At 33.0% G+C, this 115,343-nt stretch carries 105 protein-coding genes and 1 pseudogene (2 of these 106 cut by a window edge); 38 read left to right on the forward strand and 68 right to left on the reverse strand.

Annotated features, from left to right (window positions below; genetic code table 11):
- The 3 genes from cysS to lgt all read left to right on the forward strand — a co-directional run.
- Positions 1-365, forward strand: the final stretch of a protein-coding gene (cysS, locus tag E0F76_RS11805; protein ID WP_132006065.1) for a cysteine--tRNA ligase. Its footprint begins 1,117 nt before the window's first position; 365 of the gene's 1,482 nt are visible here — the last part of the coding sequence; the start codon falls outside the window, past its left edge; it ends in the stop codon at positions 363-365.
- 135 nt (positions 366-500) lie between these two features.
- On the forward strand, positions 501-749 hold the full coding sequence (gene yidD / locus E0F76_RS11810; RefSeq protein ID WP_132006068.1) for a membrane protein insertion efficiency factor YidD: 249 nt from the start codon (positions 501-503) through the stop codon (positions 747-749).
- 55 nt (positions 750-804) lie between these two features.
- On the forward strand, positions 805-1,758 hold the full coding sequence (gene lgt / locus E0F76_RS11815) for a prolipoprotein diacylglyceryl transferase (protein WP_132006071.1): 954 nt from the start codon (positions 805-807) through the stop codon (positions 1,756-1,758).
- Positions 1,759-1,817: 59 nt separating this feature from the next.
- Here lgt and E0F76_RS11820 read toward each other — a convergent pair whose 3' ends face one another.
- From E0F76_RS11820 to gyrB, 4 genes are all read right to left on the reverse strand, one after another.
- A complete protein-coding gene (locus E0F76_RS11820; RefSeq protein WP_132006074.1) occupies positions 1,818-4,583 on the reverse strand; it encodes a T9SS type B sorting domain-containing protein in 2,766 nt (921 codons plus the stop codon).
- A 202-nt stretch (positions 4,584-4,785) separates the two neighbouring features.
- Entirely contained in the window at positions 4,786-7,761 is a 2,976-nt protein-coding gene (gene secDF, locus E0F76_RS11825) for a protein translocase subunit SecDF (RefSeq protein WP_132006077.1), read from the reverse strand.
- 223 nt (positions 7,762-7,984) lie between these two features.
- Positions 7,985-8,920, reverse strand: coding sequence for a malate dehydrogenase (locus E0F76_RS11830; RefSeq protein ID WP_132006080.1), 936 nt, complete (start codon positions 8,918-8,920; stop codon positions 7,985-7,987).
- A 117-nt stretch (positions 8,921-9,037) separates the two neighbouring features.
- Positions 9,038-10,981 carry a DNA topoisomerase (ATP-hydrolyzing) subunit B gene (gene gyrB, locus E0F76_RS11835; RefSeq protein WP_132006083.1) on the reverse strand — a complete coding sequence of 648 codons (1,944 nt, stop codon included), beginning with the start codon at positions 10,979-10,981 and terminating at the stop codon, positions 9,038-9,040.
- Positions 10,982-11,192: 211 nt separating this feature from the next.
- On the opposite strand from gyrB, the gene E0F76_RS11840 reads away from it, so the two are divergent.
- A complete protein-coding gene (locus tag E0F76_RS11840) occupies positions 11,193-11,399 on the forward strand; it encodes a hypothetical protein (RefSeq protein ID WP_132006086.1) in 207 nt (68 codons plus the stop codon).
- A gap of 121 nt (positions 11,400-11,520) precedes the next feature.
- Here the strand turns inward: E0F76_RS11840 and gatB/aspS are convergent, their stop codons facing one another.
- From gatB/aspS to E0F76_RS11870, 6 genes are all read right to left on the reverse strand, one after another.
- Complete coding sequence (gene gatB/aspS / locus E0F76_RS11845; protein ID WP_132006089.1) at positions 11,521-14,853, reverse strand: bifunctional amidotransferase subunit GatB/aspartate--tRNA ligase AspS; 3,333 nt, start codon at positions 14,851-14,853, stop codon at positions 11,521-11,523.
- On the reverse strand, positions 14,853-16,250 hold the full coding sequence (locus tag E0F76_RS11850; RefSeq protein ID WP_132006092.1) for an amidase family protein: 1,398 nt from the start codon (positions 16,248-16,250) through the stop codon (positions 14,853-14,855). Before E0F76_RS11850 ends, gatB/aspS begins: the two co-directional genes overlap by 1 nt.
- 4 nt (positions 16,251-16,254) lie before the next feature.
- On the reverse strand, positions 16,255-16,524 hold the full coding sequence (locus E0F76_RS11855) for an Asp-tRNA(Asn)/Glu-tRNA(Gln) amidotransferase subunit GatC (protein WP_181954044.1): 270 nt from the start codon (positions 16,522-16,524) through the stop codon (positions 16,255-16,257).
- Positions 16,525-16,790: 266 nt separating this feature from the next.
- The gene (locus E0F76_RS11860) at positions 16,791-17,240 is read right to left on the reverse strand and encodes a hypothetical protein (RefSeq protein ID WP_132006095.1); all 450 of its coding nucleotides are present in this window, start codon (positions 17,238-17,240) and stop codon (positions 16,791-16,793) included.
- Between the two features lie 115 nt (positions 17,241-17,355).
- On the reverse strand, positions 17,356-19,113 hold the full coding sequence (locus tag E0F76_RS11865) for a TonB-dependent receptor (RefSeq protein WP_132006098.1): 1,758 nt from the start codon (positions 19,111-19,113) through the stop codon (positions 17,356-17,358).
- Positions 19,114-19,184: 71 nt separating this feature from the next.
- Positions 19,185-22,199 carry a tetratricopeptide repeat protein gene (locus E0F76_RS11870; protein ID WP_132006101.1) on the reverse strand — a complete coding sequence of 1,005 codons (3,015 nt, stop codon included), beginning with the start codon at positions 22,197-22,199 and terminating at the stop codon, positions 19,185-19,187.
- 219 nt (positions 22,200-22,418) lie between these two features.
- Here E0F76_RS11870 and E0F76_RS11875 point away from each other — a divergent pair, with 219 nt between their 5' ends.
- Genes E0F76_RS11875 through E0F76_RS11885 form a run of 3 tightly spaced genes read left to right on the forward strand, consistent with a single transcriptional unit; the run spans position 22,419 to position 25,191 of the window.
- Positions 22,419-23,102: a cell division ATP-binding protein FtsE gene (locus tag E0F76_RS11875; RefSeq protein WP_132006104.1), complete on the forward strand. Its 684-nt coding sequence runs from the start codon at positions 22,419-22,421 to the stop codon at positions 23,100-23,102.
- Between the two features lie 52 nt (positions 23,103-23,154).
- Positions 23,155-24,255 (forward strand): glycosyltransferase, encoded by a 1,101-nt coding sequence (locus tag E0F76_RS11880; protein WP_132006107.1) that lies wholly within the window; start codon positions 23,155-23,157, stop codon positions 24,253-24,255.
- Positions 24,256-25,191, forward strand: a complete 936-nt coding sequence (locus E0F76_RS11885; protein WP_132006110.1) for a glycosyltransferase family 2 protein — start codon at positions 24,256-24,258, stop codon at positions 25,189-25,191.
- A gap of 7 nt (positions 25,192-25,198) precedes the next feature.
- On the opposite strand, the gene E0F76_RS11890 is transcribed toward E0F76_RS11885, so the two are convergent.
- Complete coding sequence (locus E0F76_RS11890; protein WP_132006113.1) at positions 25,199-25,591, reverse strand: sugar 3,4-ketoisomerase; 393 nt, start codon at positions 25,589-25,591, stop codon at positions 25,199-25,201.
- Between the two features lies 1 nt (position 25,592).
- Complete coding sequence (locus tag E0F76_RS11895) at positions 25,593-26,792, reverse strand: glycosyltransferase (protein WP_132006116.1); 1,200 nt, start codon at positions 26,790-26,792, stop codon at positions 25,593-25,595.
- Between the two features lie 87 nt (positions 26,793-26,879).
- Here E0F76_RS11895 and E0F76_RS11900 point away from each other — a divergent pair, with 87 nt between their 5' ends.
- From E0F76_RS11900 to E0F76_RS11910, 3 genes are all read left to right on the forward strand, one after another.
- Positions 26,880-27,761 (forward strand): glycosyltransferase family 2 protein, encoded by an 882-nt coding sequence (locus E0F76_RS11900; protein WP_132006119.1) that lies wholly within the window; start codon positions 26,880-26,882, stop codon positions 27,759-27,761.
- A gap of 210 nt (positions 27,762-27,971) precedes the next feature.
- Positions 27,972-28,679 carry a glycosyltransferase family 2 protein gene (locus E0F76_RS11905; protein WP_132006122.1) on the forward strand — a complete coding sequence of 236 codons (708 nt, stop codon included), beginning with the start codon at positions 27,972-27,974 and terminating at the stop codon, positions 28,677-28,679.
- A gap of 38 nt (positions 28,680-28,717) precedes the next feature.
- Entirely contained in the window at positions 28,718-30,418 is a 1,701-nt protein-coding gene (locus E0F76_RS11910) for a hypothetical protein (protein WP_132006125.1), read from the forward strand.
- Between the two features lie 52 nt (positions 30,419-30,470).
- Here the strand turns inward: E0F76_RS11910 and E0F76_RS11915 are convergent, their stop codons facing one another.
- From E0F76_RS11915 to E0F76_RS11930, 4 genes are all read right to left on the reverse strand, one after another.
- Entirely contained in the window at positions 30,471-31,745 is a 1,275-nt protein-coding gene (locus E0F76_RS11915) for an O-antigen translocase (protein ID WP_132006128.1), read from the reverse strand.
- 1 nt (position 31,746) lies between these two features.
- The gene (locus E0F76_RS11920; protein WP_132006131.1) at positions 31,747-32,907 is read right to left on the reverse strand and encodes a DegT/DnrJ/EryC1/StrS family aminotransferase; all 1,161 of its coding nucleotides are present in this window, start codon (positions 32,905-32,907) and stop codon (positions 31,747-31,749) included.
- 93 nt (positions 32,908-33,000) lie between these two features.
- On the reverse strand, positions 33,001-34,038 hold the full coding sequence (locus tag E0F76_RS11925) for a PDDEXK nuclease domain-containing protein (protein ID WP_132006134.1): 1,038 nt from the start codon (positions 34,036-34,038) through the stop codon (positions 33,001-33,003).
- 154 nt (positions 34,039-34,192) lie between these two features.
- Entirely contained in the window at positions 34,193-35,170 is a 978-nt protein-coding gene (locus E0F76_RS11930; RefSeq protein ID WP_132006137.1) for a GNAT family N-acetyltransferase, read from the reverse strand.
- 141 nt (positions 35,171-35,311) lie between these two features.
- Between E0F76_RS11930 and E0F76_RS11935 the strand changes: the two genes are divergently transcribed.
- The 7 genes from E0F76_RS11935 (at position 35,312) to nudK (ending at position 44,533) form a co-directional block, all read left to right on the forward strand.
- Positions 35,312-37,114, forward strand: a complete 1,803-nt coding sequence (locus E0F76_RS11935; protein WP_132006140.1) for a gliding motility-associated C-terminal domain-containing protein — start codon at positions 35,312-35,314, stop codon at positions 37,112-37,114.
- A gap of 69 nt (positions 37,115-37,183) precedes the next feature.
- Complete coding sequence (locus E0F76_RS11940) at positions 37,184-37,969, forward strand: TrmH family RNA methyltransferase (RefSeq protein WP_132006143.1); 786 nt, start codon at positions 37,184-37,186, stop codon at positions 37,967-37,969.
- Between the two features lie 53 nt (positions 37,970-38,022).
- Positions 38,023-39,588: a serine hydrolase gene (locus tag E0F76_RS11945; protein ID WP_132006146.1), complete on the forward strand. Its 1,566-nt coding sequence runs from the start codon at positions 38,023-38,025 to the stop codon at positions 39,586-39,588.
- Between the two features lie 66 nt (positions 39,589-39,654).
- Positions 39,655-41,874, forward strand: coding sequence for a RelA/SpoT family protein (locus tag E0F76_RS11950; protein WP_132006149.1), 2,220 nt, complete (start codon positions 39,655-39,657; stop codon positions 41,872-41,874).
- 96 nt (positions 41,875-41,970) lie between these two features.
- Positions 41,971-42,426, forward strand: coding sequence for a Fur family transcriptional regulator (locus E0F76_RS11955; protein ID WP_132006152.1), 456 nt, complete (start codon positions 41,971-41,973; stop codon positions 42,424-42,426).
- A gap of 35 nt (positions 42,427-42,461) precedes the next feature.
- The gene (locus E0F76_RS11960; RefSeq protein ID WP_132006155.1) at positions 42,462-43,733 is read left to right on the forward strand and encodes an adenylosuccinate synthase; all 1,272 of its coding nucleotides are present in this window, start codon (positions 42,462-42,464) and stop codon (positions 43,731-43,733) included.
- Positions 43,734-43,945: 212 nt separating this feature from the next.
- Positions 43,946-44,533: a GDP-mannose pyrophosphatase NudK gene (nudK, locus tag E0F76_RS11965; protein WP_132006158.1), complete on the forward strand. Its 588-nt coding sequence runs from the start codon at positions 43,946-43,948 to the stop codon at positions 44,531-44,533.
- A 64-nt stretch (positions 44,534-44,597) separates the two neighbouring features.
- Here the strand turns inward: nudK and E0F76_RS11970 are convergent, their stop codons facing one another.
- The 5 genes from E0F76_RS11970 to E0F76_RS11995 all read right to left on the reverse strand — a co-directional run bounded on the left by E0F76_RS11970 (position 44,598) and on the right by E0F76_RS11995 (position 47,602).
- Complete coding sequence (locus E0F76_RS11970; protein WP_132006161.1) at positions 44,598-45,236, reverse strand: peroxiredoxin; 639 nt, start codon at positions 45,234-45,236, stop codon at positions 44,598-44,600.
- Positions 45,237-45,713: 477 nt separating this feature from the next.
- Positions 45,714-46,127, reverse strand: a complete 414-nt coding sequence (locus tag E0F76_RS11975) for a type II toxin-antitoxin system VapC family toxin (protein ID WP_132006164.1) — start codon at positions 46,125-46,127, stop codon at positions 45,714-45,716.
- Entirely contained in the window at positions 46,124-46,372 is a 249-nt protein-coding gene (locus E0F76_RS11980) for a DUF6364 family protein (protein ID WP_132006167.1), read from the reverse strand. The genes E0F76_RS11975 and E0F76_RS11980 overlap by 4 nt, the downstream gene beginning before the upstream one ends.
- 195 nt (positions 46,373-46,567) lie before the next feature.
- On the reverse strand, positions 46,568-46,960 hold the full coding sequence (locus E0F76_RS11990) for an HNH endonuclease (protein ID WP_165932692.1): 393 nt from the start codon (positions 46,958-46,960) through the stop codon (positions 46,568-46,570).
- A gap of 111 nt (positions 46,961-47,071) precedes the next feature.
- Positions 47,072-47,602 carry a hypothetical protein gene (locus tag E0F76_RS11995; protein ID WP_132006176.1) on the reverse strand — a complete coding sequence of 177 codons (531 nt, stop codon included), beginning with the start codon at positions 47,600-47,602 and terminating at the stop codon, positions 47,072-47,074.
- Positions 47,603-48,093: 491 nt separating this feature from the next.
- Here E0F76_RS11995 and E0F76_RS12000 point away from each other — a divergent pair, with 491 nt between their 5' ends.
- Positions 48,094-50,124, forward strand: a complete 2,031-nt coding sequence (locus E0F76_RS12000; RefSeq protein ID WP_132006179.1) for a S9 family peptidase — start codon at positions 48,094-48,096, stop codon at positions 50,122-50,124.
- A gap of 165 nt (positions 50,125-50,289) precedes the next feature.
- Here the strand turns inward: E0F76_RS12000 and E0F76_RS12005 are convergent, their stop codons facing one another.
- The 3 genes from E0F76_RS12005 to E0F76_RS12015 all read right to left on the reverse strand — a co-directional run bounded on the left by E0F76_RS12005 (position 50,290) and on the right by E0F76_RS12015 (position 55,894).
- Positions 50,290-50,838: an acyl-CoA thioesterase gene (locus tag E0F76_RS12005; protein WP_132006182.1), complete on the reverse strand. Its 549-nt coding sequence runs from the start codon at positions 50,836-50,838 to the stop codon at positions 50,290-50,292.
- A gap of 32 nt (positions 50,839-50,870) precedes the next feature.
- Positions 50,871-52,298 (reverse strand): rubredoxin, encoded by a 1,428-nt coding sequence (locus tag E0F76_RS12010; RefSeq protein WP_132006185.1) that lies wholly within the window; start codon positions 52,296-52,298, stop codon positions 50,871-50,873.
- 83 nt (positions 52,299-52,381) lie between these two features.
- The gene (locus E0F76_RS12015; protein ID WP_132006188.1) at positions 52,382-55,894 is read right to left on the reverse strand and encodes a nitrate reductase; all 3,513 of its coding nucleotides are present in this window, start codon (positions 55,892-55,894) and stop codon (positions 52,382-52,384) included.
- Between the two features lie 172 nt (positions 55,895-56,066).
- On the opposite strand from E0F76_RS12015, the gene E0F76_RS12020 reads away from it, so the two are divergent.
- The 10 genes from E0F76_RS12020 (at position 56,067) to E0F76_RS12060 (ending at position 67,484) form a co-directional block, all read left to right on the forward strand.
- Entirely contained in the window at positions 56,067-56,765 is a 699-nt protein-coding gene (locus E0F76_RS12020; RefSeq protein ID WP_132006191.1) for a Crp/Fnr family transcriptional regulator, read from the forward strand.
- 458 nt (positions 56,766-57,223) lie between these two features.
- Positions 57,224-57,376 (forward strand): hypothetical protein, encoded by a 153-nt coding sequence (locus tag E0F76_RS19340; protein WP_165932693.1) that lies wholly within the window; start codon positions 57,224-57,226, stop codon positions 57,374-57,376.
- A complete protein-coding gene (locus E0F76_RS12025) occupies positions 57,366-57,821 on the forward strand; it encodes an ATP-binding cassette domain-containing protein (protein ID WP_246022050.1) in 456 nt (151 codons plus the stop codon). The genes E0F76_RS19340 and E0F76_RS12025 overlap by 11 nt, the downstream gene beginning before the upstream one ends.
- Positions 57,822-57,878: 57 nt before the next feature.
- Positions 57,879-58,700: an ABC transporter ATP-binding protein gene (locus tag E0F76_RS12030; RefSeq protein ID WP_132006194.1), complete on the forward strand. Its 822-nt coding sequence runs from the start codon at positions 57,879-57,881 to the stop codon at positions 58,698-58,700.
- Between the two features lie 108 nt (positions 58,701-58,808).
- Entirely contained in the window at positions 58,809-59,360 is a 552-nt protein-coding gene (locus E0F76_RS12035) for a chlorite dismutase family protein (RefSeq protein ID WP_132006197.1), read from the forward strand.
- A gap of 803 nt (positions 59,361-60,163) precedes the next feature.
- Positions 60,164-62,236: a M3 family metallopeptidase gene (locus E0F76_RS12040; protein WP_132006200.1), complete on the forward strand. Its 2,073-nt coding sequence runs from the start codon at positions 60,164-60,166 to the stop codon at positions 62,234-62,236.
- Between the two features lie 219 nt (positions 62,237-62,455).
- Positions 62,456-63,283, forward strand: a complete 828-nt coding sequence (locus E0F76_RS12045; RefSeq protein ID WP_132006203.1) for a hypothetical protein — start codon at positions 62,456-62,458, stop codon at positions 63,281-63,283.
- Positions 63,284-63,549: 266 nt separating this feature from the next.
- Entirely contained in the window at positions 63,550-65,091 is a 1,542-nt protein-coding gene (locus E0F76_RS12050; protein ID WP_132006205.1) for an IS1182 family transposase, read from the forward strand.
- Positions 65,092-65,198: 107 nt separating this feature from the next.
- Positions 65,199-66,500 carry a hypothetical protein gene (locus E0F76_RS12055; protein ID WP_132006208.1) on the forward strand — a complete coding sequence of 434 codons (1,302 nt, stop codon included), beginning with the start codon at positions 65,199-65,201 and terminating at the stop codon, positions 66,498-66,500.
- 120 nt (positions 66,501-66,620) lie between these two features.
- Entirely contained in the window at positions 66,621-67,484 is an 864-nt protein-coding gene (locus E0F76_RS12060) for an NAD(P)-dependent oxidoreductase (RefSeq protein ID WP_132006211.1), read from the forward strand.
- 52 nt (positions 67,485-67,536) lie between these two features.
- On the opposite strand, the gene E0F76_RS12065 is transcribed toward E0F76_RS12060, so the two are convergent.
- The 38 genes from E0F76_RS12065 to rpsL form a co-directional block, all read right to left on the reverse strand.
- Positions 67,537-69,198, reverse strand: a complete 1,662-nt coding sequence (locus E0F76_RS12065; RefSeq protein ID WP_165932694.1) for a peptidoglycan endopeptidase — start codon at positions 69,196-69,198, stop codon at positions 67,537-67,539.
- Positions 69,199-69,508: 310 nt separating this feature from the next.
- Positions 69,509-71,770 (reverse strand): aconitate hydratase, encoded by a 2,262-nt coding sequence (locus tag E0F76_RS12070; protein WP_132006217.1) that lies wholly within the window; start codon positions 71,768-71,770, stop codon positions 69,509-69,511.
- A 122-nt stretch (positions 71,771-71,892) separates the two neighbouring features.
- Positions 71,893-74,664 carry a bifunctional aconitate hydratase 2/2-methylisocitrate dehydratase gene (locus E0F76_RS12075; RefSeq protein ID WP_132006220.1) on the reverse strand — a complete coding sequence of 924 codons (2,772 nt, stop codon included), beginning with the start codon at positions 74,662-74,664 and terminating at the stop codon, positions 71,893-71,895.
- 348 nt (positions 74,665-75,012) lie between these two features.
- Complete coding sequence (locus tag E0F76_RS12080; RefSeq protein ID WP_132006223.1) at positions 75,013-75,966, reverse strand: AAA family ATPase; 954 nt, start codon at positions 75,964-75,966, stop codon at positions 75,013-75,015.
- Positions 75,967-76,021: 55 nt separating this feature from the next.
- On the reverse strand, positions 76,022-77,434 hold the full coding sequence (locus E0F76_RS12085) for a peptidylprolyl isomerase (protein WP_407920989.1): 1,413 nt from the start codon (positions 77,432-77,434) through the stop codon (positions 76,022-76,024).
- 336 nt (positions 77,435-77,770) lie between these two features.
- Positions 77,771-78,871 carry a glutamine-hydrolyzing carbamoyl-phosphate synthase small subunit gene (gene carA, locus E0F76_RS12090; protein ID WP_132006229.1) on the reverse strand — a complete coding sequence of 367 codons (1,101 nt, stop codon included), beginning with the start codon at positions 78,869-78,871 and terminating at the stop codon, positions 77,771-77,773.
- 269 nt (positions 78,872-79,140) lie between these two features.
- Positions 79,141-79,659, reverse strand: coding sequence for a 50S ribosomal protein L17 (gene rplQ / locus E0F76_RS12095; protein WP_132006232.1), 519 nt, complete (start codon positions 79,657-79,659; stop codon positions 79,141-79,143).
- Between the two features lie 33 nt (positions 79,660-79,692).
- Positions 79,693-80,685, reverse strand: a complete 993-nt coding sequence (locus E0F76_RS12100) for a DNA-directed RNA polymerase subunit alpha (RefSeq protein ID WP_132006235.1) — start codon at positions 80,683-80,685, stop codon at positions 79,693-79,695.
- A 21-nt stretch (positions 80,686-80,706) separates the two neighbouring features.
- The gene (gene rpsD / locus E0F76_RS12105; RefSeq protein ID WP_132006238.1) at positions 80,707-81,312 is read right to left on the reverse strand and encodes a 30S ribosomal protein S4; all 606 of its coding nucleotides are present in this window, start codon (positions 81,310-81,312) and stop codon (positions 80,707-80,709) included.
- 93 nt (positions 81,313-81,405) lie between these two features.
- Positions 81,406-81,789 (reverse strand): 30S ribosomal protein S11, encoded by a 384-nt coding sequence (gene rpsK / locus E0F76_RS12110; RefSeq protein ID WP_132006241.1) that lies wholly within the window; start codon positions 81,787-81,789, stop codon positions 81,406-81,408.
- 8 nt (positions 81,790-81,797) lie between these two features.
- Positions 81,798-82,172, reverse strand: a complete 375-nt coding sequence (gene rpsM, locus E0F76_RS12115; protein ID WP_132006244.1) for a 30S ribosomal protein S13 — start codon at positions 82,170-82,172, stop codon at positions 81,798-81,800.
- 2 nt (positions 82,173-82,174) lie between these two features.
- Complete coding sequence (gene ykgO, locus E0F76_RS12120) at positions 82,175-82,291, reverse strand: type B 50S ribosomal protein L36 (protein WP_073370549.1); 117 nt, start codon at positions 82,289-82,291, stop codon at positions 82,175-82,177.
- 11 nt (positions 82,292-82,302) lie between these two features.
- Entirely contained in the window at positions 82,303-82,518 is a 216-nt protein-coding gene (infA, locus tag E0F76_RS12125; protein ID WP_007136545.1) for a translation initiation factor IF-1, read from the reverse strand.
- A gap of 4 nt (positions 82,519-82,522) precedes the next feature.
- A complete protein-coding gene (gene secY / locus E0F76_RS12130; RefSeq protein WP_132006247.1) occupies positions 82,523-83,869 on the reverse strand; it encodes a preprotein translocase subunit SecY in 1,347 nt (448 codons plus the stop codon).
- Positions 83,870-83,882: 13 nt separating this feature from the next.
- Positions 83,883-84,335, reverse strand: a complete 453-nt coding sequence (rplO, locus tag E0F76_RS12135; protein WP_132006250.1) for a 50S ribosomal protein L15 — start codon at positions 84,333-84,335, stop codon at positions 83,883-83,885.
- Between the two features lie 11 nt (positions 84,336-84,346).
- Positions 84,347-84,529 (reverse strand): 50S ribosomal protein L30, encoded by a 183-nt coding sequence (gene rpmD / locus E0F76_RS12140; protein ID WP_035668100.1) that lies wholly within the window; start codon positions 84,527-84,529, stop codon positions 84,347-84,349.
- A gap of 12 nt (positions 84,530-84,541) precedes the next feature.
- A complete protein-coding gene (rpsE, locus tag E0F76_RS12145) occupies positions 84,542-85,069 on the reverse strand; it encodes a 30S ribosomal protein S5 (protein ID WP_035668102.1) in 528 nt (175 codons plus the stop codon).
- Positions 85,070-85,075: 6 nt separating this feature from the next.
- The gene (gene rplR, locus E0F76_RS12150; RefSeq protein ID WP_132006253.1) at positions 85,076-85,426 is read right to left on the reverse strand and encodes a 50S ribosomal protein L18; all 351 of its coding nucleotides are present in this window, start codon (positions 85,424-85,426) and stop codon (positions 85,076-85,078) included.
- Between the two features lie 11 nt (positions 85,427-85,437).
- A complete protein-coding gene (gene rplF / locus E0F76_RS12155; protein WP_132006256.1) occupies positions 85,438-85,980 on the reverse strand; it encodes a 50S ribosomal protein L6 in 543 nt (180 codons plus the stop codon).
- 16 nt (positions 85,981-85,996) lie between these two features.
- Positions 85,997-86,395 carry a 30S ribosomal protein S8 gene (gene rpsH, locus E0F76_RS12160; protein ID WP_132006259.1) on the reverse strand — a complete coding sequence of 133 codons (399 nt, stop codon included), beginning with the start codon at positions 86,393-86,395 and terminating at the stop codon, positions 85,997-85,999.
- A gap of 72 nt (positions 86,396-86,467) precedes the next feature.
- Positions 86,468-86,737 (reverse strand): 30S ribosomal protein S14, encoded by a 270-nt coding sequence (gene rpsN / locus E0F76_RS12165; RefSeq protein WP_132006262.1) that lies wholly within the window; start codon positions 86,735-86,737, stop codon positions 86,468-86,470.
- A 3-nt stretch (positions 86,738-86,740) separates the two neighbouring features.
- Positions 86,741-87,292 carry a 50S ribosomal protein L5 gene (rplE, locus tag E0F76_RS12170; protein WP_132006264.1) on the reverse strand — a complete coding sequence of 184 codons (552 nt, stop codon included), beginning with the start codon at positions 87,290-87,292 and terminating at the stop codon, positions 86,741-86,743.
- A 2-nt stretch (positions 87,293-87,294) separates the two neighbouring features.
- Complete coding sequence (gene rplX / locus E0F76_RS12175) at positions 87,295-87,609, reverse strand: 50S ribosomal protein L24 (RefSeq protein ID WP_132006266.1); 315 nt, start codon at positions 87,607-87,609, stop codon at positions 87,295-87,297.
- 10 nt (positions 87,610-87,619) lie between these two features.
- Positions 87,620-87,988, reverse strand: a complete 369-nt coding sequence (gene rplN, locus E0F76_RS12180) for a 50S ribosomal protein L14 (protein WP_026717863.1) — start codon at positions 87,986-87,988, stop codon at positions 87,620-87,622.
- 2 nt (positions 87,989-87,990) lie between these two features.
- Complete coding sequence (rpsQ, locus tag E0F76_RS12185; RefSeq protein ID WP_132006269.1) at positions 87,991-88,251, reverse strand: 30S ribosomal protein S17; 261 nt, start codon at positions 88,249-88,251, stop codon at positions 87,991-87,993.
- 17 nt (positions 88,252-88,268) lie between these two features.
- Positions 88,269-88,460: a 50S ribosomal protein L29 gene (gene rpmC / locus E0F76_RS12190; protein WP_035668115.1), complete on the reverse strand. Its 192-nt coding sequence runs from the start codon at positions 88,458-88,460 to the stop codon at positions 88,269-88,271.
- A gap of 13 nt (positions 88,461-88,473) precedes the next feature.
- Entirely contained in the window at positions 88,474-88,899 is a 426-nt protein-coding gene (gene rplP / locus E0F76_RS12195; protein WP_073370564.1) for a 50S ribosomal protein L16, read from the reverse strand.
- Between the two features lie 19 nt (positions 88,900-88,918).
- On the reverse strand, positions 88,919-89,674 hold the full coding sequence (gene rpsC / locus E0F76_RS12200; RefSeq protein WP_132006272.1) for a 30S ribosomal protein S3: 756 nt from the start codon (positions 89,672-89,674) through the stop codon (positions 88,919-88,921).
- A 5-nt stretch (positions 89,675-89,679) separates the two neighbouring features.
- Positions 89,680-90,090, reverse strand: coding sequence for a 50S ribosomal protein L22 (gene rplV / locus E0F76_RS12205; protein WP_132006274.1), 411 nt, complete (start codon positions 90,088-90,090; stop codon positions 89,680-89,682).
- A gap of 6 nt (positions 90,091-90,096) precedes the next feature.
- Positions 90,097-90,375 carry a 30S ribosomal protein S19 gene (gene rpsS, locus E0F76_RS12210; RefSeq protein ID WP_132006277.1) on the reverse strand — a complete coding sequence of 93 codons (279 nt, stop codon included), beginning with the start codon at positions 90,373-90,375 and terminating at the stop codon, positions 90,097-90,099.
- A gap of 6 nt (positions 90,376-90,381) precedes the next feature.
- Positions 90,382-91,206, reverse strand: coding sequence for a 50S ribosomal protein L2 (gene rplB / locus E0F76_RS12215; RefSeq protein WP_059114053.1), 825 nt, complete (start codon positions 91,204-91,206; stop codon positions 90,382-90,384).
- Between the two features lie 6 nt (positions 91,207-91,212).
- Positions 91,213-91,503 (reverse strand): 50S ribosomal protein L23, encoded by a 291-nt coding sequence (gene rplW / locus E0F76_RS12220; RefSeq protein ID WP_132006280.1) that lies wholly within the window; start codon positions 91,501-91,503, stop codon positions 91,213-91,215.
- Between the two features lie 6 nt (positions 91,504-91,509).
- Positions 91,510-92,139, reverse strand: coding sequence for a 50S ribosomal protein L4 (gene rplD, locus E0F76_RS12225; protein WP_132006283.1), 630 nt, complete (start codon positions 92,137-92,139; stop codon positions 91,510-91,512).
- A complete protein-coding gene (rplC, locus tag E0F76_RS12230) occupies positions 92,139-92,756 on the reverse strand; it encodes a 50S ribosomal protein L3 (RefSeq protein ID WP_132006286.1) in 618 nt (205 codons plus the stop codon). The genes rplD and rplC overlap by 1 nt, the downstream gene beginning before the upstream one ends.
- Positions 92,757-92,913: 157 nt before the next feature.
- Positions 92,914-93,219: a 30S ribosomal protein S10 gene (gene rpsJ, locus E0F76_RS12235; protein WP_011963470.1), complete on the reverse strand. Its 306-nt coding sequence runs from the start codon at positions 93,217-93,219 to the stop codon at positions 92,914-92,916.
- A 10-nt stretch (positions 93,220-93,229) separates the two neighbouring features.
- A complete protein-coding gene (gene fusA / locus E0F76_RS12240; protein ID WP_132006289.1) occupies positions 93,230-95,386 on the reverse strand; it encodes an elongation factor G in 2,157 nt (718 codons plus the stop codon).
- A 10-nt stretch (positions 95,387-95,396) separates the two neighbouring features.
- The gene (gene rpsG, locus E0F76_RS12245; RefSeq protein WP_132006292.1) at positions 95,397-95,873 is read right to left on the reverse strand and encodes a 30S ribosomal protein S7; all 477 of its coding nucleotides are present in this window, start codon (positions 95,871-95,873) and stop codon (positions 95,397-95,399) included.
- 73 nt (positions 95,874-95,946) lie between these two features.
- Positions 95,947-96,330, reverse strand: coding sequence for a 30S ribosomal protein S12 (rpsL, locus tag E0F76_RS12250; RefSeq protein WP_007136570.1), 384 nt, complete (start codon positions 96,328-96,330; stop codon positions 95,947-95,949).
- Between the two features lie 269 nt (positions 96,331-96,599).
- Here rpsL and E0F76_RS12255 point away from each other — a divergent pair, with 269 nt between their 5' ends.
- The 7 genes and pseudogenes from E0F76_RS12255 to rlmB all read left to right on the forward strand — a co-directional run bounded on the left by E0F76_RS12255 (position 96,600) and on the right by rlmB (position 106,913).
- Complete coding sequence (locus tag E0F76_RS12255; RefSeq protein WP_246022051.1) at positions 96,600-98,297, forward strand: BamA/TamA family outer membrane protein; 1,698 nt, start codon at positions 96,600-96,602, stop codon at positions 98,295-98,297.
- 387 nt (positions 98,298-98,684) lie between these two features.
- Positions 98,685-101,873 carry a SusC/RagA family TonB-linked outer membrane protein gene (locus E0F76_RS12260; protein WP_132006298.1) on the forward strand — a complete coding sequence of 1,063 codons (3,189 nt, stop codon included), beginning with the start codon at positions 98,685-98,687 and terminating at the stop codon, positions 101,871-101,873.
- A gap of 12 nt (positions 101,874-101,885) precedes the next feature.
- Complete coding sequence (locus E0F76_RS12265; protein WP_132006301.1) at positions 101,886-103,319, forward strand: SusD/RagB family nutrient-binding outer membrane lipoprotein; 1,434 nt, start codon at positions 101,886-101,888, stop codon at positions 103,317-103,319.
- Positions 103,320-103,323: 4 nt separating this feature from the next.
- On the forward strand, positions 103,324-104,061 hold the full coding sequence (locus tag E0F76_RS12270; protein ID WP_132006304.1) for an immunoglobulin-like domain-containing protein: 738 nt from the start codon (positions 103,324-103,326) through the stop codon (positions 104,059-104,061).
- A 10-nt stretch (positions 104,062-104,071) separates the two neighbouring features.
- Positions 104,072-104,566: a lipid-binding protein gene (locus E0F76_RS12275; protein ID WP_132006307.1), complete on the forward strand. Its 495-nt coding sequence runs from the start codon at positions 104,072-104,074 to the stop codon at positions 104,564-104,566.
- A 621-nt stretch (positions 104,567-105,187) separates the two neighbouring features.
- Positions 105,188-106,072 (forward strand): annotated as a pseudogene (locus E0F76_RS19710) (reprolysin-like metallopeptidase).
- A gap of 106 nt (positions 106,073-106,178) precedes the next feature.
- On the forward strand, positions 106,179-106,913 hold the full coding sequence (gene rlmB, locus E0F76_RS12290) for a 23S rRNA (guanosine(2251)-2'-O)-methyltransferase RlmB (RefSeq protein WP_132006316.1): 735 nt from the start codon (positions 106,179-106,181) through the stop codon (positions 106,911-106,913).
- A gap of 45 nt (positions 106,914-106,958) precedes the next feature.
- Here rlmB and E0F76_RS12295 read toward each other — a convergent pair whose 3' ends face one another.
- Positions 106,959-107,717, reverse strand: coding sequence for a rhomboid family intramembrane serine protease (locus tag E0F76_RS12295; protein ID WP_132006319.1), 759 nt, complete (start codon positions 107,715-107,717; stop codon positions 106,959-106,961).
- 273 nt (positions 107,718-107,990) lie between these two features.
- Here E0F76_RS12295 and E0F76_RS12300 point away from each other — a divergent pair, with 273 nt between their 5' ends.
- Positions 107,991-109,268 carry a replication-associated recombination protein A gene (locus E0F76_RS12300; RefSeq protein WP_132006322.1) on the forward strand — a complete coding sequence of 426 codons (1,278 nt, stop codon included), beginning with the start codon at positions 107,991-107,993 and terminating at the stop codon, positions 109,266-109,268.
- Positions 109,269-109,305: 37 nt separating this feature from the next.
- Here E0F76_RS12300 and E0F76_RS12305 read toward each other — a convergent pair whose 3' ends face one another.
- The 5 genes from E0F76_RS12305 to E0F76_RS12325 form a co-directional block, all read right to left on the reverse strand.
- Positions 109,306-110,064 (reverse strand): hypothetical protein, encoded by a 759-nt coding sequence (locus E0F76_RS12305; RefSeq protein WP_132006325.1) that lies wholly within the window; start codon positions 110,062-110,064, stop codon positions 109,306-109,308.
- An 81-nt stretch (positions 110,065-110,145) separates the two neighbouring features.
- Positions 110,146-110,838 carry a YjjG family noncanonical pyrimidine nucleotidase gene (locus tag E0F76_RS12310; RefSeq protein ID WP_132006328.1) on the reverse strand — a complete coding sequence of 231 codons (693 nt, stop codon included), beginning with the start codon at positions 110,836-110,838 and terminating at the stop codon, positions 110,146-110,148.
- A 1-nt stretch (position 110,839) separates the two neighbouring features.
- The gene (gene radC / locus E0F76_RS12315; RefSeq protein WP_132006331.1) at positions 110,840-111,532 is read right to left on the reverse strand and encodes a RadC family protein; all 693 of its coding nucleotides are present in this window, start codon (positions 111,530-111,532) and stop codon (positions 110,840-110,842) included.
- Positions 111,533-111,539: 7 nt separating this feature from the next.
- Positions 111,540-112,895: a UDP-N-acetylmuramate--L-alanine ligase gene (locus tag E0F76_RS12320; RefSeq protein WP_132006334.1), complete on the reverse strand. Its 1,356-nt coding sequence runs from the start codon at positions 112,893-112,895 to the stop codon at positions 111,540-111,542.
- Between the two features lie 64 nt (positions 112,896-112,959).
- Entirely contained in the window at positions 112,960-113,646 is a 687-nt protein-coding gene (locus E0F76_RS12325; protein ID WP_132006337.1) for a tetratricopeptide repeat protein, read from the reverse strand.
- Between the two features lie 234 nt (positions 113,647-113,880).
- Between E0F76_RS12325 and E0F76_RS12330 the strand changes: the two genes are divergently transcribed.
- Both E0F76_RS12330 and E0F76_RS12335 read left to right on the forward strand, forming a co-directional pair.
- Positions 113,881-114,696, forward strand: a complete 816-nt coding sequence (locus tag E0F76_RS12330) for a UDP-2,3-diacylglucosamine diphosphatase (protein ID WP_132006340.1) — start codon at positions 113,881-113,883, stop codon at positions 114,694-114,696.
- Positions 114,697-115,343, forward strand: the 5' portion of a protein-coding gene (locus E0F76_RS12335) for a glycosyltransferase family protein (RefSeq protein ID WP_132006343.1). Its footprint extends 343 nt past the window's final position; only the first 647 of its 990 coding nucleotides appear in the window; it begins with the start codon at positions 114,697-114,699; the stop codon falls past the right edge of the window. It begins immediately after the preceding gene.

Raw genomic sequence — 115,343 nt, forward strand, 5'->3', positions numbered from 1 at the left:
AAAATTGTTATGACGCTATGAATGACGACTTTAACAGTCCCATTTTAATCGCACAATTATTTGAAGGTGTACGCTTTATCAATTTATTAAAAGACAATTCAGCAACCCTAAATTCTGAAGACTTAAAGACATTCAAAGAAGCAATACATTCTTTTGTCTTTGATGTTTTAGGTTTAAAAGATGAAAAAGCTGTTGGAAACAATAACATAAAACTTGAAGGCGTTGTAAATATGCTAATCGGAATGCGAAATGAAGCGAGATCCAATAAGGACTTTGCGATGTCTGACCAAATTAGAGATCAATTGATTGTATTAGGGATTCAACTAAAAGATGGTAAAGAAGGAACTACATTTAGTGTTCAGTAAACAGGTTTCAGACAGTAGAAAGCAGAAAAAAGTTTTCAGTAGTAGTTAAAAGTGTGTAACATCAAACTGAAACATGAAGTCTGAATCCTGAAATCTGGGAACTTGATTCTATTATCTTTATACTTTAAAAAAAATATGTTAAATAAAATCCTCATATTTCCCTTTATTCTATTAGTTCGTTTTTACCAAAATGCTATTTCACCATTTACACCCTCAGCTTGTAGATTTGAACCTACTTGTTCCACTTACATGATTGAAGCCTTACAAACTCATGGATTACTGTATGGAGGCTTTTTAGGATTGAAGCGTATTTTAAGTTGTAATCCATGGGGGAAAACAGGTTATGATCCAGTTCCTCCTAAGAAATGCGAACATAAACATTGATCAAAACAATCATATTCAAAACAAATAAATGTATTTTTACAGTAAATAAAAAACAATGACACACGCATTAAACATAGTATGGAACCCATCTGAAGGCATTGATTTAGGTTTTTTTATAATCCGATATTACAGCCTAATGTTTGTAATCGCTTTTGGATTAGGATGGTACATTATGAAAAACATTTTCGACCGCGAAAACGAATCGATAGAAAAATTAGACTCCTTATTTATTTGGACCGTTTTATCTACATTAATTGGCGCAAGATTAGGGGATGTTTTCTTCTATGATTGGGAATACTACCGAAATCATCTAGTAGAAATCCTACTTCCTATAAGAGAAAATCCCAATGCCTCACTTTTTTATTTTATAAATGGTTGGGAATTTACTGGTTTTCGAGGTCTTGCAAGTCACGGAGCTGCAATAGCTATTATATTCACTATGTATTTTTATAGCAAAACAATACTCAAAAGACCTCAAATGTGGATTTTAGACCGAATAGTAATTCCAGTAGCTAGTGGCGCTATTTTTGTACGTTTGGGTAATTTTTTTAATTCTGAAATAATTGGAAAGGAAACGAATTCTTCTTTCGGAATAAAATTCATTAGAGACTATTACAGTCCAAATGATGCCGTACACGCAACACATTTAGCGACTCCAAAAGAAGCTTATTTTGCCATTGCAAATAATCCTCAATTTGCTGGATTATTACAACAGGTACCTGCAAAACAACCTGCACAATTATATGAAGCTTTCTGCTATATTTTTGTATTTGCAGTTTTATTTTACTTGTATTGGAAAACAGATGCTAGAGAAAAATCCGGTTATTTATTTGGAATGTTTTTAGTACTTTTATTTGTTGTGAGATTCATTGTAGAGTTTGTTAAAGAAAGTCAAGGAGGTTTTGAAAGTGCATTAGGGCTATTCTCAACGGGACAATGGTTAAGTATTCCCTTTATATTAATTGGATTGTATTTTGTTTTTACAGCTGAAAAGCCTGTTCATATTTAATTCTCAAAAGACTATTAAAACTATAAACAAAGCCCCGCAATTTCGGGGCTTTGTTCTTTTTATCTCTTTAATGAAAAATGCGCTTTGAATTCTTTGCTCATATTTTCCTCATCGTATGTAACAGTAAACCAATAGTCATCAGCAGGCATTGGGTATCCAATATAAGTTCCATCCCATCCACTTTCTAATGGACTAATATTTTTCAATAATTTCCCATACCGATCAAAAATAAAAATTCTTGAATTCAATTGATCACTCAAGTCAAATATATTCCATTTGTCATTATTTCCATCATTATTTGGCGTGAAAAATTTAGGATAATTGATGACCAAAATATTATTTTCAGTTATTGGAGCACTACAACCATTGGGATCTATAACCGTAATTGAATGCAATCCCGAAGCAACATTTTCAAAAACAGAACTAGTTTGAAAAGGGTTAGAATCCATTTGATACAAATAATCTCCTGCAGAAGCTGCTGTTATAGTAACGATTTGATTTAATGAAAATGCATTTGTAACCGTCCAACTTATACTAACAAGAGTATTTGAAGGATTCACGATAACATTTATTTTTTTTGCATTTGCACATTGAGGTACATCTGGTGTAAAAACATATGCCCCGCTATTTGTATTATTTATAGTCGAAGGAAACCAAGTTCCAGTGACTCCATTTGGCGAAGTAGTAGCTAATGCGGGCGGAATAATTCCTGAACAAATAGAAAGATCAACAAAATCAGGCACTATAAGCGGGGTAACTACAACATTAAGAGTTTGAACGGTAGCACATTCTGTCGTATTTGGAGTAAAAACATAACTTCTACTAGTAGTATTATCAATCGTCGCAGGATTCCATGTTCCAGTTACTCCATTTGGGGAAGTAGTAGCTAATAACGGAGCTGTACTACCAGCACAAAATGCAGGTATAGTTGCAAAATTGGTTGTTGTTCTAGGAGTAATTGTCACATTCAAGGTTTGGCTATTTGCACATTGTCCTGACGTTGGAGTAAAAATATAATTACGTCCCACAGTATTACTAATAGTCGAAGGTGACCAAGTTCCAGTAATTCCATTAGGCGAAGTTGTTGCTAAAATTGGAGCAATTGATCCAGAACATAAAGCAGGTAGAATAGCAAAATTCGGAGTCGCAATTGAGTTTACCAATATTGTTAAGGTTGTTGGGTTAGCACATTGACCCGCGGTTGGTGTAAAAGTATATGTGGTAGTAGCTTTATTATTGAGTGCTGGTGACCAAGATCCATTAATTCCATTTGTTGAAGTAGTCGGCAATGGTGTTATTGGATCTCCATTACAAATGGCAGACCTAGCAGTAAAAATTGGCGTTACTTTAAGATTTACAGTAATAGTCATTGTTGCTAAAGTAGCACATTGTCCAGTTGTCGGTGTAAAAGTATAAGTACTTGTTAAAGTATTATTCAAAGCTGGCGACCAAGTTCCCGTAATTCCATTATTTGAAGTTGTAGGTAGAGGAGTCAAAAAAGCTCCTGAACAAATAGGATTCACTTGGGTGAAAATTGGAAGAATATTTGGATTCACTGTAATAACCATTGTTGCCGCATTCGCGCATTGTCCTGCCGTTGGGGTAAAAGTATACGTTTTAGTGGTAGTGTTGTCCAAAGAAGGAGACCAGGTGCCAGTAACGCTATTATTTGAAGTTGCAGGTAATGGAGCTAAAGCTGCGCCAGAACAAATTGGCGCTACTTGCGAAAACGTGGGTATTTGCACAGGATCAACCCTTATCGAAACCGTAGTGGGAGTAGCGACAACACATTGACCAGGTGTTGGTGTAAAAGTATAGGTTGTAGTCCCTAATGTAGCAGTGTCAACAGGAAAAGGACTCCATGTCCCTGTTATAGGAGTTGGATTAGACGAGCGTAAAGGCAAAACAGGAGCTGTAGCACCTTGACAAACAAAAACTGGAATTCCAGAAAATGTTGGGGTTACTTTCGGAGTTACGGTAATGTTCATTGTTTGCGTTAGCGCACAAGGAAACAATATTTTGTCTGGAGTAAAAGTATAAACTAGACTAGTTGTATTATTAACTAATGCTGGACTCCAAGCGCCAGTTATTCCTTCATTTGATGCTAAAGGCAACAAAGGAGCTGCTGACCCTGAACAAAACGGAGCAATTGGATTAAAAGTAGGTTTTGTATTTGTTATACATGACACACTGCACTCCCACGTTTTTGTAGCACAGGGGCGAGTTGCTGCTGTTACTACTATTGTTGCCGATTGACCAGGAGACATACCGGAAACTTGAAAATGAGATACTATTGTATTTCCAAATCCTGACAAACCACCAGTTGTAGTATACGTATAATTATAAGAATTATCCGGAATAAGTGTACTATTACCCCAATCAAAAAGAACAGCATCATATTTTGTAGCCGGAGCAACTATTTGCCCAGGATCACATCCAGGATTTACAATAAACGCCAAATTATCACCAACCACATTTACAACTATTGACGTTCGAGGTGTGCTTTCAACCCCACCAATAGTTTGAGTAACATAATAAGTAGTTGAACCTACTGTAGAAGCACTTGGTGTAGGAGCTATTGCAGATGGGACTTCGATAGGTGCATTTGTAAGATACCAATTTAAAGTTCCGCCTACTGAAGGAGTTGCTTTTAATGGTGATGCCATACTATTTTGGCATAAATATATTGGTGAAGTTACTGCAGGTGGAACAGTAGCAAGACTTGTAGTACCATTTTCCGTAGTTATAACATTCGCTAATATACCTGAAGTAGATAAGGCTGAAGTTATTATCAAAATGATTACCGTTTTAAAAAGGTTTTTCATCACTTCTAGATTTTGGTTAGTAACGTATTGGGAGTATCTATCTAAATATTAAGTAAATATATAAATTTTGAAGGTTTAATAAAATTTAATATTTGAATAAAGAATAACATTTCAAATATTAATTTTAAAATTAAAAAATAGTATCCAAAAAAAAAGACCCAAATTAAATTGGGTCTTTTGTAAAAATTTATATCTAAATTAATTAAGCATTATGCTCTTTTTCAATTATTTTATGTTCTTCTTCAGACATTGTATCGCACAACACTGGAGTTGCAATAAACAATGAAGAATAAGTTCCTACTACGATACCAATAAGCATCGCAAAGATAAATCCACGAATAGACTCACCACCAAAAATAAACATAATCAACAATACCAATATCATTGTTAATGAAGTATTAATAGTTCGTGACATTGTACTATTAACAGATTGGTTTACAATACTATTAAAATCACCTTTTGCTTTTGTTTTATCGCCTAAAAATTCACGAACTCTATCAAATACAATTACGGTATCATTCATTGAATATCCAATAACTGTTAAAATTGCAGCAATGAAATGTTGATCAATTTCCATTCCAAAAGGCATGACTTTATAGAATAAAGAATAAATCCCCAAGACGAAAATTACATCATGCACTACAGCTGCAATAGCTCCTAAACTATATTGCCATTTTCTAAAACTTATAACTAAATACAATCCTACAATAAGCATCGCTCCAATAACCGCCCAATACGCATTGGTTTTGATATCTTCTGCAATCGTAGGTCCTACTTTAGAAGCCAGCACGATACCGTATTTTTTTCCATCGTAAGCATTTACAAATTTATTGTATGTTAATCCATCTGAATAATATTTTTTCAAATTTTCATACATCAATTTATTCACTTCTTCATCAGCCTCACTTCCGTGTTCTTGTACTTTGTATTTTGTAGTAATTTTTAATTGGTTGTCGTTACCGAAAATTTTAACTTCTGCACTACCTTCAAATACTTTTGATAAATCTGCTTTTACAGCTTCAACTTCAACAGGTTTCTCAAAACGCACTTGGAATGTTCTTCCTCCAACGAAATCAACTCCTTGGTCAAATCCATTGGTTACAATAGAAAAGATACTTATAACAGTTACTATTGCAGAGAAGGCATACGTCCATTTTTTAATCCCTAAGAAATCAAAATGAAAATTCGTGAAGAAATTTTTAGAGAACCCTGTTATAAATGATAATCTATTATTTTTACTTATACTCCAATCGATAAAGATTCTAGCAATAAAGATAGAAGTGAATAATGAGGTTACAATACCTATTAATAATGTTGTTGCAAAACCTTTAATTGGTCCTGAACCAAAAATAAACAAAACGCCACCAGTTAAAATATGCGTAACGTTTGCATCAACGATAGAACGCATTGCTCCTGTCCAACTATAAGATGCTTTTACTGCTTCATCTAATGACTTACCAGAACGCAATTCTTCTTTCGCCCTCTCATAAATAATAATATTCGCATCAACTGCTGTACCCATTGTTAAAACGATACCTGCAATACCTGGTAAAGTAAGTACTGCACCTAAACTTGCAAGAATACCAAATAAAAATAATAAATTCACCGCCAAAGCAACATTCGCATACCAACCTGCTTTTCCGTAATATACCATCATCCAAAGTGAAACTATAAGCAAACCTAATAGGGCTGAATTAGTTCCATTATCAATTGCTTCTTGACCTAAGGATGGTCCAACTACTTCTGATTGAATTATATCAGCTGCAGCCGGAAGTTTTCCTGCTCTTAAAACATTGGCTAAATCTTTAGTTTCTGAGATGTCAAATGAACCTGAAATTTCTGATCTACCACCTGAGATAGGACCACTAGTAACTCCTGGAGCAGAATAAACAATATTATCTAAAACAATAGCAATGTTACTTTTTTGCGTATACGCTCTACCTGTTAATTCTTCCCATTGTTTTGCTCCTTGACCATTCATTTGCATAGAAACAGCAGGTTTTCCTAACTGGTCAAAAGTATCTTTAGCGTCAGTAATAACTCCACCACCCATTGAAGCAACATTATCTCTATTTCCTTTTAATGCATATAATTCAACTGCATCAATCTCTTTTCCTTGAGCATCTTTAAGAATTGTTGGTTTTCCCCAAACAAATCTAGCATAATGTTGTTCTGGAGTCAATAAAATTTTAATATCGGCTCTTCTTAAATAACCACCAACTACAGCTGTATCTTTTGGCGAAAACATTCCCAATACTGGTCCACCACCTTGTTGAATGATTTTATCAAATAAAGGATTATTCCCTTTTTTTGTTGCAGAAGAGTCTTTTCCGTTAGTCAATAATGCACTTATTGAATCTTTAACTGCAACTTTAGTTTCAACTTTATTAATTTCAGTTTTTTTCAATGCCTCATTTGCAGCAACTAAAAAGTTACCAATTTCATCAATTTTATACGTTTCCCAAAACTCTAGTTGAGCTGTACTTTGTAATAATTTTTTGATTCTATCAACATCTTTAGCTCCTGGAAGCTCTACTAGGATTCTACCTGTTTCTCCTAATTTTTGAATATTAGGTTGTGTTACGCCAAATTTATCAATACGTTTTCTCAATACTCCAAAAGCACTATCAACTGATTCGTCAACTTTTCTTTTGATTACTTTTTGGGCTTGCGCATCCGTCATTTGAAAATCAATTCCACCTTCACCTTGCATCGTTCTGTTTGCAAAAATATCTGGAGAAGCCAGTTTTACTGACCCTTTAGAATTTGCCTCGAACGCTTCGAAAAAAGCATCAACATAAGTTTGATTTCCTTTTTGGTTTGCAGTTGCGTCAGCCAAAGATTTATTGAAAATTGGATTTTTCGAATTATTAGACAATCCTTTCAAAACGTCTTTTACCGAAATTTGTAAAATCACATTGATTCCACCCTCCAAATCTAGACCTTTGTTGATTTGTTTGTCTTTTACTTCATCAAAAGTAAAACTGGTAAACCCAAGATTAAAGACTTTTTCTTTACCTATGGAATCTAAATATTTTACTTCTTTTTCAGAATTTCCAGCCGCAAATGATTTTGCATCATTTTTAATTTTACTAGAAACGAAAGTGAAAGAAAGTTGGTAAATGCTTACCAATGCAAATAGAATTGCGAAAAATTTAATAAGTCCTTTATTCTGCATTATTACTAAAAATTAATTATTTATTGTATTTATTTTACATTTAATTCTCATAAAATTGACAATAATTTCCATTTTCTTTAACAAATTAATAAATGAAAAGTATGGCTTTCTTTATGAACCGAGCAAATATATAATTAACGTAAAGATTAACCAATTATTTATTGATTAATATCAAAAAAAAAGACTGCAAATATGCAGTCTTTCTTTTTTTACTTAAAAATTGTTATGCTAATACCGATTTAAGGTCTTCATTCATATTTATAACTGCCTCTGCACTTTTTGCAAATTTTTCTTTCTCAGCGTCATTTAGAGTAATGTCAAGAATTTCTTCGATTCCGTTTTTTCCAATAATACAAGGTACTCCAATACAAATATCACTTTGTCCGTATTCGCCATCTAGCATCACTGAACAAGCAATCATTTTCTTTTGGTCGTTCAAGATACTATCTACTAAATAAGCAACAGAAGCTCCTGGCGCATACCAAGCAGAAGTTCCTAATAAACCAGTAAGTGTAGCACCACCAACCATAGTTGCTGCAGCTACTTTTGCCAATTCTTCTTCTGATAAAAACTCAGAAACTGGAATACCATTGTAAGAAGCTAATCTTGTTAATGGAATCATAGTAGTATCACCGTGACCACCAATAACCATAGCAGAAACGTCATTAGATGGCTTGTCTAAAGCTCTAGACAAATAATATCTAAAACGAGAACTATCAAGAGCTCCACCCATTCCTATAACTCTGTTTTTTGGCAAACCTGTAGCTTTCAATGTCAAATAAGTCATTGTATCCATAGGATTTGAAACCACTACAATAATTGCATTTGGTGAATGTGTCAATACATTATCAGCAACAGTTTTTACAATCCCTGCATTGATACCAATTAATTCTTCACGAGTCATTCCTGGTTTTCTTGGAATTCCAGAAGTGATAACCACTACATTACTGTTGGCTGTTTTTGAATAATCATTAGTAACACCCGTAATTACGGTATTAAAACCTGTATTGGTAGCGCATTGCATTAGATCCATAGCTTTACCTTCAGCAAAACCTTCTTTGATATCTAATAATACTACTTCACTTGCAATTCCTCTATAAGAAATCACGTCTGCACAAGATGCTCCCACATTTCCTGCTCCTACAATTGTAACTTTCATGTTTTTTTATTTAATAGTTGTTTTGTTTATTTGTTTAGTCGGTTAATTGCTTAACTGATTAATCTTTTATTCTTCTTTTCGATTAACCGATTAAGCAGTTAACCAATTAAACTTTTTCTAAGCGTCAATATTAGCATATACTGCATTTTTCTCAATGAATTCTCTTCTTGGCGGAACCTCATCTCCCATTAACATAGAGAAAACTCTGTCCGCTTCGGCAAGACTATCAATATTCACTTGACGTAAAGTTCTGAAACTTGGATCCATTGTAGTTTCCCACAATTGTTCGGCATTCATCTCTCCAAGACCCTTATAACGCTGAATACCTGCACTTCCTCCCATTCTTGCATTGGCTTGATCGCGTTGATCATCGTTCCAAGCGTATTCTTTTTTATTTCCTTTTTTAACTAAATATAAAGGTGGTGCTGCAATATACACATGTCCTTCTTCTATCAATTCCTTCATAAAACGGAAGAAGAAAGTCAATATTAATGTTGAAATGTGGCTACCATCGACATCGGCATCACACATAATAATTACTTTATGGTAACGTAATTTTGAAATATTTAAGGCTTTAGAATCCTCTTCTGTTCCAATAGTCACTCCTAATGCAGTGAAAATATTACGAATCTCTTCGTTTTCAAAAACTTTATGAACCATCGCTTTCTCCACATTCAAAATCTTACCTCTTAAAGGCAAAATAGCTTGAAATGCTCTATCACGACCTTGCTTAGCTGTACCACCTGCCGAATCTCCCTCGACAAGATATACTTCGCATTTTGCTGGATCTTGTTCCGAACAATCGGACAATTTTCCTGGCAATCCACCGCCACCCATTACGGTTTTGCGTTGTACCATTTCACGCGCTTTCTTAGCCGCGTGACGCGCCTGAGCTGCCAAAATTACTTTTTGAACAATAATGCGAGCATCATTTGGATTTTCTTCCAAATACGCTTCAATCATATCTCCAACTGCCTGACTAACTGGCGACACAACCTCTCTATTCCCTAATTTGGTTTTAGTTTGACCTTCAAATTGAGGTTCCGCCACTTTTACCGAAATAATTGCAGTAAGACCTTCACGGAAATCATCTCCAGAAATATCAAACTTTAATTTATCTAACATTCCAGAAGCATCTGCATATTTCTTTAGAGAACGAGTCAAACCAGTTCTAAAACCTTGTAAATGCGTTCCTCCTTCGTGCGTATTGATATTATTTACATAAGAAAAAATATTTTCTGAATAACTGGTGTTGTAAATTAAGGCAACCTCAACTGGAATTTCTCCTTTTTCATTATCCATTGAAATAACGTGTGCAATAATAGGCTCACGATTTCCATCCAAATAACGAATGTATTCTTTCAATCCTTCTGTTGAATGGAAGATTTCGCAAACAAAATTACCCTCTTTATCTAATTCTCTTTTATCTGTAAAAGTAATCGTAATTCCTTTATTCAAATAGGACAACTCACGCATACGAGCCGATAAAGTATCGTAAGAATACTCTATGGTTTGAGTAAAAATAGAAGGATCTGGATAAAAAGTTACAATCGTACCTCTTTTAGTCGTTTCTCCAATTTGTTTTACTGGATAAAGTGCTTTTCCCTTTTCATATTCCTGCTCGTAAACCTTTCCATCACTACTATGAACGGTTGCTCTCAAATGGTTTGACAACGCATTTACCACCGAAACCCCAACACCGTGAAGCCCTCCAGAAACTTTATAAGAATCTTTATCGAATTTACCTCCTGCACCAATTTTAGTCATTACAACTTCTAATGCGGAAACTCCTTCTTTTTTGTGAATTCCAACTGGAATTCCACGTCCATTATCTTCTACCGAAATAGAACCATCTTCATTTATATCTACTCGAATCGTATCACAATGACCTCCCATTGCCTCATCGATTGAGTTATCTACTACTTCATAAACCAAATGATGTAGTCCTCGAACCCCTACATCTCCAATATACATCGAAGGACGCATTCTTACATGCTCCATTCCCTCTAACGCCTGAATACTATCTGCTGAATAATTGTTCTTATTAATTTCTTCGCTCATATTTTTTTATTCTAAAAATGTAATTTTTGTATAACACGCAAATATAAGGAAACCGACCTAACTTATCGGTTTAAAACCTACTTTAAGTCGTTAAGTTATTAACAAATAGGTGTGAATTTCAATGGTGAAAATCAATTTCAATGACAATGTCAATAGCAAAAATCAATTTCAAGGAAATACTGATAAAAAACTGCAATAAAACAATACATCAATGGCAATGACAATGGCAATGACAATGGCAATGACAATGGCAATGACAATGGCAATGACAATAGCAATGACAATAGCAATGACAATAGCGATGACAATAGCAATAGCAACGACAATAGCAATGACAATAGCAATGACAATGACAAAAATAAAAGGCAATACCAAAGTTCAATTTCAATCCAAAAAGCAATTTATAAATAAGAATTAACTTAAAAGAAAAATTTCCAAAACAAAACATTTAAAATGCAGTTTTGGAAATTAGCTTAGTTGAACAATTTTATTTTTATCAATTTCTCATTGATATTAACATTGATATTGCCATTGAAAAATTATTTCCTCATAATCTTCACATTCATTTCTTCAACTTTTTTATCGGATAAAATTGATGGTGCTCCAAACAATAAATCTTCGCTAGATCCCGTTTTCGGAAAAGCCATTACTTCACGAATAGAGGCTTTTTTCTCCAAAATCATCATCAAACGATCAATTCCCCACGCAATTCCACCGTGTGGTGGTGCACCGTATTGAAAAGCTTTGTACATCGTTCCTACGCTTCGCATCATTTCTTCTTTGTTGTAACCCATATTTCTATACGTTGCCTCCAGAATCTCCGATTTATGTGCACGAACAGATCCTCCACCAATTTCGTAACCGTTTAATATGATATCGTATTGTTGGGCGATGATAGTTCCAATTTCTTCATCAGTTCCATTCATGTGTTTTTGCAAATCATAAATAGCAGGCATCGAAAACGGATTGTGTGTAAACGTCCATCTTCCTTCGTCTGTTTTTTCAAACATTGGAAAATCAACTACCCAAGCAGGACATAATTCTTTTGGATTAATTAAGTGTAACATTTTACTTAATTCCTGACGAACAGCATCCAAAGCTTTGTTGGCCGTAGCATAATCTGCTGCTGAAAAGAACACAATATCACCCACTTGCGCATTTGTCGCTTTTATAATTCCAGCTGCAATTTCTTCGCCTAAGAACTTAATAATTGGCGATTGTAATTCGTCTTCATTTACAATAATATATGCCAATCCACCCAAACCATGCTGTTGTGCAATAGCCGTAAGGTTTTCGATCTGACCTTTAGACATACGTTTGTCCCCTTGTTCTGCTGCCGAAACTTTGATGCATTTTACAATTCCACCTTCTTCAATTGGTTTAGAAAAAACTTGGAAAGTTGTTTCTTTTACAATTGCCGTAATGTCTTGCATTTTTAATCCATAACGCAAATCAGGTCTGTCGCAACCATAGAAATCCATGGCGTCTTTATAAGTTATCACTTCAAAAGGACGTAAAATCCATTTCTTACCATAAATTTTAGTCACTACTTCATTAAACATTTTGGTGTTTAAATCGATAATTTGCTGCATACTGGCATAAGCCATTTCTAAATCCAATTGAGTAAATTCTGGCTGACGATCGCCACGAGAATCTTCATCTCTAAAACAACGTGCTATTTGGAAATATTTCTCATATCCACTCACCATCAACATTTGCTTGAATTGTTGCGGCGCTTGTGGTAGCGTATAAAACAAACCAGAACCTTTACGGGTTGGGACAATAAATTCACGTGCTCCTTCATCCGTTCCAGCACTTAATATTGGGGTTTCAATTTCTAAGAATTCTTCCGTATCTAAAATGTCACGTAATAATTTAATTACTTTATGACGATTGACGATTGCTCTTCTTACTTCTTCATTTCTATGATCTAAAAACTTGTATTGAAAACGCAAGGCCTCATTAGTTTTTGCCGCTCTTTTTATTTCAAAAGGCAAAGTTTTAGATAAGTTTAAAACCTCTAATTCTGAAGTTTTCAATTCGATTTTACCTGTTCGTAAACCTGCATTAAAATCATCCTCCTTACGACCTACCACAATTCCTTTCACTGAAATCACCGATTCAGGTTTCAATTTCACTAATTCATCGATATTAGGAAACGTTTCTCTACTAATATTGATTTGGAAAATTTCATAGCTTGAATCACGCAAATCGATAAACATCAATTCACCGTGGTCACGTACACTTGCAATCCATCCAGACAAAAGCACCTCTTCATTGATGCTTTCTTCTGATAATTGCGAAATTTTATGCGTTCTATACGTATCTTTTATAATGATCGGAATTTCAGGAAGTGCTTCTTCTAGAATTTCTTTATTTTCTACAATTACTTCCTTTGAAACTTTTTCAGTTGCTTGTTCTTTTTCTGAAATTGCTGCAGCACCCAAACCATCTATAATAATTTGACGAATTACTTTTCCGTTGGCTCCTTTTCCAATAATTCCAAGAACCTTCCCAACAAGAATACCTGCTTTTCCTTGGTCACCTGCTTTTATTTCATTGGCAACAGCCTCATTTTCTGAAATTACTTTCGCAATAACTTCGCTGATTTTATCTTCAGAAATGGTGTTGTCAGCAAAATATTTATTGTAATCAAAATTTTGATCTTTCAAATAACCAGCAATTGCATTTTGAACTAAAACCGCTGTGATTTTTTCGGCTTTAAATAAGACAAAAATGGTTATTAAATGTTCAATATTATGGATTTTAGAATAATCTTCCGATTTTATGTTGTTCGCCAAAGTTTTAGCGACGAATGACGGATCTTGTATTTCATTATTTAAAGTGACGAATGTTCTAGAACGCAAAGCATCTGCCGTAAAAAACTTGGCATCTTGTGGTAAAACACCTCCATTAATCAAAATAGATTCAACAGCAAACGGCAACGCACTTGTATTCACTTTTATCGCTTCGATTTCTTTTTTGATATTTACAAAAGGCAAATCGGGTTCCGAAATAAAACGGTAATCCGCTTCAAATTCCTTTTTACGCATTACTTTAGTTTGCTTCAAATCAGCATCCCATAAAACCGTAGTTTGATCTGGTCTAAACTCTTTGTTTTCAATAAAATAATTGAATTGTTTCTCTACTTCTTCTTTCAAGGCTTCCACCATAAACTTAAACGAGTTCAAGTTTTTGATTTCTGTTCTTGGATTTAAATCATAAGTGTGTTTTTTGCGTAAAGACACTGAAACATCCGATTTAAATTCTCCTTTTTCCAAATTCGCTTCAGAGATACCGATGTTTTGAACAATACGGTGAATATATTGCGCATAAGTCGAAGCATCTTCGATATTCCGGATACAAGGCTCGGTAACAATTTCAATCAATGGCACTCCTGCTTTGTTAAAATCGACTAAGGAAATTTTCTTTTCGTGTACCAATTTCGCAGCATCTTCTTCAATATGAACCTGCGTTAGGTTTACTGTAAATTGAGAACCGTCATTTCGGTAGCAAGATACATGTCCATCAGGAATGATTGGATTGTGAAATTGCGTTATTTGAATGTTTTTTGGATTGTCTGGATATTCGTAATGCTTTCTATCCCAAGAGATCACCTCATTACTAAATGACGAATCCACCGCTTTTCCAAAATAAATCGCCTTTGTAATTGCTTCTTTATTTAAGGCAGGCAAAATACCCATTTGTCCCGTACAAACAGAACATATATTTTCGTTAGGTGTTTCTATTTCTTGATTGGGACAAGAACAAAACAACTTGGTTTTGGTATTCAATCGAACGTGAGTTTCTAGTCCAATTACCAATTCTAAATCGTAGGCTTTTAATGCCGCAGTTAATTGCTCCAATTCCATTATAGTGTATCTTTTAAGAAGTTTGCAAATTGCAAGACTAATTCATCATTATTTTTTGCTGCCGTAATTTGCAGTCCTGTACTTGTCCCTTGTGGCACGGTTAACGTTGGCAATTGTCCTAAACTGAATCCAACCGTGTAAGCATCTGACAAATACATCGCCAAAGGATCTTTTAAGCTGTCTCCAATTTTAGGAGGTGTATTTGGAGTAACTGGCGATAAAATGATATCTACTTCTTCGAAATCTCTACTGAAATTCTCCGAAATCTGATCTCTTACAGCCAAACCTTTTAAATATATTTCGTCTGAGAAACCTTGAGATAAAACTTGGTTTCCCCCTACAATTCTGCGTTTTGTTTCGTCTGAAAAGTTTTCAGAACGCGTTACAGCGTAGGTTTCGATTAAATTTTCTGCTTCAATACGGTTTCCATAATTAGTCCCGTCCAAACGAGATAAATTAGAAGCCGTTTCCGCCATAGCCAAAGTATAATAAGTCGAAACTAAAATATCTGATTTAAAGAAACCCAATTCCTTAACTGCAATTCCTTTTACTTTTAATTTTTCAATAGTGACTAAAAAATCAGATTTAACTTGGGCATCAATAGCGTCACTTTCAACAAAGTTTTTGAAATACCCGATTGTTTTCACAGCGGAAGTTGCAATAGCAGCTTCACTAATTTCTGACGAAGTGATTGAAGTTTGATCTTTTGGATCTTTCCCACTCATTACATTTAGTACAATTCGGATATCTTCAATTGATTTTGCCAATGGCCCCACACAATCCGTAGAAGACGCATACGCCATTAATCCAAACCTTGAAATTCTTCCATAAGTGGGTTTGAAACCATAAATATGATTGTATCCCGCAGGTTGACGAATCGAACCGCCAGTATCTCCACCTATAGAAAATACGGTATATTCTTTAGCTACATTCACCGCAGAACCTCCGCTTGAACCACCTGCTACTAATTCTGGATTGATTGCATTTTTGACGGCACCAAAAATGGTGTTTTCACTAGACGATCCGTGACCAAAACTATCGCAGTTTTCTTTTACTAATGGGATCGCACCCGCATCCATTAATTTTTGAATAGCAGTAGCGGTGTAAGGCGATTTATAATTTTTTAACAAATCAGAACTTGCTGTTGTGTAAGTTCCTTGAACCATATACACATCTTTAATTCCAAAAGGAATTCCTTCTAACAAACCTATTGTTGCTCCATTTGCAATTTTTGCATCTACTTTTGCGGCTAAATCTAGAGCCAAAGTATCCAATAAAGAATTTACAGAGTTGTAGGTATTTTGTTTAAGTAAGTCTAATTTTTCTTGTACCAAAGCAGTACAAGTTATTTGTTTTGACACCAACTGTTGGTGTATTTTTTTTATCTGAGAATCCATTTTTTTATCCTTCTATAACTTTAGCAACCACTAAAAAACCATTTTTCTTGTTCGGGAAATTTTCTATAATGAGTTGTTTCTCGATAGCCGAACTTTCTACCACAACATCATCCCTTAAGTCGCTAACAGATACGTAATTATGATTGACATTATTTACAGCATTTTCATTTGATGGTTGTGCATTTTTAATTACATCAAATAATTGGTTCACGGACTCTGAGGGCTGTGCTCCTTTAATACTCGACAAGATGTCGACTGTCATTGTTTTGCTCATAATTTTATTTCGTTTTAGATCAAACTTTAAGGGTGCGAATTTACGAAAGTTTATCAGGGAAGCCTATTTTTTTTTAATGATTTCAATAGTCCTCTATAGTAATGAAGATTAATAAATGATCATTTTGTTAAATATATTTGTTTTATACGGCTTTATGTTGAAATAATATAGAGAAAGCACAAAAACTAATATCAAGCCTATTGGATATAATTAAAAATAGCTTACGAATAAAACAGATGGAAGCAACACAGATTAAAACGGATTTTTTATTCTATAGATTCAATCAAATACTTCGTTCCATTGATCTCGAAAGCGTAACCTACAGCATTCCCCATTAATTTATTTCCTAATGGCGATTGAGGCGACAAGGCAATAACATTAATTCCATCAATAGTGATTTTAGGGAGAGCCGCACATAAATACAAGTGTATTCCATTGGCCGTGACTAAACTACCCACAATAATAGTTTTAGTTATTTTAGTCGAATCAATTTTATCTAAAATAGCTTTTTGAGCTAAAACTTCCTTCAATTTATGATTGAATTTTTCTTGCTCGATGTGCATCATAGAAAGCGCTGTTTCGTGTTTATCTCCAGCAGAACCTTTGGCATCGTTTTTTGAATCTTCAGTCAAAGCCGAAATCATATCTCGAAAAGCATCTACTCTATCTTGGACAAGTTGAAGGTAATATTGATGTGTTTTTTGTTTGAAAGTCATGTTTTGAAAAAGGTTTAAACACAAAGATCACAAAGAATGCAAAAGGTTCACAAAGTTTTAAAATTATTTTCTGTGTTCTTCGTGCCTTCTTTGTGAACTTTGCTTATAAATAAAATTAAAAATCAAATTTATAATTCGCTCCCAATACAATCTGAAACCCTTGAACTGGATAATCCATCCATTTTTGATAGGATTTATTCGTAATATTATTGGCTCTTAAAAAAATAGTTAATCTATCACTATAATTGAATCCTACATGAGCATTTACATCAAAATAACTGGCTAATGTAATTGGACCTTGATCAATCGAGGTGGACAATGCCTTATTTATTTTTTGGTCTTTTCGTTCCCCTACATAAAAGGCATTAATACCTGCATACCATTGTTTTGTGATATTAAAATCTAATGTTGAATTCAGTTTGACAGCAGGCAAATTCCATGCCTCTGCTTCAAAACCTTTTGTATAACTACTAAAAGTTCCGTTGACACCAAAAGTGACAACATCATTTATTTCTGCTTTAAGTTCCCCATAAAAACTCAAGGTTTTCACATCGTCATAAACCACACTCATCGAATTTCCGAAAGCATAGTTTTCATTGTTACTATTTTCGGTGTAATCATTGCTTTTAAACAAAGCTTTATTACTTTCGTTCAAGTAAGAAGCTCGCACATTATAACTTACGTTGTCCACTATTTTACCTTTCAACCCAGCAAACATATCATATTTTTTGTCTGTTGGAATAATGGCTAAAGTTGGCGATAAAAACGGATTCACATCAACAAAATCGGAATAGGTATTTTGTTTCAACTCCCCTTCGGCACCAGCATAAAAAATCATCAAATCACCAATGACTTTATAGGAAGCATTAATTTGGGGGTAAACAAAAAATTTATTGTTACTATTTTCAATGTCTTTACTATAAAATAAACCCGCTCCTATATGTATAGTCCAATCGTCTTCATCTAAGACAAAACTTGGAACAATCCCAATATTTGTATAACCATATTTTATTGGGTTTGTATTCGTATTCCAATAATTTTTATCAAAACTTCCGCCTAAATAATCTACAATTATGTTTGTTTTAATAGCTACATCGTTGATGTCAAATTCCAATGATGGTTTGGCAAAAAATCTATTTTCCGCAGAACCATAATTATCCGAAAAATGATTGAATTTTACACTTGCTTCTTTTAAAATACCATCAAAAAGCTCAATTTTGCTTCCTATATAAACATTGTTATAACTTTGTTGCGGATTAATACCCCTTCTTATACTCTCCCTGTCGTTTGGAGTTAACGTACCTCCGAATTTAGCAGGCAAACCATACCAATTATAAATTTGATTTTGGTATCCTAAATCTAAATTCCAGTACAAATTATTTTGACGAATACCATATGTTAAATCAATGGAAGTGTCATAAAATTTATCGTTTAACTCCACTCCTTTTATACCGCCTTGTGACGAAAGATGACGAAACATTCCACCCACATAATCATTATTATTTAATTCTTGATTTACAAACAATTCACCATTGAAAATCCCGTAATTCCCACCACCAAAAGTGGCATAATTATTATACAAATGGGCTTTTTTTTCTTTCTCAACACCTTCGGCTTTTCCTTTAGATGGTGCAAAAGTGGACGCTACAGGAAAAGAAAAAATCGTGTATTTTATTTTTTCTTTTTGGGCATTTCCTTCATCGTCCAATTCGGGAGTTTCTTTTATTTTAAAAGCATCCGAAATAGTTGGCGAATACGGTTTCACCACATTTACTACTTCAGTCCCAATGTTTTCCTCTTTTTTTTGAGCAAATGAAAATTGGAACGTAATGAGTAAAATTATTGCAATTATATTTTTGAAATTGATTGTCATATTGTAAAGTTTTATTTTGATAGTATTCTCTTCTCTCGATTGCGCTCGAGATGACACTATAGAAGCAAAAATTAGTTAGTAATAGATGAATTCGTTTTGGATTCTTCATTTTTAATGTTTCCCAATTCTGTTTTGGCTTCTAAAACCACATCAGGATAATCAGTAAAGTTTTTAATCACATTTTCCAAGATATAAGTGGCCTGAAAACTATCTTTTAATCCATAGAAATTCTTGGCCATAAGAATCAAACCTTTAGACCCAAAATATTTATATCCAGAATAATTCTTAGCTAATTTTTGAACGACAGTATTTGACGCTTCAAACTTTCCGTCTTTATTTTTAAAATACCCTTCATAATATAAGGCTTCAGCGGCCAATTCTCCCTTAGCAATAGTTTGTAATTTGGCATAAGCTGTTCTTGCCTTGGCTTCATCTCCTGTTTGAATGGCAGCTCTTGCTACAATAATTTGCGCATCACTTTTTACCCCATCATCCGTTTTTGTATTAGCCAACACTTTTTCGGCATAAACCACGGAGTTAGCATAATCCTTTTTGTCATAATAACTTTTCATCAAGTTGGATTGTGCGTAAGTTTTATTTTGAGGATAATCAGCTTCGGATTCTAAACGTGTTAAAACAGGAATTGCTTTTGAATAATCATTGTTTTTTAAATAAATCTGAGCCAAACGAACCAGAGATTGTTCTGAAAACTCATTTCGGGGTTCCCCAATAACATACACATAGTTAGCAACTGATTTACTTTCCTGTCCGTCAGCATAATACGATTGTGCCAAATAAAAATTAGCTTTTAGCGAATGAATTCCATTCGGGAATTTAGAAACATAATTGCTACATCCCACAATAGCTTGTTTTGTATTGTTTTGCAAATATTGTTTTTCTGCTGATTCGAAAGTGTCGTTATCTAATTCAGCATTGGTAACCGCAACAAAATCAAGTGTTCGAACCCAACTTGCATATTCGTCTACTCTACCGCTATCAACATAAATTAATCGAGCAGTAGCTACAGCCTCAAGTGCTTCGGGAGTTTTAGGGAAATCCGCAGCCACTTTTTTAAATTTGGCCAAAGCCAATTCATCTTTATCTGAATTGTAATAAATCAATCCCTGACGTAAAATAGCTTTTGAGGTGAATGATCCTTTTTTGAATTCTGTATTTAATTGATCGTAGGTTTTTATAGCAAGATCTCTATTTTTCTCGGCTACATAAGTATTTCCAAGTTCAAACAAGGCGTCATCACGATAATAGGACTTTGGAAATAATCGCAAAAAGGAATTGAGTTCTTCTATCTTTTGATTGTTTTTTGCAAGAAAACCGTAACAAATCGCTTTTTGAAAATACGCATAATCCGCATCAACACTTTTTAAATCTATTACTTTATTATACGCTTCCAATGCTGGCGTGTATCTTGAACTCACAAATCGACAATCAGCCAAACGCAAGTAAGAATCATTCAAACGATCTTTGTCGTCTTTCACTTTTTCGATTTGTTTTTCGAAATAATTACCTGCTTGATCATATTCTTTTAACTTGAAATAAGAATAGGCAATATTGTAATTACTGTTCTTGAATTCTGGCGTAGCTGCCGCTTGAGCCAAACCTGCAAATTGTCTATAACTCAAGACTGCATTTTTATAATCTTCTAAAACATATTCGGTTTCTCCTTTCCAGAAAGTTGCCCGAGCAGTAAATTTTGCGTCTCTAGGCTCGTCGATTGATTTTGAAAACATAGAACCCGCTTCTTGAATTTTTCCGTCAGTATACAACTCTAATCCTCTATAAAAAGCCACTTTTTGATAGGCTGGTTTATTTTCTGTCGATTTATTTTTCTCTAATAAAACTAGAGCTTCTTTGTAATTTTTAGAGGAAATATAAGAATCAATTAATAATTTTTCAATCTCAGACTTATTGGCATTATTAGGATATTTGTTCAAAAAAGAAGTCAAAACCGAAGGTACATTTTGATAGGAGTTTCCAATTTCGTAACTCAGTTTGGCATAATTTAAGCTGGCATCTTCTTGAATTGCAAGATCAAATTCCATTTCAGAAGCATTCTTAAAGGCATTCAAGGCTTCTTGCTTTTTATTTAGTTTAAGGTAGCTTTCTCCTAAATGATAATACGCATTTTGAGCTACAAAATCTTTCCCACCAATGATTTTATTGAATTGAGAAATCGCATTATTGAAATCATTTTGCTTGTAATACGCATAGCCCAATTGGTAATAATCAGTATTATTCCATCGCCCTCTTTTGCCTTTATACAATGATAAATAAGGAATCGATTTGTCATATAGTTGAAAATTAAAATAGCTTTCGCCAATGATTTTATTTAATTCTGACTTTTCTGAAGCGTCCGATTTTGACATTGCCTTTAAACCTAAATCGATCGATTTTTGAAAATTTCCCAATTTAAAATTCATATCGGCTTGATAGTACGAAAGCTTTTCTTTGTATTTTTCTTCTCCAGATACTTCGTCAAAATATTTGTTGGCTTGTTTGTAATCATCCCCTTCGTAAGCCATAAAACCTAAATAATATTTGGCTTGCGAACCGTATTCGGGAGAATTTACTGCTTTGTTTAAATAAACTGCAGCTTCTTTCTTATTTTTAGAACTAAAAAAACTATAGCCTTTTTGAAAATTATACTTATCTCTTTCGGCATAACTTATGTTCGAGTCATCCACCTTTTCAAACCAACGCAAAGCTTGAGGGTAGCTTCCTTGTTTGAAGTAATATTGTGCAACATCTAGATAGGCCCTATTTTGTTTTATGCTCGTTGGATAATCCGATACAAAACGTTCCATTAGAACATTGGCATTGGGTTGATCTGTGCGAATGGCACAATTTGCAATGTAATAAGAACAATCAGATAACAGTTCCTCATTAGTTGCAGTCGATTTTAGCTTTTCGAATATGATTTGAGCAGAAGCATATTGATCTTCATTATACAATGAAACCGCTTTATCAAAATCTTTTGAATCGTGAGTGTAAATAGCAGATTTTTGGGCTGAAATAGTTAAACTAACAGCAAAAATTAGCGAAAAGAAAAGCAAAGAAAGTTTACGCATCGAGGATTTTTTTTATAATAATTCAAATATACCGCATTATACAAGCTATAACGGATAGAAATTCGAATTTATTATGAACATCTTTTTAAACAATTGTATTTTTCCTTAATTATGGAATATTCAAATAATTATATTATTAAGTTAATCTCCGCAATTGTCAAAATTTATTTTGAATGCCACTAATATCTTGTTACTTTTACACGATAAACAAATAGTATTATGTCACAACCAGTTCTGTCATTAAAAAATGTTACCATTTCCCAAGGAGGAAAAATAATTTTATCCAATGTCACTCTTGATGTTAATCATGGTGAATTTATATATATTATTGGAAAAACAGGTACAGGAAAAAGTAGTTTTATGAAAACGCTTTATGCTGACTTACCCTTGACTGAAGGAGAAGGTAATATTGTTGATTTTGATTTAGCTAATTTAAAAGAAGACGAAATTCCCTATTTGAGAAGAAAAATTGGATTTGTTTTTCAGGATTTCAAATTACTTCCAGATCGTACTATAAAAGACAATTTACTTTTTGTTTTAAAAGCTACTGGCTGGAAAGACAATGCTGAAATTCAGAATAAAATTGACGAAGTTTTGAATAAAGTTGGAATGATAGGCTCTGTTGGCAAAATGCCTCATCAACTGTCCGGAGGTGAGCAACAAAGAGTAGCGATTGCTCGTGCATTACTCAACAATCCTGAGTTCATACTTGCCGATGAGCCTACTGGAAATCTTGATCCACAAACTAGCGTAGAAGTTATGGAAGTATTAAGAAAAATAAACGCTACCGGTAAAACTGTTATTATGGCCACACATGACTATGCTTTAATAATGAAATTCCCATCGAAAACATTAAAATGTGAAGATGCTCATCTTTTTGAAGTAGTTCAAAAAACAGTGTAATTTTACATTACTATTCAACTTATTTCTTTAAATACTATCAAATTAATTGTCATTGAAAAAACAGATAATTGTCATTTCAGGGGTTAATATGGTCGAAGGTGGCATTTTTACTATCCTTGATAATTGTTTGCAGAAAATCGCTATTTATGCTCCAAACAAAAATCTGAAAATAATTGCTTTAGTTAATGACAAGTCAAAATTCAATTATCCCAACATTGACTTTATTGAATTTCCTAAATCAAAGAAATCTTGGCTTTTGAGATTGTACTACGAATATTTTTATTTTAAAAAACTTTCCAAAGAAATAAAACCAGATATTTGGTTCTCATTGCACGATACAAGTCCAAATGTGATTGCAGGAAAGCGTTTTGTTTATTGTCATCATCCAACCGTTTTTTATAAACCGACCTTCAAGGACTGGAAATTTAATTCTAAAATCGGAGTGTTTTCTATTCTTTATAAATATTTATATCAAATAAATTTAACAAAAAACGAAGCTGTTTTTGTTCAACAAAATTGGATTAAAAAAGAATTTGAAGCCCTTTACCAAATCCAAAACGCAATTGTAAGCAAACCAGAATACGTAGAAACGATTACCGATAAAAAGACAGTACTAGATCAAAATAAAATCCATTTTTTATACCCGAGTTATCCTAAAGCTTACAAGAATTTTGAACTAATTCTTGATGCAATTCCATTATTAGACAAAACTGTAAGAGATAAAACCATATTCCATTTTACAACAATCAAAAACAATCCAAGTAAATTTGCTACTTATTTATGTAACAAATATGCCAATCTGAGTGAAGTGAATTTTTGGGGAAATATTGAACGAAATGAATTATTAGAATTATACAATTCTATCGATTGTATTTTATTCCCCTCCAAACTAGAAACTTGGGGATTGCCACTTTCCGAGGCAAAAGCTTTCAAGAAACCTATTCTTGCAGCTAATTTGCCTTATGCAAAAGAAACCGTAGGAGATTATGAAAAGGTAAGTTTTTTCGATGTCGATTCCCCAAAAGAATTAGCCGAATTAATCACTAAATTTGTTAACCAAACCATTGCGTATCAAGGCAACAAATCTGGCATTGGAACAAATCAAATCAACAGTTGGTTTGAATTATTTGATTTCATTTTAAAAGAAAAATAAATGGCTTTTTTTTCGATCATCATTCCGTTATACAACAAAGAAAACTATGTTGAAAAAACACTTCGAAGTATCAATAATCAAACCTTTGTAGATTTTGAAGTTCTGATTATCAATGATTGTTCGACTGATTCAAGTATTGAAAAAACAATTCCATTTCTTTCAGACAAAATCAAATTATTCCACCATAAAACAAACAAAGGTCTTTCTGCTTCTAGGAATACTGGAATTCAAAATGCAAATGCTGATTACATCACTTTTTTAGACGCAGATGACACTTGGAAACCTAATTTTTTAGAAACTATTCATAGGCTAATTACCAACTTTCCTGAAGCTCGAATTTTTGGGACTAATTATGAAGAAGTATATAAAACTCAGACGCTCCAACCGCAAAATGGATCTGAAAATTTAGCTAAGCATTTCGAAGGAATTATCGACTTTTTCAAAATAAACTTAAAACAAGGCATTTACAATCACGGAAGTGTTTGTTTCCATAAAAATGTTTTTGAAAAGGCAGGCTATTATGATGAAACTATAGATTTTTCTGAAGATATTGATTTTAATATTCGGGCTAATTATTTTTTCAAATTAGCGTATTCAAATTCAATTCAAATGAGTTATTTGATGCAAAGTGAAAATCAATTAACAACGAGTTCAATACTCAACAAACGATTGCCTGATTATGATAAATATGAAGCATTTGCAAATAGCAATTTAACATTAAAAAAATATTTGGATTTTGAACGCTATGTACTTTCAAAGCACATTAAAGTGGATGGAAATACTATTTTGTCCAAAAAAATACAGAATTCTATCGATGTTGATAACTTAAATTGGAAACAGCATTTGCTTTTAAAATCACCCGTTTCTCTGTTAAAATGCTTTAATAAAATCAAGTTTTTGTTAATTCGATTAGGTTTTAAATTTACAAGTTATTGATAAATAATTATTTCAAATAACATAAAAATTCATTGAAATCCCGGATATAATCATCTTCATTAAAAACATCTGAAGCTAAAACTAAACATACTGCTCCTGAAGAAAAGTTCTCTAATTCACGCCACGTATTATTAGAAATTATAAGCCCTTTATCTGGTTTATTTAAAGTTACTTTATGGGTGTTGACACCATCTTTCAAGACAACATCAAAACTACCTGAAAGTGCAATAAGAATTTGATTTAGGTTTTTGTGAGCGTGCCCTCCACGATTAGCCGAACTAGGAACATCAAATAAATAATAAACACGTTTAATCTCAAATGGTATAGTGTCTTTTTCAATTACAGCAAGATTTCCTTCCGGGTTTGCAATTTTAGGTATATCAATAATTTTTATATTCATTTTAATTAATTTTCAATAGTTCTAACCATTGATTTCCTATTTTTTCAATGGAAAATCTTTCTACACTTGTCTTAGCATTTTGCTTGCAATGTAAATATAATATTTTATCTTGTAGCATTAAATTCATTGCAGAAGTCAATTTAGCAAAATTCTGATTTTCAACCAAAATTCCGTTTTCATTATTGATTATTATTTCGCTTGGACCGGAATGACAAGCAAAAGAGATTACTGGTGTTTCACAAGCTAATGACTCAATTAAGACAGTTGGGAACCCTTCATTCTTACTAGATAATACTGTATAAAGAGCCTTTTTAAAATATACAAATGGATTTTTGACTTCCCCTTTAAATAGAATCATATTTTCTAATTTAAAAGTTTTAACTAAATTAACAAGTTCGCTTTTTAAAGTTCCATCTCCCAAAATTATCATTTTAATATCATTTTTGGGCAATATAGAATTGGCATAACATTCTATAAGCTTATTAAATTGTTTAACATTATCTTGCATCCTTCCTACTGCGAGAATGTATTTAAAATCAAATTCAAACTTTTCTTTTATAGCAGTTTCAATGTATTTAAAATCAATAGGATTATAAATAGTTTCAATATTCAAATAATTAGAATTGGAAACAATTCTTTTTTTTATTTCATTAGAAACAGTAATAATTTTATAACAATTAGAGTAAATCCAATTAGCCAACAATTTATTTTTGGGAAAATATAAATCTATCATATAACTATGAATAGTCACAATTAAAGGTGCTCTATATATTAATTTAGCAATGAAAAACTCTTGCCATTGATGTCTTTTTACTCTAAAATCAATGATAAAATCAAATTCGTTTTCTAAAAAAAACTTTCTAAGAACCCTAAATCGTTTAAGTCTATTAAAAAAATCATTCGAATCGTCTCTTATAATTCCTAAATTTAAAACATTCCCAGAGAATTCATACTCAATTTTATCAACAACGACAACATGATGAACTTTACAATTATTTTTTTCAAAAAAAACAGACAATAAAGCTGCACAACGCTCTGCACCTCCAGTTGCAAGCTGATCTGAGACTAAACAAATTTTATATTGCTTTTTAATAGAATCGCTCAATAGTAACAAATTTTTAGAAACAAATATAGGTAAAATAGAACTTAATAAAATTTGAAAACACCTTAGAATTAGCAATAAGATTAAATAATCTGTCAATTAATATATTATCAGCTAAATGCTTTAAATTTTTGTTTAAAATTATATTAGTTTAATTTAGCTTTACAATTTAATTAAATTTATAGAATGCAAAATAACGATTTAGTTACTGTGATTTGTTCCTGTTTTAATCATGCAAAATTTGTAACCGATAGTATTCAATCTGTTTTAAATCAATCGTATAAAAACATTCAAATTATTATTGTAGACGATTGCAGTACTGATGATTCTGTCTCCGTAATTGAAAATTTTATCATTCAATTTCCTCAAATACTATTCATAAAAAACACAAGCAATCTTGGTTTGACCAAATCTTTTAATAATGCCGTAAAATTAGCCAAAGGAGATTATTTGGTGGATTTAGCCGCAGACGATGTTTTATTTCCAGATTGTATCACAATCCAACTTGAAACTTTTAAAAACACTACGCTTAAAAACCTTGCTATTGTATATGGTAATGCTGAAATAATTTCCGAAAAAGGAGATCATTTTTCCTATAATTTTGAAGTTGATTCTAATTTGAAAACTAGTAAAAAAAGGATTTCTGGTGATTTATATGCTAAAATTATAAGTTTAGAAACAACGATTTGCAGTGTTTCTGCTATGTTAAAAAAATCTGTTTTTGATGAACTAAAAGGTTATGACGAAAGGTTATCTTTTGAAGATTTAGATTATTGGATACGCGTTTCCAGGTTCTACACCATTGAATTTATAGATGCAATATTAGTTCAAAAACGAAAAACACCTAATTCTTTGCATTCCAGTTTTTCTATTCCAAAAAACACAAATGGCTTTTCGACTTATTTAATATTAAGAAAAGCTTTTACTTTAAATAAAAACAAAACAGAACACCGAATTCTATCAAAAAGAGTAAATAATGAAATTAAATTTGCGCTAAAAACTCATAATCACTCCTTAGCATTAAGGAATATCGTATTAAGAATTCAGATTGGTTTGAAATCAATTTAAATCTTGCTCAATCTCAAAATCAAAATGTTTAAAACAAGTCTTTTGTATTGTCAAAATTCAATTAATTTGGACCTTTTTTTTCGAAAAACACCAACAGATTATTTCAACTTTTAGCGCCTTTTAAAAGGGACTTTAACAATTAAGAATGTTATTGCAAAGTCCAATTAAATAACTTTATATTTGTTTTTTATAATTGTTAAAATCTAATAAATGCCTTTACTTTCTATAATTATTCCTGCTTACAATGAAGCTCCTACAATTCATTTAATACTTAATAAAGTTTTAGAAGTAACCCTTATAGAATCCATTGAAAAAGAAATTATAATTATAAATGACTGCTCGACAGACAATACCGAATCTTACATTTTAGATTACATTAAAAATCACTCTGAAACTAAAATAAAATATTACAAACACGAGAGCAACCAAGGAAAAGGTGCCGCTATACATACTGGTATTACAAACGCAACAGGCGATTATATCATTATACAAGACGCCGATTTAGAATACGATCCAGACGAATTCAACATCTTATTAAAACCAATAGTAGAAGGACATGCAGATGTTGTCTATGGATCTCGATTTATTGGCGGTAAACCCCATAGAATATTGTTTTTTTGGCACACCATCGGCAATCATTTTTTGACATTTATTTCAAATATGTTTAATAATTTAAATTTGACAGATATGGAAACCTGCTACAAATTATTTAGAAAAGAAATCATTAAAGACATTATTCTAAACGAAAAAAGATTTGGTTTTGAGCCTGAAATCACTGCTAAAATTGCCAAGATTAAAAACATACGACTCTATGAAGTTGGCATTTCATATTATGGTCGTACTTATGATGAAGGGAAGAAAATAGGTTGGAAAGATGGGTTTAGAGCCATTTACTGTATTTTAAAATATGGACTCTAATCATTAATTAGAAAATAAAATTCAAAGTAATATCAATAATGAAAAATACTTTTTTAAGTTCAACTACTCTTAGCCAGTTCAGCAGTATAAACAATTCGAACCTTTACAAATTTTTGTTTTTATTTATCTTGTTATTTTACTCCATAATTTTAAGTCAATATGGATTTGAAAACTGGGATTCTGGATTTATTCAAGGTTTTTGTTGGCGAGTACTTCAAGGCGAGCATCCTTACACAGATTTTTTATATATTAGACCACCAGCCTCAGTATATTTTCACTCTATTTTCATGAAAGTATTGCCTGTTGAAGGTCAATATTATTTTACCCGTGTTATTGGTTATTGGCTATTTGCACTTCAAGTCTATTTGACGGTTACAGGATTTGACAATATCTATAATCTAAAAAAAATAAACCTTAACAAATGGGCTATAATCATCGTTTGTTATATCATTTCTATCCATAATTTTTTTGCAAATCCATGGTACAATGTAGATGGAATCTTTTTTGCATCAGTCGCGTTTTATCTAATGTCGCGTTTTAAAACGCTTACTTTTTTTAATTTATTTTTAATTAGTTTTTTTTGTGTTTTTTCTGCATTAACCAAACAGTCCTTTTATTTTATCCCTATAATATTCTTCATTTGGATAGCATTAACTAAAAGCCGTCAACAAACTTTATATTTTTTATGCTCACTTTTAATATGGATTGCCACTTATATTTTATTTTTAAGATCTATTACTACATTAGATAATTATTTGTCACAAACCTCTGAACATACCAGACTTTCTGACTTAGCGCAAGTTGGAATTGAAATTTACATTAGGAGTTTTAACAATATCTACCTTTTAATTAGCTCAATAGTTATAGCATCTATACTTTTCTACTTTAAAACACCCGATATAAAGATCAACAGCAATACGATCTGTTCTTTTTTTAAATGGTTATCAATAACCACCTTCTTTTTCAGCCTAATGGCAATTCCATTTATGGATTTCAGAAAAATAAGTGTGATTTTCTTTAATGCAACTATTTATGCATTTATCTACAAAACAGCTTTTGATTTTCAAAAAATTAAGGGAAATTTTCCTTTAATAGTTCTCATTTGCATTTCTTGGTGTGTTGGTCTAAGCCTTGGTTATGCATTCCCAATATTATATGCTACTGGATTAATTTTGAGTTTTTACGTTCTAATGAGAGAAGATTTAATGATTCAAACGTATAAAAAAACGTATTCTATTGTTGTAATTGCGATATGTATTTATGCGTCCTTGTTAAATATTCACCAGTATCGCGAAAAAAACATCTTTCAACTTAATTATTCACTAGAAGAAATATCACCTAAATTAAAATACATAAAATCTGCAAAAGAAACCCTAGAAAAATACAGAGAACTTAAAATCCTTTCTAAGGAATATCCAAATTATACCGTAACTCCTAGTATTCCTTTATCACACTATTTGTTTGACACCAAAAATAGTGTTCCCGCAGAATGGTTAACTAATTTTGAAATAAATTACAAAACATCTGAATTTTTTGAACTTATAAAAAACAAAACCGATTATGTTTTTCTAGAAAAATCGTTTATAAAAGGCGAAATTTTAGATTCAAGTTTTGAAAAGAAAATGAGCTTTAGCAGTTTATCAATATATCTCTATTTTTATTCGAAGCCTATTACTGAAACCCAACATTTCATTGTTTATAAAAGCAGCGATATCAAAAATGTTTTCATAAGAAAATAGTTAAATTTAAATCACTGTATACCTAGAGACATCTAAATTCTCCAGTAATCAATCAAAATAAACTCTTTCGAAAATAAATTACCAAGACCAATAAATAAATAAGATTATCTAAAGCTTGAGCCATCACAATACCTTGAATCCCGAAAACGGTTATCAGATAATTACTTGCAAAATACAATACGGCAAGAGAAGTGATTTCAGAAAAAATGAAAGCTAACGTCAACTTTTTTGCCAAAAACTGAAATCCAAGAATCAAAAAAGCCACTTTGAATACATCTCCAATTAATTGCCAAAAAAACAAACTCGTTACAGGCAAAAATTCTTTCGTAAAAAGTAACTCTATAATAAAAACTCTCAAAAAATAAATGCTTAGTAATCCAATGATAAACAATGGTAAAATGCTTTTGTAATAAGACCAAAAAACTTTTTTAGTTTCTAAATTATTTTTCGCATTAGCTAATTTAGGAAAAAAATAAACCGTCAAAATAGTACTGGAAAACATCATATAATACGATGAAATTCGGGTTATAGTTTCCCAAAAACCAGCTTCATCAATTCCTATTTCTTTGATAACATTATTCCTAATCGCGATATAAACGATTGGCCCCAAAACAGAGGACACTAATGCCATAAGGGTATAGGATGATAAATTTATTACAATTTTAAAATCATACGATTGGTATCGAATAGTGCTAAAAAAAGGAATTTCTTTATTTATAAAATACGAAGTCACAAAAAACATCAAAGCTGGAGTGGTTACAATTGCCAACAAAGCGCCTAAAGTTGCATAGTTTAAAATTAAAACTAGTGATACCAGTAAACCCAAAACATTACCTAAAATAGTTATCCAAATAACTTTTTTAAATAGCCCCAATCCATTAATAACTGAAATCCAAAAAATAGAAATAACATACCAAGGTAAGGCCGCGCCTGCCACCTTAAAAACAACTTCATAATCATAATTATCCCCGAAAATTTTACTATTCCAATAAGAGGCAGAAAAAAACAAAAAACCACTTAATAGTAGAGCAACACCTAACAAAATAAGGAATACTGTTGAAAACAATTTATTTAAATGGGCCTTATCTTCTTTGTTTTCGGCAACATATTTCACAATTCCTGTTTGAAACCCTAAAGTTGAAATACTCTCTAAAGAGGATGAAAAATTCTTAAAATTCCCCACCAATGCCATTCCGGCTGGACCTACAAAAATAGCCAGTAATTTGGACGTAACGAGTCCAACACCTATTTTGATAATCACACTTAGGCTGTTCAACGTAGAAATTTTAAACAACTGTGTTTGGGTTATTTTTTTTATCAACTTCAAATTAGTACTGATTTAAAATTTCAATCACAAAGCTCACCTCATCATCCGTCAAAACAGGACTAATAGGCAAACTCAACACTTCGTTATGAATTTTTTCGGTGACAGGAAAAGATAAGTTATTCCAATTTTCGAATGCTTTTTGTTGGTGTGGAGGAATTGGATAATGAATCATAGTTTGAATTCCTTTATCCAATAAAAACTGCTGCAATTCATTTCTGTTTTTGGTGCGAATAACAAACAAATGAAAAACATGATTGTTAGATTGCTTCGTTTCTCGCAATGACACATTTGGTAGAATGATTTTATCATTTTTTATTTCGGTCAAATAGCGATTGGCAATCGCTTTCCGAATCGAATTTTCCTGATCTAAATTGGGCAATTTCACATTCAAGAAAGCCGCTTGCAATTCATCCAACCTCGAATTGACGCCAATATATTCAATGTGATATTTAATTTCCGAACCGTAATTTCTCAATATTCGAATGGTCTTTGCCAATTCCGAATCGTTTGTTACAACTGCACCTCCGTCTCCCAAAGCACCTAAATTTTTTCCAGGATAAAAACTATAAGCTGCTACCAAATTAGGAGTTGCAATTTGTGTATTCTGTGTTTCCGGAAACGAGGACTGAACACTACTTTCTGAACACTGAACACTAAATTTTGCCCCATGGGATTGAGCCGCATCTTCAACCACTAGTAAATTATTTGCTTTAGCAACTTCATTTATTGCATCCATTTCAGCTAATTGACCATAAAGATGCACTGCTAAAATTGCCTTGGTTTTAGATGAAATTTTTACTGTAATTAAATCCGGATCAATATTGTAAGTTTCCAACTTTGGCTCGACCAAAACTGGAACCAAATCAGCTTCTACAATGGCTAAAATACTTGCAATATAGGTATTTGCAGGAACGATTACTTCATCTCCTTTTCGCAATTTCCCCAACTGAATGTAGGCTTTAAAGATCAATACTAAAGCATCAAAACCATTACCAACACCAATACAGTATTTTGCATCACAATAATTGGCGAAATTATTTTCGAATACGGAGACTTCATTACCTAAAATATACCAACCTTTTTCTAAAACCGCATTCAATTTTTCTTGAAAAGCGATTTCATAAGGTTCATTTATTTTTTTTAAATCTAGGAATTGTATCATTGAGCGATGTGACTGTTTTATTTTTTATCCAAAGTTATTCTTTTTGATTGAACCACTATCAAAATGTTTTATTTTGAAAATTGGCAAGTAAATTCAATTCTTTGATCTATTGATGTAATTGGTAATGCTTTCTATTTTATCAACAAATTCTTGATTTGACGGAAAAAAAGCACTGATATTTTTAGGCAATTCTTTGTTTAAAGTATACGTAGCAATACCAATCGGTTTGTTAATATCTTGTAATGCAAACTCTACAGTAGTTCTATTTTTAGATTTGCAAATAATAATTCCAATGCTAGGTTTTTCGTGTTTTTTCTTGACTAATTTATTCAAAGTCGAAAGATAAAAATTCATTTTCCCTGCCATTTCTGGTTTAAATTCATCAATTTTTAAATCAATTGCTACTAAGCATTGAAGTTCTCTATGAAAAAGTAATAAATCTATTTCGAATGTTTTATCATCGTATTTTATTGGAAATTGATTCCCAATAAATGAAAAATCACCACCTAATTCAATCAAAAAATTTCGAATATTTGATAAAATTGCTTGTTCCAATTGCGCTTCCGAATAAGGTTCCGATAGATTTAAAAAATCAAACAGATACTCGTCTTTAATAATTATATCCGCATTATTTGCACTACTTATTTCTAATGTTTCCGAAAAATTGGTTTGACTTAAAACTGTATTTTGATAATGATTATTGTCGATTGCATTGACTAATAAAGTTTTTGACCACTGGAATTTTTTGGTCATATTGATATAATAAAACCTTTCGTGTTCGTCCTTGCACTTCTCCAAAATGAGAATATTATGCGTCCATGGAATTTCTGCAACCAATGGTTGCAGAATTAGAGAACTTGTGTAATATTGTTCATATAAATTTCTCATATACCACAAGTTACGAGCAGAAAAACCATTTATTCCCACAAATTCTTTTTGCAATTCGGCTGCTAAAATTTCGACAATTCCTTTGCCCCAACCATATTGCTGCTGTCTTTCGAGAATTGTTTTACCAATATTCCAATACAATTGAATCTGCTCCACATTCACTTTTTGCAAAGCACGATATTGAGCTTCTTTTATTTGGGTTTTTATTTCCTGAACAAAATGGATATGATTTGACTCTAACATACTTTAATTTTATAGTTTGATCAATTTTGAACAATTATATTTTGAATAAACATTTAAACTGCTTTGAGTCACATAATAACTAAAACCGAATTCAATTTTTCTTGAAAAGCGATTTCATAAGGTTCATTTATTTTCTTTAAATCAAGGAATTGTATCATAATATAACAGTATGTAACAAGCTATAATTAACAGTTTCAACTTCATAAAAATCATGTACAATCGTACTAGCACCAAAACTTTCTTTCCAATAGGATAAGCCATTATTCAAATTTCGGCCTTGGTTTTCATTGGAAATACCAAAATCAAAAAACCGTTTATTTTTAAAAACCTCAGTAATTAAATGATGAAATAAAAAATCAATTCCTCCGAGGTCATTCACATCATCTTTTCCTGAAATATATTGGCAATGAGCCACATTATCAGTTTCGAAAATTGTAGTTCCTGCTACAATAATTCCATTTTCATAAACGTTAAACTGTCGGATATTTTTTGGAAATAACTTTTTCAGCTTCGTGATTTCTTGTAAACTATGAACGGGCGTCGCTTGGTGTTTTTGAGCTAAATTGGGGGTCAAAATTCCCATCCAAAATTCCTCAAAATCAGCCACTTCTTTAACTATCAAATGATTTTTCATTCCGTTCCGAATCCCTCTGTTTCTAATTTTAGAAAAAGTAAACGGTTTTGACATATCAATAACTGCCAGTGTGTCTCTTCTAATTAATTGAGCTTTCACCAAAAACAGGGCGTAATTCAATTCTTCCGCTGGTTTTTGATGATAAATAGAAGGCGTCAGTTTTATCTGCAATTTTCCCATTTTGTTTTCATTCAAAAAAGCCATAATGGCTTTAAAAATCGCAATAACCGAAGACAATTTCAATTTATCAGCATAAACTAATCCACCATAACTCAACCCTTGATGCGAAAAAACTTCATTTTCGACATTGTTTGCTGGAAGAACAGCTACCCATTTATCCTCATCTAAAACAACAATCGAATAATCCTGAAATCGATCCTTGTGATAATCCATAAAATCACGATGAAACAAAAAAGTTGCATTTTTGGCTTTGCCAATAAAAGCATTCCAATTTTCAGAATCGTTTTCTTGATATCGTTTTACAGAATAATTTTTCACTTGTATGGTTTAGAATGTGTGAAATTAAGCATTTTTTATTAAGATTCGAAATGGAAAAAACAATTCGTCAATCGTCAATTTGATACAAATTAAACAATATAACATTTGTAACTTTGACTACATTTAACTTTTTTATTAAAAATGAAACGGATTTTTCAAAAAATAGTTTTAGGATTTAGTTTACTTATTTTCAACTCCTTTTTCGGACAGGATATTTCGTTGCTCAAACAATTTAACGGAAGATATGACTTTATTTTATTTGGAAATACGCTAAATCCAGATGAAAATACATTCCAAATATTCCCTACAATTTTCACTTCTTCCTCTGCAGTATTAAATTTGAATCCTGATGATGTTATTGAAAAGGCCTATTTATATTGGGCCGGAAGCGGAACTGGAGATTTTGATATCAAACTAAATGGTCAAACAATTAATCCTGAAAGAACTTTTAGTTTTCAAAGACAATTATCCAATGTGAACTACGATTATTTCAGTGCTTTTAAAGACATTACGACTCAAATCCAATCCATTGGTAGTGCAACCTACATCTTATCCTATCTCGATGTTACCCCATTTTTATATTCCCATTTTAATATTAGAACTAATTTTGCTGGATGGGCTATAATTATTATCTATAAAAATGAAAACCTATCCCTTAATCAATTGAATGTTTATGATGGATTGCAAGCGGTTCCTAACGAAGTAAATATCACTTTAAATAGCTTGAATGTTATTGACAATAAAGAGGCTGAAATTGCTTTTCTAGCTTGGGAAGGCGACGTTGGAATTGCGGTAAATGAAACCGTAAGAATTAATGGAAATCCTATTAGTAATCCACCATTAAACCCAATAGATAATGCATTTAACGGAACAAATAGTTTTACGAATTCCAACACATTATATAATATGGATTTGGATGTGTATCCAATTCAAAACAATATCAAAATTGGAGACACTGCTGCACAAATTCAGCTCACTTCTGGACAAGATTTTGTTATGATTAATGCCATTGTAACCAAGTTAAACAGTCAATTACCCGATGCAACTATTAGTGCCAACAACATAAGTTCCAGCTGCGATTCAAGAGCAATTGCTGTTGATTATACCGTTTCTAATATGAATTCTACGAGTATTTTACCAACAAATACACCAATTTCAATATATATTAATTCCGTTTTTTATAAAACCATATTCACTCAAACCAGCATTCCAATTAACGGAAGTGAAAAAAGTCAAACTACTATAGACGTTCCGACTTCAATTTCAGATCCTTTTGAATTGAAATTTGTTGTTGACGACGATGTAACTGGTGCTGGAATAGTTGCTGAGATTAATGAAAATAATAATGATTTTAAATTAAATGTTGCTTTATTAAAATCGCCATTATTCAATTCATTACAAGACAAAGAAGTTTGCAATGAAGGTTTATCAAAAGGGACTTTCGACTTTTCGGATTATGAAGCAGTAGTAAAAGTAAATGCAACTGATACAGTTCGTTTTTATGAAACTATTGAAAATGCTCAAAATGAAATAAATCCTATATTTAATACTTCGAATTTCATTGTTCAAACTACTCCAAAAACAATTTATACCCGAATTGATAATACGCATTGTTCCAGTGTCACAACATTTAAATTAACAACTACAAATTGCCCTCCAGTAGTTCATAATTATATATCAGCAAATAACGATTTTAGAAACGACACTTTTCATGTAGATGGTTTAAAAAATGTTTTTCCAAATTACAAAATCTCCATTTACAACAGATGGGGCACCTTAGTTTGGACCGGAAATAACACTTCAGAAGAATGGGATGGATATGCTAACAAAGGCCTTCGTTTCGACACTAAAAAACTTCCAACAGGAACCTATTTTTATACAATTGACTTGAATGATCCCGATTATAACGAAGCGCTTTCAGGATATTTATTTTTGAAGCAATAGTTTTTTAAACTATCCTACATCCACTAAGTATCATTATATTTGTACCTTAATTTTTGAATAACGACACTCTTGAAACAAATCACTTCTATACAAAATCCATTTATAAAATCATTAGTTCTTTTACAAGAAAAAGCAAAAGCTCGAAAACAATCGGGCACTTTTTTGATTGAAGGTAAAAGAGAAATAGAAATTGCAATTAAAGGCGGTTACCAAATCGAAACGATTCTATTTTTACCTGAATTTATTTCAGAAAATGAAATTCAAAGTTTTGTAAAAAATGCTGATTTAATCGAAATATCGAAAGATGTCTATCAAAAACTAGCGTATCGCGATACCACCGAAGGAATTTTAGCTGTAGCCAAAACAAAATCATTGGAATTATCCGATTTGAAATTATCCCAAAACCCCTTAATTCTCATTGCCGAAGCACCAGAAAAGCCAGGAAACATTGGAGCTTTACTTCGAACTGCCGATGCTGCCAATCTAGATGCAGTGATTATTGCCAATCCAAAAAGTGATTTATACAATCCAAATATTGTTCGCTCCAGCGTGGGTTGTTTGTTTACAAGACAAATCGCAACTGGAACTACTGCTGAAATTATTGCTTTTTTGAAAGAACGAAAAATCAATATTTATTGTGCCACTTTGCAAAACTCAACTTCATACCACACCCAAGATTACACCAATCCAACAGCGCTAGTCGTAGGCACAGAAGCCACTGGCTTGACTGAAGATTGGCGAAATGCAGCTACGCAAAATATCATTATCCCCATGCAAGGCGAAATCGACAGCATGAACGTTTCGGTTGCTGCTGCCATTTTGATTTTTGAAGCCAAAAGACAAAGAGGGTTCTAATTGTAGATTGTAGACTGAAGATTTCAGATTGGCAAAATTAAATAAAAACGAAAATGAAAAAATTAATTATTTTATTTTTACTCTTACTCACTTTTAATTCTTTCGCACAAATAAGCGAAAAACAAGTCGATGAATTAGTAGAAAACACACTAAAAAGTTTCAATGTTCCTGGAATAGCTGTAGCAATTGTAAAAGACGGAAAAATTGTGCTTGCTAAAGGATATGGTGTGAAATCTACCAAAACTAATGAAAAAGTAGACGCGAACACCTTGTTTGGCATTGCTTCCAACAGCAAAGCATTTACCTCTGCAGCCATAGCAATGCTTGTTGATGAAGGCAAAATCAACTGGGATAACAAAGTAATTCAATACATTCCTGAATTTAAAATGTATAATGACTACGTCACTAACGAATTTACCATTCGGGATTTGCTTACTCATAAAAGTGGACTAGGACTTGGCGCTGGTGATTTGATGATTTGGCCCGACGGAAGTGATTTCGTACCTAAAGATATTATTCAAAACATACAGTATTTAAAACCTGTTTCAGGATTTAGAACCCAATATGATTACGATAATTTACTGTATATTATTGCTGGCGAAGTGATTGCGAAAGTAAGCGGATTATCCTGGAGCGATTTTATCGAAAATCGAATCATGAAACCATTAGAAATGAATAACAGTGCTGCGAGTTTCATTCGACTCAAAGACACCTCAAATGTGATTGTACCTCATGTGCCAACTGAGGGAAAACTCAAAATAATCAAACGCTATACCAATCAAACATTCGATGCAGCAGCAGGAATTTACTCGAGTGTAAATGACTTGAGCAAATGGATGATTATGCAATTGCAACATGGAAAATACGGCTCAGAAAAACAAAATAAATTGTTTTCAGAAAAGGAACAAAATGAAATGTGGCAGTTACAAACCATCATTCCCACTACATCTAGAGCGCCATACAACACCCATTTCAACGGATACGGTTTAGGTTGGTTTTTAAGTGATGTAAAAGGCTATAAACAAGTAACCCATACTGGAGGACTGGAGGGAATTGTTACACAAACGACCCTGTTTCCAGAACTTAATTTAGGGATTGTTGTATTAACTAATCAACAATCTGGAGCTGCTTTTACTGCCATTACAAATACTATAAAAGACAGCTATCTTAATATTCCGTATACTAATTATGTCGAATTGTATAGCAAACGGGAAAAAGATAATATCAATGATGCCGATAAATCGACTTCAGAAGTATGGGCCGCTGTCGACAAAAACCAAAAAGACAAACTAAAAATCGATCATAAAAAATATTTAGGTTCGTATATTGATAACTGGTTTGGCGAAATTATACTTTCAGAAAAAAAGGGGAAATTATTTTTTAAAGCGACTCGATCTCCGCAATTAGCAGGAGAAGTTTTATTTTACAAAGACACTACTTTTGTCGTAAAATGGGATAATCGCAGCTTTAACGCCGATGCTTTCTTGTTTTTTGAATTGGACGAAAAAGGAAATTCGAGTGCCCTAAAAATGAAAGCCATTTCTAAATTAACTGATTTTAGTTATGATTTTCATGATTTAAACTTTATTAAGAAAATAAATAGTGGTTTCTCTAATTAATATCCAAATTCTAGACTTGTTTTTCTCATTCCTTATCCCTAATTTTAAAGATTGAACCTTTCCTTTATGATAGAAATAGATTTCGAAAAAGAAAACAAGGCTATTGCCCAAGAATACAAAGAGTTACTGCGAATTAGTTACCAAACTTTGTCTCCCGAAGACAAAAAACTAATTCGGAAAGCTTTTGATGTTGCCATGGATGCACATAAAGACCAGCGAAGAAAATCTGGTGAAGCCTATTTTTTCCATCCTATTGCTGTAGCAAAAATAGTTGCTTCAGAAATTGGACTGGGAGCCACTTCTATTGCCGCAGCATTATTACATGATGTTGTCGAAGACACCCCAATTACTATAGAAGAAATCGACAATCTTTTTGGTCCAAAAATAGCACAACTTGTTGAAGGATTAACAAAGATCTCTAAAGTTCAAAAGGAAATGGATGCCTCATTGCAAGCAGAAAATTTCCGAAAAATGTTACTGACACTCAACGATGATGTGCGTGTAATTCTTATAAAAATTGCCGATCGTTTGCACAATATGCAAACGTTGGACAATATGGAAAACCACAAACAAATTAAAATAGCATCAGAAACATTATATATTTATGCTCCGTTAGCACATAGATTAGGACTTTATAAAATTAAAAACAAATTAGAAGATCTAGGTTTAAAATATACGGAACCCTACATCTATACTGATATTGTAAGCAAATTAAAAGAAACAAAAGAAGAGCAAGATTCCTATATAAAAGATATTTCCCAAGTTCTTAAAGCCGCATTAGATGAGGAAAAAATAGATTATATCATAAAAGGAAGGCCAAAATCTATCTATTCTATTTATCGAAAAATGAAAACTCAAGGAGTTGGCATTGATGAAGTATATGACAAATTCGCTTTACGAATAGTTTATAAATCCAATCAACATGAAGAAAAGTTCTTGGCTTGGAAAATATATTCAATAGTAACAGATCATTACAGACCAAGTCCAAGTCGCTTGCGTGATTGGATTTCTTCCCCAAAAACAACGGGTTACGAAGCTTTGCACATAACTGTTATGGGACCAAAAGGACGATGGGTCGAGGTACAAGTACGAAGTGAACGAATGGACGAAATTGCCGAAAAAGGTTATGCAGCTCATTACAAATACAAACAAGGAGGAACTGAAGACAGCGGATTAGATTTATGGCTTAATTTACTGAAAGAAGCCTTAGAAAATTCGGAGACAAATGCAGTAGATTTTGTTGAAGATTTCAAAATGAATTTATATTCAAAGGAAATTTTTGTATTTACGCCAAAAGGGGAAATAAAATCATTACCAAAAGGGGCTACTTCACTCGATTTTGCATTTTGCATTCACTCTGAAGTAGGAATTCGAACTAGAGGAACGCGTGTCAATGGTAGATTAGTGCCTTTAAATCACGAATTAAAAAGCGGCGATCAAGTAGAAGTAATCACCTCACAATATCAAAAACCAACCGTCAACTGGCTGGATTATGTTACCACTTCCAGAGCGAAAAATAAAATAAAAAATGTACTTAACGAAAACACCAAAAAAATAGCCGAAGAAGGAAAAGAAATTCTAACGCGAAAATTAAAACACTTAAAGATTACGCTTAGCGAATCAGTAGTCAATGAATTAGTCAATTTTTTTAAACTAAAAACAAGTTTAGACTTATTTTATAGAATGGGAATTGGCGCGATTGAAAATCAACAATTGAAAGATTATGTTGCTCAAAAAAACAACACTTTTATCAATTTTTTCAAAAACAAAATCAAACGTTCCTCCAGCACAACTACTACAGAAATTCACAAACAAGTCACAAATGGAAATTATGATTTACTTGTTTTTGGCGCTGAACAAGATAAATTAGATTACAAATTATCTAGTTGTTGCAATCCTATTCCTGGCGATGATGTTTTTGGTTTTATAACCATAAATGAAGGAATAAAAGTACACAAAAGTGATTGTCCTAATGCAATAAGTTTACAATCAAATTATGCCTATCGAATTATGCAAGCGAAATGGATTGATTCAACCCAGCAAGAATTCAAAGCAGTTTTACATATCACTGGAATGGATACCTTGGGACTTACCAATAAAATCACGAAAGTAATTTCAAGTAATATGAATGTAAATATTCAAAGTATTTCCTTGAGCGGTGAGGCTGGACTTTTTAAAGGACAAATAGCCGTAATTGTTCAAAACAACACTATTTTGAAAAAAATGATGGATAACATCAAAAAAATCGATGGTGTTGATAAAGTATCCCGAGAATATAAAAATTAAAAAAAGAGAATAACTATCCCAAGTTTTGTGATTAAAGATTAAACTTTTAAACTCTTAAACTTCTAAACTAAAAAATATAATTTATCTTTGCCAGATATGACACAAATTGCATCAGATAATAGTAAAAATCAAGAAATTGTAAAAAACGTTTTTACAATGTATCTTGAGAATCACGGACACCGCAAAACGCCTGAGCGTTATGCTATACTCCAAGAAATTTATGATAGCGAAGAACATTTTGATATTGAGAATTTGTATATCAAAATGAAAAATAAAAACTATCGTGTAAGTCGTGCAACATTATACAATACAATTGAACTTTTATTAGAATCTGCCTTAGTTCGAAAGCATCAATTTGGTCAAAATCAAGCACACTACGAAAAATCCTATTTTGACAAACAGCATGATCATGTGATTATGACTGATACTGGTGAAGTTTTCGAATTTTGCGATCCCAGAATTCAAACAATCAAGCAAACAATAGAAGAAATATTTGATATTAATATAACAAATCACTCCTTATATTTTTACGGAACAAAAAAAGAAAAATAACAAACACAATCATATAACTACAAATAACTTATAGAATGACCGCAGATTTATTATTAGGATTACAATGGGGAGATGAAGGAAAAGGAAAAATAGTTGACGTTCTTACTTCGAAATATGATATTATTGCTCGTTTTCAAGGGGGTCCAAATGCAGGACACACTTTAGAATTTGACGGCATCAAACACGTTTTGAGAACAATCCCTTCTGGAATTTTTCATAAAACTGCGATTAATATTATTGGAAATGGTGTAGTTATTGATCCTGTAGTTTTTCAAAAAGAATTAGAAGGATTGGCGAAATTTAATTTAGATATAAAAAGTAAATTAATCATTTCTAGAAAAGCACATTTAATTTTACCAACACATCGTATGCTTGATGCAGCATCTGAAGCGTCTAAAGGTAAAGCAAAAATTGGTTCTACGTTAAAAGGCATTGGCCCAACCTACATGGATAAAACTGGTAGAAACGGTTTGCGTGTTGGCGATATCGAATTGGAAGATTTCAAAGAAAGATACCGAGCATTAGCTGACAAACACGAAGCAATGATTGCATTTTATAATGTAAACATTCAATACGATTTACCAGAAATGGAAAAAGAATTCTTTGAAGCCATAGAAGAATTGAAAAAATTAGATTTTATTGACAGTGAAGAATACATGTACCAAGCTCAAAAAGCTGGTAAATCTATATTATGCGAAGGTGCTCAAGGTTCATTATTGGATGTTGATTTCGGAACCTATCCATTTGTAACTTCTTCAAACACTACTGCCGCAGGAGCTTGTACTGGTTTAGGTATTGCCCCAAATAAAATCAAAGATGTGTATGGAATCTTCAAAGCCTATGTAACACGTGTAGGAAGCGGACCTTTCCCAACAGAACTTTTTGATGAAGATGGCGCTACTATGGCAAGAGTAGGAAATGAATTTGGATCTGTAACCGGAAGACAAAGACGTTGTGGCTGGCTGGATTTAGTAGCACTAAAATATGCTATTCAAATCAATGGTGTAACCCAATTAATGATGATGAAAGGAGATGTGCTTTCAGGATTTCCAACATTGAAAGTATGTACAGAATACAATTATAAAGGAGAAAACATTGCTCACTTCCCATACAACATCGAACCTGAAAATGTAACTCCAGTTTATAAAGAGTTCAAGGGTTGGGAAGCGGATTTGACTGGAATGACGACTTATGAGGAGTTGCCAATCGAATTAAAAGAATATATTGAATATATTGAAAAGGAAGTTGAAGTTCCTATCAAAATTGTTTCTGTTGGACCAGACAGAAAACAAACTATCTTAAAATAATATCTTAACGTCCCGAAACATCGGGACGTTTTTTTTTATACAACTTTACACTATAGATTCAATTTCACAAATCTGATACGTTGATAAAAACTCAGCAGTTAGTATTTTTAACCGCAGATTCGCAGATTTATAATAATCTGCGGTTAATATTTTAGAATCTTTATAAAAATACTTATATTAAATTACAATAAAACTAAATTCAAGCTTTTCAAATGAAAAATCCAAAAATAAAAATCCAAAAAACCGAATTGCTTTCAGACAATTGGTATTTATTGAATAAAGTTACTTTCGATTATCAAAAAGAAGACAATTCTTGGATCACCCAAAAACGTGAAGTCTATGACCGAGGGAATGGAGCTGCCATATTTTTATACAACACCTCACAAAAAACCATTATTTTAACGCGTCAGTTTCGATTGCCATCCTACCTCAACGGCAACGAAACAGGAATGATGATCGAAGTTTGCGCGGGACTTTTAGACAAAGATCAACCCGAACAATGCATCATCCGCGAAACTGAAGAAGAAACGGGCTACCGCATTCCACAGGTTAAAAAAATCATGGAAACCTATATGTCACCAGGCGCAATTACAGAGATTTTACATTTATTTATTGGAGAGTATGACGCATCCATGAAAGTAAGTGAAGGTGGCGGACTAGAACACGAGCAAGAAAACATCGAAGTTATCGAAATGTCTTTTGATGATGCTTATGACATGATAGCAACAGGAGAAATAAAAGATGCAAAAACGGTAACTTTGTTGCAATATGCCAAAATAAATAATTTGGTTGGAAATTAAACCTAAACATATAAGTCATATAAGTATCTTTTGCTTATATGACTTATATGTTTAAAAATAACTTCTATTTATTTGGTTGAGGAGTTGTTCTTAAATAGTATTTAATGTATTTAAATCCTTTTGGAAATTTAGTTGGAATTTCGCTATCCGGAATGGCTGGTGAAATAACCACATCTTCTCCTTCTTTCCAGTTTGCTGGTGTTGCCACGCTATAATTGGCTGTCAATTGTAAACTATCAATCACCCGCAACAACTCGTCAAAATTTCGACCTGTAGAGGCAGGATAAGTCAACGTCAATTTTATTTTCTTATCAGCTCCGATAATAAATACGGATCGCACTGTAAATTTATCATTGGCATTTGGATGAATCATGTCATACAAAGTAGCTACTTTTTGGTCTTCGTCTGCAATAATTGGAAAATTCACCGTCGTTCCTTGCGTTTCATTGATGTCTTTTATCCATTCTAGATGGGATTTTAATCCATCGACGCTTAATGCAATTACTTTGGTATTGCGTTTTACAAATTCTGGATAATAATTGGCAACTGTACCCAATTCGGTAGTACAAACTGGCGTGAAATCTGCTGGATGTGAAAATAAAACACCCCAAGAATCACCCAACCATTCGTGAAAATGAATCTTACCCAATGTTGTTTCTGCTTCAAAATCTGGAGCTATATCTCCCAGTCGTAGTGTGGCCATTTTTAGTTCTTTTTAAAATTTATCTAAAGTTACTTAAAATAAAACCATTGAGGGATTTGATGCTTATAAAAATTTATTAAAAAATTAAAATCTATTTGATAAAAGGGTATTGCAAAACAAAATACCGATGTTCGAAATCTCCCCACTTTGTACCAATTACTAGATGCTGATTTAAATTTTATGCTTTTTATTTGTGTTAGCTGATTATTAGAATGGCTATCATGCTGGGAGACTTCGAGCTACTAGAACAATTCATTTCATTTCCGCTTTTTTTTAATACTTCGCAGAGAAAAACACTTAAAACCAAATTAATTTAACTTCATAAAAAAAGAGGATCTAAAATCCTCTTGATATTTATTCTAACCTCTAAACTATATCTCCTTATGTTTTAACGTCATCTAATCGGTTCTGTCCTACACAGACTTCATTGTACTACTTTCAGACGCAACGCATCCTAAGCTGTTGGTAAAAGCTGCTTTACAAAATGCTATTTGAATATTCCTCAGCTGTCATAATTGGAATTGTAGCATTCTTAAAGTCTTTTCCGTTTCTAGTTATTATTATTGAGCAGTTAGATTGCAAAGCAGAAAAATATTGAACAGCATCTTCAAAATCTTTGAAACTCGAATTCAGTGCTTTATCAATTGTTTCTTCATTAACCTCACAAATCTCACAGATTATCTTAAACTTTCGAAGTTTATTCAAAACAGATTCGGATGTTTCATATTTATTTAAAACGTAATTTATTGTCGTGAATGAAAGAGGTGAGACAATTATACTAAGTTTTTTTTGATCTGCCAAGGTAGCAACTTTAGCAATGGAATCAAAAAAAGGATCTCTTTCTCCCAACAAATCTAAAATTACGTTAGTATCTAAAAAAAGTCTGCTCATTTGTATTTTTGTTCTAAATAATCAGCACGATCTTTTTTATAATCATAATCAGCTGGAATTTTAGTACCTGAAGAAAGACTTTTTACAAACGGTGAAATTTGAAAGTCATCATTAGTCTTGTCTGAAGTCAAAGAATTAAGATAATTTTCTATAAGTCGAGACAAGCTTACTTTTTTTTCAGCTGCATACTGTTTCGCTTTTTCAATGATCTCTTGATCAAGCTTCAAAGTCAGTTTAGTATCCATAACATATAATTATTTATACGTACAAATATATAAATTTCGAACGTAACAATCACAGGTTTCAAATTTATTTTGGGATTACTATCATCCTTTTTCTGATTTGAGATGGCTGGAAGTTCGAAACCGCTCAATTTTCGGCATAACGAAAATTTGATGCGGAACGATAATTCCACTAAATTCCAGCTATATCAAAGGCTGTTAGCGGCTGCTGTTGTTGTTTTCATTCGTTGTTTGTAATAATAATTTTAGTAAGTTAATTGTTAGTGGCGGTTCTTCTTTGTGTAGCATTGAATGACAATTTTGACAAACTGGAATTAAGTCGTTTATTGGGTCAACCTGATATGCTTTTCCGATTTGTGAAACTGGCGTTAAATGATGAACTTGTATAAAACCTTTTCCGATTTCTCCATACGATTTTTCAAATTCGAAACTGCAAACCACACAAATTGCTTTCCAATGTTTCACACAAAGTTGTCTTGCTTTTGAGTTTCTTTCGTAGGAATTTACAATTATTGTTCGCTTAATTCCTTCAAAAAGTTCTGCGGTATATTCTTCTGAAATTTCTTCTGGATAAATTTCTTCGCCTGTCAAATCGATTTCGATTAATTCTTCGATTATCTCAGGTCATAATTGCCAAATAAATTTATTTCCTTCATCCCAACCGTTAAAAAATAAATCCCAAAACTTATATTTTTCAGTATTTCATACCGTGAAATTAATATCGTAAAATTCTGCAATCCTCTTCGCGTATCGTCCGATTTCAAGATTTAGTAATGGCTGAGTGGTTTCTAAAATCAATGCAATTTGGCTTGCATAAGCTTTATGGTCTTGAAAAGAGTACAAACTTTGAAAAATTGCTAAATCGAGTTCGTTTGTCAGTTTTTTATTTTGAAGGATTTCAGTCCATTCTAAACTGTTCAGCTCAGATGATTTTGCAAAAATGTCTTTTCTTATTATTGATTTTTCTTCTTGATTTTTTTCGTTAAACGGATTGGCTTTTGTTACTTCAACATCGATTTTCATTTGATTGCCAATAATCCATAAAAAAGAATGAGCGTCTAATAAAGTTGTATTATTGTCTTTTGTTTTTAAAAATTCTCTTGTTTGTTTAATTATGTTGATGTAAGTCGAATAATTTTCCCAAGAAAGATTATGACTTGTTTTAAAATCAGCAATTCCAAAAATTCCAATAATTTCAAAAATTTCGTCAAATTTTGTTTGAGAAATTGGCATAAACTGATTTCTGTCTTTTATAAAAACAAATAAGCTATAAATTGATAACTTAATTTTTCGTCAATAAACACTTCAAAAGCCGATTGATTTGAAATCTTGCTTTTAAATAAATAAAACCACAACCACTTTCGCAATTGTGGCATTTTCAAATTATCTAATTTTGAAGTTTTCTTCCCTCCATTTTTTGGTTTCTCAAAACCTGTTCTGAAATCGCTTTTTCTTTTTTATCAAAGACACTATTTCTGTGATTAAATTAATTATACGAATTCAAAAACCTCACTTTCATGATTTTGGACCATTTATAAGTATTCGGAATATTTAGCGTACAACCAAGTACTTAAAAAAATATTATTTTTCTTTTTTTACCTTAATAATCAATACCTTACATTAATTTGATATATATTTACAAGGCAATTCCAATAAACAAAATAATAAATATTTTTATTTTTTTTACCCTCAATAATTATTTTAAACATTTAAATCTTTATTTTATGAAAAAAACTTTGCTACATCTTGCAGTATTTATTATCACAGTGAATGCTATCCTTGCACAGACAAAAACCATCAAAACCGACATTCCAATTTTAGACCGTGAGTTATTCTTTGGAAATCCAGAATTTGTTGGTGGTAAATTAAGTCCTGATGGAAAATACATATCCTTTATGAAGGAATATGAGGGCATTATGAATATTTGGGTAAAAAAATTCGATGAACCTTTTGGGAATGCTAGGCCACTTACGAATAGCAAACGTCCAATGCAAGGCTATTTCTGGTCAGAAGACGGTAAATACATCCTTTATGTCAAAGATGAAAATGGCGATGAAAACATAAATATCTTTGCTGTTGATCCAATGGCAACAGCTGAATCAAGCAAAGTTCCAGCATCTCGAAACCTTACTCCACTAAAAGGAATTGCTGCAAAAATAAATTTAGTAAGTAAGAAAAACCCAGATTTAATAATCGTATCATTAAACGATAGAGATAAAGCTTGGCACGATTTATATGAGCTAAAAATTGCTACAGGAGAACTTACTAAGATTTATGAAAATAAGGATAGAGTTACAGGCTTTGACTTTGATTGGGACGAAAATTTAAGAGTAGTATCTAAAACTGACGAAAAGGGAAATACAATAATGTACAAAAAAGAAGGCGAATCCTTAACTCAAATATACGAAACATCAGTTTCAGAACAAGCTTACATTACTAGTTGGACGCCTGATAACAAACAAATCTACATAGTAAGCAATAAAGGAGATTTAAATCTTTCTACTTTACTTTTAATGAATTTAGACACTCAAAAAATCACTAAAATAGAAAGTGATCCTAAAAACAAAGTTGATTTTGGCGGACTTAATACAAGTGATTTAACACACGAAATTATTTCTACTTCCTATACCGATGACAAAACTACCTATTATTGGAAAGACAAAAAATGGGAAGCAAGTTATACCTATTTACAATCAAAATTTCCAGGGAGAGAAATAACTTTTCAGAGTTTGACAAAAGATGAAAAGAAATTATTGGTAGCAATTTCGGGAGATAAATATGCCTCAGAATTATACTTTTTTAATATTGATACTAAAGAATTGCTTTTGCAATATGTATCAAGACCAGCATTAAAAAAAGTAGAACAATATTTGGCAGCAATGACTCCAATAAAATATAAAAGTAGTGATGGCGTAGAAATTTCAGGCTATTTAACTCTTCCTGTTGGTTCAAGTGGAAAGAATTTACCAGTAATAATGTTTATTCATGGTGGACCAAAGGGACCTAGAGATAATTGGGGCTATAATTCATATGCTCAATTTTTGGCAAATCGAGGCTATGCTGTTTTGCAACCCAATTTTAGAGCAAGTGGAGGTTATGGTAAAAAATTCCTGAATGCAGGTGATTTACAATGGGGGAAATTAATGCAAGATGACATTACTTGGGGCGTAAAATATTTAATTGCTCAAGGAATTGCAAACAAAGATAAAGTTGCCATTATGGGCGGGAGTTATGGTGGTTATGCAACTTTAGCTGGTTTAGCCTTTACCCCAGACGTATATGCTTGTGGTGTTGATATTGTTGGCCCTAGTAATCTTTTCACACTTTTAGAATCGATACCTGCTTATTGGGAAGCAGGAAGAGCTAGTCTCTATGCAATGGTTGGCGATCCAAAAACAGAAGAAGGCAAAAAAAGAATGGAGGAGGCAAGTCCGTTGTTTAGTGCTGATAAAATTGTAAAACCATTATTGATAATCCAAGGGGCAAATGACCCTAGAGTTAAAAAAGCAGAAGCTGATCAAATTGTTATTGCTTTGAGAGACAAAGGAAAAAAAGTTTCCTACCTAATGGCAGATGACGAAGGCCACGGCTTTAGAAAGCCCGTTAACAATATGGCAATGTTTGCTGAAACAGAAAAATTTTTGGCAGGAATTCTTGGCGGAAAATATCAAAAAGAGATGCCTGAAAATGTTGCCAACCGATTAAAAGAAATTACAGTTGACATTTCGAAAGTTACCTACGAGCCTAAAAAATAAAATGTTTTAGAAATAATAAATCAACTCAATTAATCAAATCACTCTCAAAAAATTGAGCTTGGAATTTTAAAAACAAAACTGAATAACAAACCGCATATTCGCAGATTCTCTACTAGAAATCTGTGAATTTGCGGCGTATAGTTTATTCAAGTAAAAAAAGCTTCTTTATTCCAATTCTACCTTAACATGATAGTCTTTAGAACTCAAGATGGATTCGATTGATCCAAAAGTCGCTACGCTTTTTTGGTATTCTTTTTCTTTTTTCAGAGCCAATTGCCTCACTCCATGTTGAAAACGGCTTACTTCTTTGAGATTGTTCAGAATTAAACCTGGAACCATTGCTTTTTTTCCGTCATCGCCTATGGCAACCATAGTGAAATAGGAGGAATTACAATGTTTTACGGCTCCTGTTCGAATATTTTCAGCTTCAACACGAATCCCTACAATCATGGAACTATGTCCAACATAATTCACACTCGCTTTCATCGTAACTAATTCGCCAACTTCAATAGGTTTTAAGAAGTTAACAGTATCAACGGAAGCAGTTACACAATAATTTTCAGAAAATCGAGAAGCACAAGCAAAGGCAATTTGATCTAATAAGGACAAGATAAATCCACCGTGAATTTTACCACTAAAATTAGTGTGTGAAGGCAACATCAATTCCGAAATACTAATATGGGAGGATTTTACTGTTTTGAATCGGGTTTTCATTTATTTTTATTAAGATTTTTAAAAGCACTAAATTAGTTTATTGTCGCCAAGTCTATGAAATTTATTTTAGGCGATTCGCATAAAGAGCAACAATAGTCTTCAGGTAAATCTTTGAATAATACCTCTTTTGGAATCCCTTGAACCACATCTCCAAATTCAGAATTATAAAGTGTTAAACATTCAGGACATTGATGAACATCTTGTTTTTTAACTTCTTTTTTTACTGTAGTTGCACTTTCCTCAGCCACTGAAGTACCTAATTCATTAAAATATTTCTTGCTCAATTCAATCAAAATATTCGGCAGTTCGAGCTTATCTACATCTTGAGTATGAACAATGTATTCCTTGGAATTGGGGTCAAAGTTTTTGGCATATAAAACATTATAGGTTGCTCTAATCTTAATGGATTCTAATTCTTTTGGAGTGTCATTTTTTTCAATTACAATCGATGTAAAATAATGCCCATCTCTGTTGTATTCCGAAAGCCCAAAAGTAAGTCCATAAGTACTAATGTCAAATTGATCTAAAGTTCTAACCAAAAAGGTTTTCAAATTTAAGGCCCATTCTTCGGCTACAGGCAAATGCCAGTTTAATTCTAATAAGGAATGGCGGACATTGATCCCTCTTTTTCCTAAAAATTTTTCCCAATCTAATTTTCTTTCCTTAGGAATTCCTTTGACAACAAATGATTTCCATGGTGTGATACAAATTTTTCCGATTTTGCATTCAAAACATAAATCACACATCTCTTTTAGAAAATCTAAATCATATAAATTATTTCTCCAATATAATCCTAACCAATATTGATCAATACCCAATCTATTCATTCCTTCATAATACGGAAACGGGTAGAATGGAACATTTAAGGGCTTGTCGATAGTTCTATTATTTGTATCTAATTCGTCGTTAACCAGTTGAAAAATCATCTCGGCAGAATCAGGCTCTTCTTTTAGAATATTTTCAATAGCGTAATAGACTTCGGCTATATTCCAACTGTAAATCAAAACGGGATAGACTTCCATTTTATCCCATTTTGGCAAACGGATATAAACATACCAATAATCCTCATGATGGGAAGCTATAAAGTTAATATGCCCTGTAAACAAAGGAACCAATTCTTGATTTGGATCGGTGATATTTACTTTTAATTTGGGTTGTTCTTTAAATTGTTCTAAGACATACAAAAATTTATTTCCTGTAAGCCAAGAAGAATTTCTAAAAATATCTGTCGAAACATAGGACGAAACAATATTATTTCCGCTTTTTTCATTTGGAAACACAAAGTGATGTTTCCCCATTTTTTCCTTATCAATGGCTTTAAACCCTTTTGGGAAAATAATATCCTGTCTTGAGCCAAATGAAATAGATTCGAGTCCTTGTTCCATACTCATGGCAACAATTTCCTTTAATTCACCTGGTGAAATCACGCCTCCTTTTACTATTAATCGAGTTAATTCCATGTTATTTAGATTTTAGAATTTAGAATTCTGATTTTAGATTTCAGTTCTAAACTGATCACTTAAAACTGAACACTGATCACTTTTTATTTGCATTTAGCTAAAATTTCCTTTACTTCTGATTTGCAACTTCCGCAACCCAATCCTGCTCCTGTAGTTTTACATAATTCGGTAAAATTAGTTACACCACTTTTGATGCATTCCTCAAGGTTGCCAGCACCTACTTGACTACAAGAACAAACGAGTTTTCCTAAAACAGGCTTGGCGTTCGAACTGCCTCTTAATAAGGTGTTTCGTTTGTCGGACAATTCAATTTTACTTTCAATTAGGGTTTTAAATTCGGCAAATTCATTTTTATCACCCATCAAAATTGCACCTATCAACAAATCATTTTTGACTATACATTTCTTATAATAGCGCTGACCTAAGTCGGCAAAAACAATTTCTTCATAAGAATCATCATTTTCTGGAACTTCAATAATCCCAATACTACATAAATTAATGTCCTCGAGTTTTAAAATATTCATTAAAACAGAACCTTTATAAAAACTACTGATATCACCAGCCATAAAATTAGCCAAAATATCGGCTTGTTCTTCTGCCGCTGAAGTGATTCCAAATAATTGATTATTGAATTCAGCGATTTCACCAATTGCAAAAATATTAGGTTTGGATGATTGTAAGTATTGGTTCACTTTTACACCACGACCACAAGAAATTCCAGATTCTTTGGCCAATTCAATATTTGGAATGGTTCCAATGGTATACACAATGGCATTGGCAGTAAGGATTCGTCCACTCTTTAATGCTATTTCTAATTCTTTAGGGTTTTCAGTTTCGAAAACAGTACTAACCTCATTATCAAAATAGATTTGGATGTCACGAAGTTGCACTTCTTCTGCCAATAATTTACTTGAAATTCGGTCTAACTGACGCTCCATCAAACGTGAAGCCCGTTGAATAATAGTAATTTTAACTTTTTTATGTTTTAAGGCTGCTGCCAATTCCAATCCTAACAATCCACCTCCAACGATAACCACATGTTGTTCTTCAACTGGTAAATTAGTACTGTCTAAATAGTCTTTTAATCGATCCGCATCGCTCTTTTTTCTCATGGTAAAACGTCCAGGCAAATGCAATTGAGCATCTTCAGGGATGAATGGGCGACTTCCTGTTGCTAATATTAATGAATCGAAAGTATGCAGCACCTTTTTACTATCGAGAATTGTGTTTTCTTTTGTATTTAAATTCTCAATCGAAACATTCGAATTCATTGTGATATTCAACTTCTTTAGCGCGTCTTCTTTAATTTTCAAGAGTTGCTCCCAAGAAAATTCTCCTGTCATATATTCAGGTAACAATACACGATTATAAAAAGGATTTTCTTCATTTGAAAATACAATTATTTCGTCGGTCGTATTAATTTCTCTATAATTCTGAATGAATCTAAATGCGGCTGCTCCCGCTCCTACAACTGCAATTTTTTCGAATGGTTTTACAAATTTTCCGACTGAAACAGCAGTAAATTTAAAATCGGGTTCTTTCGAAATGGGGTCAACAACAGTGTTGGTTAGATTATTGGTTCTATTCAAATCGTTTTCTAATTGTTTTCCCCAATGCATGGGCAAGAAAACAACTCCTTCTTTAATCGCATCTGAAATTTTTGCTTTTACACGAACATTTCCGTTTTTACTTGTTACCACAACAATATCACCCTCCTTTATTGCAGCTTTAAAAGCGTCAATTGGATTTATTTCCAGCATTGGACTCGGAGTATGCGTCATCAATCGAGACACTTTACCTGTTTTAGTCATAGTATGCCATTGGTCTCTAATTCTACCAGTAGTTAGAATCAGTGGAAACTGGTCATTGGGCTGTTCAGATGTATTTTCAATTGCCGTCGGAATATTGAAAATAGCTTTTTGTGAAGGTGTAAAGAATTTTTTATCTGCGAATAAACGAGGTGTTCCAGGATGTCCATAATCAGGAACAGGCCATTGAAAAGTTCCTTCGTTTTTTAATCGATTGTAATTTAAATAGGAAATATCGATATTAGTTCCTCTAGTCATTTGAGTGTATTCTTTATAAACGTCTTCGGTAGTATTGAAATTAAAACCATTGAAATTCATTTTTTTCGCAAAACGAATTAGAATTTCTACGTCAGAAAGTGCTTCACCTGGAGGATTAATCCCTTTTGGCAAATAGGAAATTCGTCTTTCAGAATTGGTCATGGTTCCATCTTTTTCCAACCATCCTGCAGCAGGCAACAATAAATCGGCAAATTTAGCTGTATCAGAATTATGAGAAATATCTTGAACTACGACAAATTTAGCATTTTGCAAGGCTTTTTCTACTCTTCTAGAATCCGGTAAACTCACCATAGGATTCGTACAAATAATCCAAATCGCTTTCATTTTTCCCGATTCTAATGCATCAAACATTTCAGTAGCTGTCAAACCTGGTTTTCCTGAAATGGTCTCAACACCCCAAAAATCAGCTACTTCTTGGCGATGGACTGGATTATTTAATTCCTTATGAACAGCCAATAAATTAGCCATTCCTCCTACTTCTCTTCCACCCATTGCGTTGGGTTGCCCAGTTAATGAAAATGGACCTGATCCTGGTTTTCCGATGTGTCCAGTAAGAAGCGAAAGATTTAATAAGGCGGTATTTTTATCAACACCAATAGCACTTTGATTCAATCCCATTGCCCAAAGTGAAATAAATCCATTCGCCTTTGCAATAATATCAGCAGCTAATTTCATATCACTAATAGTAATCCCGCAAAGTTTAGATGCTTTTTCTAAGGAACTCGATAGTACTAAGTCTTTATATAATTGATAGTTCTCCGTATGGTTTTTAATAAAATCGCTGTCTGTATATCCTTTTTCGATTAAAATCTTCGCAATGGCATGACACAAAACAACATCTGTTCCTGGAATGATTTGCAAATGCAAATCAGCCAATGCAGCCGAATCTGTTCTACGAGGATCGATAACGATAATTTTAGTTTTCGGATTTTTCTCTTTGTGCATTTCAATACGACGAAAAAGTATTGGATGACAAAAAGCAGGATTAGCTCCAGAAATCAAGAATGTATCCGCTAGTTCGATATCTTCATAGGAAATTGGAACCGCATCTTCACCAAAGGTTTTTTTATAACCCACAACTGCAGAACTCATACACAATCTTGAGTTAGTATCTACATTATTAGTTTTAAGAAATCCTTTAACCAATTTATTAATCAAATAATATTCTTCAGTTAAGCATTGGCCTGAAACATAAAAACCTACACTATCAGGACCATGTTTTTTTATAATTGACGCAAAAACTGCAGCAGCACGTTCTAAAGCTGAATCCCAGCTCACGCGTTCCATTGGATGCGATTTGCTCCACCGCATTTCGGGATATAAAATTCTATCCGAAGTATCATTGACCACATAATGTAGATTCATCCCTTTTGAACAAAGCATTCCTTTGTTTACGGGATGATTTATATCACCAGTTACCGATACTCCATTTTTAGAATCATTGTTCACAATAATTCCACATCCTACACCACAATAGGAACAAGTAGTTTTGATTTCTGTATTTTGCATTATAAACTGTATCTATGTTAATATTGAATCCTTGTACAAAAATAGTCCTCTTTCAATTTTGAAAATGTAAAAATACGTATTTTTACGTATAAATACGTATTTTTAATAATTTTTTTTTTAAGTTTGTTGAATATTAATTGAAAATGGTTACAAATCTTAATACTATTCCAAAATGAAAAATATAAATGCAGATTGTTCCGTTTGTACCAATTCGAATTGTTTCATAAAAAAGCATTTACATCTTGAAAAAATGCAAGATTATGTTATGCAAAAAATAAATTTTTCATGTAAAAAAGGACAGCAATTTATGATTGAAGGCGCTCCAATGCAAGGATTGTATTTTATTTTTAGCGGAAAGGCAAAGGTGATAAAAACTGGAATCTACGGAAAGGAACAAATTGTACGATTGGCTAAGGAAGGGGATACTTTAGGATTTAGAGGATTTGGAACAAAAAACCGTTACCTCATAGCTGCTTCTGCTATAGAAGACACCGTTTTATGTAATTTTAGCAATGAGGTTATGCAAGGAATTCTAAAAAACATTCCTGAATTTACTTATGATATGATGTTGTTTTATGCACAAGAGCTCAATAAAAGCGAAAACAATGTAAAAAAAATTGCACAAATGAATGTTAGAGAAAGAGTTATTGACGCACTCTTGTACTTACACAAAAAATTTGGACAATCTAACGGTTTAATTGATATCACCCTTTCTCGAAAAGAGATAGCCGATTTTACTGGAACCACAGATGAACAAATAACACGGATACTCTCAAGTCTTAAAAAAGAAGGACTAATCAAAATTGTTGAAAAAAAAATAGGCCTATTAGATACTGAAAAAATGCAACGCGAAATAATTGAACACAAATAATTTCCTATCCACTTATTGCAATATTAATAAAAAAGTCCAAAATATTGGGCTTTTTTTAGTCCATAACTTCAAGCAAATTAACTTACTTATTAATCTAAGTAAATCTTTCCTTAATTAATCGAATACTTAATTCTTTTAATTTCCACACACCAACCTATATACCAAACATTTAAAACGTATTTTTGTATTTTAACATGTTTTATTATGTTATAAATTGTTTTTTTAGTAGCGTAAAAAGTCAAAACGCTTTGCCAAAAGCTTTAAGCCTAAGTATTAATACGTAGGTGCATTTGCAGAGTAGATATTTAAAAACAAATACTAACTAAAACATTCATTATGAAATTATCACAAAAAATTGGTTTATCCTTATTAGGTTTATTAGGCACAACAACTTATTCCCAAGAATTTAGCATGTTCAGCTTAGACCACGATTAGAATACACCAATGGCTTTGGTACTTTGTTAACACCAACAACCAGTCATACTTCCTTCATCGGGCAACGTTCCAGATTGAACTTAAACTATGGCGATGAAAAATTACCAATAAAATTAGCTTTACAAAGTGTACGTACTTGGAGAGATACACCAACTATTGCTACTATTGCTGGTTAAAAAACCCAGAGAACTTTCTGGAGGTATGCGCCAACGTGTGGCTGTTGCAAGAGCATTAGCCATGAAACCCGAATTGATCTTAATGGATGAGCCACTAGGTGCTTTGGACGCTTTGACTCGAGGCAATCTTCAGAAAGAAATTTTATCGATTTGGAGCGAAGACAAAAGAACGGCGGTATTAATTACCAACGATGTTGACGAAGGCGTTTTTATGGCCGACAGAGTGATACCATTACGTCCTGGACCAAAGGCAACTTTAGGACCTGAATTCGAAATTAAACTGGAAAGACCTCGAGATAAAATCGCTTTGAATCATTTAGTTGATTTCAAAAAATCAAGAAATGAAATTATTGAATATCTAATGGAAATTGGACAGGAAAGAACTGCCGGTATGGTAATTACCGAGTATGTTTTACCCGATTTAGTTCCATTAAAATTTGACTAATTTTTTTTAATGAAATTATTAATTGCTATCAACGAGTAAATTTAAAATAAACGTATCATGCTAGAAACCATAAAAGACAACAATAAATCCAATCGTGATCCTTTAGGATTTGAAAAATACATGCTCGAATTAGCTAATTTGACTAAAATCTATCCAACTCCCAATGGTGATTTTGTAGTATTAGAAAATTTGAATCTAAAAATAAAAGAAGGAGAATTTGTGTCCATTATAGGGTATTCTGGTTGTGGAAAAACCACTTTATTATCCATGATTGCAGGTTTAAATCCAATTTCTGGCGGGCAAATAATTCTTGATGGCACCCCTATTTCGGGTCCAGGTCCTGATCGCGGAGTGATTTTTCAATCGCCGAGTTTATTACCTTGGATGAGCGCATTAGAAAACGTACAATTAGGAGTAGATAAAGTTTTTGCAAACGCTACAAAAAAACAAAGGGAAGATATTTGTAAACATTATTTAAGCAAAGTGGGTCTTGACGGAGCTTTTGACAAAAAAGCCAAAGATCTTTCGCAAGGAATGAAACAAAGAGTCGGTATCGCAAGAGCCTTGGCATTAAAACCGCAAATATTATTACTGGATGAACCTTTTGGAATGTTGGACTCCTTGACTAGAGGTGAATTACAAGATGTTTTATTAGAAGTTTTAGACAAAGAAAAAACAACTGGAATTATGATTACTCATGATGTTGATGAATCTATTTTCCTAGCCGATCGAGTGATTATGATGACATCGGGACCTCGAGCACAAATAGGCGATATCCTAGACATCAATTATGAAAGACCTCGAAATAGAAAAGCTATTCTTGAACATGAAACCTATTACAATAATAGAGAACATTTAATTAATTTCTTGGAACATTAATAATTAATTTGGTTTTTGATAGAAATGGTTGTAATAGTGAAGCATTACGGCCTTTTTATGCTTAAAAAAGAAATAAATAAAAATGAAAATTAATTAAATTTTTAAGACATGACAACAACAATTTTTGATTTCATAGGAGACCAATCTGGTGAATGGAAAGTTACTTTAACAGCAACGCTGAAAGGTGACCCAATTTCATCAGTCTCTCATCTTACAAAAGTATCTAGCAATTTAATTCAAACTGAAAAGGGAATCTGGACACTGAAAGGAATCGTAAGCAATTTACGTTACACCGAAAAAAAAGACAAGGATAAACTTGTCTCTATTCAAGAAAATTTGGGTAGACCAAATGCAACTCTTGCTGCATTTATTCCCATTCGGAAATCGGAAGCATGGTGGAATCTAGCTCAAGATGAGCGCCGAAAAATTATGGAAAACAAATCCCAGCACACACATACCGGAATGAAATACTTACCCGCCATTGCCCGAAAGTTATTTCACTCTCGCGATATTGGAGAACCCTTTAATTTTTTGACTTGGTTCAAATATGCTCCTGGCGATGCCGATGCTTTTGAAGAACTTTTGTATACACTTCGAAAAACAGAAGAATGGACTTATGTCGATAGAGAAATTGATATTCGATTGAAAAAAAAAGTTTAGACACTAACCTATAATTAGTTAAAAGTGATACTATGAAAACAACTGTTATTAGCTACTTCAAAAAAATAGAATTCCAAAAAATTATTTTGTGGTGCTATCTAATTTGGTATTGCACAATTATGACGATATACTTTGAACCTTCATTAAAATTGTGGGCTAGTTCAATTGGAATTTCTTTCATTATTGGATTTGCTCTTATCTTATCTACAAGCCAACAAGGTTCAAAACAAGATATATGGATTAAAATCAGACTCTTTTTATTTCCATTTTGTGTATCCAGTTATTCTGCTACTATAAAAAATCATGATTTCATTCTTTTATTTCCGAGTAATCTATTCCATTTACTGATTTCAGTTGTCAATTGTTTACTATTTTTAGTATCCATCTGGTGTATTAAAAGATTTTATAAGCCTGATTATATAAATAAAAAACATTTTGATCAAACATTAACCTTTCAATAATCTAATTTGATATTCGACTAAAGAAATTGGTTTAGCTAAATCAATAAAGAAGCCGACTCCCAACTAAACTGGAGTTGGCTTCTTTATTTAGCTATTTAAAAAATAAGACGCTATTAATTGTTAGCGTCTTCAGTATTTATTTTGCAACAAACAGCTTAATTCTAACATAAGTTCAACGGCTAAAAGGTTGTGTTTTAATTTGTAAAAAAAAGACTATTTGGAAGTTCGAACTATAATATTCTTGACCAAAACTTCTGTTTTTATTAAATAGTATTTGTGGTAAGTAATTTGTATTTTTACTATCCTATTCCTTTTCAAATACTACTATTAAAATTCATTAGAATGACTTCAAAAACAAAACTACTATTCATTTCTTTTTTATTCTTTTTCCTATCAACTTTCGAAATTTCTTCCCAATCATTGAATAATACTATGAAAAATCCATTTCTTGTAGACCTCAACATCCCTATTGACTATGCAAAAGTTACCGCCAAAGATGTAGAAGCTTATGCCAATCAATCGGTGAATGATGTCAATACAATGATCGCCTCAATCAAGAAACAAAAGTCAGCAACATTTTTAAATGTATTTGGTGCCATGGATGACATTTCTAATAAAATCAGTAAAACATCCAACAATTGCTTTATGCTTTATTGGGTTTCTACCGATTCACTCATTCGAGCAAAGGGACTGTCTGGATATCAATTATTAGATTCATTATCCACTAGTATTCATTCTGATAAAGGAATTTATGATAAAATGCTCCGTTTCAAATCATCAAAATCATATGCTGCATTAGTAGGCAACAAAAAGATTTTAGTCGATGATGCCATTCTAGATTTCGAACTTTCAGGAGTGAATTTGAATGACAAAAAGCTATTGAAATTCAAAAAGCTAACCAAAGAAATCAGTCAGCTTTCCTCTCAATATTCGGATAATATGAATGGGTACAATGAAAACTTGATTGTAGATGAAAAAGCTGCCGAAGGATTGCCCGAAGCATTTAAAGCCAAATATAAAGTGGCAGAAAACAAATATGAGATTCCAATAATAAATGCTACCAACGCAACAATAATGAGTAATGCCACAAACGAAGCAACTAGAAAGGCGTATTATTTTAAATTTTACAACCGAGCTTCCGACAAAAACCTAAGCATCCTGGATAGTTTAGTTCAAAAACGATATGAATTAGCAACAATTATGGGCTATTCCTCCTATGCAGCTTATAACTTGGTACCAAAAATGGCCAAAGACCCCAAAACCGTTTGGGCATTCTTGAATGATTTGGTAAGTCGTTCAAAAGAAAAAGCAAAAGCAGACGTTACAATTTTAGAAAACCAAAAGAAAAAGCAATTCCCAAAGGAACAAAACGTTCAAATAAATGCTTGGGATGCTGCCTATTATAAAAACCAAATTTTAAAAGAACAATACAATGTAAATACCGAAGAACTTAGAGCATATCTTCCCATGAAGCAATGTCTGAAAGGAATGTTTGACATTTATCAAACCTTGTTGGGATTCGAATTTAGAAAAGTAGAAAATCCTTCTGTATGGTATAAAGAAGTAGAAATGTATGAAGTTTACGAAGGAAACAATCTAAAAGGTCGCTTTTACTTAGATCTTTTTCCTAGGCCAAATAAGGAAACATGGTTTTATGGCGTAGGATTGACTCCTGGAAAATTGACACCAAAAGGTTATGAAATACCCGTATCTATGTTGCTGGGTAATTTCACCAAAGCTACCGAGACCACTCCTTCACTATTGAGTATAAAAGAATTGAATACCTTGTTTCACGAATTTGGACATATTGTTAACGGCATGTCTTATAATGGTGAATTCTCCTCTCAATCTTCTTCTAAAGCGGATTTCAGCGAAGCAATGTCACAGTTATTTGAAAATTGGCTTTGGAATTATGACATTCTAAGTTCCTTTGCCAAACATTATCAAACGGGCGAAGTGTTACCAAAAACAACTTTCGACAATATGCTAAAGGCAAAAAATGTCTCTTCTGGTTTATCAGCAATTAGCCAGCAACGAAGCGCACTGTATGACATGAATTTATACGACAAATACGACCCAAAAAACCGAATTGCTACCGATCAATTATGGAAGAATCTTGATGACAAATTAGATGTCATGAAGTTTTATGTTGAGGGCACGCATTATCAAGCCAGTTGGATTCACATTAACACGCATCCGGTTTATTATTACGGTTACTTATGGTCAAATGTATTTGCTGAGGATATGTTTACAGCATTTGAAAAAAATGGACTCAGAGATCCAAAAACAGGATTACGATACCGTAAATTAATTCTAGCCAATGGCACTCAAAGAGACATCGAGGAAGCCGTAAAAGAATTCCTAGGACGACCATCCAATAATGAAGCTTACATAAAAAGCCTTGGACTAGAATAAACAAAAATCAATCTTAATTAAAATTTGGGCGTGACCACAAGGGTCAGGCTGTGCGCTGTATCCACGCCAAAAAGCGTGGGATGCCGCTTCCATCCTTCACGCAAGCCGAAACACGAGATAATTAGCAATTTTCATGAAAAATCTACAAGAAAACAATTATATTTGAATTAAATATAATGCGCTATTCAGTTGCGACAATCCACCCAAAATTGGGTGTATATGCGCTACTTTATAGCGACTATAAACGAGTTATGCGGCATTTTAAAGAACAACCAACAACATAGACAACACAATATGAAAAAAATCATTCCAATATTAATCTTACTTCTGACGACAGTTGACGGGTTTTCAAAATGTGCATCAAGCGGACTTTATTTTTGGCCGACTAAACAGACAATTAACCAAAACTCAATTTTTGTAATTGACGGCTACGCAACAAGCCAAAAAATAATTAACGGACTTGGGACAACTTATAAAGTATACTTGAAATCGGACAAGCAGAAAATTAAATTAAACGTTCAAGAACTATTGGTAGGACAATTTAGTCTTACACAAGCAATATTAAAACCCGAGACAACTCTTTCCGTTGGACAAGAATATGAATTGGTAATTGAAAATTTAGATGATTTAGAAACTCAAGTTTATAGGTATAATGACTCAACAAGACAGAGAGAAAAAATCAAATGGACAGTTAAAAATTTCAATGACACTACATCCCCGACTTGGACAAGTAATCCGAAATTCAAGAATAGCAGTTATAATATGTATGGTTGTGGACCTGCAATTTTTGCGAATTTTACCTATTCTGCTGCAGACAATTCAAAATATTTAATCAAAACAACAGTGAAAAACAAATCAACTGGAATTGAAACAACATACTATTTGAAACCGGATGACAAAGTAATTGCTATTGGACACGGTATGTGTTCGGGTGCTTTTAATTTTGACGGTGGTGACAAATTTGAAGTTGAGTTTAGCTTATTTGACGCTTCAGGCAACTTGACAAAATGGACAGGTGAAAGAATTGAATTTAAACGACCAACGTGAAAGAAAAACGACCGCATAACAGCACCTACCCAAAAGGCGGGGTTTCGTGTTCCAAAGACAGTTTTGTGGTTAATCAAACATTAGCTTTTCAAATCAAGTCTTGTGGTAAAAGACCCGCCCTTCGGGTAGCTGCAAACCGTCAAACTGTCTAAAAACCTCCCTTTCCTTAATTTGTTTTTTTTGTATTAAAAATCGTTCAAAAAACTTGTTTCTTACATTCCTTTTCTGTATCTTTAAATAGGTTTAAACCGCTAAAAAGATAGCTTATGAGTAAATTCATTATTGGAACCAACAGAAACCAACTCCCGCTTTTTGCAACATCTATTGACGATGCTATTGCGCAAGACAACGAAATCAGACTCATTGATTTATTTGTGGACAGTCTAAAACTATCGGATTTTGGATTTAATTTTGAGTTTGTCGAAAACGGAAGACCCGCTTATCACCCTTCGGATTTACTGAAACTATTTATTTACGGTTATCTCAATCGTATGCGTTCTTCCAGAACTCTTGAAAAAGAATGCTCCCGCAACATTGAACTGATTTGGCTTATGAAAGGGCTTGTTCCTGACCACAATACTATTTCTAATTTTCGCAAAGACAATCCTAAAGCCATTGCTCGTGTTTTTCGTGCCACAGTAAAAATGGCAGCTCATTTTGAACTCATTGGAGGAACTTTGGTAGCGGGAGATAGTACTAAACTTAGAGCTCAAAACTCTAAGAAAAACAACTTTAATCCTGCAAAAATAGAACGACACATTGCTTATATCGATGCGCGACTCCAAGAATACAACGCCGCTTTAGCCAAAGAAGATGGCGATTCTGAAAACAATAAAATCATCACTAAAAAAATTCAGAAACACACTAATCAAAAACAAAAATACATTGAATATCAAAATACAATTGACACCACAGGAGTAACTCAAATCTCGACTTCAGATCCTGATAGTCGCCAAATTATGACCCGTAACAATATCTCCGAAGTGGCGTATACCGTGCAAACTGTTGTTGATGCCCAGCACAATATTCCTATTGATTTTAAGGTTACCAATGAAAACGATTCCAAAGCAATGGGCGGTATGCTTCGGCGCAGCAAAACTATTTTGGGACACAACAACTTCACCGCCATTTACGACAAAGGGTATCACACCGGAAGCGAGTTTAAATACGCTAATATGCTTGGCATTGACGTTTTGGTAGCCATTCCTGGTGTAGCAGCTCATGCACCAGATTTAGCTTTTGATGTAGAACATTTTAAATACAACAAAGACAACGATTCTTATACTTGCCCTGCCAATGAAATCCTAACCACAAACGGAAATTGGTACAATAAAACCAATGGGAAATCCATAACCAAAATGAAGCATTACAAAACTGCTGGCTGTTTGTCCTGCGTATTTTTCTCGCAATGCACCAAAAATAAAAAAGGAAGACTCATTGAGCGTTCCCAGTATGCTGATTTGATATATGAAAACAAAATACGAATGGAAAACAACTACGAAATCTATCGCAAACGACAAGCCATTGTAGAACATCCTTACGGCGTTATCAAAAGGCAATGGGGATTTTATTACATCATGACCAAGAAAACAATCAAACACGCCTCTGCCGATGTGGGACTCATCTTTACGGCTTACAATCTGCGTAGAATTTTCAATTTAATTGACCAAAATCTTTTAAAACAGTATCTAAAAATGCTGACTTTATTTGTTCTTGCTATAAGAAGCTTTTTTAAAGCTTTTTACGCGTATACTATTTCTTATCCCAAACTAAATATATATTCTAAAAAATATTTAACTGGAGCTTAAATCAACTATTTTTACTCTGAAATTAATTAAAATAACGCAGTTTATAGGTTTTTAGACAAACTGCCGTTGGTGGCAAGCAACCCTAAATAACTAAAAACCTATTTATTGTGAAATATATTAAGATAAATTATACCTTTTGGTTATCATTACTTTTATTATTTTCTATATGGATAATAATAAGTGTTGATTTAGAAATATTACCATTAATTCCCTCAAATTTAAACGTTGAATTAACTTCAAAATTGAATCGGATTTTACTTAATATCTCTTATAGTAATATTGCTGCTTTTATATTTTTTTGGTTTACAACAACTCTACCAAGGAAAATTAGAATTCAACGTTCTAAGAAAATCATTTCTCGACATGTACATTCTTTGCTTATACAGTTATTTAGGATGATTAATCAGATTTTATATGCCTATAAAATTGAAAAAAAAATCGAAGAAGTTCAAGAAAAAGATTTAATTAATTTAAGTGGTAATGTTCTTAATACTTTCAAAATTTCATATTTATCAACAGAACACTGGAAGCACTTTTGGAAAAAAGGCAAGCAATTTACTGGTAGTATACATCGAGAAGTGGATTATCCTGAATCAGTTGTAAATATCTTAAATTCACTACCAAATATAATAGAACAAATTCGTAAAGCAAATCCAAAATTTCAAGTCGATGAATCTTTCGCTGAAATAATAACTTCCATTGAAACAAATCCATTTTTGGAAACGTATGCAAATAATAAATATCCTTTATTCCTAACTGTAGGCTCAAATGACAATTTATATTCCCTAATTAATGACTATAAACGATTATATAAACTTAAGTATCAAGATTATCATTTATATTCTTTTTTCAAAATAAGATTCTTTAATACTCAAGAATTAGTTGACTATGATGAAGAGAATAAAAAACGTCAAAACGAATATTCTTTAAAATTTAGAGCTGCTATCGCACTTAACCCTTGCATAGTTTATAATCCAAGTTATTTAGACTCAACTGCACTAATTTCTTCAATAAACGCAGGCTTAATTTATAGAAACAATAGTTGGGAAAAGAATTTTTCAATTTCTAAATATGAAAACGATATAATTATTCCAAATTTATGTGGATGTATTGTTTTGATAGCTGAAAATATTCCAAAGAATAAAATTATAGAATTTGTTAAAAATTACGAAAACGAAAAATTCATAATCCATATAGAATCAAGTATTTACAGAAATACCAGCAAAAAAAAATATAAAAACAAAGAAATCAATTTTGGATATTATAAATTATATTACAGAAAACCTGTAAATATTTTTGGAATTGAGTTTTATAAAAAACACCCTACTCGAAAGAAAATAAGTAAATTATGTTTTGTAATTAACCATATGATGCATAACCGAAAGCCTACCGCTAACACACGTCTGTAGCCATTTGCGAATTTAGTGGAATTATCGTTTTATTTCGTATTTTCGTTCAGCCGAAAATACTCGTCTTCGTAAGTTGCAAACGGCTACAGGCGCGGGAACGTTACAAAAAAATAATAAAAAATGAATACTAATTTGAAATTAGGTTGGATTGGTCTTGGAAACATGGGAAATCCAATGGTGCGAAATTTATTGAAAGCAGGTTTTAAAGTCGCCGTTTATAATCGTACAAAAGACAAAGAAACGCCATTAATCGAAGCTGGCGCAATTCCTGCGACTAGTCCACAGGAATTGATGGAAAATTGCGATGTTATAGTGACGATGTTGTCCAATGATGCTGCGGTAAAGGAAGTATTTGAAAGCAAATCAGGCTTATTATCAAAAAATAATTCCGAAAAAATAATTATCAACATGAGTACCGTTTCACCTGAAACTTCCCGCTATTTGGCAATGATTAGTAAAAAACATCAAATTGGTTTTATTGACGCTCCAGTTTCTGGAAGCGTAAAACCTGCACAAGAGGGAACATTGGTCATAATTGTTGGTGGAAATCCAGAAACCTTTGATCTCGTTAAACCTATTTTTAATGTACTTGGTAAAATTTCAATTTATGTGGGTGTTGCTGGCGTAGCTAGTTCCGCTAAATTGGCTATCAATTATCTCCTTGGGCTTCATCTTCAAGGATTAGCCGAAACAATATTATTTGCAGAAAATAATGGGGTGAGCAAAGAAAATATGCTATCAATTGTAAACGAAGGTGCCTGTGCAAATGGCATTTCAAAAATCAAATCTACCTCTATTTTGAATGATTCGTTTCCGGCTGCATTTGCCCTTAAACATCTTGTTAAAGATTTAAAACTGGCCAAAGATGCTGGATTAGATGCGCCATTAGCCAATCCTTTACTCGAAAGTTACAGCAAAGCACTAAATGAAGGTTTAGGCGAGGACGATGTGATGGCAATTATAAAAAGTCTGAAAGGAATTTAATCACCAAAAACTGCTAGTGAAAATCAAATTCAAATATAAAAAGTGGTTTTAGCTACAACACACGATTGATTTGCGAGAATCGTTTCACGTAATATTTCTCTTTAATCGAAGAAATCATAACGCCACTATTTGAGGCGTGAATAAATTTGATATCTCCATTAGCTACTTCCACAACCATTCCAACATGATTAATTTGACTCCTTCTACCGGTTTTAAAGAAAATTAAATCTCCTTTTTGAGCATCTTCTTTATTCACAATTACTCCAACTTGAGATTGCTCTATAGATGTTCTAGGTAATTGAATGTCATAGGTCCCAAATGTAGAGCAAATTAATCCTGAACAATCAAAACCCTCTTTTGTAGTTCCACCTATTCTATATTGAGTTCCAATATTTTCGGATGCCGTTTCAATCAATTGGTCCAAAAAAGCAGCGTCGTGAAATGATTTTGATTTGTTTGCATTTTTATTGATTTCTTCGACTATGATTTTTTCATTCAAAATATCTTCTTTAAATACTTTGCTGCTGCGAATGACAAGTGTTGATCCAATGGCAAGTTTTTTTGCAATATTTGGATTTTGCTTTTCTAATTCTATAACTGTAATACCATATTCTTTAGCAATTCCGTATTTGGTCTCCTTTGCTAATACCTCTCGAATATATTCTTTTTCATTGGTTTTAGTTCCTGCATCCGGAAGTGAAGAAACCGTTATTTGTTTCGCCTTATCACTTTCACTGAGGTCTTTATCTGTTTTTGGTGTTTTTTCTTTACTTACTAGAGTAGTACTGTTTTGGGTATTGACAGGAATAGAAATTATTTGTCCTCTTTTTAAAGATTGAGATTGTAGTATTGGATTGGCGTTTTTAAGGTCGGCTACTAATATTCCTTTTTTCTTTGCAATGGAAAACAAGGACTCTTTTGGTAAAACTTTATATTCAGTTCCTGCTATGGAACTATTCTTTTGCAAAGTTGTTTGTATTACTACCGCTTCTTCCTCTTTAGGAATCGATTTCTCTTTTATAACTGGTGTTGGAGTTTCTTTTAATACAATTTTATCAGAACTTTTTTGAGGGATTTTAATAGTGTGACCACTTTTCAAACCCTCTTTTTCTAGATTTTGATTGATTTTATATAACTCATCAACAGTGATTCCGTTTTGTTTGGCAATAGAATACAATGTTTCTTTTGGCAAAACTTCATAATTTGACAATTCAGTTGAAACATCCGTTTTCTCAATTTGTATCGGTAAGTTTAGCGTCTCTATTTTCGGATTTGTATTATCCTTAATAGTGTTTTTTGCAGGTAAAATATCCTTTTCGATACTTGTTACTTTATTTGATTTATTGGATACCGATTGTGGAATAGAAATCGTTTGGCCTTTTTTTAATCCTTCTTGCTCCAGATTTGGATTAGAGGAATACAAGTCTTCTACTTTTACATTATATTGTTTTGCGATTCCGTACAGCGTTTCTTGAGGTAATACTTCATGAGTTACATCACTAATTTGATTACCTTTTTCAGGTATTGCTTTTTCTAGTTTTGAATTTGAAGATGCAATAGGAATTATCAAAACCGATTTATATTGGATACCCTTTCTAGCATCAGGATTTAATTCGTAAATTGCTTTTGGACTTACATTATACGTTTTTGCAATTTTACTGATAGTTTCACCTTTTGAAACAGTATGATGCGTATATTTTTCTTGCGAAAACATATTAATACTATTAAAAAATAAAAAAAGAAACAACCAACTAAAACACTTCATAAAATCCTTTTAAATTTGTTTGCAAACACTAAAATATTAAATACTTTATAATCTATAAACACAGTGTCATTAATTGAAAATATGATAATTCTTTTTCCTTTAATGCAATAGTTTAAATATAAAATAATAATTGAAACAAATTTAATCTAAAATTAATAATAACGCACTTTTTTAGCAGCTCTTTATATTCAATTTAACAAATAAAAAGCGCGCTGTTTTCACAGCGCGCTTTTGAATTATATTTTAAATCTTAACTAAGCTAAGCTTCAGCAGCGATTAAATTTAAAGCTGAACCTGCCACAAACCAACCAATTTGACTAGCATTATAGGTATGATTTGCTAAAATAACATCTTTACTTCCATCGGCATGAACAAATTCTATTGATAACGGTTTAGCTGGAGCAAAATTCACTAAATCAATAAAGTTGATAACATCATCTTCCTGAATTTTGTCGTAATCCGCTTCGTTAGCAAAAGTAAGACCTAGCATTCCTTGTTTTTTCAAGTTGGTTTCGTGAATTCGTGCAAATGACTTTACTAAAACTGCTATTACACCTAGGAAACGCGGCTCCATTGCAGCATGTTCTCTTGAAGAACCTTCACCATAATTGTGATCTCCCACAACAACTGAAGCAATCCCAGCAGCTTTGTAAGCACGTGCTACAGCAGGCACAGTATCATATTCCCCTGTTAATAGATTTTTTACTGAATTTGTTTTTTGGTTAAAAGCATTTACAGCTCCAATCAACATATTATTAGAAATATTATCAAGATGTCCTCGGAAACGCAACCAAGGTCCGGCCATTGAGATATGATCCGTAGTACATTTTCCGAAAGCTTTGATTAATAATTTAGCTCCTATTATATTTTTACCATTCCAAGCTTGAAAAGGCGCTAACAATTGCAAACGATCTGAAGTTTCGCTAACAGCAATTACAATTCCTGACCCATCCTCTGCAGGCGCTTGAAAACCATTGTCTTTCACATCAAATCCTCTTTTTGGTAATTCATCGCCAAATGGAGCTTTCAACATTATTTCTTCGCCTTTATCATTCAACAAAGCATCTGTCAAAGGATTAAAATCCAATCGTCCTGAAATTGCTAATGCAGCAACCATTTCTGGTGAAGTTACAAAAGCATGTGTATTTGGGTTACCATCTGCTCTTTTAGAAAAGTTTCGGTTGAATGAATGCACGATTGTGTTTTTCTCTTGTTTATCAGCACCTTCTCTATCCCATTGACCAATACAAGGACCACAAGCATTAGTAAACACTTTAGTTCCAAGCTTTTCAAAAGCAGCTATCATCCCGTCTCTTTCGATAGTGTATCGTATTTGCTCTGAACCTGGGTTAACGCCAAATTCTGCTTTTGGAGTAATTCCATGCTCCACCGCTTGATTTACAATCGAGACCGCCCGAGCCATATCTTCGTAAGAAGAGTTGGTGCAGGATCCTATTAACCCCCATTCTACTTTTATAGGCCATCCATTAGCAGCTGCTTCCTCTTTCATTTTTGAAACTGGAGTTCCTCTGTCTGGAGTAAAAGGTCCATTAATATGGGGTTCTAATTCTGATAAATTAATTTCAATAACTTGATCAAAATATTGTCCTGGGTTAGCATATACTTCAGCATCACCTGTTAAGTAATCCGCTACTTTATCAGCAGCATCAACCACGTCTTGACGACCTGTAGCAGTTAAATACCTTCTCATGGAATCATCATAACCAAAGGTAGACGTAGTAGCACCAATCTCGGCACCCATATTACAGATTGTACCTTTACCTGTACAGGACATATTAGTAGCGCCTTCGCCAAAATATTCAACAATAGCACCTGTTCCCCCTTTTACAGTAAGAATATCAGCTACTTTCAAGATAACATCTTTTGGAGCAGTCCAACCTGATAATTTTCCAGTCAATTTTACTCCAATAAGTTTCGGAAATTTCAACTCCCAAGACATTCCAGACATTACATCTACTGCATCAGCCCCACCAACACCAATAGCCAGCATTCCTAATCCACCTGCATTTACAGTATGTGAATCGGTACCTATCATCATTCCTCCAGGGAATGCATAGTTTTCTAAAACGATTTGGTGTATAATGCCAGAACCAGGTTTCCAAAATCCAATTCCATATTTATTAGAAACAGAAGATAGAAAATCAAAAACTTCACTGGATTGTGTTTTTGCAAAAGCCAAATCCTTTTCAGCTCCGTTTTTGGCTAAAATTAAGTGATCACAATGTACTGTTGTTGGAACGGCAACTGTTTTCTTTCCAGCATGCATAAATTGCAATAAAGCCATTTGTGCTGTTGCATCTTGGCAAGCTACTCTATCGGGAGCAAAATCCACATAATCTACACCTCTTTTATACATTTGAGAAGGTGTTTTTTCCCAAAGATGTGAATACAAAATTTTCTCACTCAAAGTAAGTGGGCGACCAACTATCTCTCGTGCTGCATCAACACGACTAGTCATGTTGTCATACACTTTTTTAATCATATCAATATCAAATGCCATAATATATAAGTATTTTTTTGTTGTTCTAAATTAATCATCACAAGTTACAAAAAATTTGAGTAGGTATAAAAAAAAAGCCTGAGTTTATAACTCAGGCTTTAAAGTATGATTAATATTATAAATTATTTAACTAGCAATTTATGAGAAGGTGCAAATTTAGTTAGATTGATACCCTCAACGGCCATTTTATATTCATCTATTGTTGGAGTTCTACCAAGGATTGTAGACAAAACTACAACCGGTGTAGACGAAAGCAATGACTCTCCCTTTTTTTCATCAGTATCTTCTACAACTCTTCCTTGGAAAAGACGCGTAGATGTTGCCATAACCGTATCTCCTTTAGCAGCTTTTTCTTGGTTACCCATACAAAGGTTACAACCTGGACGCTCAAGGTATAGCATATTTTCGTATGCTGTACGCGCCGCAGCTTTAGGAACGTTATCGTCGAATTCGAAACCAGAATATTTTTGTAAAATTTCCCAGTCACCTTCCGCTTTTAATTCATCAACAATATTATAAGTAGGAGGAGCTACAACTAGTGGCGCTTTGAACTCTACTTTACCTTCTTGCTCATCAATATTCTTAAGCATTTGAGCAAGGATTTTCATGTCTCCTTTGTGAACCATACAAGAACCAATAAATCCAAGATCTACTTTTTTAACTCCTCCATAGAAAGACAAAGGTCTAATGGTATCGTGCGTATATCTTTTAGAAACATCAGCATTATTCACATCAGGATCAGCAATCATTGGCTCAGCAATCTGATCCAAATCAACAACAACTTCAGCGTAATACTTCGCATTTGCATCTGGTCTTAGAGCAGGTTTCTCACCTGATATAATCTCGGCGATTCTTTTGTCAGCTATAGCAATCAATCCTTTAAGAACTTGATTTTTGTTATCCATTCCTTTGTCGATCATGATCTGAATTCTACCTTTTGCTATCTCTAGTGATTCAATTAAGGTATTATCCTCAGAAATACAAATAGAAGCTTTTGCTTTCATTTCTGCAGTCCAGTCCGTAAACGTAAATGCTTGATCCGCATTAAGAGTACCCAGGTGAACCTCAATGATTCTTCCTTGAAATACATTCTCTCCACCAAATGTTTTAAGCATCTGAGATTGTGTAGCATGAACCACATCACGGAAATCCATATAACTTTTCATATCTCCTTTGAAAGTTACTTTCACTGATTCTGGAATTGGCATAGAAGCTTCACCAGTAGCCAATGCAAGAGCTACCGTTCCTGAGTCAGCACCAAAAGCAACCCCTTTAGACATTCTTGTATGAGAGTCACCTCCAATAATGATAGCCCACTCGTTTACAGTAATATCATTTAATACTTTATGAATAACATCTGTCATGGCATGATAAACACCTTTCGGGTCACGAGCGGTGATCAAACCGAAGTCGTTCATAAACTTCATTAATCTAGGAATATTTGCCTTAGATTTGTTATCCCATACCGAAGCAGTATGACAACCTGACTGGTATGCACCATCAACGATTGGCGAAATCACGGTAGCAGCCATGGACTCTAATTCCTGAGAAGTCATCAAACCAGTTGTATCTTGTGAACCAACGATATTTACAGTAACACGAACATCTGAACCAGCGTGTAACACTTTTCCTGGAGTTGTTCCAACTGCATTTTTATTAAATATTTTTTCTACAGCAGTCAGTCCTTGTCCTTCAACAGAAACCTCTTTTGAGGGAGCATATACAGGTACAATATTAATACCTAGCGTCTTTGATGCAAATGTTTGCAATTTTTTTCCAAATACTATAGCGTAAGATCCTCCAGCTTTTATAAATTCAATTTTCTGAGGCGTGAATGCTTTAGAAATATCTATTAATTCCTTATCACCGTTATAAAGTTTCTTTGTCTTTGTATTGATTGTAAGAACAGTACCTGTTGCAACAGAGTATACTTCTTCTAAAATAGGATCACCACTTTCATTACGAACAGGGTTACCATTTTCGTCTAATTTTTTAACCCAGTTTTTAAGGTCTAGACCAATACCACCAGTTACATCAACTGTTGTTAGAAAAATTGGAGAAATTCCGTTTGTTCCTGCAACGATTGGAGCAATATTAATAAATGGAACATAAGGACTTGCTTGTTTCCCACTCCAAAGTGCCACGTTGTTTACACCTGACATTCTTGAAGAACCAACACCCATAGTTCCTTTTTCAGCGATTAACATCACGCTTTTATCAGGATTCGCTTCTGCTAATGCTTTAATTTCAGCCTGTGCTTCAGGAGAAATTAAACATTTACCATGAAGCTCACGATCTGAACGAGAGTGTGCTTGGTTTCCTGGCGATAGTAAATCAGTTGATATATCTCCTTCACCAGCGATAAAAGTAACTACCTTAATTTCTTCTGCAATTTCAGGTAATTTAGTAAAGAATTCCGCCTTTGCATAACTCTCGAGAATATCTTTTGCAATTTCGTTTCCGCTTTTAAAAGCTGCTTCTAAACGTGCTGTATCTGCTTCATAAAGAAAAACTTGTGTTTTTAAAACAGCTGCTGCATCTTTTGCAATAGCAACATCAGTACCTAAAGCCAAATCAAGTAAAACTTCTACAGAAGTTCCCCCTTTCATATGAGACAATAACTCTAAACCAAAAGCTGGCGTAATTTCAGTAACAACTGATTCACCTAGGACGATTTCTTTCAAAAACTTAGCTTTCAAATTAGCAGCAGGAGTGGTTCCAGGAACAACATTGTAAATAAAGAAGTTAAGAGAATCTGCTCTGTACCCGTTATTCACATTTTTAATTTGCGTAATGATTTCGCTTAGCATTTCAGCACCATCAATAGGCTTAGGGTGAAGTCCTTGACCTTTACGTTCTTCGATCTCTTGGATGTAATCTTTATAAGTATTCATAATCATGTATTTTCAATGTTAATGGCATATTTCATTGATAATTTCAATATCAAATGGCCATAAAATTAAGTTTATTTTTTCGTGATGCAAATCTAATAATTAAAGATGAGAATTAAAAAAATTTAATCAAAGAAGCTATTTCAAGAATTATATTCACAAATAAATGAAATATTATGCTTTTAATTGAAAAATCATGAGTTTCAGATTGATAATTTGTATAATTACCAATTTAGCAGAAAAAACAGTTGTTTTACCTACATTGATTTGACGCTTTTTTCTAAATTTTAATGCCAAATATGTGATATTATAATAATCAGGGGAAAAATTGCAGCTTTTTGATTAAAAACATTAAATTAACTTATCAATAATCATTTCTTCGGTAATTCCTTCAGCATCTGCTTTGTAGTTTTTAATAATTCTATGACGCAAAATCCCAATTGCAACTGCCTGTACATCTTCTATATCTGGAGAAAATTTACCATTGAAGGCTGCATTAGCTTTGGCTGCCAAAATTAAATTTTGAGAAGCTCTTGGCCCTGCTCCCCAATCCAAATAATTTTTAACAAAATCAGTAGACAATGCATTATCTGGTCGCGTTTTACTGACTAATGTAACAGCATACTCAATTACATTGTCAGCAACCGGTATCCTACGAATCAAATGTTGAAAATCAATTATTTCTTGTGAAGTAAATAATGGATTTACCTTTTGTGAATTATCAGAAGTAGTTCTTTTTACAACTTGAATTTCTTCTTCAAAAGAGGGGTAGTCAAGTTTTATGGCAAACATAAAACGATCTAACTGCGCTTCAGGTAGCGGATATGTTCCTTCTTGTTCAATTGGATTTTGTGTTGCTAAAACAAAATAAGGTAAGTCTAATTTATAATTATGTCCTGATATGGTAACAGATCGTTCCTGCATTGCTTCTAATAAAGCGGCTTGTGTTTTTGGAGGTGTTCTGTTTATTTCGTCAGCAAGTATTATGTTCGAAAATATTGGTCCTTTAATAAATTTAAATTGACGATTTTCATCTAATATTTCACTTCCCAAAATATCCGATGGCATCAAATCTGGAGTAAACTGAATTCTTTTAAAATCTAAACCTAAAGCAAGCGCCAATGTATTTATCATTAAGGTTTTTGCTAATCCAGGAACTCCCACCAATAGTGCATGCCCACCTGAGAAAATACAAAGTAAAATTTGATCTACTACAGCATCTTGACCTACAATAACCTTAGCTATTTCGGTTTTTAACTCCTTTCTTCTTTGAACTAAATTGTGAATTGCTGCTACATCAGACATTTAATTATAGATTTTAGATTTTAGATTTTTAAGCATCTAAAACCGGAATTAAACATTATTTTTTCACCCACTTATTTGTGAATTCACAATCACGATATTCTCCTATAATTTTAATATAAGTATCTTTAATTTTATCATCAAACCACTTAGCTATTGCTTTAATTTGTTTTTCTTTCAACGCTAAATCTTTAATTTTTATATAGTCCATAGCATAATCAGCAGTATGCTGGTTAATTCTATTCGTTACTGTAATTAACTTATATTTTTTCTTTCCAGATTGATCTTCGTCTAAAAGTGGTTGAGAAATTTCATTGTCTTTTAAATTTGAAATCTGACTGTACAAACTAGGTTCCATTTTTGTCAACTCAAAACGAGTATCTTGTGTTTTGGGATTGATTAGAGCTCCGCCATTTGCTCGTGTTTCTTTTTCATCAGACATAGTTCTTGCAGCATCTGCAAAGGTTAGTTCTTTGTCGATAATCCTTTTTCTAATTAATTCAATTTTTTCTTTTGCTGCATTCAGATCTTCAGTTGTAACAACTGGTGACAATAAAATATGTCTCAATTCTATATCTTGTCCTTTTATCTTTTCAACGTATATAATATGAAATCCGAAATCAGTTTCAAAAGGTTCCGATATTTCTCCTTGAGCCAAACCAAAAGCAACATCTTTGAATTCTTTTACAAACTGCGTTTTTCTATTCATTTTATAATAACCACCAGTTGCTCTAGAACCTGGATCTTGGGAATACAAGACTGCCTTTGTAGCAAAACTAGACTCTCCAGCCAATATTTCTTTTTTAAATTCCTTCAATTTATCAATTACTTTCTGTTTTGCTGCATCTGAAACCTTAGGTGTTATAATAATTTGTGCTACTTCCATTTCTGCACCAAAAACAGGAAGATCGCTTTTTGGAATTGCTTTGAAAAAATTACGAACTTCTTCAGGGGTAATTTCTACACCATCGATAATTTTCTTTTGCATTTCAGAAGTTAATTTCTGCTCTTTTAAAATATCAAAGAAATAGGATTTAAAATCTTCTACTGAATTTTTTTTGTAATAGCTCACTACTTTATCTAGAGAACCTATTTGCTCTACCATATAGTTCAACCTTTCTTCCATCATTGATTTCACTTCTGCATCAGTTACTTTTAAACTATCTTGAACCGCTTGATGTGCATACAATTTGTCTTCTAATAATTTTCCTAACATTTGACATCTTGTAATGTCCTTTACTGAACCACCTTGACTGGTAATTTCCATATAGGATTTGTCAATATCGGAATCCAAAATAATGTAGTCTCCTACTTTGGCAATTATACCATCAATTTTTTGCCTATGATTTGACTTAATAACCTTCGATGAAGCTGTTACGCTATCTTTTATGACTTCTTGAGCAGTAACTATTCCGATTGAAAATAGTAAAATAAAAAAAGTTAGTGCAATTCTATTATTGATAACCTTCATTGAAATTGAATTTAAATGCATTTTTTGAAATTGTATTTTATTTTTAATGATAAATTATAGCTAAATATGTGTCTCGAATACGATTGTTATATCGTACAAATAATATTGCCCAAATATACACTTAAAGTAACATGAAAAATAATAGTTAAAACTTACAGTTTACTTTTTGATTGTGGCAAAACAAAAATAACAATTCAATAACACTTTACAAGTTTCCTTTCTAGTATTAACATAAAATTATAAGGATATTTTCGTTATTGATAAATTGATTATCACTTACATAAAAAAAGCTACCTATTAAAGGCAGCTTTTCTATATTTTAAATTATTTTATAATTTATTTACTTAAGTTTTCAATAAATTGATCAAATAAATAAGACGAATCATGTGGCCCAGGACTTGCTTCTGGATGATATTGCACTGAAAAACAATTTTTATTTTTCATCCTCATTCCAGCTACAGTTTCATCATTAAGGTGAAGGTGTGTGATTTCCATATCTGGATTGCTTTCCAATTCTTCTTTGTTTACCGCAAATCCGTGATTTTGAGATGTAATTTCACCTTTTCCTGAAATTATATTTTTAACAGGATGATTTATTCCTCTATGTCCGTTGAACATTTTATAAGTCGAAATTCCGTTGGCAAGCGCTATTACTTGATGACCTAAACATATTCCAAATAAAGGTTTGTCATTTTTAAGAATTTCTTTTGCAACATTTATAGCTCCAGAAAGTGGATCTGGATCACCAGGTCCGTTGGATAAAAAATATCCATCTGGGTTAAATGAGGCTAAATCAGAATATTTTGCATCATAAGGAAATACTTTTATATAACAATCTCTTTTGGCTAAGTTTCTAAGAATATTGGTTTTAATTCCTAAATCCAAAGCTGCAATCTTGTATTTTGCATTTTCATTTCCAAAATAATAAGGCTCCTTTGTAGAAACTTTAGAAGCTAATTCTAGACCTTTCATACTTGGAACTTTGGCTAAGGCAGCTTTTAATTCTTCAATAGGTGTTCCATCGGTACAAATGACTGAATTCATTGCACCATTATCACGAATGTAACTTACTAATCCTCTGGTGTCAACATCCGAAATACATATTAAGTTTTGTTTTACAAAATAGTCTTCTAAACTTCCTGCTGAATAAGCTCTAGAATAATTAAAGCTGAAATTTTTGCAAACCAAACCAGCAATTTTTATACCCTCAGATTCAACTTCATTGTCATTAACTCCATAATTTCCAATATGGGGATTAGTAGCTACCATTATTTGACCGAAATAAGAAGGATCAGTGAATATCTCTTGATACCCTGTCATTCCAGTATTGAAACACACTTCTCCAAAAGTGGTTCCAGAAATTCCGATAGATTTTCCATGAAAAATAGTCCCATCACTTAATAATAATATGGCGTTTTGTCTTGTTGTGTATTTCATTTTTTAAATAATTGTTGTGCAAATTTAAATTTTTAAAACAGTGGATGCAATTTTTTTTGAAAATATATATTTTTTAAAGTATTCATTTCGAAAATAGAACTTCTAATTAGACCCGATTTAAGTACAAGATTTTACTTTTATCCGTCAGGGATTGCACCAAAAAACAGGAGAAATAGAATTAAAAAAATAAACTGCTCCAAAAAAACAAAAAAAAAGGATAAACTAGTAAAAGTTTATCCTTAATTTTTATTGAAAATATATTTTCATAACTATTCAGTAGCTTCTGATGGAGTTTCAGCTTCAGTATCGGCAGCTGGAGTTTCAGCTTCAGCAACTGGCGCTTCACCAACAACTTCGTCTGCTTTTTTAGCTTTTCCACCACGACGGCTTTTTGCTTTTTTAACTTCTTTTTTACCACCATTGTAAAGTTCATTGAAATCTACTAATTCGATCATTGCCATATCAGCATTATCTCCTAAACGATTTCCAACTTTAATGATACGTGTGTATCCACCTGGACGGTCTCCAACTTTAGCAGCTACGTCTCTGAACAGGTCAGTTACAGCATATTTGCTACGCAAGTATGAAAAAACAATACGACGATTGTGAGTCGTATCATCTTTAGATTTTGTTATTAATGGCTCAACAAATTGTTTAAGCGCTTTTGCTTTAGCAACAGTAGTGTTAATACGTTTGTGCTCGATTAGAGAACAAGCCATATTAGCCAGCATCGATTTTCTATGAGCTGTCTGTCTGCCTAAGTGATTGAATTTTTTTCCGTGTCTCATTGCTATGTAAATTTAAACCTTTTAAGGTTTAGATTATTCTTTATCTAGTTTGTATTTTGCTAAATCCATTCCGAAGTTTAAATTTTTAATTGCAACTAGTTCATCTAGTTCAGTTAAAGATTTTTTACCAAAATTACGGAATTTCATTAGGTCATTTTTATTGAATGATACTAAATCGCCAAGTGTATCAACTTCAGCCGCTTTCAAACAATTTAATGCTCTAACAGAAAGATCCATATCAACAAGCTTAGTTTTAAGCAATTGTCTCATGTGCAATGACTCTTCGTCATAAGATTCTGTTTGTGCGATTTCGTCAGCCTCAAGTGTAATTCTTTCGTCAGAAAACAACATGAAATGGTGAATAAGAACTTTAGCAGCTTCAGTAAGTGCATCTTTAGGATTAATAGAACCGTCAGTTTTAATTTCAAAAACTAATTTCTCATAATCCGTTTTTTGCTCTACACGGAAGTTTTCAATTGCATACTTTACATTTTTTACTGGAGTAAAAATTGAGTCAGTAAATATTGTTCCAATTGCAGCATTTTGTTTTTTGTTTTCCTCAGCAGGAACGTATCCTCTACCTTTTTCGATCGTTAAATCGAAATGTAATTTGATTTTAGGATCTAAATTACAGATTACAAGTTCTGGATTCAAAACTTGAAAACCTGAAATAAATTTCTGGAAATCACCAGCTGTTAATTGATCTTTACCTGTAACTGAAATAGTAACAGATTCATTATCTATATCTTCAATTTGACGTTTGAAACGTACTTGTTTAAGATTAAGAATAATTTCGGTAACGTCTTCAACAACTCCTGAGATAGTAGAAAACTCATGATCTACACCTTCTATACGAACCGATGTAATTGCATATCCTTCTAATGCTGAAAGCAAAACTCTTCTAAGTGCGTTACCAACTGTCAATCCGTAACCAGGTTCTAAAGGTCTAAATTCAAATTTTCCTTCAAAATCGGTTGAATCGATCATGATAACTTTATCGGGCTTCTGAAAATTAAATATTGCCATAAATTTCGACTAAGTCAATTATTATTTGTTGTACAACTCTACGATTAATTGTTCTTTAATATTTTCTGGAATTTGAAGTCTAGCAGGTACAGAAACAAACGTACCTTCTTTCAATTCATTATTCCAAGTAATCCATTCATAAACATGACTTGAATTTGATAAAGAACGTTCGATTGCTTCTAATGATTTAGATTTCTCACGAACAGCAACTTTATCACCAGGTTTAAGGTGGTAAGAAGGAATATTAACATTTTCTCCGTTTACAGTTACGTGACGGTGTGAAACGATTTGACGAGCACCTCTTCTAGTAGGAGCAATTCCCATTCTAAAAACTACATTGTCCAATCTTGCTTCACATAATTGTAATAAAACTTCACCAGTAACACCTTTAGTAGCTGATGCTTTTTTAAACAAACCTCTGAATTGTTTTTCTAAAATTCCATAAGAATACTTAGCTTTTTGTTTTTCCATTAACTGGATCGCAAATTCAGATTTTTTTCCTCTTTTTTTAGCCATCCCGTGTTGTCCAGGAGGGTAATTTCTTTTTTCGAAAGCTTTATCGTCTCCGAATATCGCTTCACCAAATTTACGAGCGATTCTTGTACTAGGACCAGTATATCTTGCCATTTTAAATTGTTTAAGATTGAGATTATGAATTCAGGTCTTATCCTTCAATAATCGAAATTCAATCTTGGTTATACTATAATTATTTTTTGAGTATTAAACTCTACGTCTTTTTGGAGGACGACATCCATTGTGAGGCATTGGAGTTACATCGATGATCTCTGTTACTTCAATTCCACCATTATGCAAAGAACGAATTGCAGACTCACGTCCGTTTCCTGGTCCTTTTACATATACTTTTACTTTTTTAAGTCCAGCTTCAATTGCTACTTTACTGCAATCTTCTGCTGCCATTTGAGCTGCGTACGGAGTGTTCTTTTTAGAACCTCTGAAACCCATTTTACCCGCTGAAGACCAAGAAATAACATCACCTTTCTTGTTTGTTAACGAGATAATGATGTTGTTAAAAGTAGCACTAATATGAGCTTCACCCGTTGATTCAACGATAACTTTACGTTTTTTTGTAGTTGCTTTAGCCATATTACTTATTATTTAGTTGCTTTTTTCTTGTTGGCAACAGTTTTTCTTTTTCCTTTTCTTGTTCTAGAGTTGTTCTTAGTTCTTTGCCCTCTTAATGGAAGACCAGATCTATGACGGATACCTCTATAACATCCAATATCCATTAAACGTTTGATGTTTAAAGAAACTTCTGAACGTAGTTCACCTTCAATTTTGAAAAATGATACGGCTTCACGAATTGCTCCGATTTCGTCGTCATTCCAATCTTGAACTTTTGTATCTTGGCTAACTTGAGCTTTTTCTAAAACCTCAATTGCTCTACTTTTACCAATTCCGAAGATGTAGGTTAAAGCGATAACTCCTCTTTTGTTTTTTGGGATGTCTACCCCTGCTATTCTTGCCATAACTATCCTTGTCTTTGTTTAAATCTAGGATTCTTTTTGTTGATTACGTATAATCTGCCTTTTCTTCGTACAATCTTGCACTCGGCACTTCTTTTTTTAACTGATGCTCTTACTTTCATTTTGAATATCTTTAATATCTATAAGTAATTCTTGCTTTTGACAAATCGTAAGGACTCATTTCTAGTTTCACTTTATCACCAGGTAATAATTTGATGTAATGCATACGCATTTTTCCAGATATATGAGCTATTACAATATGTCCATTTTCTAATTCAACACGGAACATAGCATTAGATAATGCCTCTATAATCGATCCGTCTTGCTCTATTGCTGATTGTTTTGCCATAAGATTAAGCTACTGCTTTTCTATTTTTTCCACTTTTCATTAATCCATCATAATGCTTGTTCAACAGATATGAATTGATTTGTTGAATAGTATCTATTGCGACACCAACCATTATTATCAATGATGTACCTCCAAAAAACATTGCCCATGATTGTTGAACATCCATAACACTTACAATAATTGCTGGGAACACAGCGATAAGAGCAAGAAATAAAGATCCTGGAAACGTTATTAAAGACATCACTTTGTCTAAAAATTCAGATGTTTCAACTCCTGGTCTTACACCTGGAATAAAACCGCCACTTCTTTTCAAATCATCAGACATTTTATTAGTAGGTATCGTAATTGCAGTATAAAAGAAAGTAAACACAACAATTAAAGTTGCAAAAACTAAATTATACCAAAATCCGAACATATTACTAAATGCACCAACGATTGATTGTGAAGCATCTGATTTAGACAATCCTGCAACAGCAGCAGGTATAAACATAATTGCTTGTGCAAAAATGATTGGCATAACACCAGAAGCATTTAATTTTAATGGTATCCATTGTCTGTTACCACCCATCATATCTTTTTCGAAATCTCCAGATGTAGTACGACGTGCATACTGAACAGGGATTTTTCTTACTGCCATTACTAACAATATACAAGATACAATAACAAGCAACCAAACAATAATTTCAATTACCAATAACATTGGACCTCCATTGTTATTCGTTACTCTAGCAGCAAATTCTTGAATAAAAGCTTGCGGAAGCCTAGCAATAATACCAACCATTATTAATAGTGATATACCATTTCCGATTCCTTTATCAGTAATTTTCTCCCCTAACCACATAGCAAAAATAGTACCTGTAACTAAGATTATTACAGAAGAAAATAAGAATTCAAATGAATTAAAACCTAACAAGAATGCACTACTAGGCAATTGTCTGTATAGATTATAAATGTATCCAGGTCCTTGTACCAATGTAATACCAATTGTTAACCAACGGGTAATTTGATTGATTTTTTTTCTTCCACTTTCACCATCACTCTGCAATTTTTGCAAATAAGGAATCGCAATTCCCATAAGCTGAACCACAATTGAGGCAGAAATGTAAGGCATAATACCAAGAGCAAAAACTGAAGCTTTAGAAAAAGCACCACCAGTAAACATATCTAGGATAGATCCTATTCCACTTTTGGTTTGTCCTGCTAAACCTGTTAATTGCGTTGCATCAATACCTGGAAGAGTTACATGTGCTCCAAAACGATAAACTACTAATATTCCTAAAGTAATTAGGATTCTATTTTTTAGTTCCTCGATTTTCCAAACATTAATTATTGATTCAATAAATTTCTTCATCTTAATCGGAAAATTAAAGGGTTACAGCTTCTCCTCCAGCAGCTTCAATAGCGGCTTTTGCAGTTGCAGTAAATTTGTGAGCAGTTACTTTTAATTTTGCTTTCAATTCTCCTCTACCTAAAATCTTAACGATTTCATTTTTAGTAGCTAGACGATTTGCAACATAAACAGTCATGTCAACTGAATCTGTTACGATACCATTATCTACTAATAATTGAAGTGTATCAAGATTAACACCTTCGTATTCTTTACGATTGATGTTTGTGAAACCAAACTTAGGTACACGTCTTTGAAGTGGCATTTGCCCTCCTTCAAATCCAATCTTTTTAGAATATCCAGAACGAGATTTTGCTCCTTTGTGACCACGTGCCGCAGTACCACCTTTTCCAGAACCTTCTCCTCTACCTAATCTTTTATTTTGATTGTGTGTAGACCCTTCAGCAGGTTGTAAGTTACTTAAATTCATAACAGTATTTGTTATTTAGTTTCCTCAACAGAAACTAAGTGTTTAACTTTATTTATCATTCCAAGGATAGTTGGATTTGAATCGTGTTCTACCACTTGACCCATTTTTCGAAGACCTAAAGCCTCTAATCCTCTTTTTTGAGTAAGTGGACAATTGATTTTACTTCTTACTTGTTTTACTAATAATTTAGCCATAATTTCCTTGAATTAACCTTTAAAAACTTTCTCTAATGAAACGCCTCTTTGTTTTGCAACAGTATAAGCACTTCTCATTTGTAATAAAGCATCAAAAGTTGCTTTTACCACGTTGTGAGGATTTGATGACCCTTGAGATTTTGACAATACATCATGTATTCCAACTGACTCAAGTACTGAACGAACAGCACCACCAGCAATAACTCCTGTACCATGAGAGGCAGGAATTAAAAACACACGTGCTCCACCAAATTTACCTTTTTGTTCGTGAGGAACTGATTGACCATTCAAAGGAATTTTAACTAAATTTTTCTTAGCATCTTCTACTGCTTTCGCAATTGCTTCAGAAACGTCTTTAGATTTTCCTAATCCGTGACCAACTACTCCATTCTCATCACCTACAACTACAATAGCAGAAAAACCAAATGCTCTACCCCCTTTTGTAACTTTAGTAACACGATTTACACTTACCAAACGATCTTTTAATTCAAGACCACTTGGTTTTACTAGCTCTACATTCTTGTATTTACTATTAGACATACTATATTAGAATTTAAGTCCAGCCGCTCTCGCGCCTTCCGCTAATGATTTAATACGACCGTGATATAAATAACCCCCTCTATCGAAAGTAACTTTTTCTATCCCAGCTTTTAACGCTTTTTCTGCAACTAGTTTTCCAACTGCTGTTGCAACTTCTACGTTTGTACCTTTTCCTATTTCTTTTTCTCTTGAAGAAGCAGCTAATAAAGTAACTCCGTTTACGTCATCAATAAGTTGAGCATAAATTTCTTTGTTACTTCTAAATACAGAAAGTCTTGGATTAGTAGCAGTACCACTAATTGTTTTTCTAATTCTGAATCTGATTCTCTGTCTTCTTTCAGGTTTTGTTAATGACATAATGTTATTTTTTACGCTGATTTACCTGCTTTTCTTCTTAATACTTCACCTACAAATTTAACACCTTTTCCTTTGTACGGTTCTGGTTTGCGGAAACCTCTGATTTTCGCAGCTACCTGACCTAAAAGTTGTTTGTCAAATGATGTTAACTTCACAATTGGGTTTTTACCTTTTTCAGATATAGTTTCCAAAGTTACTTCTGGAGCTACTTCTAAAACAATATTGTGAGAATATCCAAGAGCTAAATCTAATTTTTGACCTTGGTTTGAAGCTCTGTAACCTACTCCTACTAATTCTAGAGATTTTGTAAAACCTTCTGTAACACCGATAATCATATTATTGATTAAAGATCTGTACAATCCGTGTTTTGCTCTCTGGTCTTTATGATCAGATGATCTGTCTACTTGAACTTGATCTCCTTCAACTGTTACAGTAACGTCCGAAAACTCCTGAGTAAGTTGACCATTTTTTCCTTTTACTGTAATGATACCATTAGCAACTTCAACAGTTACTCCGGCAGGGATTACAACGGGATTTTTACCTATTCTTGACATCTTATAAGTCTTTTAATTAGTATACGTAACAAATTACTTCACCACCTACATTCAATTGTTTTGCCAATTTCCCAGTCATAAGACCTTTAGATGTTGAAACAATTGCAATTCCTAATCCGTTAAGGATTCTTGGGATGTTTGAAGAACCTGAATATTTACGTAAACCTGGTTTACTAATTCTTTGGATATCTTTAATTACTGGCTCTTTAGTAACTTTATCGTACTTTAAAGCTATTTTGATTGAACCCTGAACAGAGTTGTCTTCAAATTTGTAACTTAAGATATATCCTTGATCAAATAAGATCTTAGTTATTTCTTTTTTTAGATTAGATGCTGGAATTTCGACAACTTTGTGGTTTGCAGCCACAGCGTTTCTAACTCTCGTTAAATAATCTGCAATAGGATCTGTATTCATTTTTATTAATTTGCGGTCTTGGTTTTCAATGAAACTCTTTCATCGAACCTTAAACCAATTTATAATTATTTATTACCAAGATGCTTTTTTAACACCTGGTATCAATCCGTTATTTGCCATTTCACGAAATGTTACACGCGAAACGCCAAATTGACGTATATAACCTCTTGGTCTACCTGTTATTTTACAACGATTGTGTAAACGAACTGGTGAAGCATTTTTAGGTAACTTTTGCAAACCTACAGAATCTCCAGCTTCTTTCAAAGCTTTTCTTTTCTCAGCATACTTTGCTACCGTTTTTTCTCTCTTCACCTCACGGGCTTTCATTGATTCTTTAGCCATATCTTAATTCTTTTTAAAAGGTAATCCTAATTCAGTCAATAATGACTTTGCTTCCTTATCTGTTTTGGCAGAAGTTACAAAAGTGATATCCATACCTGATATTTTGTTTACTTTATCAATATCAATTTCTGGGAAAATGATTTGCTCCAAAACACCAAGATTATAGTTTCCTCTTCCGTCAAATCCAGTAGCTTTTATACCGCTGAAATCCCTTACACGTGGCAAAGAAGATGTAACTAATCTATCTAGAAATTCATACATTCTTTCTCCACGCAAAGTTACTTTTGCTCCAATAGGCATCCCTTTTCTCAATTTGAAAGACGCAACGTCTTTCTTTGAAATTGTAGATATTGCTTTCTGTCCAGTTATCTTTGTTAACTCATCAACTGCATAGTCAATTAGTTTTTTATCAGATACAGCTGCACCAACTCCTTTACTTAAAACGATTTTTTCCAGTTTTGGAACTTGCATTACGTTTGTGTATCCGAATTCTTCTTTAAGAGCAGAGATAACTCTACTCTTATATTCTTCTTTTAGTCTAGGTATATATGCCATTACTATAGTACTTGATTAGATTTTTTTGAAAATCTTACTTTCTTATCTCCTTCAACTCTAATTCCTACTCTTGTTGTTTCCTTAGTTTTAGGATCAATTAGAGAAATATTAGATATTTGAATAGAAGCTTCTTTCTTTACAATACCACCTTGAGGGCTTTTTGCACTTGGTTTCGTATGTTTTGAAACCATGTTTACACCTTCAACGACGGCTTTATTTTTCTCACGGTAAACACGTAATACTTTACCTTCTGCACCTTTATGGTCTCCAGCAATAACTCTTACGATATCTCCTGTTTTTATTTTTAGCTTTATCATCTTAAAATAATTAAAGCACTTCTGGTGCTAATGATACAATTTTCATGAATTGTTTTTCACGAAGTTCTCTTGCTACTGGTCCAAAAACACGAGTTCCTCTCATTTCCCCTGCAGCATTCAAAAGAACACATGCATTGTCATCGAAACGGATATAAGAACCATCGGCTCTTCTCACTTCTTTTTTGGTACGTACAACAACTGCAGTTGAAACAGCTCCTTTTTTAACGCTTCCGTTAGGAGCAGTATCTTTGATAGAAACTACAATCTTGTCACCAACAGAGGCATACCTTCTTTTGGTACCTCCTAAAACACGGATAGTTAAAACTTCTTTTGCTCCCGTATTATCTGCTACTTTTAGTCTTGATTCTTGTTGTACCATAATTATTTAGCTCTTTCAATGATTTCAACTAACCTCCAACATTTTGTTTTACTTAAAGGACGCGTTTCGCTAATTCTTACAGTATCTCCAATGTTACAGTCGTTTTTTTCGTCGTGTGCATGATATTTTTTTGTCTTCAACACGAACTTACCGTATAAGGGATGTTTTACTCTACGAACTTCAGCAACAACAATAGATTTATCCATTTTGTCTGAAGTAACAACCCCAATTCTTTCTTTTCTTAAATTTCTTTTTTCTTCCATCTTTCAGTAGACTACAATTATTGTAACTCTCTTTTAGTAAGTTCTGTAGCTAATCTTGCAACTGTTCTTCTTACACTTCTAATTTGAAGTGGATTCTCAATTGGAGAAATAGCGTGAGCCATTTTTAGGTCGGCATATGCCTTCTTAGTTTGACTAAGTTTTTCTTGCAACTCTGCTGCAGAAAGATCTTTTATTTCTGATTGTTTCATAATATATTATTAATTATGCTTCGAAATCTCTAGCAACAACGAATTTAGTTTTACATGGAAGTTTTTGTGCTGCAAGACGTAACGCCTCTTTTGCAACTGACAAAGGTACTCCTCCAACTTCAAACATAATTCTTCCGGGTCTAACAACGGCAGCCCAATATTCTACTGCTCCTTTTCCTTTACCCATACGTACCTCAAGAGGTTTCTTTGTGATTGGTTTGTCTGGAAATATTTTAATCCATAATTGTCCTTCTCTTTTCATAAAACGAGTTGCAGCGATACGCGCAGCTTCGATTTGACGAGAGGTTAAGAACATTCCATCTTCATGTACAGATTTAATACCAAACATTCCATTAGAAAGTTCATGTCCTCTTTGAGAGTTCCCTTTCATTTTACCTTTTTGTACCTTACGGTATTTTGTTCTTTTAGGCTGTAACATTTTTCTTTAGTTTAAAAATTTACTTTCGTTTACGAGCGTCTGGTTTACCACCTTTGTTAAAAGGTTTTCTGTCTCCTCTTGGAGAATCGCCACCTTTACCAGAACCGGATTGTTTTTTATCCATTCCTGCAAGTGGAGAAAGATCTCTCTTTCCATAAACTTCACCTTTCATGATCCATACTTTGATACCCATTCTACCATAAGTAGTATGTGCTTCAGCCAAAGCATAATCAATATCAGCTCTGAAAGTTGATAGAGGCACTCTTCCTTCTTTGAAACCCTCTGAACGAGCCATCTCTGCACCATTCAAACGACCAGAAATCAAAACTTTGATACCTTCAGCGTTCATACGCATAGAAGCAGCAATAGCCATTTTGATTGCACGTCTGTAAGAAATACGGCTTTCGATTTGACGACAGATGCTTGTAGCAACTAGATACGCGTCAAGTTCAGGTCTTTTTATTTCAAAGATGTTGATTTGAACCTCTTTGTCAGTAACTTTCTTAAGTTCCTCTTTCAACTTGTCTACCTCTTGGCCACCTTTTCCGATAATAATACCAGGTCTAGCAGTAGTGATAGTAACGGTTACAAGTTTCAAAGTTCTCTCGATGATTACTTTTGATACACTAGCTTTTGATAAACGAGCATGGATATACTTTCTGATTTTATAATCTTCGGCTAATTTATCACCGTAATCATTTCCACCATACCAGTTTGAGTCCCATCCTCTGATGATACCAAGTCTATTTCCAATTGGATTTGTCTTTTGTCCCATCTTTATTAAATTGCTTGTGTGTTATTAATAGATCCTAACACGATTGTTACGTGGTTTGAACGTTTTCTAATTCTGTGAGCGCGACCTTGTGGAGCTGGACGAAGTCTTTTCAACATCATTCCACCATCTACTCTAATCTCTTTAACAAATAAACCAGCTTCTTCCATATTAGCATCAGGGTTTTTCGCTTGCCAGTTGGCAATTACAGATAAAACCAATTTCTCTAATTTTCTTGAAGCTTCTTTAGAACTAAATCTTAATATGTTAAGTGCTCTTTCTACCTTCTGACCTCTTACCAAGTCCGCTACTAAGCGCATTTTTCTAGGTGAAGTAGGGCAGTTATTCAATTTTGCGAAAGCAAGTGACTTATTAGCCTCTTTTCTCGCGTCTGCTGTTTCTCTTTTACGAACTCCCATTGCTTCTTATTTTTTACCTTTATTTTTTGCTCCAGCGTGACCTCTAAATGATCTTGTTGGTGAAAACTCTCCTAATTTGTGACCTACCATGTTTTCTGTTACGTAAACTGGTACAAATTGACGACCGTTATGAACTGCGATTGTTTGTCCAACAAAGTCAGGAGTAATCATAGAAGCTCTAGACCAAGTCTTTACTACTCCTTTATTCCCTTTTTCTATGTTTTCTTCAACCTTCTTTTCTAACTTATAATGAACGAAAGGTCCTTTTTTTAATGAACGTGCCATATCTTATTATTTCTTTCTACGTTCTACAATATACTTGTTACTCGGGTTTTTCTTAGAACGTGTTCTATAACCTTTAGCAGGTATACCGTTTCTAGATCGTGGATGTCCTCCAGAAGAACGTCCTTCACCACCACCCATTGGGTGATCGACAGGGTTCATTGCTACTGGTCTTGTTCTAGGTCTTCTTCCTAACCATCTTGTCCTACCTGCTTTACCAGATACAACTAATTGATGGTCTGAATTTGAAACTGCTCCAATTGTAGCAGAACAAGTCAACAAGATTAATCTTGTTTCACCAGATGGCATTTTGATTGTTGCATATTTACCATCTCTTGCCATTAATTGAGCAAATGTTCCAGCAGAACGAGCAATTACCGCTCCTTGTCCTGGTCTCAATTCGATACAAGAAATTACAGTTCCTAATGGAATTCTGCTTAATGGTAATGTATTTCCAATTTCAGGTTGAGATTCTGGACCAGAAACTAATTTCTGACCAACTTTCAATCCGTTTTGAGCAATTACATAAGTTTTCTCACCATCAGCATATGCTAATAAAGCGATAAACGCAGTACGATTTGGATCATATTCGATTGATTTCACTGTAGCTGGAATTCCTTCTTTTGTACGTTTGAAATCAATGATACGATATCTCTGCTTGTGACCACCACCCGTATAACGCATGGTCATCTTTCCTTGACTATTTCTACCTCCAGAGTTTTTTATCGGCGCTATCAAAGAGCGTTCCGGCTTATCAGTTGTAATGGCGTCATAACCATTCACAACTCTAAATCGCTGACCTGGGGTAATAGGTTTTAATTTTCTTACTGACATATTATCTTAGATATTGTTGTAAAAATCAATTGTTTGTCCTTCTTGTACTTGTACAATTGCTTTTTTAATTGCGTTTGTCTTTCCACTGATCAAACCACTTTTAGTGTATTTTGTAGATCTATCTGGTCTTACATTCATTGTGTTTACACTCACAATAGTTACTCCATAAGCAGCTTCAACAGCTTTCTTAATTTCAACTTTGTTTGCTTTTTTATTAACAACGAACCCAAAACGGTTTAAAACTTCACTTTCTTTGGTTACTTTTTCCGTTACTATAGGCTTAATTATAATGCTCATCTCCTATTATTTACTTAAATTTTCTTCAATTACCTCTAAAGAACTCTCTAAAAGCACTAAATTATTAGCATTTAATATAGCGTAAGTGCTTAATTCTGAGCTACTTACTACGCTAGATGCCTTTAAATTGCGTGAGGACAAATATACATTTTTATTCGTATCGCCCAGCACAAAAAGAGATTTTTTATTTTCTAACTCTAAAGCTTTCAAAATATTGATGAAATTTTTAGTGTTTGGCGCATCAAAACTAAAGTCTTCAAGAACAATAATATTTGCTTCTTTTGCTTTAATTGAGAAAGCAGATTTTCTTGCCAAACGTTTCAAGCTTTTATTCAATTTGAATGAATAACTTCTTGGTCTTGGTCCGAAAACTGTTCCTCCACCTTTAAACAATGGATTTTTGATACTACCCGCACGAGCAGTTCCAGTTCCTTTTTGTTTTTTAATCTTACGTGTACTACCCGTAACTTCAGCTCTTTCTTTAGCTTTGTGAGTTCCTTGTCTTTGATTAGCAAGATATTGCTTTACATCAAGATATACCGCGTGATTGTTTGGTTCTATACCAAATACTGAATCAGAAAGTTGTACTTTTCTTCCAGTATCTTTTCCGTTGAAATCTAATACTTTTGCTTCCATTACTTGTGAATGATTACATAAGAGTTGTTACATCCAGGAATACACCCTTTAATAACAAGTAGGTTCTTTTCAGTCACTACTTTTAAAACTCTAAGGTTTTGAACGTTTACATTTTCGCCTCCCATACGTCCAGCCATACGCATTCCTTTGAATACTCTAGATGGATAAGATGAAGCTCCTACAGAACCTGGCGCTCTTAAACGGTTGTGTTGACCGTGAGTTGCTTGACCAACACCACCAAAACCGTGACGTTTAACAACCCCTTGAAAACCTTTACCTTTAGATACACCTTGTACATCTACAAATTCTCCTTCAACAAACATAGACACGTCAATAACGTCACCTAATTTTTGTTGGGTTGCAAAATTTTGGAATTCAACGACTTTTTTCTTAGCTACAGTTCCTGCTTTCGCAAAGTGACCTACGGCCGCTTTTGTGGAATGTTTCTCGTTTTTGTCATCGAAACCAAGTTGCAACGCTTCATACCCGTCAACACCTTTGGTTCTGACTTGGGTAACAACACATGGTCCAGCTTCGATTACTGTACAAGGAATATTTTTCCCGTTTTCGTCGAAAATGCTGGTCATGCCGATTTTTCTACCAATTAACCCAGACATAATTATTATTTATTAATTATTAAATACAAAATATAGAACGCAGCTTTTAAGCGAACCTTATTTTTTTAAGTGGTGCAAAAGTATACTTTTTTTACACATAAACCTAAAAAATAATTTTCGTTTAAAAACAGCGTTCTTTTCCTTTAAAATAAACTACCTAAACTTTGATTTCTACTTCAACACCACTTGGCAATTCTAATTTCATCAAAGCATCAATAGTTTTAGATGATGATGAATAAATGTCAATTAATCTCTTGTATGACATTACTTCAAATTGCTCTCTCGCTTTTTTGTTAACGTGTGGAGAACGAAGTACTGTAAAAAGTTTTTTGTGAGTTGGTAAAGGAATTGGTCCTGTTACTACTGCTCCAGTGCTTTTTACGGTTTTTACAATCTTTTCAGCAGACTTGTCTACCAACATGTGATCGTAAGATTTTAGTTTTATTCTGATTTTTTGACTCATTTTCTTAAAATTAAGCGTTTCCTTTTGCTTTTTTGATTACTGCTTCTGAAATATTAGAAGGCGTTTCAGCGTAGTGTGAAAATTCCATTGTAGATGTTGCACGACCTGAAGATAACGTTCTTAATGTTGTTACATATCCAAACATTTCTGACAATGGCACATCAGCTTTAATAGTTTTAGCACCTGCTCTATCTCCCATGTCATTTACTTGACCTCTACGACGGTTAATATCTCCAACGATATCTCCCATGTTTTCTTCTGGCGTAATAACTTCCATTTTCATGATTGGCTCAAGAATTACAGCACCTGCAGCTTTTGCTACTTCTCTGTATCCCATTCTAGCTGCTAATTCAAAAGAAAGAGCATCAGAATCCACAGGGTGGAAAGATCCATCTAATAAAGTTACTTTCAAACTATCCACTTGGTATCCAGCTAATGGACCAGTTTTCATAGCTTCACGGAAACCTTTTTCAACTGATGGAATATATTCTTTAGGAACATTTCCTCCTTTTACTGAATTCACAAATTGTAATCCAACTGGTGCTTTACCATCTACTTCATCTGCTGGCTCAAGAACAAATACGATATCACCGAATTTTCCACGACCACCAGATTGTTTCTTGTAAGTCTCTCTGTGCTGTGCTTTTTTAGTAAACGCTTCTTTGTATTCAACTTGAGGCTCACCTTGGTTCACTTCAACTTTAAATTCACGACGCATTCTATCAACTAAGATATCTAAGTGAAGCTCTCCCATACCTGAGATAATTGTTTGCCCTGAAGCTTCATCAGTTCTAACTGTAAACGTTGGATCTTCTTCAGCTAATTTAGCTAAAGCCATACCCATTTTATCTACGTCAGCTTTTGTTTTAGGCTCAATTGCAATACCAATTACCGGTGCAGGGAATTTCATAGACTCAAGAATAATTGGGTGTTTTTCATCACACAATGTATCTCCAGTTTTAATATCTTTAAATCCAACTGCCGCTCCAATATCACCTGCTTCGATATAATCGATTGGGTTTTGTTTGTTCGCGTGCATTTGATAGATACGAGAAATTCTTTCTTTATTACCAGAACGAGTATTTAAAACGTAAGAACCTGCATCAAGTCTTCCTGAATAAGCACGGAAGAAAGCCAAACGACCTACGAATGGGTCAGTAGCAATCTTAAATGCTAAAGCAGCGAAAGGCTCTTTCACATCTGGTTTACGTAATATTTTAGTTTGATCTTCTTCTAAAAGTTCAGCATCATCAGGATGAATTCCTTCGATACCTGCTTTATCCATTGGAGATGGTAAGTATTTACATACCGCATCTAACATGAATTGAACTCCTTTGTTTTTGAAAGAAGAACCAGCAATCATAGGAATGATAGCCATATCCATTACAGCAGCTCTTAACGCAGTGTTGATTTCTTCCTCTGTAATAGAGTTTTCATCTTCCATGAATTTTTCAAGCAAGTTCTCATCATAATCAGCTACTGCCTCAATAAGAATCGATCTGTATTCTTTCACTTCTTCAAGCATATCTTCAGGAATAGGCACAATATCATAAGTAGCCCCTAAACCTTCTTCATGCCAAACAATAGCTTGGTTTTTAACTAAATCTACAACACCTTTGAAATCATTTTCTTCACCAATTGGCAAAGTGATTGCAACTGCATTTGATTTTAACATATCTCTTACTTGTTGACAAACCATCAAAAAGTTAGAACCTTGTCTATCCATTTTATTCACAAAACCAATACGCGGTACATGGTATTGATCAGCAAGCCTCCAGTTCGTTTCTGATTGTGGCTCAACACCATCAACAGCACTAAACAAGAAAACCAACCCATCAAGAACACGTAATGAACGATTTACCTCTACAGTAAAATCTACGTGACCCGGTGTGTCAATAATATTAAAGTGGTATGGTAAACTTTCAGGTAATAACTTACCTTGTGTAGTTGGGAAATTCCACTCACAAGTTGTCGCAGCAGAAGTAATGGTAATACCTCTTTCTTGCTCTTGTGCCATCCAGTCCATTGTTGCAGCACCATCGTGTACTTCACCAATTTTATGCGACTTTCCAGTGTAGAATAATATACGCTCCGTTGTTGTTGTTTTACCAGCATCAATGTGAGCAGCAATTCCTATATTTCTTGTATATTTTAAATCTCTAGCCATTTCTTATTAATTAAAATCTAAAATGTGAGAATGCTTTATTCGCTTCAGCCATCTTATGAGTATCCATTCTCTTTTTAACAGCAGCACCTTCTTCTTTAGCCGCAGCTAAACATTCAGACGCTAGTCTTTGAGCCATAGATTTCTCATTTCTTCTTCTTGCATAAAGTATCAACCACTTCATCGCCATAGAAATTTTTCTGTCTGGACGAATTTGCATTGGAATTTGGAATGTCGCTCCACCTACTCTACGACTACGCACTTCTACGTGAGGCATAACGTTAGTTAAAGCATCTTTCCAGATTTCTAATGATGGTTTTTCTGCATCTTGCTTTTTTGATTCTATAATGTCAATTGCATCATAAAATACTTTAAAAGCTGTTGATTTTTTACCGTCCCACATTAAGTTGTTTACAAAACGTGTTACCAATTGGTCATTAAACCTTGGATCTGGTAAAAGTGGTCTTTTCTTTGCCGCTCTTTTTCTCATTTCTTTTTTTTAATAAAATTTCATACCCATACAGTCACGACGAATCGTGCCTTTACAAGCATAACGTTTTAAATTACTTTTTTGCTTCTTTTGGGCGTTTAGCACCATACTTAGATCTTCTTTGCGTTCTTCCCGCTACACCTGATGTATCAAGCGCACCACGAACGATGTGGTATCTAACTCCTGGTAAATCTTTAACCCTTCCACCCCTAACTAATACTATCGAGTGCTCTTGTAAATTGTGTCCTTCACCAGGGATATAGGCATTTACTTCATTACCATTTGTCAAACGTACACGCGCTACTTTACGCATTGCAGAGTTTGGTTTTTTTGGTGTAGTAGTGTAAACACGCGTACAAACCCCTCTTCTTTGAGGACAAGAATCTAAAGCAACCGATTTACTCTTCTTAGTTATCTGAGTTCTTCCTGTTCTTACTAATTGTTGAATTGTTGGCATAATTAATACTAAAATTTCTTATATATTAAACTTCCCGCTTTTTACGGGGTTGCAAATGTAAAAATTATTTTTCACTTAACAAACCATAATGCATTAATTTTTACAGTAATTAAATATTTGTTTATTAATGGAATACAGAATAGTCGATATGAAAAAATCACTAAAAACAAAACACCCGTTTTGCTGCTGTTTCAACAATATTTTTCAACATCAAATTTAATATATGAAAGAATACTATTTTGCGTTATATTTATAAAAACTAAATCCAATTGAAACATTTTATCATCACTTTATCATTCTGCTTTTTTGGATTAAACATGACTGCCCAAAAATTCACATTACAACTTGTTGGGAAAACTTCAATTGAAAATAAAGTCATTGATTCTATAAATTATAATCAAAAACATAATAACATAAAATCATTAACTGACGAAATAGAATTGACATCTGAACGACTTGCAAAAATTGGATATATTGAAAATAAAATCTTTGAAAATAAAAAATTAAATGATTCTAGCTATATAACTACATTGAGCATTGGCAAAAAAATAAATTGGGCACACCTATATATAGGTATAAATTCTGAAATTAAAAATACACTTTCATTAGATTTAAAAAACGACACAATTAAAATCGCATTCAACGAAACAGAAAAATTTTTAAATCTGACGATGCAAAAACTAGAAAACAAAGGGTTTGCTTTAGCAAAACTGAAATTAATCAATATTCAAATCCATGGACAAACTCTTATCGCTGATCTATACTACAACCCAAATCAAAAAAGACAATTAAATGCCATTATTGTAAAATTTAATGATGACAATAAAAAAAACAGTTTTCCAGAAGGACATTTACATCAAATAAACCGAAAGTTCAACAATAACATTTTTAATCAAGATGTAGTTAGAAAAATCCACGATGAATTTGAAGAATTTAGATTTGTCAGCCAAATAAAATACCCCGAAATACTACTCACAAAAGACACCACCAAAGTTTATGTGTATTTAGAAAAAAGAAACTCAAATACTTTTGACGGATACATTGGCTTTACAAATAATGAAAACAATAAATTAGTTATTAACGGTTACTTAGATCTCAATCTTGAAAATACACTTAAAGTTGGAGAGCAATTTTCACTGTATTGGAAAAGCGATGGAAAAAATCAAAAAACGTTTAAAACCACCTTAGAAATCCCCTATTTATTCAATATCCCAATTGGAATAAAAGCACAATTACAAATCTTCAAACAAGATAGCATTTATCAAAACACTAAAACAGCTATTGCTTTAGGTTATTTAATAAATTACAATACAAGAATCTACTTAGGATATCAATCTACAGAATCAAGTGATATTCAAAACACAAACAACACTACAATTAGCGATTACAAAAACTCGTTTATAACATCGAACTTAGAATTTTCAAAATACGATACTTCAAATTCCATTTTTTCTAAAAAAACAAATCTTTCGATAACTATTGGATACGGAAAAAGAACCACTCCGAATCTTACAGAAAATACTAGAAACAACAAACAGTTCTACGTCAATACAAATGCAATGCATAATTTCTACTTGAACAAAAAAAATTGTATTAACATAAATTATCATAATTATTATTTAAAAAGCGACACCTATATAATAAATGAACTGTACCGATTTGGTGGCACGAACACGATTAGAGGTTTTGCCGAAAACAGCCTACAAGCAAGTTTCATATCATCCCTAGCCACGGAATACCGATACATAATATCTCCAGAACTCTACATACATACAATTCTTGATTATGGATATTACCAAGATAAAACGTCTGAAAACTTCGGAAATTTATTAGGAGTCGGTTTTGGTTTTGGAATACAAACCAAAAGCGGGCTTTTAAAATTAAGTTTTACCAATGGAGCCACAAAGAACCAAAACTTTAAATCAACCAATACGATTGTAAACATTAACTACAATGTTAAATTTTAATAACTACCAATAGAACAATAGCTTGACAAGAAATACACCAACATTCAATCAGCTTGATGTGCTAACAAATTACAACGAAAACTTGATTTAAAGATACTAAATTTCTAAAAGAACATATTCGATTCAATCATAACTAAGAATAACCGCTATTTTTAAAAAAGATTAAAAATCTTAAAAAATTAATTGTTCACTAAGTTTTATCATAATTAACCTTCTAAACTACAAAGTATTGAATAAATTTAAAAAAAAAAAATAATTTTTTATAACATTATATACGGCAATTGTTAAATGTTAAAATTCGTATGCACGCATAAAATAAAATGACAATTGTTAGGAAAGTTAACAAATTATTAAGATTTTTGTTTCACTAATTCAAAATAATTAAAAATGAAACTAAAGTTAAATGGATTCTTAGTATTAGTAATAATACTAGTAGCGCAAATTTCTTTTGCGCAGGAAAGAGCTGTTTCGGGTGTTGTTTCTGACAATGCAGGAATGCCTTTACCAGGCGTAAGTGTATTAGTAAAGGGTACACAATCTGGAACTCAAACTGATTTTGACGGAAAATATTCTATCAGAGCAACCCCAAGTCAAGTCTTGGTTTTTAGCTACATTGGAATGAAAACCCAAGAAGTTAAAGCCACTTCAACTACCGTAAAAGTAAAAATGCAATCTGATGCAGTAGAACTAGAAGGAGTGGTCGTAACTGCTTTTGGTCAGAAAAAACAAAAAAGATCTGTAAGTTCTGCTACTTCTTTAGTAACTTCAAAAGATCTTACAGAGGTTACCAACACAAACGTGTTTGAATCTTTATCTGGAAAAGTAGCCGGTGTTGATATTACAGCGCCTGCTCAGGTTGGAGCATCTTCAAAAGTTATTATTAGAGGATTTAGTTCCCTATCAGGAAATAGCCCTTTATATATAGTAGATGGAACTCCAATTAGCAATACTAGTTCAAGTGGAACTGGTGTCACAAGAAGTTTCGATGCTGGAAATGGAATTGGAGATATTGATCCAAACAACATTGAGAGTATTACAATATTAAAAGGAGCCGCTGCATCTGCATTATATGGCTCTAGAGCTTCGAATGGTGTTATATTAATTACCACAAAATCAGCAAAAAATAATTCTAAAATGATTGTAGAGGTTATGACTTCTACCGATTTTGCTGAAGTAGCAAGGATCCCACACCTTCAAAATGAATTTGGAGAAGGATGGAATGGAAAATCTTGGTCGTCTTGGTCAAATAGTCCAAACACATCAAGTAATGAAAATGGTTCTTGGGGACCTGCATTTAATGGAGAAATAAGGTTACACGGTGCTATTATTAATGCTGGTCAACAAATCAAGCCTTATGTTGCACTTAAAAATAACGTTAGAGACTTTTATGTTTTGGGAAGCACATTTACAAATGACGTAAGAGTTAGTGGTGGTGGAGAAAGATCAAATTTTTCTTTGTTTTTTTCAGATGTTAATTCAGATGGAATTATCCCAACATCCGCTGATGCCTATAAAAGAAGAACATATGGTATAAACGGTGGAATTACAGAAGGGAAATTGACTATTAAAGGAAATGTTACTTATGTTAAGAAAGACCAAAATGCTGTAAACACCGGACAAGGTTCTGATGCAGGAGAAGGAAATATCTTAACAGCAGAAATTTTGCAAATGCCAAGAGACATAAGTATTGTAGACCAAAAAGATTACAAAAACAATCCTTATGCTTCAAATAGCAACTTTTTTACACCTTATGCATCTAATCCGTATTGGACAGTAAATGAAAATTCAACCTCTATTGATGGAAATCGTTTTTATGGTAACACCAATTTATCTTATAAAATAAATGATCATTTTTCAGCTAGTTTTCAATTGGGTGGTGATTACAAAGCTGAAAAGGTTAAATCCTATGGTGCCATCGTAAAATTCTTGCCTAATTCTCCGCAAAAACTTGCTGGTACAAACGAAATTGTAGGGGGAGTTACTGAAAGATCTTATGAGAATTCAGAGTTTGACACGAATTTAATCTTAAACTATAGCAATAAAATAGGAGAGGATTTTGGAATTAATGCTCTTGTTGGTTATAATAGCAATCAAAGAAAAAGTTCATCATTAATAGCTGCAATCACAAATTTAGACATTCCTTATTTTTATGAGCTTTCTAACTCATCTGTGAAACCAACAGTTGCTCAAAGCAATTCAAATAGAAAATCTTATAGTACTTATGCTTCATTAGAAGGTTCTTATAAAAATTTACTTTATTTGACATTAACTGGAAGAAATGACTGGACTTCAACTTTGCCAATAGGTAATAATTCTTATTTCTACCCTTCTGCAGCATTAAGCGGTATCGTTATTGATAATGTGCAAACATTCTTAAAAATAAGAGCTAGTTATGCTGAACTTGGAAATGACACTGCGCCTTATCAAACAGAATCTTCTATGATACAAGGTAATTCCGCTTTAGGTTTTGGAAATATTTTACTTCCTATTGGAGGAGTAAATGGGTATGAATTTTCTGCAAACTTAGGTAATTCAAATTTAAAACCTGAAAGAACTACGGAATATGAATTAGGTTTAGAATCTACTTTCTTTAGAAAAAGAATTAATCTTGACTTAGCAGTATACAATAAAGCTTCAAAAGATGTATTGTGGGCACGACCAGTTGCACCTTCTACAGGATATACTTCTCAAACAGCAAACATTATTGATTTAAATAATAAAGGAGTTGAGATTGCTTTAACTTTGGTGCCTGTTAGAACAGATAATTTCCAATGGGATTTCACTACTACATTTACAAAAAACATTTCTGAAGTAACAGATATTTTAGGTGGTGGAACCAAACAATTACTTGCATCTAATTACAATATTACCTTTAATGCAGTAAAAGGTGAGCACTTAGGTGTGTTTTCAGCTCATACAGTAGAAAAAAATGACAAAGGTGAAACTATTGTTGATGCAAATGGATACTATAAAGTTTCGACTGATGAGAAAATAATAGGAACATCAGAAAGAGATTTTATTATGGGTTTCAACAATAAAATTACTTACAAAAACTTGACATTGACAGCTGGACTTGATTGGAAACAAGGTGGATCAATGTATTCCTATACAAAAAGACTATCTTACTTTACAGGAAATGGTAAAGAAACTACTTATAATGGTAGAAATACTTTTATCGTTCCAAACTCTGTTATTGAAGTTAAAGATGGGAGTGGTGCAGTTACTGGTTATGCTGAAAACACAAAAGCTGTATCTTTTGAAAATCAAACCAATTTTTATAATACCACGAACAATCCTGGTATAGAAGAACAACAAGTTATAGACAAATCATTTGTTAGATTAAGATCTGTGTCTTTAACTTATAGTTTCCCTTCAGCATCCATTAAAAGAATGGGGTTACAAAATGCTACATTTAGCCTTTATGGAAAAAACTTAGCGCTTTGGACACCAAATGACAACTCCTATGTAGATCCTGAATTATCCACTTATGGTGTTGGATTATTAAGTGAGCAAGGAGAATTTGCAGCAAACCCTACACAAAGAACTTATGGTGCTAGCATTAAACTAACATTTTAAAAAAGAGACAAAATGAAAAAATTTATAATTAGTATATTAGTTTTATCTACTACTTTCGTAGGATGTAGTTCAGATTTAGATATTAACAGGGATCCAGATTCTCTTAGCCCAAGCACTGTGCCATTATCAGCTCAGTTACCAGCGGGTATTACAGGCATCATTGGATCTGAAGGAGCTGCAATGTCAATCATTGGAGGTATGTGGTCGCAATATTGGACTCAAAGTAATGCAGCAAATCAATACAAATTTATTGATAATTATTCTATAGGTACATCAGACTATAATTTCATATGGACTGGAATGTATGATGGTTTAGGAGATATTAGAAACGTAAAAAGAAGAGCTCTTGCAGAAGAAAATTGGAACTATTATTTAATAGCTACTATTCTTGAAGTACAAGCCTCTCAAATATTGACCGATTTATATGGTAGTATTCCTTACAAAGAAGCTAATAATCCTTCTATATTAGAGCCTAAATTCAATACTGGAGAGGAAGTTTATACTTATATGATTGAAGATTTGAACGATGCACTTTCGAAATCATTGGCTGCTTCTAAAGGTACAATTCCAGGTAGTGACGATTTAATATTTGCTGGAAATATGTCCAATTGGACTAAATTTGCAAATACTTTGAAGTTAAAAATTTATTTGCGTCAAATTTATAGTGCACGAGCTACAATTGCCTCTGATGGAATTAAACAAATGATAGCTGCAGGTACACAATTCTTATCTGTTGATGCGGGAATGACTCAATTTACAGACGCTATCAATCAAAGTAATCCTTTGTATGAATACAACAACCGAAGATTAAATGTTGCAACAAACATGAGAATGAGTGCAACTCTTGCATCCTATTTTGATAATAATGGTGACACACGAAAAACAAAATATTATCTTGCAGGAAATTCTCTTAACCAAGGAGATTACGACAGTACAGTAGGTGCTGGAACAATTGCAATTGTCAACTTAAGTGCCACTACTCCAGCTCTATTAATGAGTAAAGAAAATAGTTTGTTTTTACAAGCTGAGGCTATGGAGAGATTTGGAACAGGTGGTAAATCATTATATGAAGCTGCTGTAAATGCTAATTTTACTAGATATGGTTTAGTTGGATCTACTTTTGTATCAGGAAAATATGCTTACCCAACTACTGGAACTCTTGAACAAAAGGTAGAGGCTATCATTACTCAAAAATGGATTGCTAGTTTCCCAGGAAATGGTTATGAAGCCTTTTTTGAAAAAAACAGAACAGGTTATCCTAAAACATCAACAGTGTATTCAACAAGTGCTGCTTATATTCCTGGACAATTTGTATATGCTAAAAACGGAACTACCTTAGGTTTATTTCCAAAAAGAATAGTTTATCCTCTAGTAGAGCGAAACGCTAATTCAAATGCCCCGGCTTTAGTAACATTAACAACCCCAGTTTGGTGGGCAAAAAACTAACATTATGAAAAAAATAATCATAGCACTATTTATTACAGGCACATTTTTTACAGCTTGTACTACGGTCGACACTGATAATGTGTCTAGAATAACTTATTTTCCTGTATTTACTATTTCAGGAGCTAACCCATTTTTTGTTTTATTGGGAACACCATATACAGATCCTGGAGCTGTAGCAAAAGCAGGATCAACTGTAATTACTCATACAACTGCTGCTTTAGGGAAATATAGAGGAACAACATCATTAGACACAAACAAAGTGGATGAATATTTTGTGACATATAGCGCAAAAAATGCTGATGGTTTTGTTGGAAGTGGATCTAGAAAAGTTATAGTATATAAAAACGGTGATTTAATCAATAGTATAGAAGGACTATATACTTCTACTGTAGCTAGAAACGGTGTAACACCAGGCTCAACCTATATTGATATTAAATATATTTATATCTGGAAAAACACAGATGGTACCTATCAAATATCGGATGCTTTTGGTGGTTGGTATGAATATGGTAGAGCAATAGGAAGTTCAGAAACTCCAGGAGGGACAATAAATGCAATAAATATTACAACAAATAATTTTACTTTCCCAGGTAATCCATTAACTAATAAATATTTTGGAGGAGTTGCTAAAATTACAGATTTAACTGTGAATGCAGCAACAAAAACTTTAGTATTAACTTGTACATGGACAGCACCAACAGCTTACACATTCGTTTCGACCTTAAAACAAGTTCAACCTTAAAACAATAAAGATGAAATTAATAAAAAATAATATTATAAAAATCCTTTTTGGTATTCTTATACTTACTTCGTTCTCTTCTTGTGATGAGGGAGGAAATCCAACTATTGGAGGAACAACCACTAAAGATTTTTCTGGCGATTGGTTTATTACAATTACAGATGCAACTGGTAAGGTTCAAGTAGCAAATGCATTGCATTATACCTATAACACAGCGGCAAATGATAATACCATGTGGATAGATGATGCTAAACATGGTTGGTATTTGAAATGTAAAATCACTGTAAATCTTGCAGACGGAACTTTTACAGCTACAGCTCAACCTAACACAATTGATTCTGGTACAGTTACTATTACTGAAGGAAAAATTGAAAAAGGTGCAGGAAAATCTAAAGCTGGACACGTTGTTGATAAAATTTCTTTTAAAGCAGTATTTAGTTATGATGCAGGAACAAAATTAACTTTTGTTGGTCATAAAAGAACTGGTTTCTTGGAAGACGAATACTAGTATTCACTAATTATTAATTTAAAACCATCACGCCAGCGTGGTGGTTTTTTTTTATGAACTTGTGATGTTAATTATCGGTAATTAACCTTAATAACCTATATTTCAATACACTACTTAAAAAAAACATATTGTATGAAAAAAATTATATTAACTACTATTTTAATCTTAATTCCAATTATAAATCAATCACAAAGTGACCCGCTATGAAAAAAAATTAACACAAAAGATCTTACTCTTATTGAAATAAATAATTACGGAAGACATACTATTATTTCAATTAGATGAAACATATTTAAAAAAAACTTATCACAAATTCAAGACAACACAACACAAGAAAGCATAGAACTAAGTATTCCTAATGCCAATGGAACTATAGAACGATATGTAATTCGTGAATCTTCGAATTTTCCTCCGGAATTACAAGCAAAATATCCAGAAATAAAATCCTATAAAGGAGTAGACCTTTCAGATTGATAAGCTACAGCCTATTTTAGTTTTTCTCCCAATGGCTTACAAACTATGGCTTTAAGAGCGATTAAAGATTCATAATTTATTGAATCTTATTCGAAAATAAATACTGTTTACAAACTTATTTCTTCGAAAAACCGTTCAACTGGAAATTTGCCAACAGCTTGTTCCACAGAAGTTGTCGAATTAAATAAACAATTACAAAAAACAACCTATAAAGTCAAAGCTAACGACAAGGTTTTCAGAACATTTAGATTAGCATTATCTTGTAATGGTGAATATACCAAATATTATGGAGGAACTGTTGCTGGAGCATTAGCAGGTATGAATACCTCAATGACACGCATAAATGGAATTCTAGGCAAAGAACTAGCTGTTAAATTTGAAATTATTACCAACAATGATTTGTTAATCTATTTAGGCCCTCTTACAGATCCGTATTCAGATGCTGCTACAGGTCCTGACAATACTAATGGAGCAACATGGAATTTAGAATTACAAAATAATTAAACCTCCACTATTGGAAATTCAAGTTATGATGTCGGCCATTTATTAAGTTGCTCAGGAGGAGTAGGTAATGCGGGTTGCATAGGCTGTATCTGTGTAAATCCTACTACATCTGTGCCAAGAGGAAAAAGAAGCGAATGGTCTGCCACTTATAGAAATACTCCTGAAGGACGTGATTACGATATTGACGTTGTATCTCATGAAATGGGTCATCAATTGGGAGCAAATCACACTTTTTTATATAAAGTTGAAGGCCGAAGAGCTAATATTGAGCCTGGAACTGGATCAACAATTATGGGATATGCTGGAGTAGCTACTCATAGTACATTAAATATTCAAGAACATGTTGACAACTATTATAGTGTAAATACTATTACACAAATACAAAGTGTTCTTGCAAACAAAACCTGTTCTAGAAATAGTCCTATATTTAATGAAAACATTCAATTAAAAAATATTGCTTCTGTCTACCATCTACTTACTTTTAATGTTGGAGATAGAAAATTAGATAGAAAAATTATGATTGAGTAATATAAAATTAAAGATTCAAATAAAAGGGTACCGTTTTACGCTACCCTTTTATTTTCAAAAAAATAGAAAATTTAGATTATCCAAAACAAAAAACTATATTTGCACCATGGAAAAAGAACATTTAATATTTGGAATACGCGCCATTATTGAGGCAATACAATCAGGGAAAGAAGTCGACAAAGTATTTATACAAAAAGAAATCTCAGGTGAATTAATGAAGGACTTGATGAAAGTCATGAAACGCGCCAATATTAATTTCTCTTATGTTCCTGTAGAAAAATTAAATCGATTAACACCAAACAACCATCAAGGTGCAGTAGCTTCTATTTCTCCAATTGGGTTTATGGATTTAGAACATTTAGTTGAATCTACAATATCATCTGGTAAAACACCTCTGTTTTTAATTTTGGATCAAATATCAGATGCACGTAATTTTGGTGCCATAATCAGAACTGCTGAATGTACTGGTGTAAATGGAATTATTGTTCAAAAAGCTGGTTCAGCTCCAGTAAATGGAGATACCGTTAAGACTTCAGCCGGAGCAGTATTTAATGTTCCTATTTGCAAAGTAGAACATATTAAAGACGCCATTTTCTATCTTCAAGGTTCAGGAGTAAAAACAGTTGCAGCAACAGAAAAAACAGAAATAAATATTTATGATGTTGATTTAAAAGAAGGTGTTGCCATTATTATGGGATCTGAGGACAGAGGAATCAATCCTTCGGTTTTAAAAATTGTAGATGAAAAAGCTAAACTACCAATGTTTGGAACGATTGGATCTCTCAATGTTTCTGTGGCATGTGGTGCTTTTTTATATGAAGCAGTAAGACAAAGGTCTTAGATTGCAGATTGCAGATTTTAAATATAAAATAATAAAAAGGATTCATTACTCTTGTTTTGAATCCTTTTCTTTGTTTTCAATAATAGTGTAACTTATTGTCGAATAATAGTTTTGTATCTCTTCCTCTATTTCAATATCAGGTATATTAACAAAATTACCTTCTTCGTCAAAACGCTGCATAAACTTATCCTCATTTGGATTAAAATCAGGGGATTCCCAATCGTATTTGATTATCTTTTTGTATTCAGGTGTTTTATATAATATAGAAAGCACAAATCCAGTTATTAAACCAGCCAAATGTCCTTCCCAAGATATTTGTTCTTCTACTTTAGGAAAAATATACCAAACCAAACCCCCATAAACAACCACAACAGTTAGCGATAAGGCAACTAATCTATAATACTTAGTTTGAATTCCTTTAAAAAATATAAAACTCACCAATACATAGATTAAACTACTGGCACCAATGTGATAACTTTCTCTACCAATAACCCATGTTATTATTCCTGAAAGTAAAATTCCATAACCAATAACATCCATAGATTGTTTAGAATAAAAATAACGTAATGCCGCTAATAAAATAAGTAAGGGAATCGAATTATTGTATAAATGCTCCAAGTCCGAGTGAATAAATGGGCTAAAAATAACACCTTGCAAGCCTGAAATTGTTCTGGGTTCTATTCCATGTTCGTAAAAATCAAAATCAAATTTGATTTGTAACCAATACACAAACCACAAAAACCACACAAAAAAAAGTGGTAGTGCTATTACAGAATTTGAATATTTGAAATGGTTGTCGTTCATTAAAATTTTTAAAAATTTGATTTATAATTTTAAATTACTCAAAAATACACCCAAAAACAAATTAATGCTATTTTGTCATATTTAAATACAAATCGTGATAGTAGACGAAGTTTTTAGCCCAGATCGCAGCGGCATCCTTTTGGTTCCGTTTTTCACGGAAGCAAAAGATATAGTGAAGAGCTGGATTAGCTTCGAATAAAAATAGTAATTTTACGGAGTTCTTTTAATTTCAATTTAAAGATAACGAATTTAGATTATAGAATATAAAAACAAATGGAAGCACCACTAGCAGAACGCATACGACCTCAAATTTTAGAAGACTATATCAGTCAGTCCCATTTAGTAGGTCCAAATGGATCATTAACACAGCAAATTGTTAAAGGAATTATTCCTTCATTGATTTTTTGGGGACCTCCAGGAACAGGAAAAACAACATTGGCACAAATTATCGCCCAAGAATCAAAACGCCCTTTTTATATTTTGAGTGCGATCAATTCCGGTGTGAAAGACATTCGTGAGGTAATCGAAAAAGCGAAACAAAGCGGAGGACTTTTCACCACAAAAAACCCTATACTCTTTATCGACGAGATTCATCGTTTTAGCAAATCACAACAAGATTCTTTACTTGCTGCTGTCGAAAAAGGGTGGATTACATTAATTGGAGCTACAACTGAAAACCCAAGTTTTGAGGTCATACCGGCACTTTTGTCGCGCTGTCAGGTTTATATTTTGAATGCCTTTACCAAATCTGATTTAGAAGCTTTGTTGTACCGCGCTATGAAAACAGATGCTTTTTTAGCAACAAAAAACATAAAACTTACCGAAACAGAAGCGCTGCTGCGACTTTCTGGTGGTGATGGACGCAAACTATTAAATATTTTTGAATTGGTCGTAAACGCTTCTAATGTAGACGAAATTGAAATCACAAATGATCGCGTTTTTGCATTAGTACAACAAAATACGGTATTGTATGACAAAAGTGGTGAACAACATTATGATATCGTATCTGCATTTATAAAATCAATTCGAGGTAGCGATCCAAATGGTGCTGTTTATTGGCTTGCGAGAATGATTGAAGGTGGCGAAGATGTGAAATTTATTGCTAGAAGAATGCTCATCTTGTCGAGTGAAGACATTGGAAATGCCAATCCAACAGCTTTTATCATGGCCAATAATACTTTTCAGGCTGTTGCCACAATTGGTTATCCCGAAAGTAGAATTATTTTGAGTCAGTGTGCGGTATATTTAGCTACTTCTCCTAAAAGTAATACCACTTATTTAGCCATTGGCACAGCCCAACAGTTAGTTAAACAAACAGGAGATTTGTCCGTGCCTATTCATTTACGAAATGCTCCTACAAAATTAATGAAGGAATTAGGTTATGGAGAAGAATATAAATATTCTCACGATTACACCAACAATTTTGCTGAACAAGAATTTCTACCTGATACCATTTCAGAAACGGTGATCTACAATCCTGGAAACAATTCTCGAGAAAATAGCACCAGAGAATTTTTGAAAAACAGATGGAAAAGTAAGTATGGATATTAATTTTCAGTGGTCAGTAATCAGTAATCAGCTAAGAAAATTAAAACTTAACACTGATCTTCTCTGAAATTAATTGATCATTTTGATAATACTCAAAAAACCATTGATTTTCTTTTGCAACTAAAACTCCTTGAATAGTTCCTTTTACCGCCATAAAACTAGAAGGATTAGATGTTTTATACAATTTCATTATCACTTTTGGTTCACTATCAATCAATTGATATCCATATGTAGTTGATTGCGCATAAAGAACATTCAGATTGCTTTCGGCAGTTGCGTTTTCTGTAGTTACAGGCACATTTAGAACCGGAGAAGCTGCAACAGCAGCGGTAGATGCAGAATAAGTAGTTGTTATTGAACTTGTATTTGAGCTTCCACCATTATATTTATAATTCAAATCAGCAACAAATTTAAAGGCTTCATTTAATGCCTCAGTATAGGCTGAATCAAATTGTTTTTCTTTGCTTTTTCCGGCTGGAGATTGATAAATTATTTTGCCGTTACAATCCTTAAAAAGGAGAAAAACTTTGGTTGTCAAAAATGCTTTATCTTCCACTACATCAATATATAGTAATTTACATCTATCATTAAATTCAGCTGGAATCGTTTCAATAGCATAGAAACCCGTCATACCAGCTGTTTGCAAATAAGATTTTGTTTTGGTCTGAAGTCGATATTGATTTTCTGATTTTTGAAATTCATATTTTACTGGGATAATAACAGCTTTATAATCATTTATGGATTGTGAAAAACAATTACTGGCAATAAAACAAATTAGGAATAAGAGGCTATTTTTCATGTGTATAATTTTATTTTATATTAATTTCAATTTGTATTCTCCTGTAATTACTTTTAACTTATAAATTTATAATCAGGTTATTTATAAATATTTTTTTAAATCTAATAATTGACTCACTTGTTTAATATGTGAACCTACTTCAATGTTGTTTTCGTTGAAAAAAATAGCATCTAAACCTGCATCCAAAGCCCCTTGCACATCTGACTCAATACAATCGCCAATCATAATGCTATTTTCTTTTTTTGCTTTTGCCGAATTTAAAGCATATTCAAAAATAAGTCGATTTGGTTTTTTTACACCAGCCATTTCAGAATTTGTAATGGTTTTGAAATAATGTGTAATATACGAATTATCTAATTTATGTCCTTGTATTGACGCAAAACCATTGGTTATAATATGCAAATTGTATTTTGGTCTTAAATAATCCAAAAGTTCAATTGTTCCCTCGTATAAATGATTGTATTGGGGCAAATAATGAATATATTCTTTAGATAACTGATTTATTAAATCATCCTCAACGTCAAATTGAATCAAATCTAAAGTATCTTTCAATCGTCCAAAACGCATTTTTTCCTGAGTTATTTCATCTTTTCGATACTTCTCCCAATATTCTCGATTTTTAGGAATATAAAAATGAAGAAATTGAACCATATCAATAGGCATTTTATTCAATTTAAAAATTGTTTCAAAAGCTAAGGCCGAATTTTTTTCGAAATCCCAAAGGGTGTGGTCTAAATCAAAAAAAACATCTGATATGTTATTTATTACTTTCATTTTAAAAAATTCCTTCGTCGTTAAAACTAAAATAGCCGTTTTCGGTAATGATAAGATGGTCTAATACTTGAATATCAAGATTGACTCCTGCGGCTTTTAACTTTTTTGTTATTTGCTTGTCAGCTTCACTTGGAGTCAAAGTACCCGAAGGATGATTGTGACACAAAATAACACTTGTAGCACCTAATTCTAAAGCTACTTTAAACACCAATCGCACATCGACCATTGTTCCTGTGATTCCTCCCTTCCCTTGTTGGGATTTAGAAAGAACTTTGTTTGAATTATTCAAATATAAAACCCAAAATTCTTCGTGTGGCAATTCTCCAATAATGGGCTGCATCAACTCGAAAATCATTTTGCTCGACGTAATCTTTTTTAACTCAACTGCATCTTCTACTCTTCTGCGTCTTCCTAATTCCATGGCTGCCACAATAGAGATGGCCTTTGCCTCCCCAATTCCTTTGAAATTTATCAATTGTTGAATCGTCATTTTCCCTAAAGCATTCAGATTGTTATCGACACTTGCCAAAATTCGTTTGCTTAAATCTACAGCAGACTCATTGCGACTTCCCGACCCAATCAAAATGGCAATCAACTCGGCATCACTCAAAGCACTTTTACCTTTAAGCATTAATTTTTCGCGAGGTTTGTCGTCTTCAGACCAATTCGTTATGGGGAAAGGGTTGTTTTCCATTTATATTTTATTCTATCATTTCTTTTACTTCATCAAAATTCAATCCTCCATAATTTCCTGAACTCATTAATAACAATGCCGAGTTTTCTAAATTTTGATTAAACAAAAAAGTTTTAAACTCCCCTGGATTGGTATAAATAATTAAATCTTTTCTATTGAATGCCATGGCAATTTGATCGTAAGTTACTTCTTCGAGTTGTTTTATTTTTACTGCATCTGGCGAATAGAAAACAACAGCAACATCAGCATATTCCAATGCACCTTCGTATTCTTTCAGGAATTCGGAATTCAAACTACTGTACGTATGCAATTCTAAACAAGCCACCAAAGTTCGGTTTGGATATTGTTCTTTCACGGCTTTTGTAGTTGCAGCCACCTTGCTTGGCGAATGCGCAAAATCTTTATACGCAACTTTCGTTTTGCTTTCAGCAATTTTTTCTAATCGTTTTGATGCTCCTTTGAAACTCGCAATCGCTTCATAAAAATCGGCTTCGTCCACTCCCATATTTTGGCAAATCCATTTGGCTCCAGCCAAATTATTCAAATTATGCGCTCCAAAAACTTCAATTGGCATGGCGCCTTCTGGAGTTTCCAGCAAAGTAACTCCATCTTTTACTTCGTATTTTGGAGTTATATATGGAATTTTACGAATTGGATTCAAAGCTACTTCGGCAACACGTTTTACTTCTGGATCTTCTTCATTGTATACCAAAATTCCGCCATTGGTAATTTTAGCAATAAATATTTCAAACTGTTCCACATAGAAATCATAAGTTGGAAACACATTAATATGATCCCAAGCAATTCCAGAAATCAAGGCAATATTGGGTTGATACAAATGAAATTTTGGTCTGCGGTCTATTGGCGAAGACAAATACTCATCTCCTTCCAAAACGATAAAGTCATTTTCTTCCGTAAGATGCACCATCGTTTCAAAACCTTCTAGTTGAGCTCCGACCATATAATCAACTTCAATATTGTGATAATGCATCACGTGTAATATCATCGAAGTGATGGTTGTTTTTCCGTGCGAACCACCAATCACTACGCGAGTTTTATTTTTGGATTGTTCGTATAAAAACTCAGGATAGGAATATATTTTAAGACCTAATTCTTGTGCTTTTAGTAATTCAGGATTATCCGCTTTAGCGTGCATCCCTAGGATTACAGCTTCAATATCTTGAGTTATTTTTTCTGGAAACCAACCCAATTCTACTGGTAAAATTCCTTTTTTATCTAATCGACTTTTTGAAGGTTCAAAAATAGCGTCGTCACTTCCTGTAACCTGATATCCTTTATTGTGTAATGCCAAAGCAAGGTTGTGCATTGCGCTGCCACCAATGGCGATGAAATGTGTTTTCATTATTTAAATCCAATTTTTAAATTCCAAATTCCAATTGAACAACTTGGAATTTAGAGAATGATTATTATTTATAGAATTGTTCTTTCAATTCCTGTGCTTTTTTGGTTTCTTTTAATTTATTCAAATATAAATTATATAATGTTTGAAAAGTAATTTTTGATTTACCAATTTCATTCGCTTTTACATACAATATTTCTGCTGATGTGTATCTTTTAAAATACTCTTCTATTTGACCTCGGGACAAATAACCGTCAACAGGAGATAATTGTAATAATTCATTAGAATATCGAACAGCTTTAGATTCACTTCCGCCGATAATACCTGGTAGTTGAAGATACAAAACTACTAATGCCCATCGCGCTTCAATGTGCTTAGGATTTAGTATTATGGCTTTTTCGAAAGAAGATTTCACCTCTCCAATCATACCCAAAGCCACAAATTTATTTGAATCTTTAGCTTTCATCCCCAGAACACCTCCATATTTAAAAAAATAATTAGCTTCAGATGGTTTTAATTCTTTTAGTTTTTTATAATAAATGATTGCCTTGTCCCAAGATTTATTATGACCAGCAATATCTCCAAGATATTCTATTGATTTTAAGTCAGAAGGATCAGTTTTTATAGCTGATTCGAAAAAATCTTGTGCTTGAATGAATTTTCTTTCCTTAAACAAGCGTTCCCCTTTTTCAAAATTAGTTTGAGACCATGTTAATACATGAAGAAATAAAAAGAAAATTATAATGAGTTTCATTCTTCAAAAATAAGGAAATTTTAAAAGAGTAAACTTACTTATTATAGTTTAAAATCTTAAATAAAATATAAATGATTCATAATATAAAAGAAACATTAACCTAACATTACGGGCCTACTTTCGTATAAATAATATATGAAATTAAAATGAAATTAAATAGTTCACTTCCACTAATGATATTGTGCAAATTACTTCTGCACTCGGCAGACTACTAAGACTGATAAAAGTCAAAATATGAAAAAGAAAAGAAAAATTCCCCTTGTTGTTATCAGTGATGTTCATTTAGGAACTTATGGCTGCCATGCCAATGAATTATTACAATACCTTAAATCGATTCAGCCAAAAATATTGGTGTTAAACGGCGACATTATTGACATGTGGAGTTTTAGCAAGCGCTATTTCCCAGCTGCTCACATGAATGTGTTAAGGCAAATAATTAAAATGTCTAATCTTGGAACTCGTGTAATTTATATTACTGGAAATCACGATGAAGCCTTGCGAAAATACACCGATTTCATTCTTGGGAATTTTGAATTAGTTGACAAACTAGTATTAGATTTGAATGGTAAGAAAACATGGATTTTTCATGGTGATGTATTTGATTCTTCTACGAAAGGATATGCAAAAATCCTCGCAAAATTAGGAGGAAAAGGCTACGATCTGTTAATCTTATTTAACAGTTTCATCAACTGGATTCTTGTTTTATTAGGTAGAGAGAAAAGAAGTTTTTCGAAAATTATTAAAGACAGCGTGAAAAAAGCTGTGTCGTTTGTATCAAATTTTGAAACAACTGCGGCCGAAATTGCCATTCAAAAAAAATACAGTTATGTTGTTTGTGGACATATTCACAAACCTCAAATGAAGATGATTGAAAATGAGCACGGTAAAGTATTGTATTTAAACAGTGGCGATTGGATTGAAAACCTTACCGCTTTAGAATACAATAAAGAAAAATGGTCACTTTACCACTACAATAAATCCAATTTTTCAGTAGATGAAACAAATGAAGATAAAATCATAAACGATATTGTAAACAAAATTTTATCTTAAATGAAAATATTTTACGCTATACAAGCAACAGGAAATGGACACATCAGTAGAGCCATACAATTATATCCTTTTCTACAAAAATATGGTTCAGTAGATTTCTTCTTAAGTGGTAACAATTCTAGTTTGAATATTGATTTACCAGTAAAATTCAAAAGTGAAGGTTGTAGTTTGCATTATAGCAAATGTGGCGGTTTAAATTATTGGGATATTGTTAAAAACATCAAACCTACTCAAATATATAAGGATGCAAAGTCATTACCTTTAAAAAATTATGATGTGATTATTAATGATTTTGAATCAATTACTTCGCTTGCTTGTAAATTGCAAAAGGTACATTCGGTACAGTTTGGACACCAAGCTAGTTTTATTTCTAAAAACACGCCTAGACCAGAAAAAAAAAACATTATGGGTGAAATGATCCTGAAACATTATGCCACTTCACCAAAACACATTGGGTTGCATTTTGAAAAATATGATTCCTTTATTCACCCACCAATTATCAAAGATGAAATCATAAATTCAAACCCTAAGAACTTAAATCATATCACGGTCTATTTGCCTTCTTTTCAAAAAGATTGTTTAGAAAAAGCGTTTAATAAACTTGCTGATGTCCAATTTCACTGGTTTTTAAATGACATAGCTTTCAA

The sequence above is a fragment of the Flavobacterium cellulosilyticum genome, from assembly GCF_004349355.1.
GTDB classification, from domain to species: Bacteria; Bacteroidota; Bacteroidia; order Flavobacteriales; family Flavobacteriaceae; genus Flavobacterium; species Flavobacterium cellulosilyticum.

Excerpts from the sequence above, each read along its gene's own strand:
- yidD (WP_132006068.1), top strand. The coding sequence starts at position 501 with ATGTTAAATAAAATCCTCATATTTCCCTTTATTCTATTAGTTCGTTTT.
- lgt (WP_132006071.1), top strand. The coding sequence starts at position 805 with ATGACACACGCATTAAACATAGTATGGAACCCATCTGAAGGCATTGAT.
- E0F76_RS11820 (WP_132006074.1), bottom strand. The coding sequence starts at position 4,583 with ATGAAAAACCTTTTTAAAACGGTAATCATTTTGATAATAACTTCAGCC.
- secDF (WP_132006077.1), bottom strand. The coding sequence starts at position 7,761 with ATGCAGAATAAAGGACTTATTAAATTTTTCGCAATTCTATTTGCATTG.
- E0F76_RS11830 (WP_132006080.1), bottom strand. The coding sequence starts at position 8,920 with ATGAAAGTTACAATTGTAGGAGCAGGAAATGTGGGAGCATCTTGTGCA.
- gyrB (WP_132006083.1), bottom strand. The coding sequence starts at position 10,981 with ATGAGCGAAGAAATTAATAAGAACAATTATTCAGCAGATAGTATTCAG.
- E0F76_RS11840 (WP_132006086.1), top strand. The coding sequence starts at position 11,193 with ATGGCAATGACAATGGCAATGACAATGGCAATGACAATGGCAATGACA.
- gatB/aspS (WP_132006089.1), bottom strand. The coding sequence starts at position 14,853 with ATGGAATTGGAGCAATTAACTGCGGCATTAAAAGCCTACGATTTAGAA.
- E0F76_RS11850 (WP_132006092.1), bottom strand. The coding sequence starts at position 16,250 with ATGGATTCTCAGATAAAAAAAATACACCAACAGTTGGTGTCAAAACAA.
- E0F76_RS11855 (WP_181954044.1), bottom strand. The coding sequence starts at position 16,524 with ATGAGCAAAACAATGACAGTCGACATCTTGTCGAGTATTAAAGGAGCA.
- E0F76_RS11860 (WP_132006095.1), bottom strand. The coding sequence starts at position 17,240 with ATGACTTTCAAACAAAAAACACATCAATATTACCTTCAACTTGTCCAA.
- E0F76_RS11865 (WP_132006098.1), bottom strand. The coding sequence starts at position 19,113 with ATGACAATCAATTTCAAAAATATAATTGCAATAATTTTACTCATTACG.
- E0F76_RS11870 (WP_132006101.1), bottom strand. The coding sequence starts at position 22,199 with ATGCGTAAACTTTCTTTGCTTTTCTTTTCGCTAATTTTTGCTGTTAGT.
- E0F76_RS11875 (WP_132006104.1), top strand. The coding sequence starts at position 22,419 with ATGTCACAACCAGTTCTGTCATTAAAAAATGTTACCATTTCCCAAGGA.
- E0F76_RS11885 (WP_132006110.1), top strand. The coding sequence starts at position 24,256 with ATGGCTTTTTTTTCGATCATCATTCCGTTATACAACAAAGAAAACTAT.
- E0F76_RS11890 (WP_132006113.1), bottom strand. The coding sequence starts at position 25,591 with ATGAATATAAAAATTATTGATATACCTAAAATTGCAAACCCGGAAGGA.
- E0F76_RS11900 (WP_132006119.1), top strand. The coding sequence starts at position 26,880 with ATGCAAAATAACGATTTAGTTACTGTGATTTGTTCCTGTTTTAATCAT.
- E0F76_RS11905 (WP_132006122.1), top strand. The coding sequence starts at position 27,972 with ATGCCTTTACTTTCTATAATTATTCCTGCTTACAATGAAGCTCCTACA.
- E0F76_RS11910 (WP_132006125.1), top strand. The coding sequence starts at position 28,718 with ATGAAAAATACTTTTTTAAGTTCAACTACTCTTAGCCAGTTCAGCAGT.
- E0F76_RS11920 (WP_132006131.1), bottom strand. The coding sequence starts at position 32,907 with ATGATACAATTCCTAGATTTAAAAAAAATAAATGAACCTTATGAAATC.
- E0F76_RS11925 (WP_132006134.1), bottom strand. The coding sequence starts at position 34,038 with ATGTTAGAGTCAAATCATATCCATTTTGTTCAGGAAATAAAAACCCAA.
- E0F76_RS11935 (WP_132006140.1), top strand. The coding sequence starts at position 35,312 with ATGAAACGGATTTTTCAAAAAATAGTTTTAGGATTTAGTTTACTTATT.
- E0F76_RS11945 (WP_132006146.1), top strand. The coding sequence starts at position 38,023 with ATGAAAAAATTAATTATTTTATTTTTACTCTTACTCACTTTTAATTCT.
- E0F76_RS11950 (WP_132006149.1), top strand. The coding sequence starts at position 39,655 with ATGATAGAAATAGATTTCGAAAAAGAAAACAAGGCTATTGCCCAAGAA.
- E0F76_RS11955 (WP_132006152.1), top strand. The coding sequence starts at position 41,971 with ATGACACAAATTGCATCAGATAATAGTAAAAATCAAGAAATTGTAAAA.
- E0F76_RS11960 (WP_132006155.1), top strand. The coding sequence starts at position 42,462 with ATGACCGCAGATTTATTATTAGGATTACAATGGGGAGATGAAGGAAAA.
- nudK (WP_132006158.1), top strand. The coding sequence starts at position 43,946 with ATGAAAAATCCAAAAATAAAAATCCAAAAAACCGAATTGCTTTCAGAC.
- E0F76_RS11970 (WP_132006161.1), bottom strand. The coding sequence starts at position 45,236 with ATGGCCACACTACGACTGGGAGATATAGCTCCAGATTTTGAAGCAGAA.
- E0F76_RS11975 (WP_132006164.1), bottom strand. The coding sequence starts at position 46,127 with ATGAGCAGACTTTTTTTAGATACTAACGTAATTTTAGATTTGTTGGGA.
- E0F76_RS11980 (WP_132006167.1), bottom strand. The coding sequence starts at position 46,372 with ATGGATACTAAACTGACTTTGAAGCTTGATCAAGAGATCATTGAAAAA.
- E0F76_RS11995 (WP_132006176.1), bottom strand. The coding sequence starts at position 47,602 with ATGCCAATTTCTCAAACAAAATTTGACGAAATTTTTGAAATTATTGGA.
- E0F76_RS12000 (WP_132006179.1), top strand. The coding sequence starts at position 48,094 with ATGAAAAAAACTTTGCTACATCTTGCAGTATTTATTATCACAGTGAAT.
- E0F76_RS12005 (WP_132006182.1), bottom strand. The coding sequence starts at position 50,838 with ATGAAAACCCGATTCAAAACAGTAAAATCCTCCCATATTAGTATTTCG.
- E0F76_RS12010 (WP_132006185.1), bottom strand. The coding sequence starts at position 52,298 with ATGGAATTAACTCGATTAATAGTAAAAGGAGGCGTGATTTCACCAGGT.
- E0F76_RS12015 (WP_132006188.1), bottom strand. The coding sequence starts at position 55,894 with ATGCAAAATACAGAAATCAAAACTACTTGTTCCTATTGTGGTGTAGGA.
- E0F76_RS12020 (WP_132006191.1), top strand. The coding sequence starts at position 56,067 with ATGAAAAATATAAATGCAGATTGTTCCGTTTGTACCAATTCGAATTGT.
- E0F76_RS12030 (WP_132006194.1), top strand. The coding sequence starts at position 57,879 with ATGCTAGAAACCATAAAAGACAACAATAAATCCAATCGTGATCCTTTA.
- E0F76_RS12035 (WP_132006197.1), top strand. The coding sequence starts at position 58,809 with ATGACAACAACAATTTTTGATTTCATAGGAGACCAATCTGGTGAATGG.
- E0F76_RS12040 (WP_132006200.1), top strand. The coding sequence starts at position 60,164 with ATGACTTCAAAAACAAAACTACTATTCATTTCTTTTTTATTCTTTTTC.
- E0F76_RS12045 (WP_132006203.1), top strand. The coding sequence starts at position 62,456 with ATGCGCTACTTTATAGCGACTATAAACGAGTTATGCGGCATTTTAAAG.
- E0F76_RS12050 (WP_132006205.1), top strand. The coding sequence starts at position 63,550 with ATGAGTAAATTCATTATTGGAACCAACAGAAACCAACTCCCGCTTTTT.
- E0F76_RS12060 (WP_132006211.1), top strand. The coding sequence starts at position 66,621 with ATGAATACTAATTTGAAATTAGGTTGGATTGGTCTTGGAAACATGGGA.
- E0F76_RS12065 (WP_165932694.1), bottom strand. The coding sequence starts at position 69,198 with ATGTTTTCGCAAGAAAAATATACGCATCATACTGTTTCAAAAGGTGAA.
- E0F76_RS12070 (WP_132006217.1), bottom strand. The coding sequence starts at position 71,770 with ATGGCATTTGATATTGATATGATTAAAAAAGTGTATGACAACATGACT.
- E0F76_RS12075 (WP_132006220.1), bottom strand. The coding sequence starts at position 74,664 with ATGAATACTTATAAAGATTACATCCAAGAGATCGAAGAACGTAAAGGT.
- E0F76_RS12080 (WP_132006223.1), bottom strand. The coding sequence starts at position 75,966 with ATGTCTGATGTAGCAGCAATTCACAATTTAGTTCAAAGAAGAAAGGAG.
- E0F76_RS12085 (WP_407920989.1), bottom strand. The coding sequence starts at position 77,434 with ATGAAGGTTATCAATAATAGAATTGCACTAACTTTTTTTATTTTACTA.
- carA (WP_132006229.1), bottom strand. The coding sequence starts at position 78,871 with ATGAAATACACAACAAGACAAAACGCCATATTATTATTAAGTGATGGG.
- rplQ (WP_132006232.1), bottom strand. The coding sequence starts at position 79,659 with ATGAGACACGGAAAAAAATTCAATCACTTAGGCAGACAGACAGCTCAT.
- E0F76_RS12100 (WP_132006235.1), bottom strand. The coding sequence starts at position 80,685 with ATGGCAATATTTAATTTTCAGAAGCCCGATAAAGTTATCATGATCGAT.
- rpsD (WP_132006238.1), bottom strand. The coding sequence starts at position 81,312 with ATGGCAAGATATACTGGTCCTAGTACAAGAATCGCTCGTAAATTTGGT.
- rpsK (WP_132006241.1), bottom strand. The coding sequence starts at position 81,789 with ATGGCTAAAGCAACTACAAAAAAACGTAAAGTTATCGTTGAATCAACG.
- rpsM (WP_132006244.1), bottom strand. The coding sequence starts at position 82,172 with ATGGCAAGAATAGCAGGGGTAGACATCCCAAAAAACAAAAGAGGAGTT.
- ykgO (WP_073370549.1), bottom strand. The coding sequence starts at position 82,291 with ATGAAAGTAAGAGCATCAGTTAAAAAAAGAAGTGCCGAGTGCAAGATT.
- infA (WP_007136545.1), bottom strand. The coding sequence starts at position 82,518 with ATGGCAAAACAATCAGCAATAGAGCAAGACGGATCGATTATAGAGGCA.
- secY (WP_132006247.1), bottom strand. The coding sequence starts at position 83,869 with ATGAAGAAATTTATTGAATCAATAATTAATGTTTGGAAAATCGAGGAA.
- rplO (WP_132006250.1), bottom strand. The coding sequence starts at position 84,335 with ATGAATTTAAGTAACTTACAACCTGCTGAAGGGTCTACACACAATCAA.
- rpmD (WP_035668100.1), bottom strand. The coding sequence starts at position 84,529 with ATGGCTAAATTATTAGTAAAACAAGTAAGAAGTAAAATCAATTGTCCA.
- rpsE (WP_035668102.1), bottom strand. The coding sequence starts at position 85,069 with ATGTCTAATAGTAAATACAAGAATGTAGAGCTAGTAAAACCAAGTGGT.
- rplR (WP_132006253.1), bottom strand. The coding sequence starts at position 85,426 with ATGTCATTAACAAAACCTGAAAGAAGACAGAGAATCAGATTCAGAATT.
- rplF (WP_132006256.1), bottom strand. The coding sequence starts at position 85,980 with ATGTCAAGAATAGGTAAAAATCCCGTTGTAATCCCTGCCGGAGTAACT.
- rpsH (WP_132006259.1), bottom strand. The coding sequence starts at position 86,395 with ATGAATACAGATCCTATTGCAGATTATTTAACGAGAGTTAGAAACGCT.
- rpsN (WP_132006262.1), bottom strand. The coding sequence starts at position 86,737 with ATGGCTAAAGAATCAATGAAAGCCCGTGAGGTGAAGAGAGAAAAAACG.
- rplE (WP_132006264.1), bottom strand. The coding sequence starts at position 87,292 with ATGGCATATATACCTAGACTAAAAGAAGAATATAAGAGTAGAGTTATC.
- rplX (WP_132006266.1), bottom strand. The coding sequence starts at position 87,609 with ATGATAAAGCTAAAAATAAAAACAGGAGATATCGTAAGAGTTATTGCT.
- rplN (WP_026717863.1), bottom strand. The coding sequence starts at position 87,988 with ATGGTACAACAAGAATCAAGACTAAAAGTAGCAGATAATACGGGAGCA.
- rpsQ (WP_132006269.1), bottom strand. The coding sequence starts at position 88,251 with ATGGAAGAAAAAAGAAATTTAAGAAAAGAAAGAATTGGGGTTGTTACT.
- rpmC (WP_035668115.1), bottom strand. The coding sequence starts at position 88,460 with ATGAAACAATCAGAAATAAAAGATCTTTCTGCAGCAGAGTTGCAAGAA.
- rplP (WP_073370564.1), bottom strand. The coding sequence starts at position 88,899 with ATGTTACAGCCTAAAAGAACAAAATACCGTAAGGTACAAAAAGGTAAA.
- rpsC (WP_132006272.1), bottom strand. The coding sequence starts at position 89,674 with ATGGGACAAAAGACAAATCCAATTGGAAATAGACTTGGTATCATCAGA.
- rplV (WP_132006274.1), bottom strand. The coding sequence starts at position 90,090 with ATGGGAGTTCGTAAAAGAGAAACAGCAGACGCGAGAAAAGAGGCTAAT.
- rpsS (WP_132006277.1), bottom strand. The coding sequence starts at position 90,375 with ATGGCACGTTCATTAAAAAAAGGACCTTTCGTTCATTATAAGTTAGAA.
- rplB (WP_059114053.1), bottom strand. The coding sequence starts at position 91,206 with ATGTCAGTAAGAAAATTAAAACCTATTACCCCAGGTCAGCGATTTAGA.
- rplW (WP_132006280.1), bottom strand. The coding sequence starts at position 91,503 with ATGAGCATTATAATTAAGCCTATAGTAACGGAAAAAGTAACCAAAGAA.
- rplD (WP_132006283.1), bottom strand. The coding sequence starts at position 92,139 with ATGGAAGCAAAAGTATTAGATTTCAACGGAAAAGATACTGGAAGAAAA.
- rplC (WP_132006286.1), bottom strand. The coding sequence starts at position 92,756 with ATGTCTGGGTTAATTGGTAGAAAAATCGGCATGACCAGCATTTTCGAC.
- rpsJ (WP_011963470.1), bottom strand. The coding sequence starts at position 93,219 with ATGAGTCAAAAAATCAGAATAAAACTAAAATCTTACGATCACATGTTG.
- fusA (WP_132006289.1), bottom strand. The coding sequence starts at position 95,386 with ATGGCTAGAGATTTAAAATATACAAGAAATATAGGAATTGCTGCTCAC.
- rpsG (WP_132006292.1), bottom strand. The coding sequence starts at position 95,873 with ATGAGAAAAAGAGCGGCAAAGAAAAGACCACTTTTACCAGATCCAAGG.
- rpsL (WP_007136570.1), bottom strand. The coding sequence starts at position 96,330 with ATGCCAACAATTCAACAATTAGTAAGAACAGGAAGAACTCAGATAACT.
- E0F76_RS12260 (WP_132006298.1), top strand. The coding sequence starts at position 98,685 with ATGAAACTAAAGTTAAATGGATTCTTAGTATTAGTAATAATACTAGTA.
- E0F76_RS12265 (WP_132006301.1), top strand. The coding sequence starts at position 101,886 with ATGAAAAAATTTATAATTAGTATATTAGTTTTATCTACTACTTTCGTA.
- E0F76_RS12270 (WP_132006304.1), top strand. The coding sequence starts at position 103,324 with ATGAAAAAAATAATCATAGCACTATTTATTACAGGCACATTTTTTACA.
- E0F76_RS12275 (WP_132006307.1), top strand. The coding sequence starts at position 104,072 with ATGAAATTAATAAAAAATAATATTATAAAAATCCTTTTTGGTATTCTT.
- rlmB (WP_132006316.1), top strand. The coding sequence starts at position 106,179 with ATGGAAAAAGAACATTTAATATTTGGAATACGCGCCATTATTGAGGCA.
- E0F76_RS12295 (WP_132006319.1), bottom strand. The coding sequence starts at position 107,717 with ATGAACGACAACCATTTCAAATATTCAAATTCTGTAATAGCACTACCA.
- E0F76_RS12300 (WP_132006322.1), top strand. The coding sequence starts at position 107,991 with ATGGAAGCACCACTAGCAGAACGCATACGACCTCAAATTTTAGAAGAC.
- E0F76_RS12305 (WP_132006325.1), bottom strand. The coding sequence starts at position 110,064 with ATGAAAAATAGCCTCTTATTCCTAATTTGTTTTATTGCCAGTAATTGT.
- E0F76_RS12310 (WP_132006328.1), bottom strand. The coding sequence starts at position 110,838 with ATGAAAGTAATAAATAACATATCAGATGTTTTTTTTGATTTAGACCAC.
- radC (WP_132006331.1), bottom strand. The coding sequence starts at position 111,532 with ATGGAAAACAACCCTTTCCCCATAACGAATTGGTCTGAAGACGACAAA.
- E0F76_RS12320 (WP_132006334.1), bottom strand. The coding sequence starts at position 112,895 with ATGAAAACACATTTCATCGCCATTGGTGGCAGCGCAATGCACAACCTT.
- E0F76_RS12325 (WP_132006337.1), bottom strand. The coding sequence starts at position 113,646 with ATGAAACTCATTATAATTTTCTTTTTATTTCTTCATGTATTAACATGG.
- E0F76_RS12330 (WP_132006340.1), top strand. The coding sequence starts at position 113,881 with ATGAAAAAGAAAAGAAAAATTCCCCTTGTTGTTATCAGTGATGTTCAT.